The organism is Cognatundibacterium rugosum (assembly GCF_014284365.1).
Taxonomy (GTDB): Bacteria; Pseudomonadota; Gammaproteobacteria; order Burkholderiales; family Burkholderiaceae_D; genus Undibacterium; species Undibacterium rugosum.
In genome coordinates, this window is record NZ_JACOGG010000002.1 from 229934 (window position 1) to 345276 (window position 115343).

General features: G+C 53.2%; 104 protein-coding genes (1 of these 104 cut by a window edge). 28 read left to right on the forward strand and 76 right to left on the reverse strand.

Features of this window, described 5'->3' with window-relative positions; translation table 11 throughout:
- A protein-coding gene (locus tag H8K47_RS02695; RefSeq protein WP_186879884.1) for a TolC family protein crosses the window boundary here: on the forward strand, positions 1–207 show its 3' end. 1050 nt of this gene lie to the left of the window's left edge; only the last 207 of its 1257 coding nucleotides appear in the window; the start codon falls outside the window, past its left edge; its stop codon occupies positions 205–207.
- A gap of 97 nt (positions 208–304) precedes the next feature.
- Here H8K47_RS02695 and H8K47_RS02700 read toward each other — a convergent pair whose 3' ends face one another.
- The 15 genes from H8K47_RS02700 to H8K47_RS02770 all read right to left on the reverse strand — a co-directional run bounded on the left by H8K47_RS02700 (position 305) and on the right by H8K47_RS02770 (position 13628).
- The gene (locus tag H8K47_RS02700; protein ID WP_186879885.1) at positions 305–1402 is read right to left on the reverse strand and encodes a substrate-binding domain-containing protein; all 1098 of its coding nucleotides are present in this window, start codon (positions 1400–1402) and stop codon (positions 305–307) included.
- A 696-nt stretch (positions 1403–2098) separates the two neighbouring features.
- On the reverse strand, positions 2099–2899 hold the full coding sequence (locus H8K47_RS02705; protein ID WP_186879886.1) for a head GIN domain-containing protein: 801 nt from the start codon (positions 2897–2899) through the stop codon (positions 2099–2101).
- A gap of 23 nt (positions 2900–2922) precedes the next feature.
- Entirely contained in the window at positions 2923–3708 is a 786-nt protein-coding gene (locus H8K47_RS02710) for a DUF1700 domain-containing protein (protein WP_186879887.1), read from the reverse strand.
- Between the two features lie 117 nt (positions 3709–3825).
- On the reverse strand, positions 3826–4950 hold the full coding sequence (locus H8K47_RS02715) for an SMP-30/gluconolactonase/LRE family protein (RefSeq protein ID WP_186879888.1): 1125 nt from the start codon (positions 4948–4950) through the stop codon (positions 3826–3828).
- A gap of 42 nt (positions 4951–4992) precedes the next feature.
- On the reverse strand, positions 4993–5496 hold the full coding sequence (locus tag H8K47_RS02720; protein ID WP_186879889.1) for a hypothetical protein: 504 nt from the start codon (positions 5494–5496) through the stop codon (positions 4993–4995).
- Between the two features lie 93 nt (positions 5497–5589).
- Positions 5590–5997 (reverse strand): SMU1112c/YaeR family gloxylase I-like metalloprotein, encoded by a 408-nt coding sequence (gloA2, locus tag H8K47_RS02725; protein ID WP_186879890.1) that lies wholly within the window; start codon positions 5995–5997, stop codon positions 5590–5592.
- A 7-nt stretch (positions 5998–6004) separates the two neighbouring features.
- Positions 6005–6337 carry a nuclear transport factor 2 family protein gene (locus H8K47_RS02730; protein ID WP_186879891.1) on the reverse strand — a complete coding sequence of 111 codons (333 nt, stop codon included), beginning with the start codon at positions 6335–6337 and terminating at the stop codon, positions 6005–6007.
- A gap of 1 nt (position 6338) precedes the next feature.
- On the reverse strand, positions 6339–6761 hold the full coding sequence (locus H8K47_RS02735; RefSeq protein ID WP_186879892.1) for a GNAT family N-acetyltransferase: 423 nt from the start codon (positions 6759–6761) through the stop codon (positions 6339–6341).
- Between the two features lie 24 nt (positions 6762–6785).
- Positions 6786–7535 carry a hypothetical protein gene (locus H8K47_RS02740; protein ID WP_186879893.1) on the reverse strand — a complete coding sequence of 250 codons (750 nt, stop codon included), beginning with the start codon at positions 7533–7535 and terminating at the stop codon, positions 6786–6788.
- An 87-nt stretch (positions 7536–7622) separates the two neighbouring features.
- The gene (locus tag H8K47_RS02745; RefSeq protein WP_230410139.1) at positions 7623–8846 is read right to left on the reverse strand and encodes an ABC transporter permease; all 1224 of its coding nucleotides are present in this window, start codon (positions 8844–8846) and stop codon (positions 7623–7625) included.
- Positions 8843–9586 (reverse strand): ABC transporter ATP-binding protein, encoded by a 744-nt coding sequence (locus tag H8K47_RS02750; RefSeq protein ID WP_186879894.1) that lies wholly within the window; start codon positions 9584–9586, stop codon positions 8843–8845. Before H8K47_RS02750 ends, H8K47_RS02745 begins: the two co-directional genes overlap by 4 nt.
- Positions 9586–10812 carry an efflux RND transporter periplasmic adaptor subunit gene (locus tag H8K47_RS02755; protein ID WP_186879895.1) on the reverse strand — a complete coding sequence of 409 codons (1227 nt, stop codon included), beginning with the start codon at positions 10810–10812 and terminating at the stop codon, positions 9586–9588. The genes H8K47_RS02750 and H8K47_RS02755 overlap by 1 nt, the downstream gene beginning before the upstream one ends.
- Before the next feature lie 81 nt (positions 10813–10893).
- Positions 10894–12438, reverse strand: coding sequence for a hypothetical protein (locus H8K47_RS02760; RefSeq protein ID WP_186879896.1), 1545 nt, complete (start codon positions 12436–12438; stop codon positions 10894–10896).
- Complete coding sequence (locus tag H8K47_RS02765) at positions 12435–13187, reverse strand: ABC transporter ATP-binding protein (protein WP_186879897.1); 753 nt, start codon at positions 13185–13187, stop codon at positions 12435–12437. Before H8K47_RS02765 ends, H8K47_RS02760 begins: the two co-directional genes overlap by 4 nt.
- A 48-nt stretch (positions 13188–13235) precedes the next feature.
- Positions 13236–13628, reverse strand: a complete 393-nt coding sequence (locus H8K47_RS02770) for a VOC family protein (RefSeq protein WP_186879898.1) — start codon at positions 13626–13628, stop codon at positions 13236–13238.
- A 385-nt stretch (positions 13629–14013) separates the two neighbouring features.
- Here H8K47_RS02770 and gshA point away from each other — a divergent pair, with 385 nt between their 5' ends.
- Complete coding sequence (gshA, locus tag H8K47_RS02775; RefSeq protein ID WP_186879899.1) at positions 14014–15606, forward strand: glutamate--cysteine ligase; 1593 nt, start codon at positions 14014–14016, stop codon at positions 15604–15606.
- 82 nt (positions 15607–15688) lie between these two features.
- Here gshA and H8K47_RS02780 read toward each other — a convergent pair whose 3' ends face one another.
- The 8 genes from H8K47_RS02780 to H8K47_RS02815 form a co-directional block, all read right to left on the reverse strand.
- Positions 15689–16876 (reverse strand): serine hydrolase domain-containing protein, encoded by a 1188-nt coding sequence (locus H8K47_RS02780; protein ID WP_186879900.1) that lies wholly within the window; start codon positions 16874–16876, stop codon positions 15689–15691.
- A gap of 260 nt (positions 16877–17136) precedes the next feature.
- Positions 17137–17934, reverse strand: coding sequence for a TIGR00266 family protein (locus tag H8K47_RS02785; RefSeq protein ID WP_186879901.1), 798 nt, complete (start codon positions 17932–17934; stop codon positions 17137–17139).
- 204 nt (positions 17935–18138) lie between these two features.
- Entirely contained in the window at positions 18139–18693 is a 555-nt protein-coding gene (locus H8K47_RS02790; RefSeq protein WP_186879902.1) for a GNAT family N-acetyltransferase, read from the reverse strand.
- A gap of 60 nt (positions 18694–18753) precedes the next feature.
- On the reverse strand, positions 18754–19317 hold the full coding sequence (locus tag H8K47_RS02795; RefSeq protein WP_186879903.1) for a helix-turn-helix domain-containing protein: 564 nt from the start codon (positions 19315–19317) through the stop codon (positions 18754–18756).
- A 129-nt stretch (positions 19318–19446) separates the two neighbouring features.
- Complete coding sequence (locus tag H8K47_RS02800) at positions 19447–20808, reverse strand: hypothetical protein (RefSeq protein WP_186879904.1); 1362 nt, start codon at positions 20806–20808, stop codon at positions 19447–19449.
- A 1-nt stretch (position 20809) separates the two neighbouring features.
- Positions 20810–21571, reverse strand: a complete 762-nt coding sequence (locus tag H8K47_RS02805) for an outer membrane lipoprotein-sorting protein (RefSeq protein WP_186879996.1) — start codon at positions 21569–21571, stop codon at positions 20810–20812.
- A gap of 55 nt (positions 21572–21626) precedes the next feature.
- A complete protein-coding gene (locus H8K47_RS02810) occupies positions 21627–23069 on the reverse strand; it encodes an ABC transporter permease (RefSeq protein WP_186879905.1) in 1443 nt (480 codons plus the stop codon).
- A complete protein-coding gene (locus tag H8K47_RS02815) occupies positions 23066–23761 on the reverse strand; it encodes an ABC transporter ATP-binding protein (RefSeq protein WP_186879906.1) in 696 nt (231 codons plus the stop codon). Before H8K47_RS02815 ends, H8K47_RS02810 begins: the two co-directional genes overlap by 4 nt.
- 348 nt (positions 23762–24109) lie before the next feature.
- Here H8K47_RS02815 and H8K47_RS02820 point away from each other — a divergent pair, with 348 nt between their 5' ends.
- A complete protein-coding gene (locus H8K47_RS02820) occupies positions 24110–25120 on the forward strand; it encodes a M14 family zinc carboxypeptidase (protein WP_186879907.1) in 1011 nt (336 codons plus the stop codon).
- A 16-nt stretch (positions 25121–25136) separates the two neighbouring features.
- Positions 25137–25925, forward strand: a complete 789-nt coding sequence (locus H8K47_RS02825) for an alpha/beta fold hydrolase (protein WP_186879908.1) — start codon at positions 25137–25139, stop codon at positions 25923–25925.
- 9 nt (positions 25926–25934) lie between these two features.
- Here H8K47_RS02825 and H8K47_RS02830 read toward each other — a convergent pair whose 3' ends face one another.
- The 24 genes from H8K47_RS02830 to H8K47_RS02945 all read right to left on the reverse strand — a co-directional run bounded on the left by H8K47_RS02830 (position 25935) and on the right by H8K47_RS02945 (position 51096).
- Positions 25935–26846: a hydroxymethylglutaryl-CoA lyase gene (locus H8K47_RS02830; RefSeq protein ID WP_186879909.1), complete on the reverse strand. Its 912-nt coding sequence runs from the start codon at positions 26844–26846 to the stop codon at positions 25935–25937.
- A 34-nt stretch (positions 26847–26880) separates the two neighbouring features.
- Positions 26881–27627 (reverse strand): pyridoxine 5'-phosphate synthase, encoded by a 747-nt coding sequence (locus H8K47_RS02835; RefSeq protein WP_186879910.1) that lies wholly within the window; start codon positions 27625–27627, stop codon positions 26881–26883.
- Between the two features lie 328 nt (positions 27628–27955).
- The gene (locus H8K47_RS02840; protein WP_186879911.1) at positions 27956–29950 is read right to left on the reverse strand and encodes an acetyl-CoA carboxylase biotin carboxylase subunit; all 1995 of its coding nucleotides are present in this window, start codon (positions 29948–29950) and stop codon (positions 27956–27958) included.
- A gap of 127 nt (positions 29951–30077) precedes the next feature.
- Positions 30078–31106: a biotin synthase BioB gene (bioB, locus tag H8K47_RS02845; protein ID WP_162019208.1), complete on the reverse strand. Its 1029-nt coding sequence runs from the start codon at positions 31104–31106 to the stop codon at positions 30078–30080.
- Positions 31093–31821 carry a dethiobiotin synthase gene (gene bioD, locus H8K47_RS02850; RefSeq protein ID WP_186879912.1) on the reverse strand — a complete coding sequence of 243 codons (729 nt, stop codon included), beginning with the start codon at positions 31819–31821 and terminating at the stop codon, positions 31093–31095. The genes bioB and bioD overlap by 14 nt, the downstream gene beginning before the upstream one ends.
- A complete protein-coding gene (gene bioF, locus H8K47_RS02855) occupies positions 31821–33104 on the reverse strand; it encodes an 8-amino-7-oxononanoate synthase (protein WP_186879913.1) in 1284 nt (427 codons plus the stop codon). Before bioF ends, bioD begins: the two co-directional genes overlap by 1 nt.
- Positions 33097–34446 (reverse strand): adenosylmethionine--8-amino-7-oxononanoate transaminase, encoded by a 1350-nt coding sequence (gene bioA, locus H8K47_RS02860; protein ID WP_186879914.1) that lies wholly within the window; start codon positions 34444–34446, stop codon positions 33097–33099. The genes bioF and bioA overlap by 8 nt, the downstream gene beginning before the upstream one ends.
- A 178-nt stretch (positions 34447–34624) precedes the next feature.
- Positions 34625–35404 (reverse strand): enoyl-CoA hydratase/isomerase family protein, encoded by a 780-nt coding sequence (locus tag H8K47_RS02865; RefSeq protein ID WP_186879915.1) that lies wholly within the window; start codon positions 35402–35404, stop codon positions 34625–34627.
- Positions 35405–35514: 110 nt separating this feature from the next.
- On the reverse strand, positions 35515–36948 hold the full coding sequence (locus H8K47_RS02870; protein WP_186879916.1) for a S1C family serine protease: 1434 nt from the start codon (positions 36946–36948) through the stop codon (positions 35515–35517).
- A 15-nt stretch (positions 36949–36963) separates the two neighbouring features.
- The gene (locus tag H8K47_RS02875) at positions 36964–37518 is read right to left on the reverse strand and encodes a hypothetical protein (protein ID WP_186879917.1); all 555 of its coding nucleotides are present in this window, start codon (positions 37516–37518) and stop codon (positions 36964–36966) included.
- Between the two features lie 179 nt (positions 37519–37697).
- Positions 37698–38492 (reverse strand): hypothetical protein, encoded by a 795-nt coding sequence (locus H8K47_RS02880; protein WP_186879918.1) that lies wholly within the window; start codon positions 38490–38492, stop codon positions 37698–37700.
- A 53-nt stretch (positions 38493–38545) separates the two neighbouring features.
- On the reverse strand, positions 38546–39454 hold the full coding sequence (locus H8K47_RS02885; protein WP_186879919.1) for an alpha/beta hydrolase family protein: 909 nt from the start codon (positions 39452–39454) through the stop codon (positions 38546–38548).
- Between the two features lie 4 nt (positions 39455–39458).
- Positions 39459–41081 (reverse strand): carboxyl transferase domain-containing protein, encoded by a 1623-nt coding sequence (locus tag H8K47_RS02890; RefSeq protein WP_186879920.1) that lies wholly within the window; start codon positions 41079–41081, stop codon positions 39459–39461.
- A 79-nt stretch (positions 41082–41160) separates the two neighbouring features.
- Positions 41161–41553, reverse strand: a complete 393-nt coding sequence (locus H8K47_RS02895) for a YchJ family protein (protein WP_186879921.1) — start codon at positions 41551–41553, stop codon at positions 41161–41163.
- A complete protein-coding gene (locus H8K47_RS02900) occupies positions 41550–41954 on the reverse strand; it encodes a rhodanese-like domain-containing protein (protein WP_162019218.1) in 405 nt (134 codons plus the stop codon). Before H8K47_RS02900 ends, H8K47_RS02895 begins: the two co-directional genes overlap by 4 nt.
- A gap of 49 nt (positions 41955–42003) precedes the next feature.
- Positions 42004–42609 (reverse strand): 2-hydroxychromene-2-carboxylate isomerase, encoded by a 606-nt coding sequence (locus tag H8K47_RS02905; protein WP_186879922.1) that lies wholly within the window; start codon positions 42607–42609, stop codon positions 42004–42006.
- 85 nt (positions 42610–42694) lie between these two features.
- Positions 42695–43837 carry an acyl-CoA dehydrogenase family protein gene (locus H8K47_RS02910; RefSeq protein WP_186879923.1) on the reverse strand — a complete coding sequence of 381 codons (1143 nt, stop codon included), beginning with the start codon at positions 43835–43837 and terminating at the stop codon, positions 42695–42697.
- A gap of 46 nt (positions 43838–43883) precedes the next feature.
- A complete protein-coding gene (locus H8K47_RS02915) occupies positions 43884–44555 on the reverse strand; it encodes an SDR family oxidoreductase (protein ID WP_186879924.1) in 672 nt (223 codons plus the stop codon).
- 272 nt (positions 44556–44827) lie between these two features.
- Positions 44828–46009 carry an acetyl-CoA C-acetyltransferase gene (locus H8K47_RS02920; RefSeq protein ID WP_186879925.1) on the reverse strand — a complete coding sequence of 394 codons (1182 nt, stop codon included), beginning with the start codon at positions 46007–46009 and terminating at the stop codon, positions 44828–44830.
- 37 nt (positions 46010–46046) lie between these two features.
- Complete coding sequence (gene aceK, locus H8K47_RS02925) at positions 46047–47825, reverse strand: bifunctional isocitrate dehydrogenase kinase/phosphatase (protein ID WP_186879926.1); 1779 nt, start codon at positions 47823–47825, stop codon at positions 46047–46049.
- Between the two features lie 9 nt (positions 47826–47834).
- Entirely contained in the window at positions 47835–48764 is a 930-nt protein-coding gene (locus H8K47_RS02930) for a pyridoxal-phosphate dependent enzyme (RefSeq protein ID WP_212681758.1), read from the reverse strand.
- Positions 48765–48847: 83 nt separating this feature from the next.
- The gene (locus H8K47_RS02935) at positions 48848–50032 is read right to left on the reverse strand and encodes an isovaleryl-CoA dehydrogenase (RefSeq protein ID WP_186879927.1); all 1185 of its coding nucleotides are present in this window, start codon (positions 50030–50032) and stop codon (positions 48848–48850) included.
- Between the two features lie 103 nt (positions 50033–50135).
- The gene (locus H8K47_RS02940; protein ID WP_230405234.1) at positions 50136–50603 is read right to left on the reverse strand and encodes a PaaI family thioesterase; all 468 of its coding nucleotides are present in this window, start codon (positions 50601–50603) and stop codon (positions 50136–50138) included.
- 85 nt (positions 50604–50688) lie between these two features.
- A complete protein-coding gene (locus H8K47_RS02945) occupies positions 50689–51096 on the reverse strand; it encodes a MerR family transcriptional regulator (protein WP_186879928.1) in 408 nt (135 codons plus the stop codon).
- Positions 51097–51385: 289 nt separating this feature from the next.
- Here H8K47_RS02945 and H8K47_RS02950 point away from each other — a divergent pair, with 289 nt between their 5' ends.
- Positions 51386–52465 (forward strand): MBL fold metallo-hydrolase, encoded by a 1080-nt coding sequence (locus H8K47_RS02950; RefSeq protein WP_186879929.1) that lies wholly within the window; start codon positions 51386–51388, stop codon positions 52463–52465.
- Between the two features lie 9 nt (positions 52466–52474).
- On the opposite strand, the gene H8K47_RS02955 is transcribed toward H8K47_RS02950, so the two are convergent.
- Positions 52475–53317 carry an alpha/beta hydrolase family protein gene (locus tag H8K47_RS02955; RefSeq protein ID WP_186879930.1) on the reverse strand — a complete coding sequence of 281 codons (843 nt, stop codon included), beginning with the start codon at positions 53315–53317 and terminating at the stop codon, positions 52475–52477.
- A gap of 177 nt (positions 53318–53494) precedes the next feature.
- Here H8K47_RS02955 and H8K47_RS02960 point away from each other — a divergent pair, with 177 nt between their 5' ends.
- Complete coding sequence (locus H8K47_RS02960; RefSeq protein ID WP_186879931.1) at positions 53495–54127, forward strand: LysE family translocator; 633 nt, start codon at positions 53495–53497, stop codon at positions 54125–54127.
- A 397-nt stretch (positions 54128–54524) separates the two neighbouring features.
- Positions 54525–54821 carry an HNH endonuclease signature motif containing protein gene (locus H8K47_RS02965; RefSeq protein WP_186879932.1) on the forward strand — a complete coding sequence of 99 codons (297 nt, stop codon included), beginning with the start codon at positions 54525–54527 and terminating at the stop codon, positions 54819–54821.
- A 55-nt stretch (positions 54822–54876) separates the two neighbouring features.
- Here the strand turns inward: H8K47_RS02965 and H8K47_RS02970 are convergent, their stop codons facing one another.
- The 5 genes from H8K47_RS02970 to H8K47_RS02990 form a co-directional block, all read right to left on the reverse strand.
- Entirely contained in the window at positions 54877–55290 is a 414-nt protein-coding gene (locus H8K47_RS02970; protein WP_186879933.1) for an SRPBCC domain-containing protein, read from the reverse strand.
- Between the two features lie 34 nt (positions 55291–55324).
- On the reverse strand, positions 55325–55867 hold the full coding sequence (locus H8K47_RS02975) for a GNAT family N-acetyltransferase (RefSeq protein ID WP_186879934.1): 543 nt from the start codon (positions 55865–55867) through the stop codon (positions 55325–55327).
- Between the two features lie 129 nt (positions 55868–55996).
- The gene (locus H8K47_RS02980) at positions 55997–56362 is read right to left on the reverse strand and encodes a GFA family protein (RefSeq protein WP_222612711.1); all 366 of its coding nucleotides are present in this window, start codon (positions 56360–56362) and stop codon (positions 55997–55999) included.
- A 14-nt stretch (positions 56363–56376) separates the two neighbouring features.
- Positions 56377–56763, reverse strand: coding sequence for a VOC family protein (locus H8K47_RS02985; protein ID WP_186879936.1), 387 nt, complete (start codon positions 56761–56763; stop codon positions 56377–56379).
- Positions 56764–56962: 199 nt separating this feature from the next.
- Positions 56963–61720 carry an NAD-glutamate dehydrogenase gene (locus H8K47_RS02990; RefSeq protein WP_186879937.1) on the reverse strand — a complete coding sequence of 1586 codons (4758 nt, stop codon included), beginning with the start codon at positions 61718–61720 and terminating at the stop codon, positions 56963–56965.
- A gap of 570 nt (positions 61721–62290) precedes the next feature.
- Here H8K47_RS02990 and H8K47_RS02995 point away from each other — a divergent pair.
- Positions 62291–62767 carry a hypothetical protein gene (locus H8K47_RS02995; RefSeq protein WP_186879938.1) on the forward strand — a complete coding sequence of 159 codons (477 nt, stop codon included), beginning with the start codon at positions 62291–62293 and terminating at the stop codon, positions 62765–62767.
- A 42-nt stretch (positions 62768–62809) separates the two neighbouring features.
- Here H8K47_RS02995 and H8K47_RS03000 read toward each other — a convergent pair whose 3' ends face one another.
- The 4 genes from H8K47_RS03000 to H8K47_RS03015 form a co-directional block, all read right to left on the reverse strand.
- Positions 62810–63673: a hypothetical protein gene (locus tag H8K47_RS03000; RefSeq protein WP_186879939.1), complete on the reverse strand. Its 864-nt coding sequence runs from the start codon at positions 63671–63673 to the stop codon at positions 62810–62812.
- 37 nt (positions 63674–63710) lie between these two features.
- Entirely contained in the window at positions 63711–64517 is an 807-nt protein-coding gene (locus tag H8K47_RS03005) for a glycoside hydrolase family 16 protein (protein WP_186879940.1), read from the reverse strand.
- A 2-nt stretch (positions 64518–64519) separates the two neighbouring features.
- A complete protein-coding gene (locus H8K47_RS03010) occupies positions 64520–65041 on the reverse strand; it encodes a hypothetical protein (RefSeq protein ID WP_186879941.1) in 522 nt (173 codons plus the stop codon).
- Between the two features lie 67 nt (positions 65042–65108).
- Positions 65109–66782 carry a M20/M25/M40 family metallo-hydrolase gene (locus H8K47_RS03015; RefSeq protein ID WP_186879942.1) on the reverse strand — a complete coding sequence of 558 codons (1674 nt, stop codon included), beginning with the start codon at positions 66780–66782 and terminating at the stop codon, positions 65109–65111.
- 316 nt (positions 66783–67098) lie between these two features.
- Between H8K47_RS03015 and H8K47_RS03020 the strand changes: the two genes are divergently transcribed.
- Positions 67099–68028, forward strand: coding sequence for a peptidylprolyl isomerase (locus H8K47_RS03020; RefSeq protein ID WP_186879943.1), 930 nt, complete (start codon positions 67099–67101; stop codon positions 68026–68028).
- A gap of 89 nt (positions 68029–68117) precedes the next feature.
- Complete coding sequence (locus H8K47_RS03025; RefSeq protein ID WP_186879944.1) at positions 68118–70172, forward strand: C1 family peptidase; 2055 nt, start codon at positions 68118–68120, stop codon at positions 70170–70172.
- A 3-nt stretch (positions 70173–70175) separates the two neighbouring features.
- Here the strand turns inward: H8K47_RS03025 and H8K47_RS03030 are convergent, their stop codons facing one another.
- The 6 genes from H8K47_RS03030 to H8K47_RS03055 all read right to left on the reverse strand — a co-directional run bounded on the left by H8K47_RS03030 (position 70176) and on the right by H8K47_RS03055 (position 80531).
- Positions 70176–72053, reverse strand: coding sequence for a M66 family metalloprotease (locus H8K47_RS03030; protein WP_186879945.1), 1878 nt, complete (start codon positions 72051–72053; stop codon positions 70176–70178).
- Positions 72054–72228: 175 nt separating this feature from the next.
- Positions 72229–73254: a type II secretion system F family protein gene (locus H8K47_RS03035; protein ID WP_186879946.1), complete on the reverse strand. Its 1026-nt coding sequence runs from the start codon at positions 73252–73254 to the stop codon at positions 72229–72231.
- A 196-nt stretch (positions 73255–73450) separates the two neighbouring features.
- Positions 73451–75811, reverse strand: coding sequence for a DEAD/DEAH box helicase (locus tag H8K47_RS03040; RefSeq protein WP_186879947.1), 2361 nt, complete (start codon positions 75809–75811; stop codon positions 73451–73453).
- 313 nt (positions 75812–76124) lie between these two features.
- A complete protein-coding gene (locus H8K47_RS03045; protein WP_186879948.1) occupies positions 76125–78269 on the reverse strand; it encodes a hypothetical protein in 2145 nt (714 codons plus the stop codon).
- Positions 78270–78830: 561 nt separating this feature from the next.
- On the reverse strand, positions 78831–79583 hold the full coding sequence (locus H8K47_RS03050; RefSeq protein ID WP_186879949.1) for a substrate-binding periplasmic protein: 753 nt from the start codon (positions 79581–79583) through the stop codon (positions 78831–78833).
- A 27-nt stretch (positions 79584–79610) separates the two neighbouring features.
- Complete coding sequence (locus H8K47_RS03055; protein ID WP_186879950.1) at positions 79611–80531, reverse strand: 1-aminocyclopropane-1-carboxylate deaminase/D-cysteine desulfhydrase; 921 nt, start codon at positions 80529–80531, stop codon at positions 79611–79613.
- A 141-nt stretch (positions 80532–80672) separates the two neighbouring features.
- Between H8K47_RS03055 and H8K47_RS03060 the strand changes: the two genes are divergently transcribed.
- Positions 80673–81335 (forward strand): GGDEF domain-containing protein, encoded by a 663-nt coding sequence (locus H8K47_RS03060; protein ID WP_186879951.1) that lies wholly within the window; start codon positions 80673–80675, stop codon positions 81333–81335.
- 36 nt (positions 81336–81371) lie between these two features.
- Here H8K47_RS03060 and H8K47_RS03065 read toward each other — a convergent pair whose 3' ends face one another.
- Positions 81372–83504 (reverse strand): peptidase domain-containing ABC transporter, encoded by a 2133-nt coding sequence (locus H8K47_RS03065; protein WP_186879952.1) that lies wholly within the window; start codon positions 83502–83504, stop codon positions 81372–81374.
- Positions 83505–83545: 41 nt separating this feature from the next.
- A complete protein-coding gene (locus H8K47_RS03070; RefSeq protein ID WP_186879953.1) occupies positions 83546–84880 on the reverse strand; it encodes an HlyD family secretion protein in 1335 nt (444 codons plus the stop codon).
- Between the two features lie 191 nt (positions 84881–85071).
- On the opposite strand from H8K47_RS03070, the gene H8K47_RS03075 reads away from it, so the two are divergent.
- The 12 genes from H8K47_RS03075 to H8K47_RS03125 all read left to right on the forward strand — a co-directional run bounded on the left by H8K47_RS03075 (position 85072) and on the right by H8K47_RS03125 (position 93911).
- Positions 85072–85215 carry a hypothetical protein gene (locus tag H8K47_RS03075; RefSeq protein WP_186879954.1) on the forward strand — a complete coding sequence of 48 codons (144 nt, stop codon included), beginning with the start codon at positions 85072–85074 and terminating at the stop codon, positions 85213–85215.
- Positions 85216–85229: 14 nt separating this feature from the next.
- A complete protein-coding gene (locus H8K47_RS03080; protein WP_186879955.1) occupies positions 85230–85373 on the forward strand; it encodes a hypothetical protein in 144 nt (47 codons plus the stop codon).
- A gap of 105 nt (positions 85374–85478) precedes the next feature.
- On the forward strand, positions 85479–85982 hold the full coding sequence (locus tag H8K47_RS03085; RefSeq protein WP_186879956.1) for a CPBP family intramembrane glutamic endopeptidase: 504 nt from the start codon (positions 85479–85481) through the stop codon (positions 85980–85982).
- Between the two features lie 63 nt (positions 85983–86045).
- Positions 86046–86189, forward strand: a complete 144-nt coding sequence (locus tag H8K47_RS03090) for a hypothetical protein (protein WP_186879957.1) — start codon at positions 86046–86048, stop codon at positions 86187–86189.
- A 195-nt stretch (positions 86190–86384) separates the two neighbouring features.
- Positions 86385–86519 (forward strand): hypothetical protein, encoded by a 135-nt coding sequence (locus H8K47_RS18480; protein ID WP_268977667.1) that lies wholly within the window; start codon positions 86385–86387, stop codon positions 86517–86519.
- Between the two features lie 110 nt (positions 86520–86629).
- The gene (locus H8K47_RS03095) at positions 86630–86785 is read left to right on the forward strand and encodes a hypothetical protein (RefSeq protein WP_186879958.1); all 156 of its coding nucleotides are present in this window, start codon (positions 86630–86632) and stop codon (positions 86783–86785) included.
- Positions 86786–87242: 457 nt separating this feature from the next.
- Positions 87243–87389: a hypothetical protein gene (locus tag H8K47_RS03100; RefSeq protein ID WP_186879959.1), complete on the forward strand. Its 147-nt coding sequence runs from the start codon at positions 87243–87245 to the stop codon at positions 87387–87389.
- A 61-nt stretch (positions 87390–87450) separates the two neighbouring features.
- Entirely contained in the window at positions 87451–88020 is a 570-nt protein-coding gene (locus H8K47_RS03105) for a DUF3267 domain-containing protein (protein WP_186879960.1), read from the forward strand.
- 721 nt (positions 88021–88741) lie between these two features.
- Positions 88742–90685, forward strand: coding sequence for a CocE/NonD family hydrolase (locus tag H8K47_RS03110; protein ID WP_186879961.1), 1944 nt, complete (start codon positions 88742–88744; stop codon positions 90683–90685).
- A gap of 219 nt (positions 90686–90904) precedes the next feature.
- Complete coding sequence (locus H8K47_RS03115) at positions 90905–91573, forward strand: hypothetical protein (RefSeq protein WP_186879962.1); 669 nt, start codon at positions 90905–90907, stop codon at positions 91571–91573.
- Positions 91566–92267, forward strand: a complete 702-nt coding sequence (locus H8K47_RS03120) for a hypothetical protein (protein WP_186879963.1) — start codon at positions 91566–91568, stop codon at positions 92265–92267. The genes H8K47_RS03115 and H8K47_RS03120 overlap by 8 nt, the downstream gene beginning before the upstream one ends.
- Before the next feature lie 21 nt (positions 92268–92288).
- Positions 92289–93911: a Dyp-type peroxidase gene (locus tag H8K47_RS03125; RefSeq protein ID WP_186879964.1), complete on the forward strand. Its 1623-nt coding sequence runs from the start codon at positions 92289–92291 to the stop codon at positions 93909–93911.
- Here the strand turns inward: H8K47_RS03125 and H8K47_RS03130 are convergent.
- Positions 93895–94986, reverse strand: a complete 1092-nt coding sequence (locus tag H8K47_RS03130) for a catalase family protein (RefSeq protein WP_186879965.1) — start codon at positions 94984–94986, stop codon at positions 93895–93897. The genes H8K47_RS03125 and H8K47_RS03130 overlap by 17 nt on opposite strands.
- A 454-nt stretch (positions 94987–95440) precedes the next feature.
- On the opposite strand from H8K47_RS03130, the gene H8K47_RS03135 reads away from it, so the two are divergent.
- The gene (locus H8K47_RS03135) at positions 95441–97330 is read left to right on the forward strand and encodes a glycoside hydrolase family 13 protein (protein ID WP_186879966.1); all 1890 of its coding nucleotides are present in this window, start codon (positions 95441–95443) and stop codon (positions 97328–97330) included.
- Here the strand turns inward: H8K47_RS03135 and H8K47_RS03140 are convergent.
- Together H8K47_RS03140 and H8K47_RS03145 are read right to left on the reverse strand one after the other, a co-directional pair.
- A complete protein-coding gene (locus H8K47_RS03140) occupies positions 97327–97626 on the reverse strand; it encodes a helix-hairpin-helix domain-containing protein (RefSeq protein ID WP_186879967.1) in 300 nt (99 codons plus the stop codon). The genes H8K47_RS03135 and H8K47_RS03140 overlap by 4 nt on opposite strands.
- Entirely contained in the window at positions 97613–98212 is a 600-nt protein-coding gene (locus tag H8K47_RS03145; protein ID WP_329604130.1) for a GNAT family N-acetyltransferase, read from the reverse strand. Before H8K47_RS03145 ends, H8K47_RS03140 begins: the two co-directional genes overlap by 14 nt.
- Before the next feature lie 1028 nt (positions 98213–99240).
- Between H8K47_RS03145 and H8K47_RS18700 the strand changes: the two genes are divergently transcribed.
- The 3 genes from H8K47_RS18700 (at position 99241) to H8K47_RS03160 (ending at position 105272) form a co-directional block, all read left to right on the forward strand.
- On the forward strand, positions 99241–99903 hold the full coding sequence (locus H8K47_RS18700; RefSeq protein WP_230405270.1) for a methyl-accepting chemotaxis protein: 663 nt from the start codon (positions 99241–99243) through the stop codon (positions 99901–99903).
- Positions 99904–99976: 73 nt separating this feature from the next.
- The gene (locus H8K47_RS03155) at positions 99977–104788 is read left to right on the forward strand and encodes a response regulator (protein WP_186879969.1); all 4812 of its coding nucleotides are present in this window, start codon (positions 99977–99979) and stop codon (positions 104786–104788) included.
- A gap of 67 nt (positions 104789–104855) precedes the next feature.
- On the forward strand, positions 104856–105272 hold the full coding sequence (locus H8K47_RS03160; protein ID WP_186879970.1) for a response regulator: 417 nt from the start codon (positions 104856–104858) through the stop codon (positions 105270–105272).
- Between the two features lie 134 nt (positions 105273–105406).
- On the opposite strand, the gene H8K47_RS03165 is transcribed toward H8K47_RS03160, so the two are convergent.
- The 4 genes from H8K47_RS03165 to H8K47_RS03180 form a co-directional block, all read right to left on the reverse strand.
- Complete coding sequence (locus H8K47_RS03165) at positions 105407–107806, reverse strand: TonB-dependent receptor plug domain-containing protein (RefSeq protein WP_329604131.1); 2400 nt, start codon at positions 107804–107806, stop codon at positions 105407–105409.
- Between the two features lie 237 nt (positions 107807–108043).
- Positions 108044–108841, reverse strand: coding sequence for a helical backbone metal receptor (locus tag H8K47_RS03170; RefSeq protein WP_186879971.1), 798 nt, complete (start codon positions 108839–108841; stop codon positions 108044–108046).
- On the reverse strand, positions 108838–109632 hold the full coding sequence (locus tag H8K47_RS03175; RefSeq protein WP_186879972.1) for an SDR family oxidoreductase: 795 nt from the start codon (positions 109630–109632) through the stop codon (positions 108838–108840). Before H8K47_RS03175 ends, H8K47_RS03170 begins: the two co-directional genes overlap by 4 nt.
- Before the next feature lie 107 nt (positions 109633–109739).
- Positions 109740–110618 carry an AraC family transcriptional regulator gene (locus H8K47_RS03180; RefSeq protein WP_186879973.1) on the reverse strand — a complete coding sequence of 293 codons (879 nt, stop codon included), beginning with the start codon at positions 110616–110618 and terminating at the stop codon, positions 109740–109742.
- Between the two features lie 140 nt (positions 110619–110758).
- On the opposite strand from H8K47_RS03180, the gene H8K47_RS03185 reads away from it, so the two are divergent.
- Positions 110759–111301, forward strand: coding sequence for a carboxymuconolactone decarboxylase family protein (locus tag H8K47_RS03185; RefSeq protein ID WP_186879974.1), 543 nt, complete (start codon positions 110759–110761; stop codon positions 111299–111301).
- A gap of 134 nt (positions 111302–111435) precedes the next feature.
- On the opposite strand, the gene H8K47_RS03190 is transcribed toward H8K47_RS03185, so the two are convergent.
- The 4 genes from H8K47_RS03190 to H8K47_RS03205 all read right to left on the reverse strand — a co-directional run bounded on the left by H8K47_RS03190 (position 111436) and on the right by H8K47_RS03205 (position 115326).
- Positions 111436–112185, reverse strand: coding sequence for a thiol:disulfide interchange protein DsbA/DsbL (locus tag H8K47_RS03190; RefSeq protein WP_186879975.1), 750 nt, complete (start codon positions 112183–112185; stop codon positions 111436–111438).
- 80 nt (positions 112186–112265) lie between these two features.
- Positions 112266–112904, reverse strand: coding sequence for an SPOR domain-containing protein (locus H8K47_RS03195; protein ID WP_186879976.1), 639 nt, complete (start codon positions 112902–112904; stop codon positions 112266–112268).
- A gap of 96 nt (positions 112905–113000) precedes the next feature.
- Positions 113001–114713 carry an arginine--tRNA ligase gene (gene argS / locus H8K47_RS03200; protein WP_186879977.1) on the reverse strand — a complete coding sequence of 571 codons (1713 nt, stop codon included), beginning with the start codon at positions 114711–114713 and terminating at the stop codon, positions 113001–113003.
- 91 nt (positions 114714–114804) lie between these two features.
- Positions 114805–115326, reverse strand: coding sequence for a DUF6622 family protein (locus H8K47_RS03205; protein WP_186879978.1), 522 nt, complete (start codon positions 115324–115326; stop codon positions 114805–114807).
- Positions 115327–115343 lie beyond the last annotated feature (17 nt).

Sequence of the window (115343 nt, forward strand, 5' to 3'; positions counted from 1 at the left end):
CTGCAAAACGTGAGCCAGCAAAGTCAGGCACAGGCACAAACCATGCTGAAAGCCTATCAGCTCGGGGAAGTCTCGCTGACCGATAGCCTGCAGATACGGCGTTATGCCATGGAAGCCAGGCTCAATGCCGAAACCGCTCAGCTCGATGCCTTAATGGCTCAGGCGCGTTTTGAACTCGATGCGCATCATTTATGGTCGATAGACTGAATGCTGAGAAAGTGCTGGTACGCTTACGCAAAAAACATAAAAGGCAGCCTGGCTGCCTTTTATGTTTCATCCCTGAGTCTGAATGAAATCTCTGAAATCACTTATTCCAGATTTCCTGATAATGGTGGCGGAAATCATTGGCCGGTTCAAAGCTGTTTTTAGCGCCGCCGTCATACGCAATATTTTGTGCTGTGACCAGATGTGGCGGAATCGCGAAATTGCTGGCTGGCTGACCACCGAAGGCGCGGTTCAGTTCATCCACCAATTGCCATGCCTGCTGCGTCAACGGTTCCGGCACCGTACCGGTCTGTATACCATTGCTGCGTATGCGTTTATATGCGGTAGCTGAACCATCGCCGGCCGCCACACCCGTCAATTTATTATTGCTGAGCAAAGCCGCAATTGGTGCGGATTCCAGCATATCAAAATAATAGTCATTGACCGCAATCACATGGGTCCATTTGGCTCCATGGCGTTTAACGGCACTCTCAACGGCTGGCTTCATTTTCAGATGAGTTTCTGCCAGCGGCACGTCTTCCACACTGAGTAATTTGCAGCCTTCACATTGCTTGACGGTTTCTATGATCGCCGCAGATTTGGCTTGTAAAAACGGATTCGTGGAATCGGTGAATACCACGATACCCGCTTTGTTATTTGACTCAACCACAGTCAGCAAGGCGGCCAGCTGTGCGACCTCTTTGGGGTTGGTCGCGAGGTTGGTGAACAGACCATCAACCGGTCCCGGCTTCAGTGAGGCATGCCAGCCTACCACAGGAATTTTAGCGCTGGCAGCAGCGGCCATGCCTTTGGCCTGGGTACTCACATCAACGCCAGCCAGAATAATGCCATCGGCTTTCATATCAATGGCTTGCTTGATAATCGCGGCACCTTGATTACACCTGCCACGACAATCGATAGGCAGGGTTTCCCAACTGGCTGCCATGCCGGCTTCCCGCACTCCGTTAAACAAGCCTGAAGTACCGGCATCACTCATGTCGGCAGCAATAAAAATGATCTTCTTTTTTTTCTGTAACTTCGGACCTTCAACCGGACCATCCCATTTATTTTTTAAGGATGCTGCGCGCGCCACTTTGGCATTGGCACGACTTAAGAATTGCATAGGATTTTCTTGTGCAGTCGCGCTGGCGATGAAACTAAACGCAACAAACAACACGGTCAGGCACTTACTTTGCATAGCAGTCATGATTCTGGGTTGGTCAGGTTAAAAACATGCCTGCGCCGGTCTCACGCCGCAGGGTCTGCACTTCATCGATTGCACTAAACAAAACTACGGGACTGACGCAGGCTTCAAACTGCACAAGCATACGAAGGGGAACCATAACGCCGCCTGGGCGGTTTTACCTCAGTCCAGAACTACTGTGATTTGCTTACATCCTTTTACATCTGCTTACGTCCGTTCGGATTATTGCAGAAATCTTCTCGCTGTAAATAGAGTTTGCTTACCACTCGTCACGACACTGAATTTAATTCAGAAAGAATAAATATTTTCAATCTAAAAAACCAAATTGCAGCCATTTCTTACTTAATAATTTAGTTTTTTAGTAAAAAATTACCCTTAACTGCGGATAAATAACAACAATTTAGATTAATTCCCGCGAAGTGAAGAAACTGTGTTTATTGACTATTGGTTGGATATATCAATAAGCATAGCGCCATCCCATGTCGCTAATGCAAATATTGCGCCAGCTTGTTGCACCGATTTGTTGCATGTTCAGAGGAAGGGGATCTGGGACGCAGCATGTCGACAGCTGCGGAAGAAAGGAAAACAGAGAACACAGAAAAAACAACAGACAGAACAACCGGATGGCACTCAGGTGCACATCCGGCACGGCTTACAGCTTGCGATCATGGGTCTTCAGCAGATACGGCATTATTTCCAGATGATGTCACCGGAGCCGTGACGTTCAATACTGCGTTTTCCAGGATTGCCACTGATGACGGCGTCACCGCTACCCGACAATTTAATTTTGATGTCTTCGCTCACCCAGGCTTTCACATCGCCGGAACCCTGCTGTTGCAGTTGCGCCTGGGACGCCTTGAGTCCCGTCGCGTTCAAATCACCGGAACCCATGGATTTCAAAATCAGCAGACGGCTTTGTCCCTTCAAGATCGCATCACCTGAGCCCTGCATCGTGAGATCAATGGTGTCACCGTTGGGCAGACCCAGATTCAGATTACCGCTACCACCCAGTACAGCTTGTACCCGCTGAAAATCAGCATCCATATTCAGATCGCCGGAACCTTTCAGTATCAACTCTATCTGTTTCGCTTTGAAGCCACGGATACTGCCATTACCGCTACCGCTGAGCTGGACTTTTTCTATCGCAGGTAAAGCCAGTTCCACCCGGGTCTGGTCGGACTGACCAATTGCAATGAATAAACCACGGGTACTCACGTACAAGGTATTTCCTTCGACTTTAGTGGTCACACGCGGCACCAGTTTTGCGTCCCCGCGCACCAATAACTCAGCTTGAGTCGCTTGTCTTAAGACCAGATCGACCGGGCCATTCATGACGACATTCAAGACCTGTTGTTCCATAGGCCGGACTTCGCTGGCAACCGCGGCTGTCTGAGTACCCGCAGCATGCGCCTGCATCAACCAGGCGGTGGCTGAGGTCAACACCAGTGATACAGCCAGCATGCTGACACCGGTACGGATAAGTTTTTTCATGATATGTCCTTTCTCAAAAATCTTCAGGCGGTGTGCATAGGGGCATGACGCAATTGCTGTGCAGTCCAGCGCAGATAACGTACAGCACCATGCCAGCTAAAACGGGTCAGCCAAAAAGTCAGCATCATCAACAGGATAGCGCCGATTATCATGCCCAAGCCTTTGACTGCCTGCCACGTTCCCATAGGCTCGCTAAAGCTGAATTGAATATCGATCGGTTCAGCCTTGATGGTCTGTGCGGTGTGCTTTGCTTCCGGCAGACTGGCTGCAACGACGTCGGCGGTGGTCGCGGTCTGGGCATGTACACCGCTGCCATTGATCTCTATTTGCACCGGTTCATGAGCAATGCGCGCATCAAAACTCTGACGCACAGTCACAGTCTGGGTTTGTGGGATCTGTACATGGAATTGTGAAATACCAGCCACACCGGCTGCCGCGAACAGGATGCCGCCGAAATACAGACAGACCGAGGTCACAAATCCGGCGAACAGGACGCTGACAGCGGCCATGACAGGTGCAATCAGCAACAGGTTCAGGAAGGCCAGGCCAGTCAGCGCGACAAACAGGCGCGCCAGATTCACGAGACTGAAGCGTACTTGCAAAGCGTGGTAACGCACGCTGGTTTTCTTTTGTGCCGCTACCAGTTCCGGTTTAGGCAGACGCGCCGCGATGCTTTCTTCGCTCTCCCCGGCCAGCATCGCGTCAAGGAATTTTCGCTCATACGTCCACAGGCATTCTTCGATCACCGGGCCGGGCAGGCCAGTCAACGCCTGTTGCAGTGCATGCATATAGGTCGCTTTATTCATCATGACTCCGTGTGGTAAGTGGTATAGGAGTCATGATAAGGACAGGCTGACAGTACCGCCAGCAGCATGCGACAGTGCGTCAATTTGCAGTCATGAACTGCAAAAATGCAGGCATTGGAATCAGCGCAGGTTCGGCGGTTTACTCATCCAGCCTATCGAGGTCGCATGCAGGCTTTGCACATACAGGCGGTCGCGTGTTTCGAGTACGCCAGTGGTTTCGGGATAGGTGCCGCCCGGGTCTTGCAAATCCGCCACAATCTTGCCCTGCTCATCGAAGGCCAGCACATGTCCATAGGCGGGCGGTACTGGCCATAAAAAGCGTGGCAGACGCAGCGTCAGACTGCGCAACCAGGGTCTGTCCGCCATCTGGTCAATCGCTGCGCCACGCGGCTTGGCCAGACCCAGCCAGATACGGCCATGTTCACCGCGCATCAGGTTATCGGGATAGCCAGGTAAATCGCGCAGGATACGATGCGCCAGGCGCTGGTCTTTATTCGACTTCAGATGCAGCTGTTGTGCGCTCAGCGCGATTTGCCAGACGGCGTACTCACCGGTTTCAACCACAAACAAAGAGCGCTCATCCTGACTCAGCGCCACCCCATTGGCAAAACTCAGCTGATCCGCCACAACCCTTGCCTGGTTTAACTGCACATCGTATTCAATCACACGGCCGGTGGATGAATGCTCCAGGATATCGAGTACGCTGGCATGAAAAGTTCCACCCGACTGCCTGGCACCAAAACGCTGACTCGCATCAGAAAAATAGATCTTGCCGTTTTTTGCCACCACCACAGAATTCGCATACAAGACTGGCGTGCCATCCACCTGATCGCACAGCACAGTGATCTGCTTGTCCGGTGTAATCCTGAGCAAACCACGGTAGGCATCCGCCGCAATCATATTGCCCTGCGCATCAAAGGCAAAACCCAGTACACGTCCGCCGGTATTGATCCATACTTCACGCTGGGCCCCATCCTCCTGCATGCGCAGGATGGCACCGGAGGCGACTGCTGCATACAATCTGCCATCCGGACCCAACAACAAATGTTCAGGCCCCGTCTCACTGCCGATATTGAGCTGCTGTAAATGCGCGAGCTGTTCATTTCTGGCATGCGGTGGGGCATATCCGACGAAAGGAGTCGCTTGCCACGCAACCGGATTGACCGGCACCGGCGCCAGGGTCAGATAAGCAACGACCAATGCCAACAACAACAGTAAAGTCCAGACGATGCGGGATAGTTTCATTGAGTCTCCGGAAAGCGGCAGTTCAGGCTGCAGCGCTTAGTTTTAATGTAAAACCCGGCTCGCATCCAAGGTGCGCAGCCAGGTCAGTTGTAAGACGCGCGCATCATTACTGGCGCGGTGACGGGTGATCGCCAATTCATGCTCCACCTGCAGCCGGGTCGCATGCCAAAGTACGGCCTGTTGCGGCGAAATGATTTCGCGCAAATCAGCCAGCCGGAAATGCGGGGAACAGCCAGCCGCATCAAATAATCGGGCCAGCCACACATAGTCCTGCCCCCAGCCATCGCTGTACACGGTACAGCCTTCCAGTTGCTGGTTGAGCAGCGTCGCCACCAGTGCAGCGGTTTTGCCGCGCTCCAGCAGCAATTCTCTGGGTATATTGTGTATTTGTGCCGCCTGACTATCCCAATGTACCCAATCCTGCTCGGGCCGGATCAAGGTACACCAGCCTTCGCCGTGGCGCTGGGAATAGCCCAGTTCGATCGGGTAACTGCCTTTGCCAAAGCCAGATGCTTCAATATCCATCACGATAGGAACTGTCGACATGCTGACCTCCTGACATATTTGATGAAGTGAATCCCGGGTCGCTTTTCAGCCAGATCTGGCGGCATTTCTTAATTTCTTACTATGCAGGATAAATCACTTTGCTGACGCACCGCTGTCTTCATAGAGTTCCAGCGGTAAACCATCCGGGTCGGCAAAAAAACAAAAACGCCGCCCGGTATATTCGTCAACACGGATCTTCTGGCAAGCCACCTGATGCTGCTGCAAATGCGCCAGCACCCGCTCCAGATTCTGCACCCGGAATGCCAGATGGCGCAAGCCCTGCGCTTCCGGCCAGGACGGACGTGGCGGCGCATCCGGAAAAGAAAACAACTCTAACTGCGCACCATCCGGCAAAGCCAGATCCAGCTTGTAAGAATCGCGTTCTGCCCGGTAGTGCTCATCCAGTATAGGTAAACCCAGTATCTGATGGTAAAAATATCTGGAGCGCGCATAGTCGGAGCAGATCACAGCGACGTGGTGAATGCCGGATAACAAGTGCATGATCAGCCTAGTAAAACCAGACCCGGGTTATTTTTTGTCCGCTCACTTCATACACAGCCGCTGCTTCAACAATGTGTTCCGCCACACCATGTACACGCTCGTGATCGATCACCTTTTGTCCTATCACCATGCGATTGACCAGCTCAGCATGCAAATCCGGTAAGTTAAAGCGCTTATCGGCATAGTGTTGCGCCAGCGCGGCGATGCCTGTGATCACAGGCTCTGCAGCGGGTGGGCGGAATACCTCGATCTGTTCGTCATAACAGGCGACAAATGCCTGTAAGTCGCGTGCATTGTAGGCATCCAATTGCGCCTGTACGATGTGTTCTGCGGTGCTCATATTACCTCGTTATTTTTCTGGCCATGCCTATCGATGCGGGTGCGGTTGCTGCGAAGCCGAACTGTGCGTACAGCTGATGTGCCTTGCCATCGGCAATCAGACTCACGTAGCCACTGTCCGGTACGTGTTGCTCCAGCCAGGCTGTGATTTCCTGCATGATGCGTTTGCCTAAGCCCTGGCCCTGAAACGCGGGCAATACCGCAATATCCACTACCTGAAAAAAACAGCCGCCATCGCCGATCACGCGCCCCATCGCGATGGTTTGCTCAGCATCCTTGATCTGCACCGCAAACAAGCTGGCTGGCAAACCCAGGCTGGCGGCGACAGTGGATTTGGGGCTCAGCCCTGCGCTCTGACGCAAATGCTGATATACCACGATATCCGGTACATCATGGATTATTCGATAGGGAAAATCTTTAAGCATAAGGGCTCCGTCACACGCTACAAATCAGGATACAGCTTGCCTGACACGCTCAACACGGCTCAGCAAATCGCGGTTCATCTGGCGCGCATGCGCTGGCATATGACGTGCGCTCAGATCAATATCGGCGCAGAGTTGTCTGGCCTGATCAGTACGCGACTGACGCAATGCCCATTCAGCCAGTTCCACTTTCGCGTCCAGGCTACCGAATTGCTGTGCTGCGAGCTGGAATTCACGCTCTGCATCCGCCTGCCTGTCCAGCGCATCATAAATCTGTGCCAGCAATATCGCCTGACGCTCTGCGGCATAGGACGGACTGTCGGCGCGCACAGCACTGGCCAGCTCCAGTGCACGTTCCGCATGACGGCTCAATAAGTGGGCCTGGGCCGCCGCCAGCCGAATTTCAGGATCACGCGCAAACGGGCCTTGCAGACAAGCGTCAAACTGAATTGCGGCGTCCGCTACCGCACCACTGTCGAGCAAGGCATTGGCCAGCAGCATCTGATTTTGTGCGGTCGGTGTCAGCTCAAACGCACTGCGCGCCTCGCGCAATTCACGTTCAGGATCAAGGCTGCGTGCAACTGCTTTGACAGTTTTATGCACATGATGCTGAATACGGCTTTCCGGCAAATATACGGCAAAGAAATAGACCGCACTGCCAAGCAAGGGGAACATGAACATGATGACCAGCCAGTACAATTCACGCCCGGTACGTATCACATGCACAGCAAAAAAAATCACGATCAGCAAATGCAGACCAACACCAAAATAAGGCATAGACAAATTCCTGGATAGATAATGAATTCTTAGTTGTCAGCGATCCGCTCAACCTGCATAGGCGGCACATGCCGCAAGCCCGCCGCTTTATTCGTAACGCAGACAATCCACCGGCAATAAGCGGGAAGCGCGCCGGGCCGGATAAAAACCAAAGAAGATACCAACAAAGCTGGAAAAGGCACAGGCGATAATGATAGCCTGCATGCCGATTTCCACCTCTATTTTACCGGTAGAGGTGATCGCTGCCGCACCTGCACTGGCAAGTAAAACGCCGATCATTCCACCAACCAGACAAATCACCACCGCTTCCGTCAGAAACTGCAGCAAGACATCGCGCGGTTTGGCACCAATCGCCATGCGGATACCAATTTCCCGGGTACGCTCAGTCACCGACACCAGCATGATATTCATAATGCCTATGCCGCCCACCACCAGCGAAATCGCGCCGATAGCACCGAGCAAAGCCGCCAGCCCGGTTGAAATTTTTGCACCCGCCTCCGCAATCGAAGCCAGATTCTCTAAGCGGAAATCGTCTTCCTGTTCCGCCTTGATACGATGACGGTCACGCAGCATTTCCTTGATATCGGTTTCCGCATCTTTCATGGCTTTATCCGACTTACCCTGGGCAATCACATAATGCACATTGCGCGGGAAAGGGCTGCGTATCAGATTCGCCCGTGCCGCCGTGATAGGCACCAGCACTAAATCACCGATATCGCCTCCGTCAAAGGACCGGCCTTCACCCTGCAACACGCCGGTGACCTGGAAAGGAACATTGTCGATACGCAGAAACTGACCCAGCGGATCGGCTTTATAAAAAAACTGATCGGCGACTTTTTTACCGATGATCACCGTCTTGGCAGCGGCACGTATATCGGAATCGCTGAAATAACTACCGGTTTCTATCTTCCAGTTACGTACCTTGAACATTTCCGGCGTCACGCCCAGCACAGAATTGTTGGAGTTATCGCTGCCGGAAGTAATCTGGAAAAAGCCTTGCAGCGCCGCCGCTGCACCATTCAGGCTGGGCAGCTCATTGAGTGCTGCCGCGTCTTCAAAACTCAGCGAAGGTGCCGTTCCGGTACGGGCACGCACGCCCTGGGTACGGTTGGCGCCGGGCGAAATAATCAGCAAATTACTGCCCAGGATTTCCAGTTCCTTGGAAATGAATTTCTTCGCACTTTCACCGACCGCCAGCATCATCACCACCGAGGTAATACCGATGATAATCCCCAGCATGGTCAGCGCAGTGCGCAGACGGTTGGCATTCATGGAACGGAATGCCTCGATAAATACCTGTAGCACATTCATGGTTGCCCTACCGTTTCTGTATGCGACGCAGCCAGCTGGCGCAAGCCTTCAGCGGCCGGGCCATCGTACAACACACGACCATCTTTCAGCCGCACCAGACGTTTGGCATAGGCGGCGATGTCTGGCTCATGGGTTACCAGTAAGATCGTGATACCGCGTTCGCTGTTTAACTGCTGCAAAGAGCGCATGATGTCTATGCTGGTCTGGGTATCCAGATTGCCGGTCGGCTCATCAGCCAGTATCAGCGGCGGATCAGCCACCAGCGCACGCGCGATTGCCACCCTTTGCTGCTGGCCGCCCGATAACTGATTTGGCAAGCGCCGTGCAAAATCTTTCAGCCCGACGCGTTCAAGTTCACTGAGTGCTTTCTGATGCGCTTTGGCACGGCTGACCCCGGCATAAATCAAAGGCAGAGCCACGTTTTCAGCCACGCTCATGCGTTTGATCAGATTAAAACTCTGGAATACAAAGCCTATGGTACGGTTGCGTATCGTCGCCAGTTCAGCGCGCGACAGGCTCAGGGTATCGACCCCATTGAGCAAATAGGAACCGGCACTGGCCTGATCCAGACAACCGAGTATATTCATCAGCGTCGATTTGCCTGAGCCGGATTGTCCCATCACTGCCACAAAATCACCGCGTGGCACCTGCACATCAATACCGTGCAAAACCTGGGTTTCTACTCCGCCGGAAAAATAACTTTTGGTGACGCCCTGCAGCGCAATCAGAGCGGCGCTCATCAGTTAGCTCCGGCTTTATCCAGCGCGCGTGTAACTACCTGATCACCCGCTTTAAGCTCACCGGACAGTACTTCGGTGTAACGGAAATTCGACAAACCGATTTTGATGTCCACAGCCTGCGGCTGTTTTTTATCGTTGAGCTTATATACCTTAAAGCTGCGCGTCTGCTCTTTTTTGGAACGGAAAGCGATATCATCTTCCGGTTCCGGTGGCGGCAATGCCGCACCAGCACTGGCGCTAGCGCTGGCTGAAGCTTGCGCTGCCAGATTTTTTGCTTCGCGTGCCTGCTCTTCCTCACTTGGTTTATAGCGCAGGGCAGCCGTCGGTATGCGCAGCACATTTTGCCTGGCCCCCACCACCAGCCTGACCTGCGCAGTCATGCCGGGTTTGAGTAATTCATCCTTATTGTCCACATCCAGCACCACGTTATAGGTCACGACGTTTTGCTGTACATTGGCTGCCAGCCGAAACTGGCGCAGTTTGGCTTCGAATTCACGGTCTGGATAGGCGTCCACCACAAAGCGCGCTGGCAAGCCATCGCGCAGCGCGCCGACATCGGCTTCGGACACACTGGTATCGATTTGCATCTTAGTCAGATCACGCGCAATCTGGAACAGATTCGGGGTCTGAAAAGAAGCTGCCACCGTTTGTCCCATATCGATGGTACGTTTGATGATCACACCATCGATAGGTGAGCGGATCACGCTATTATTCAAATTCGCTTGCGCATTGTCGAGCTGGGCCCGTGCCACTTTGATGTTGGCTTCTGCCACTTCCAGCTCGCGGCGCGACTGATCCATCGCGATCCCTGAAATGTAATTTTGCGCCACCAGCTTTTGATTGCGTTCCAGTGTAGCCTGCGCCAGCCGCCGCGACGCCTCCGCCGAAGCTAGGCTGGCCTCGGCTTGTTTGATCTGTGCGTTGAAAATAGTCGGGTCCAGCTTCAGCAAAATCTGACCTTGCTTCACTCTGTCATTAAAATCAGCTTTGAGCTCAATCACGGTACCCGACACCTGAGAACCCACATTAATCAGGGCGACCGGATTGAGTGTGCCGCTGGCGGTCACCGTCTGGCTCAGATTACCTTTTTCGACGGCTGCAGTTTTAAATCTGGGCGCCTCTTCCTTGGGTTTGCTGTCTTGCTTATGCAATACAAACGCTGCAGTTCCGGCCACAACAGCCAGCACAGCCACGATCAACAACCGCTTTTTGGTAAACACTCGCATACTTTGACCTAATTTTCTGATTAAGAACTGCGCTACAGTGACCTGGCATGACACACCATGCCAGCCTGTGACAACATCAGCTCAGCTTCGTTCAATCTTTAACAACCAGGCGACACCCAGTGCCACTATTCCTGTCAGCACTCCGATCCAGCCCCAGCTGCCGGCGGCCAGAAATCCTAACACCATCCCGCCCCAGGAAAAACAACTGAGCGTTTCTATGATGCCGACACTTAACTGAGTCTGACCACGACGGTTCAACTGATTCCGGTTACCGGGTCGCGAAAGCCACAAATGGATGCAGGCTACTGACAACATACCGGCACCGCAGCCGAGTAAAGTGATCAAACCGGCCTGCCACTGACGCAGGCTGAGCCATACGATCAGCGGCAACACCAGCAAGGCGACCGGCAGGCAGGCTGCAAGCAACTTGGCAGTTTGCACATGACGCGCGGTGACTGGCGCTGAACGCAGCAAATCCGGTGCATCTTCGGCCGCGACAATGACCCAGATCAGTGAACCCGTCAGTGAACAGGTCAGAAAAGTCATGGTGGCCGCCATACCGGGTAACAGGATGCCATTTTTCAGGAGCAAAAACACCGCTGGCAACAGATACAATAATTGCAGCGCGATCTGGGACAGCAACTGCGGATCACGCAGTAACAAACGCCATTCTTTATGCATCACGTTGCGGTATAAGCCCTGACGGAAGTGCAGCCCGGCGCTGACCGCCGACATTGGCCGGACGCGGGCGGGTGCTGTCACCGATTGCTGTACACCGTGGATGAAAAAGCGGCAGGTGTAGCGACTGGTCAGCCAGAACAGCGCCAGCGCCACTGCACTGATGATCAACGCCGGCAGCCAAGCACCAAACAAGGCGCGTGCCGGTAACCAGACCAGGCTGTGCTGATCGAACAGACCACCCTCCTGTATCCAGGGTTTGCAATAGGCGATCACGCGCTGTTTGCTCTCATCCGGAAACTGATTAAATAGCTGAAAACCGAGAAAAACCACGGCACCTGACAAGGCACCCAGCAAATGGGCCACCGTCTTGGTACGGCGTGCACCCAGCCATTTCACCAGCGACAGCGTCAATACCATCGCCAGACAAGAGGCGAGTACTGCCAACGCCAGAATCGACGGGTAAATCCCTAGCCAGCGCCACTGGCCGATGAACAGACCGACATGCGCAAACGGCGATAAAAACAGCAGAAACAAAAAAGCCACGCCCAACACGATACCGGCCAGCCTGACGGTAAAGATGCTTTGTGCAGGCATCGGTGAACTCAGCAGCAAATCCAGGTCGCCGCGTTCAAACAGCGCTTTCACACTGCGGTTCAATGCCATAGACAACATCATGCTGAACAGCACCGCCAGCGCCACACCGGTCGCCATCACCAGCATGGGGTCAGGCTGATCATGCAGTGCAGGCAGACCACGCAAGACCACCCAGGCAAACGCATGCACCACCGCCAGTACCAACAGGCTCAGTAACTTGCCGCTCAGTGGCATGCCTCGCTTAGGCTTAGTCCCGGACTTATCGTCGCCCATATCGAAAAAGAACATGCGCCATTCATGCCGGAACAACCACAGGCTGCTGCCCGGCTGACTCTGCCAGCGCGCACTCATGCCTGTAGCTCCGGACTGACGGAGGCTGTCAATTGCAAGAACACATCCTCGAGCGTGCCACTGCCATTGTGGGTACGTGCACGCAGCTCATCCAGCGTGCCTTCAGCAATCAGTCTGCCATGTTGAATAATACCTATACGTTCCGCCAGCCTTTCCGCCACATCCAGAATATGGGTAGTCAGGATCACCGTGCCGCCCTGTGCCACATGGCGCAGTAACACATCCTTGACCTGACGTGCTGCTGCCGCATCGAGTCCGGTTAAAGGTTCATCCAGAATGATCAGTTCGGGTTCATGAATCAGCGCGCCTGCCAGTGCCAGCTTTTGTTTCATGCCTTTAGAAAAACCTTCGATCAGCTCATCGGCGTGCTGCGTCAGATCCAGCCAGCTCAGCAACTGCTGCGCGCGACTTTGCGCCTGCGCGGCCGACATACCCCACAAACCCGCTACAAACTCCAGGTATTCAAAGGGCTTGAGCTTGTTGTATAACATTGCCTCATCTGGCAGATAAGCCAGCTTTTGCTTGGCAGCGGCAGGATCGGCACTCAGTTCCTGGCCCAAAATATGAATGCTGCCGCTGTCGGGCGCCAGCAAGCCTGCGACCATGCGCAGCGTCGTGCTCTTACCTGCGCCATTCGGCCCCAGCAAAGCGTATAACTCACCGCGTCTGACTTGCAAATTGATATGATCGACCGCCGGGCGGCCAAAGTTTTTCACCAAATCTTTTAATTCCAGCGCGATGTCTGACATGCTTCATTCCTTTTTGTATTTTTCTTAGCAAACTGAGGCAAAACCTGCTCAGGCCTGAATGGCGGTGCAGAGTTCCACCATCACCCCGTCCGGGCAACGCAGATAAGACACGGTCTGGCCCCAGGGTTTCTCTTGCGGTGCTGCGAGTTCAATGGCACCTGCCTGTAAGGCATGGGTATGGGCCGCGGCCACATCCTGCGTGACTAAGGCGATTTCAAATCCCAGCGGTTGTGGCGAGCTGTGGGCTGCGACATGACCGCCTTTGATATTCATGTCCCCCATCGCGTGCGCCGCAAAAGCCAGCGCCGTCGCTCCCGTCTCCAGTTCACCGTACATGCCGGACTCATGCAAAAAGCGTGTCTGCAAGCCAAAGGCCTGTTCAAAGAAGCGCAGTGAAGCCGCTACATCCGGCACATAAATGATGGTGTAAGCAAATTGCATGGCATACCTTTATAACGTAACAAACGACAGCCGCACTACCAGGCAGCTTGCAGGATGGAGCATATTACCAAAAAAATAAGTTCAAACCCGTGCCGCAGCACTGGTTTGCTGCAAAAAAGCAGGCGCTGACAACAGGCTTTGCGCTGGCTGCCGATGCGAAATTCAAATTTCGGCTATGCTTGCTCAAAAATGGCAGATGGACAAGGGTAAGCCCTGGCGTCATCGTCCTGACATCGCCACATGAGATAAATGCCTGGCAGACACGATACCGCAGCATGATGGCCTGATGCCGTAGTCGCGGTCAGTCTGCTGAGGTGCAGAAATACAAGCTTGCATGCTGCCACCACTTGGGCAGCTCAGCAGCTAATCAAAAAAAGGGGAGCCTGTGAGCCAACTGTTACAACATCGCCTGGAATTACTTGGACAATCTGCCCATAGGCCCTTGCTGAGCCAGGGCCTGCGCGGTATAGAGCGTGAAACCCTGCGCGTGGGTCAGGACGGGCAATTATCACGCCGCGGGCATCCGCAGCAACTGGGCTCCACCCTGACTCATCCGCAAATCACTACCGATTATGCCGAAGCACTGATGGAATTCATCACTCCGGCTGAAACCGATATCGCGACCGCGCTGGAAAAACTGGATCAGATACATCGTTTTGTGCACGCAGAACTGGGTGATGAAATCTTGTGGAGCCAATCCATGCCTGGCGTACTGCCCGATGAAAAAGACATCGATATCGCCTGGTATGGTCAGTCTCACATAGGCATGATCAAACACGTGTACCGGCGCGGTCTGGCACTGCGTTATGGCAAATCCATGCAATGTATCGCCGGTATCCATTACAACTATTCTTTGTCGGAACAACTCTGGCAGCTACTGGCCCAGGCGGAGCACACCCGTGGCGACGCGATGCATATCCAGTCGGAACACTATGTCGCGCTGATACGTAACTTCCACCGCTACAGCTGGCTGCTGATGTATCTGTTCGGTGCCTCACCGGCACTGGCAACCGGCTTCCTGCGTGGCCGCGCCCATCAGCTGGAAAGCTTGTCGGAAGACACGCTGTATCTGCCGTATGCGACCAGCCTGCGCATGAGCGATCTGGGTTATCAGAATAATGCCCAGGATGGTCTGGTACCACCGTATAACAACCTGCTCGATTACATGCGCAGCCTGTCGATGGCAGTGCGCAAGCCCTATGCGCCGTATGCCGCGCTAGGCACCCGTCGAGATGGGGAATGGGTACAGATCAACACCAATGTACTGCAAATAGAAAACGAGTTTTATGCCACCATACGGCCTAAACGTGTGATCCGTACCGGTGAGCGTCCTATCGAAGCGCTGTGCGCGCGCGGTGTGCAGTATGTGGAAGTACGCTGCATGGACGTCAATCCCTTTGACCCCTTAGGCATCAATCTGGAAACAGCACACTTCCTGGATGCCTTCCTGCTGTTCTGCGCCCTGAATGACAGCCCGCTCACCAATGAAGCGGAAGGCGAAGAAAACACCGCTAATTTTGCCGCCACCGTGAAAGAAGGCCGTCGTCCGGGTCTGCAATTGCAGCGTCAGGGGCAGTCCATCCGCTTGCAAGACTGGGGCAAGGAATTGCTCGCTCAAATCGCGCCGGTTGCCACCCTGCTGGATCAGCAAAGCGGTGGTAAGGCCCATCAGGACAGCCTGCAGCAACAACTGGCACGCTTAGACAATCCGGATCTGACGCCATCGGCTCAGGTATTGCGCGCCATCGCAGCGGAAGGCAATTCTTTCCCACGCTTTGCATTGAAACAAAGCCAGCAACTCGCAGCGGATTTTCGCGCACGCCCACCGAGTGCAGCAGAACGTGCTTACTTCAGCAATCTGGCGCAGGCATCGATTGCTGAGCAGACGCAGATGGAACAACAGCAAACCGGCAGCTTTGATGAGTTCATCGAAGATTACCGTTCACGGACTTCGTCGCAGCTCTGCTGCGAGAATTGAGTGTAGTACCACAGCTCAGCCTAAGCCGCAGATAAACCCCAACAGTCAGACATCCCTTTTGGGGCGCAGACTGGCTGCTGATTTACTTGTCTGATGCCTGCAAAGGCTGCGCCTGACTGACGGCATTTGCCTGTGCTTTTGTCTGTGCTTTTGTCTGTACAATCAAGTCCTCAATGTCCTCAGCCAGCGGAAATTTCAGCTCATAATTCGATAGCAGAATCACGACATAACCTGCATCCTGATACATATCAAAATTCGCCCGTGCACCGGTAAAATGCCCGCTATGCCCGACTACCCGCCCCGCATCACCGCTATGCAATTGGAAACCATAACCATAGTCATACTTCGACATGGTCATATTCCCTGGTGTATGGTTGTGCCATAAGACTTGCAGACTCTCTGTTTTAATCAGGCTGCCGTTTTTCAGCGCTTCGGAAAAGCGCAGTAAATCATGCAGCGTAGAATAGCCACAACCGAATGCACTGCCTCTGAGCAGACCTTCAAAACTGCTTTCCTGTCTGCGTCCCGAGTTTTTTTGGATGTCCATATAACCCATTGCCAGATTGTCGACCGGGTCATCCAGCGCATAGCTGTCAGAATTTTGCATGCCTGCTGGCTGGTAAATGTGCTGACGCACATAGGAAAAATAATTATCGCCACTCAGTTTTTCTATGATGGCACCGAGCAGCAGATAACCGGTATTGCTATACGAATAGCGGGTTCCGGGCTGGAAGGACGGCGTCAACCCTTCCAGCAGCGGCTTCATGTCCACCAATTCTTTATACATGGCGCGTGAGCTGTGACGCGCTTTGGCCCGGCTCAGAAATTCAGGTAAGCCGCTGGTATGGTTGAGCAACTGACTAACCGTAATACGTTTGCTGACGGCCACAGGCAACCAGCTCGCATCGAGGAATTTATCCAGCGTATCATCGTAGGAAAGGCGTCCCGCTTGCACCAGCTGCGCGATCGCCACCGCTGTGAACATCTTACCGACTGAGGCGATATTGAATTTTGTATCCAGCTTATTCGGCACATGGTAGCGCTGGCTGGCTTCACCGCACACCGATTCAAATAAAACCTGGCCATGTTTTGCAATCAGCACTGCACCGGAAAATTCATCAGCCTTACATTTCTTTTGCAGTAAAGCGCCGACCTCTTGCCTCAATTGCTGATCGGCTGCGCTATATGTGACCGTGTCTGCCGCTTGTGCTATACCAACAGTTAAGCTGGCCAGTCCTGAAAAAACCAAACAAGAGATGTGTTTGAACATCGTTGCCCTGCTCCATAGGTGATTACCGTTTTTGAGTACCGTTTTTGAGAGAGAAATTCCGCGCCTAAGCTCGCACATCATAGGATACGGGGATGTTAAAAGAAACCATCATCTGGCAAGAGCCATTCAGCCTGACATGTCCATACACCAGTCTGCTACGCATCAGGCATCCTGTATGCAGCGTGCTTTGCCCCAAAAAAAATCCCGGCAGAGGGAGTGCCGGGACAGAAGGGAGAATTGCAGTATGCGTTACGCAAAAATCAGCGATCATTTTCAAACAGGTTACCGAATCCGCCTAATACCGAACCCTGTTCACCGCCTTTGCCACCACCCATCTGCGAGGCAGCGACGATACGGTTCGCAAGGCGTGATAAAGGCAGCGATTGCAGCCAGACTTTACCGGGGCCGCGCAACGTGGCAAAGAACAGACCCTCACCACCAAACAGCGCGGTTTTGACACCACCGACAAACTGAATATCAAAATCCACATCGGGCGTGAACGCTACCACACAGCCGGTATCGACACGCAAGGTCTGACCTGGCTGCAAAGTCTTTTCTATCATCGCACCACCGGCATGGATAAAAGCCAGGCCATCGCCTTCCAGTTTTTGCAGCACAAAACCTTCACCACCAAAAAAGCCTGCACCCAGACGCTTCTGAAAACCTATACCCAACGAGACACCCTTAGCCGCGCACAGGAAAGCATCTTTCTGACACAAGAGCGTGCCGCCTAACTGACCCAGATGCATAGGCAGGATCTTGCCCGGATACGCGGCACCAAAGGCAACGCGGCGCTTGGACATGCCGTCCTGATTAGTGAACACGGTGGTGAACATGGATTCACCCGTGACCAGACGCTTACCGGCGCCCATCAGTTTGCCGAATATGCCTCTTTGCGATGCCGAACCATCACCGAAGATGGTTTCCATCTGTATGCCATCTTCCATGTAAAACATGGCACCGGCTTCACCGACTGCAGCTTCCTGCGGATCGAGTTCGATTTCCACGAACTGCATATCGTCGCCATAAATCTGGTAGTCCACTACATCCATCGTCATGCTAATCGTCCTTTCTGAGCAGTTACGGTGCAGAGCAAGCCTATCTCCTCTGCCACCCGGCCACACCCTGTTATCTGCGCGGTATGTGCAAACCAGCAGGGCGGCTACATCGCTGCGCATTGTAGGCAAAAGCAACCGTATTCAGACACGGTAATCGACGCTGAAATTTACCGGAAGCAAACACGGTACGGTCACTGCATCGTTTCAGACCGCGAGCAATTTATAAAACAAAGTCGTGCTGCATAAGCGGCCATCCGGCTTCAGCGCAAAATCCGGAATCTGTCCGGCCTGCGTCCAGCCAGCGCGCGCATACAGGCGCTCTGCATCACCACCGGTTTCGGTATCGAGCACAATACACGTCTTGCCCAGTTCGCGTGCCCGTTGTTCCGCTGCGCTCAGCAAGGCTGCCGCGATGCCCTGACGACGCGCGCGGCGGTGTACCAGCATCTTGGCCAAATCGGCCCGATGCGGCTGATTGTCAGGCATCGCCGTGACCAGCTGCACCGTGCCCAACACACGCTCATGCGTGTGCACACCATCACGAGCTTCGGCCCCTTCCAACGCAACCAGCAAATGCCGCTCACCCGCCGCCAGCCCTTGCACCACAGCTTGCCAGAATGCCTGCGCACGCTGCAAACTCAGGCCCGCCATAAAGCTGACCGAAGCCCCGCCCGCTACGCAATCACATAAGATTTCACTCAATTCCGCGCTATACGCCTGCGCCTGCTGCGCGTCCCAACTGCAAATTCTGTAGTCCATCCTTTTTCTCCTTTGCTTTATTTGTTTTGAAACGCAATGCGAGGCAGCGCTGCGTATATCTCATGGCTTAATCAGTGCAACCAGATAATGCGCAACGCCCTGGCCCGGGTTGTGATAAGTGATGGCTTCCTTGAGTGACATCGCCAGACAGTCACCAGCATGCAGCAGATAACTGAGCGCACCCACCTGTATGCGCATCTGACCGGATATCAGCCAGACCTGCTGCGCGATATCGAGTTCCTGATGCAGATTTTCATAGTGAACCGTCTGCCCCGCAGGGAATTGAATTTCAACCAGATGCAAAGGCGACAGACCAGGCGGGGATAACTGACGACGGGTATAACCCGACTCGGGATCGGTCCATATAATTTGCTGAGCAGCTAACTGCATTGGAGATGGCGGTGAAGTCAGCGCAGGTTCTGCTTCAAACAAAGATCCCAGCGTCACACCTAATGCTAGGGACAGCTTATCCAGAACCACGGCAGTCGGGCTGGTCGCTGCGCGCTCAATCAGCGAAATCGTAGAACGGCTGACCCCGCTGCGTTGCGCAAGACCATCCAAAGACCAGCCATGCGCGTCACGCAACGCGCTGATTCGATGAGCAATGAGTTGATTAATATCCATGACTTCTAATATATAAGAATATTTATCTACTATATTAGATTTCACATCAGCGACACAATCAAATTGACGTGTATTTGCAATTCAGTATAAAAAAACCACGTGCTTAGTGCCTGAATCTGATACACAAGCTTAAAAATACTGCCTGAGCAGCACACGCCAGCCGGATTCGGTATTGATCGCGCCATATTGACTCAAGGCGCTGCCGCTGTTTTTTTGCCATTGCAGGGCGACGTCCAGTTTGCCCTGGTGATAGCGTGCTTCCAGCCACAGGCGTTTGCTGGCGTCTTGCTGGTCGCGGTTCAGCATGGCGCTGAGGTCGAGGTGTGAAATAAGTGCGTCCTGCCAGCTCGCATACAAAAACAATTGCTGCCGGGTCGGGCTTTGCTGTGCCAGTTGCGCGGCATTGCGATACGCGGCGTACAGCGGTAAAGGCCCGCGTTGCAGCCTGTCCCAGCCTTCCTGATCGACAGCACGTCCATTGATATGCAGCTCAGCAGTCAGAGTGAGTTTATTCTGCGTGGTATAGCTGACACCGGCGGCCCATTGATTATGCCAGGCAGTTTGCCCGCCTTGCTGTGCAGTGAACGGCCGCAAGGCCGTGTTTTGCACGACCTGATCCAGCAGTGCGCTGCTGTGACCGCCAGCCCATTCCAGATAGGTCACGGTCGCATCATTGACCAGACCGGAAATCGTGGCGCCAAACTGCGCAGGCTGATGACGCTGCTGCATGATCAGGAATTGCGGCGAGAAGTCGGCGACTTTCTGACTCAGCACCAGCAAATAGCGGTCACTGTGATTGGTCGCCCCCACATCCGGATTCCAGCCCGCCTGCACGCCGACATCGGCCAGGCGCGGTGCTGCAATCAGCGTGGCGGAGCCGCCATCCCATAATTGCTGGGCGCGTAGCATGATGCTGCCCTGGCGGTTTTCTTTCAGACTGGCCGGATCAATCGAAACCAGTGAGCGCACAGCACCATCCTTGAAAAAATCAACCGGGTTATAGCCATAGGCCACGCCATTGCGCACATTGATGCGTCCCACATCAAACAGCTGGCTGTCTTGCGGCTTCCAGCTCAGATAGGCTTCTTTGAGCGTATTGACCGCATGTTCGCCTTGGCTGTTAGCGGGCCAGCTCAGATCCAGCCGGTCAGCCAGCAACAAGCGCCATTGTTGATGCAGGCTCAGATCCCATTGCAGGTCAAACGAAAGCCGCTGCTCCTGCTGCTCACGGGTCTGGCCACTGCTCTGGCGCAGTCGCTGCGCGCCGGCTCCCGCCTCAGCATAGAAACGCCAGGCACGGTGTGCTTCCGGCGCCTTGACCATGGTATCAGCCAGCTTGAGCGCATCCAGATCAGGATCTTCCACTGGCGCAGTTTGTGCCAGCGTCAGACCTGAGCTACACAGCAAAGCAGCCAGCAGAGCCAGACGCAGCGCGCTGCTTGGATGTGTCAGCCTGGTGTGGCGGGCTGAACGCAACTGTAAGGCTGGCATCTTATTCCGGCTTAAAGCGTGGCAGATAATCGCGTTGCAGCCAGGTCTCAGGCACTTCGCGTTTTACCCAGTCGCTGTAACGCATGATGGTGACCCAGTCCGGTTCCAGACCATCGATGATCACCGTTTCAGTCGGCCGCTCGGCGCCGAACACCGCCTGATAACGGCGGTAATACGCGGTCTTCAGCAGCTTGCCGCTTTCGGAATAAAAGCGCGACTTAATCGGACGCATACTGGACTGGTCTACCCACATCACGATGCGGTGGTAGCTCGCACTGTCATTAGCTGCGTTCAGCTCCAGTTTGATACTGCGACGGTTCTGGCGTTCACCATCCTGGGTGTCTTCTTCACTGGCACTGACCGCCTGATAATCCTTGGCAAAGTTCACCGTCACCACATCCCCGTTCGATGCCTGTCCCAGCAAGCGCTGTTGCGGTGACAGCCGGATACTGGCTTTGCTGGACGGGTCAAAGAACCACATGTCCTTGCCATTAAACAGGATCAGCTTATTCGCATCGCGTGCCGGTGCCAGGTAGCGCACCAGGCTGCGGAACTGGCCACCTTTAGGATCGGCTTTAGAGTAAATCGCCAACGTGCTCGCATCGGTCTCTTTGCCTTTGCGGTATTCGACCAGGGTATTGGTCAGACCGAAAGGAAAATCAGGATTGCGTATCGCATCGCTGGCCGCCAGAATTTCCTGCGGCGTCGCCGCCATTGCCAGCTGACTGCAGACACTCAGACCAGCCAGCAAGGCCAACGCCATGAAACGGCGGGCTTGGGCCGCTGACAAAACAGAGAATATAGCCATCAGGTTTTCCTTACACATGACGTAAAGCGTCGACAATTTCAAATTTTGCTGCACGGTTCGCCGGCCACCAGGCAGACAGCGTGGTGACGATAATCATGCTCAGCATACTACCGGTCAGCAGTGGCAAATCCTGCCCCACCCGCACCAGGATCAGATAGGCATAGGAATAGCCGGGCGGCGTCCAGGTCCAGCCGCTGTGGTTGATCAGGTAAGCCACCGCCAGCGCGCACAATGCGCCCAAGATGGCACCGATCACACCGAGCACCAGTGCCTCGCATAAGAACAGGTGGCGAATACCGGAGCGGCGCAGGCCGATAGCGCGCAGAGTGCCGATTTCAGCCGTGCGTTCCACCACTGCCGTACTCATGGTATTCCCTATCGTGAATAGGACGATCACACCGATCAGCATCGCGATAAAACTGAACATGGAATCCATGAATTGATTGGTCTGTCCATAGGTAGGATTCAGAGCTTCAAAATCGAGTACATCCAGCGTCTGATCAGGAAATTTTTCTTTAAGCAGCGCGGCAATGCGCGCTCTGGCCTGCGGGATTTGCTGAGTCAGTTCCAGCTGCACCATCAGCGCAGTGACTTCGGGTTCACGCTTGCCATAGATCAGGCGCTGCGCCTGCTGCAAATGCATCGCCATATAAATATCATCGAGTGCCTTGATCCCCATATTATTAGCCTTGATCGCCTGCAGACTCGCGACATTCGGCGCACCGCCCGAAGTGGCGGCCAGCATTTCAATACGGTTTTCTGTGACGACTGGCTGACTGTCTTTCTCCAGCGCCGAGAGGGCTGAAATATCGTCCGGTAAGCTGCTACCTGCGCTCTCGTTAGTACTCTCATTTGCGTTCTCGTTCCCACCTTGTTTCGGGACGACTTTTGCTTCTTCCTTACGCTGGTCGCGGCAATGGCTGTCCTGCAGCAGACTGCAGAGCTTGAGCTTGCGCGCCACGCCCTGCCCGACCACCACCGCATCAATGCTCTGTCCTTCCAGCGGCATCGGCAAGGCGTAACTTTTCACACCGTACTGATTCCAGCGCAGCATGGCATTGCGCTCTTCCGGCACGATGCCGACTGCCATCACCGAGCGTGAAATACCGGCTGCGAAATTCCCGGCGATACCGCCCAGTTGCAGCGTCGGTGTGACCACCCTGAGCATAGGACGCAACTCAGGATCATCGCGTAAAGCCTGGATCATCTGTCGATAGTCGCGTATGCCATACGCGCTGGGATTATCACTGCCATCTAAAAAATAGCCGCTGCGCTGAATTTGCAAATGGCCGGTGTATTGCACAAAGCCGGTCAGCGAACCATACATGATATTCGAGCGATAACCGCCAAACAGCAGGATCGCGGTCAGGCCCACCACCATGGTCAGCACCGTGGTCAGCGAGCGGCGGCGATTACGCAATAAATTGCGGATAGCCAGCATCAGGGTATTCATGTCTGTACCTCCTTCTGTGCGCTACCAACGATTTTGCCATCGCGGATAAACACCACCTCATCGGCCTCAGCCTGAATCTGCGGATCATGGGATGAGAACACAAATGACACCTGACGTTCGCGCTGCATACGGCGCATCAGCGCAATCACTTCCGCACCGGTCTGGCTGTCGAGATTGGCGGTAGGCTCATCGGCCAGCACCAGCTCAGGCTGTATCGCCAGTGCGCGCGCGATCGCAACGCGCTGCCGCTGTCCACCCGATAACTGGCCCGGCAAATTATCGCGCCGGTTACTGAGGCCGACGTCGTCCAGCAAAGCCAGCACGCGCTTCTTACGCTCTGCCGCAGGCACATTCGCGAGTATCAATGGGTACTCGATATTTTCATAGGCGCTGAGCACAGGCAGCAAGTTGAAATTCTGAAAAATGAAGCCGATATGACGCGCACGAAAATCCGACAAATCATCGTCCTTCATTGTCTGCACTTCCAGACCCGCAACCAGGATCTGTCCGCTGTCCGGGCGATCCAGACAACCAATCAGATTCAGCAAGGTGGTTTTTCCGCTGCCCGAAGGACCGGACAACACGGTAAAGCGATCCGGTGCTATATCGAGCGTAATATCACTCAGCGCTGGCACATCCACCGCGTCCATGTGATAAATCTTAGCAACCTCTTTCAAACGTACAGGAACCATAGATTTTTCTCCAAAAAAGCAAACCTGTGCCAGCTGTCGAGCTATCCAGCTACCCAGTCGCCAGCGCATCGTATACGGTTTATGCAGATGAAACTTGTACATTTCCGACATCTTGCGCAATTCTGACTCAATCTGTCCACGTCTGCTCCGGTCTGCTCCGGTCAGCGCCGGTCTGCTCTGCCAGACCCAGCACGGATACTGACAACACACCGAATGTGAGACGACAGCAGCGACAAAAAACCACAAGCCTTACAGACGCTGAAAATACTTTTATCCAGCACTGCAACTTTCTTGCTTTATCAGGCCTCGTCCTCTAGGATGGCAAGGTCTTTTTTTCCAGCCACCGCCATGCCTGCATTGCCTGAGTTAAAAGAATTGGAACGTATTATCCAGCTGGGTCAGTCTCAGCTGGATGTGGCGGTGCTATGTGATGTGGACGTACAGCATAAACGCTTTCCAGTGTACCGGCTGGCCTTGGGCAATCCGGATCCGGTCAAGCCCGCGATCGGTTTTTTCGGCGGTATCCATGGGCTGGAACGCATAGGTACCCAGGTCTTGCTGTCTTTTCTGCGTGGCTTACTAACGCGTCTGCAATGGGATAAAAGTCTGCAGCACATGCTGGACGACGTGCGGCTGGTGTTTATGCCGCTCATGAATCCGGGTGGTATGTGGCTGGCTACCCGTGCCAATCCTAACGGCGTGGATCTGATGCGCAATGCACCGGTCGAGGCACTCGATAAAGTCCCGTTTCTGCTCGGTGGCCATCGTTACAGCCGCCACCTGCCCTGGTATCGCGGGCCAGTCGGTGCACCGATGGAAATCGAGAATCAGGCGCTGGTGCGCGCGGTCCGGGAAGAATTGCTAGGTCGCCCCTTCAGTGTCGCGATAGACTGCCATTCCGGTTTCGGTCTGCGCGACCGGGTCTGGTTCCCCCATGCGCACAGCGTGCATCCGATACCGCATCTGGCTGACATCCTGGCGCTGGAAGAATTATTCCAGCAAACCCATCCGAATCACCGCTATCTGTTTGAACCACAAAGCCTGCAATATCAGACCCATGGCGATGTCTGGGATTATCTGTATCTGGAGGCGCAACAACAGCCGGAACGCAGCTTTTTACCACTGACGCTGGAAATGGGTTCCTGGTTGTGGGTCAAAAAAAATCCGCGCCAGCTGTTCTCGCGTCATGGCATGTTTAATCCCGTGGCGGAACACCGGCTGCACCGGGTACTGCGGCGACATAACGCCTGGCTGGATTTTCTGATGCGCGCCACCTGCGGCTATCAGCAATGGCTGGCCAGCGGCCCTACCCGTCTGCGTCTGCAGGAACGGGCGGTACAACGCTGGTACCGGCCATGACAGGATGGCGGGCGGTATGAGCTGGGTTTTATTACGCGGTCTGATGCGCGAACAACGCCACTGGGGCAGCTTTGTCGCCGCCCTGCAGCAAGCCTATCCCGATCAGCGCATCCTGACGCTGGACTTTGCCGGCAACGGCGTCTTGTCAGCGCAAAGCAGCGCCACCAGTGTGACGCAGATGGTAGAGCAATTGCGTACGCAGTTAAGTACACAGTGTGGACAACAGCCGTCAGGCAAAATCCGGCTGATGGCGATTTCTTTGGGGGCGATGGTGGCGGTGGCCTGGGCTGAGCGCTATCCGCATGAAATTCAGGATCTGACGCTGATCAATACCAGCCTGGCGCCGCATAGCCCGTTTTATCAACGTCTGCGGCCACGCAATTATGCGGTGCTGGTGTACACCATGTTGTGTGGCAGCGTACAGCAACGCGAACAACTGATACTGCGTCTGACCAGCCAGCGCTTTAACGGCACTGCCGCAAAAGAGGAAGCAGCGGAAATCGTGGCGCACTGGGTCAGCCTGGCACAGGCCCATCCGGTACGCCGTCGCAATGTGCTGCGCCAGCTGTATGCGGCCATGCATTACCGCGCGCCGGATCAGGCGCCAGCTGTCGCTTTACGCATCCTGGCCGGTGCCCAAGATGCGCTGGTGAATCCACAATGCTCCATCACGCTGGCACAACGCTGGAATGCCGAATTACGGCTGCATCCCGAGGCCGGACATGATCTGCCGCTGGATGATGCTGACTGGGTGATACGGCAAACGCTGGACGTGATCGCTAAGCCGAGAAGTCCAAGCGCTTAGTCCAAGCACTTAGCCCAGACGCTTAGCCGCCAGCGCATTGCCTGCGCGGCTCACCGCTTTGCGGCCCAGGTGGGCAGAAATAAACTGACCGGCATCGACCACTGCATCCAGATCGATGCCGGTGTGTATGCCCAGGCCCTGCAGCATGAATAACACATCTTCGGTAGCGACATTACCGGTAGCACCTTTGGCATAAGGGCAGCCACCGAGGCCAGCGACGCTGGAATGGAAAATCGAAACGCCAACTTCCAGACTCGCATAAATATTGGCCAGTGCCTGACCATAAGTGTCGTGGAAGTGACCGGACAAGCCAGCCAGCGGGAATTCCTGTGCCACGCTTTGCATCACATGCTGTACCTGTCTGGCAGTACCCACGCCTATGGTGTCGGCGATATCGATTTCGTCGCAACCCAGATCGCGCAAGCCACGTACCACATCCGCCACGCTGCTGACCGGTACCTCACCCTGATACGGACAACCGAAAGAGCAACTGATACTGCCACGCAGACGGATCTGATGCTGTTTCGCGGCCGCTGCGACTTCACGGAAACGTTCTATTGATTCAGCGATGGAGCAGTTGATATTTTTTTGTGCGAATGCTTCCGAAGCCGAACTGAAAATCACCACTTCATCCGCGCCAGCCGCAAGTGCCGCTTCAAAGCCCTTCATATTCGGCGTCAGTACCGAATAAATCACACCCGGCTTGCGCGTGATTGCCGCCATCACTTCGGTCGAGGTCGCCATTTGTGGTACCCATTTTGGTGACACAAAAGACGCGGCTTCGATATTGGCAAAACCGGCAGTTGTCAGGCGATTCACCAGTTCGATTTTCACTTCAGCCGGGATGCTTTCTTTTTCGTTTTGCAAACCATCACGAGGTCCGACTTCAACGATTTTGACTTGTTGCGGTAACTGCGACATTGGTGTTCCCCCTGTGTTCATCTTATGATTCGCTTTAAGCAGCGGCCTGCGCTGTCTGCACGATAGCCAGATACTGACGTGTGACGCTGTCCATGCCCTGCTCAAGGCTTTCCACGATCACGGCATGACCAATAGAGACTTCGAGTATGCCGGGAATCTGTAAAAAACGGCCCAGATTCTGCAGGTTCAGATCGTGACCCGCATTCACCCCCAGACCCGCCTGCTGCGCGCGTTTCGCCGTGTCAGCGAACTGCGCCCAGATGGCATCGTTCTCAGCACTGCCATAGGTTTCTGCATAGGGCTCGGTATATAACTCTACGCGGTCCGCCCCCAGCTGACGCGCCAGTGCCAGATCAGCGTCAGAGATGCCCGCATCCACAAACAGGCTGCTGCGTATACCTGCCACCTTTAATTGCGCGAGTACCGGTGCCAGCAGCGCCGCATCGCGCTGCATATCCCAGCCGTGGTCAGACGTCAGCTGATCCGGCGCGTCCGGCACCAGCGTGCATTGCGCGGGACGATGGCGTAACACCACATCCATGAATTCCTGCGCAGGATAACCTTCCACATTCAGTTCCGCCCCACGTTGCTGACACAGGCGACCCAGGCTGTCCACATCCGAGTAACGCGCATGACGCTGATCCTGACGCGGATGCAGCGTAATCCCGGCTACACCGAGCTCAAGAAAACGCGCAGAAAACGCATCCACGTCAGGATAATTCCTGCCGCGCGAATTGCGCAGCAAAGCAATTTTATTGATATTGATAGAGAGTAGTGTCATTTCAATTCCTATTGGCCATGCATATGGCGAACGATGGCGGGCAATCAGCGCAGGGCGTCATTGTATGCCTTTGCGTTACAACGTGTCCCGGCAACGCGATTGGAGGATGTGGAGTCAGATCAGACATGTGAAGCTTATCCAGTATATCAATGCTGCCCGCTACTCCCCTCTCCCGCGAGCGGGAGAGGGGCCGGGGGTGAGGGCGGTGGCAAAGGCGGAACAAATAGTTAGCGCAACCTTTATACAAACAGATATTTTATTCATTGCCATTTATCAAGCACCCTCATCCCTGCCCTTCTCCCGCACGCGGGAGAAGGGATGTGACATGCTACTGCGCAAACGCCAGCAATTGCGCGCCTTCGCTGACCTGATCGCCAACTGCATACAAAACTTCATCGATCACGCCGTCATGCGGTGCTGAAATCGTGTGTTCCATTTTCATGGCTTCCATGATCAGCAAAGCATCGCCTTTTTTCACTTCCTGTTGCGACTTGACCAGTACTGCCACGATCTTGCCCGGCATCGGTGCGGTCAGGCGGCCGCCTTCGGCTTCTGTCTCACCCGCATGGGCCAGCGCATCCTGATACTGCAGTACGCTGTGCTGACCCTGGCTGAATACATGGAAGAATTCACCATCACGCACCACGGTGGCACGCACAGTTTGCTCGCCCAGCGCCAGCACGATGTCATTGCCACTGGCTTGCACCAGCCGCACTTCCACTTCCTGCTGCGCGCTGCGTATGCGCCAGCCCTGCGCCAGATAGGTGACGCTGACACTGTGCGCCTGCTGTTCTTCCGTCCATTCCAGATTGCGCCGTAACTGACTGTTCATACGCCAGCCATGGCTGCTCTGCCACGGATCGCTGCCACTGCTTTGTTCTGAACGCAGCAAGGCCACAGCGGCGCAGGCCAGCGTGCCCAGCGTAGCGGGCTGCAAAGCTGGGAATAAGCTGGCCTGATTGCGCTCGATCAGACCGGTATCCAGATCCGCACCCGAGAATGCCTGCCCCGTCACCAGGCGCGATAAAAAGCCAATATTCGAATGCAGGCCAACGATCTGATATTGCGCCAATGCCTGCGCCATCCGCGCCAGCGCTTCCTGACGGTCTTTACCCCATACGATCATTTTCGCGATCATAGGATCATAGAAAGGCGAGATGGTATCGCCTTCGCGCACACCGCTGTCGATACGGAAAGCCGCGGGTTCGGCAGCGCCGCCCAGCGTGAAACTGACCGCCTCCGGTGTGCGCAGATGACGCAAAGTACCGATGGAAGGCAGGAAGCCTTTTTCCGGATTTTCTGCATACACACGCGCCTCGATGGCATGGCCATGTATCTGTAATTCAGATTGCTGCAACGGCAGTTTTTCACCGGCTGCGACACGCAGCTGCCATTCCACCAGATCGGTACCGGTAATCATTTCTGTGACCGGATGTTCGACCTGCAGACGGGTATTCATTTCCATGAAGTAGAAAGAGCCATCCTGATTGGCGATAAACTCAACCGTACCCGCACCGACATAGCCGACCGCTTTGGCTGCGGCCACTGCGGCCTCGCCCATCGCCGCACGGCGTTCCGCAGTCATGCCCGGTGCCGGCGCTTCTTCCAATACTTTCTGATGGCGGCGCTGTACCGAGCAATCACGCTCAAACAGATACACGCAATTGCCATGGGTATCAGCGAACACCTGAATTTCGATATGACGCGGACGCTGCAAATATTTTTCTGCGAGTACCTTGTCGTCGCCAAAGGAATTGATCGCTTCGCGTTTGCAGGATGCCAGACCGTCTTTGAAATCCTTGCTGCTTTCAATCACGCGCATGCCCTTGCCACCACCACCGGCACTGGCTTTCAGCAAGACCGGATAACCGATGCGGTCCGCCTCAGCCTGCAAAAAATCAGGGTCCTGATTGTCGCCGTGATAGCCGGGTACCAGCGGTACATGGGCTTTTTCCATCAGCGATTTCGCTGCCGACTTACTGCCCATGGCTTCAATCGCAGAAGCTGGCGGGCCAATGAATGCAATGTCATGACGGGCACAGGCTTCGGCGAACTCACTGTTCTCAGATAGAAAACCATAACCAGGATGAATCGCCTGGGCACCGGTCGCCAACGCCACCTCTATAATTTTGTCAGCGCGCAGATAGCTTTCCTTGGCCGCTGCCGGACCGATCAGCACCGCTTCATCACAGACCGCCACGTGCCGGGCATTGGCGTCCGCTTCCGAATACACAGCAACGGTTTTGATACCCATACGGCGTGCAGTCGCAGCGACACGGCAGGCGATTTCGCCACGGTTGGCGATCAGGATTTTGGTGAACATGGTCTCTATCTTTCTTATTAAGTCATTTAAAATCGTTCAACTCAGATCTCAACAACAGGCTGCGCTATTCAATTTTTGCCAGGCTGCTGCAGTGTCTCCGGATCGCGTTGAACGATGCCAGGTTTGGTCAGCTGCAGCTACCTGCCTTCGCTTCCACTTTGCCACGGGTTTTCAGGCCCAGCTTAGCCAGCAATACGCGGTCGTCTTCGGCTTCCGGATTTTCGGTCGTGAGTAATTTATCACCATAGAAAATCGAGTTGGCGCCAGCCAGGAAGCACATCGCCTGTACCGCTTCACCCATTTGACGACGGCCGGCGGATAAGCGCACGCGGGCTTTCGGCATGGTGATGCGGGCGACAGCGATGGTACGTACAAATTCCAGCGGATCGAGCGGATCGAGGCCGTGTAAAGGCGTGCCTTCGACCTGGACCAGATGATTGACCGGCACCGATTCCGGATAAGGATTCAGATTCGCCAACTGGGCGATCAGACCGGCACGCTGACGGCGCGATTCACCCATGCCGACGATGCCGCCGCAGCAGACTTTGAGACCGGCATTGCGCACATGACCCAGTGTGTCCAGACGGTCCTGGTAGTCACGGGTGGAAATCACATTGTTGTAAAACTCAGGTGCGGTATCGAGATTATGGTTGTAGTAATCCAGGCCAGCGTCAGCCAGACGCTGCGCCTGCTCTTCTTTCAGCATACCGAGTGTGGCGCAGGTTTCCAAACCCATGGCTTTGACTTCACGCACCATGGTTTCGACTTTTTCCATATCGCGGTCTTTCGGTGAACGCCATGCGGCGCCCATGCAGAAGCGGGTTGCACCATTTTCACGTGCGGCTTTGGCAGCATCCAGCACTTCGCGCACATCCAGCATTTTCTTGGCTTCCACGCCGGTATCGTAACGTGCAGCCTGCGGGCAGTATCCGCAATCCTCTTCGCAACCGCCGGTCTTAATCGATAACAGCGTCGCGAGTTCCACATCACCATCCGGGAAATTGGCGCGATGGGCGGACTGTGCTTTGAACATCAGTTCATTGAAAGGCAGATCGAATAAGGCCAGCACATCGTCTACCGGCCAGGTTTCAGCTTCAATTTTTTTTACAGGTGGCTGAAAACTCAGCGGCTGTTGCAGGGGTTCATTCGCTTGCATAAGTCTTCCTTGACTGAAGTGTAAGTGTGTTAAGGTCGAGACAGGCAGCAGCAGCGCTGCGCTGTTCCGCGGCCGTTCCGCGCAGACGCGGGATGTGGCCAAGTAAGGGAGCGGCGATGCGCTGGGCAATCGCGGCGATATTGTCTTGCAGGTGGAGCATGTCGGGATCGACGGTATTGGCAATCCAGCCAGCCAGCGTCAGGCCTTGCGCACGGATAGCCTGCGCCGTCAGCAAAGCATGGTTGATACACCCCAGGCGCAGACCAACCACTAAGATCACCGGCAAATCCAGCACTTGCGCCAGTTGCGCAGTATCAGTGTGCTCGTTGAGCGGCACGCAAAAACCGCCCACGCCTTCCACGATCACCACGTCGGCCAGACTGCGCGCCTGTTCACAGGCGGCCTGTATGCGCGGCAGTTCTATCGACACTTGTTCCAGCCTGGCCACGATATGTGGCGCAGCGGGTGTCTGCATCAGGTAAGGACAAACCAGTGCTTGCGGCGCCTGCACACTGGATGCTGCCATCAGCGCGTCGACATCGTCGTTATGCCATTGTTCATCGCGCCATTCCGCACCCGATGCGATTGGCTTCAGGCCCAGCGTGCTGACACCCTGCTGGCTGAAGGCCTGCAATAAGGCACTGCTGCAAAAGGTCTTGCCGATTTCGGTATCGGTGCCGGTGATAAAAAAGTCGCGTTGACGCAGCGTCGTCATCAGGCTACCTCGGCAAAGCACTGTGCCACATAACTCATCTGATCCAGGCGATTAATGGCCTGGATCAATTGTTGTACCTGCACTTCGCTGTGCGCCGCAGACAGGGTGACACGCAAACGCGCACTGCCTTGCGGCACAGTCGGCGGACGTATCGCACCGACCCAGTAGCCCTGATCCAGCAAGTTACCGGCAATGCTGAGCATGGCTGCATTGGCGCCAATCACGACCGGCTGAATGGCGGTGATGGATGGCATCAATTGCCACATTTGCAGATTCAGGCCATCACTGAACTGATGGATCAGCTTATTCAGATGGGTGCGTCGTTGCTGGCCTTCTTCACCGCTGATGATATCTATGCTGGTCAGTAAAGCATGCGCCAGTGCCGGTGCAGCAGCGGTGGTGTAGATGTAGGCACGCGCTTTCTGGATCAGCCATTCGATCACGGTTTCATGGGCAGCCACGAATGCGCCGCCAACACCGGCCGCTTTACCCAGTGTGCCCATGTACACCAGATTCGGTGACTGCAGCGCAAAGTGTTCCAGCACACCGCGTCCGTGTTCGCCCAGCACGCCAAAACCATGCGCATCATCGACGATCAGCCAGGCATCGTATTGTTCGCATAAGGCCAGCAGACGCGGCAATTCAGCGATATTGCCATCCATGCTGAATACGCTATCCGTCACCACCACCCGTTTTTGATGGCGGCAGTTTTGCAGCATGCTTTCTAATGCGGCATAGTCTTTGTGCGGAAACACCTGAGTATGCGCGCGTGACAGACGCACACCATCTATCAGCGAGGCATGATTGAGTTCCTCTGAAAACACGGCCGCGTCCTTGCCCGACAAGGCAGTGACCACGGCCTGATTCGCCATATAGCCAGTGCAGAAATATAGTGCACGTGCCTGCGCTATGCAGGGCGACATGAATTCTGCCAGCCGCTCTTCCAGTGCCATATGGGCGCGGCTGTGGCCACTGATCAGATGCGAGGCACCACTGCCGGCGCCATACAGCGATGCACCTTTTTGCAAGGCTTGCACCACCAGCGGATGGGTCGCTAAACCCAGGTAATCATTGCTGCAAAATGCAATCAGGTCACGCTCTTCGGCGCGCAGGTTGGCACCGTGCACATGTTCGACAGTGCGACGGCGGCGTATCAAATGCTGCTTATCCAGTTCTGCCAGCTCTTGTTGCAAGCCTTGCAGTAAAGGATGGCCTGCCGCTGCCAGCTGTAAATGCAGGCCGGACGTGCTGCTGTCGGCAGGGTGTTGGGAACGACTACTCATGCATAACCTTTTCAAATACGTTCATGGTTTTCTGTGCCAGCAAGGCGATGTCTTCATCGCTCAGAATATACGGCGGCATCAGATACACACTGCGCCCTATAGGACGCATTAATAATTCTTCCTCCAGCGCGGCACTGAAAAAGCGGCGCGAGAAGCTCGCAGCACGCGCCGCATCAGGCTCTATCGCATCGAACGCGAAGATCATGCCTTGCTGCCTCACATGTGCGACCCGGCTGTCATTCTGCAGCGGCGCGAAGGCAGTCGCGATAGCCTGCGCACGCGCACGGTTAGCGCTCAATACCTGATCATCGGCAAAAATCTGCAAGGTCGCCAGCGCCGCACGGCAAGCCAGCGGATTGCCGGTATACGAATGCGAATGCAGGAAACCACGGCGCACATCGGTATCATAAAACGCCTGATACACCGCGTCGGTGCTCATCACCAGACTCAGTGGCAGATAACCACCGCTGATGCCCTTAGAGAGGCACAGCAGATCAGGCCAGATGCCAGCCGATTCACAGGCAAAGAAAGTACCGGTGCGGCCACAGCCAACTGCGATTTCATCCGCGATCAAATGCACCTGATACTGGTCGCATAAGGCACGCAGACGCTGCAGATATACAGGATCATGCATCGCCATGCCGGTCGCACATTGCACCAGCGGTTCGATGATGACGGCCGCCACTTTGCCGCTGCGCTGCTGTAACACCCGCTCCAGATCGGCGGCGGCACGCAAGGCCACATCGGCGGCGCTTTCACCGGCTTGCGCCTGACGCGCGTCGGGGGAGCTGACCACATGTGCTCTTTGCAGCATAGGTCCATAGGCGTCGCGGAACAAACTCACATCGGTGACGGCGAGCGCACCGACGGTTTCGCCGTGATAACTGCCCTGCACGCAAATGAATTCCTGCTTCTCCGTCTGGCCCTGATTGCGCCAGGCATGAAAACTCATTTTTAAGGCGATTTCCACTGCCGAAGCGCCATCCGAGGCATAGAAGCAATGTCCCAGCTGATGCGAAGTCAGTGCCGCCAGCTGTTCAGATAATTCGATCACTGGCGCATGGGTGAAGCCAGCCAGCATCGCATGTTCGAGCTGATCCAGCTGTTCTTTGAGGGCGGCATTGATACGTGGATTGGCATGGCCGAACAGATTGACCCACCAGGAGCTGATCGCATCCAGGTAGCGACGGCCTTCCATGTCATACAGCCAGATACCGCGTCCGTGACTGACAGGTATCAGCGGCACGGGATCAATCGCAGCATGATGTTGCATCTGAGTGCAGGGATGCCAGACGTGTTGCAGGCTTCTGCTGACCCAGTTCGTTTGTGTTTCCAAAATCACTCCAGACTACGGATCAGACTGAGCTAAGCCGCCATCGCTGCGGCGGCACCCGGCTTAGCTCAGTCTGGTTAACAAAGCGCGTATTTTATGCGACTTTTCACCAGCTTCCGGTGTTAGCCCCCGCAATCCTGACAGGATGGCGGGTTATTCTTAATTTTTTACTACTTAAAACCGAGTTTCAGTTCAGCCAGGACGGTTTGCGTTTTTCCAGGAAAGAACGCACGCCTTCACGTCCTTCCTCAGAAGCGCGGATCTGCGCGATGCCTTCCACTGTAGCGGCGATCAGCGTAGTCGTGATTTCGCGCCCGGCCACATCCTGCACCAGACGCTTGGCCTGACGCACCGCGTTCGGGCTGTTGGATACCAAGGCTTTCGTCAGTTCCGCGACCTTGCTGTCCAGCGCTTCCGCACTCACCAGCTCATGCACCAACCCGCAGCGCTGCGCCTCGGCGGCGCTGAAGCGTTCAGCGGTGATGAAATAGCGACGTGCCGCACTTTCTCCCATGGCCTTGATCACATACGGAGAAATCGTGGCCGGTATCAATCCCAGCCGGACTTCGCTCAGACAAAAATTCGCACTGTCCACGCAAACCACGATATCACAGGCCGCCACCAGCCCCATACCACCGGCATAGCAATCACCCTGCACTTTGGCCAACACCGGTTTGCTGCAACGGTAAATTGCAGCCAGCATGGCAGCCAGCTGGCCGGCATCGGCCAGGTTTTCAGCATGGGTATAGTCCGCCATTTTTTTCATCCAGTTCAGATCGGCACCCGCACAAAAGGCCGGGCCGTTGGCAGCCAACACCACCGCGCGTACCGTGTCGTCCTTATCCAGTTGCTGAAACACCTGAGTAAGTTCGGCGATCGTGTTTTCGTTAAATGCATTGCGCACATCGGGACGGTTCAGGGTCACGGTGGCGATCGCTTGTTCTATGCTGACGAGTAGTGTTTCCAACAAATTCTCCTGATAAGTTCTGTTCTGCTGCTTGAGCACCTGCTACATTCATACTGACTGCACACTGACACAATTAACATCGTGACATGCGGTGTACAGGCACCACACATTTAGTTCGCCGACTGTAATTCTTTGGGTGGACGGAACACCACGATACCGTTCACTGCATACAGATAACAGCTACGCTGGTAATAGCGTTCACATTCACCCAAGATACGCACATGCGGCTCGGGTGAGGATTCCGGGTTTTTGGGATTTGTCCCGTTTGACAAATACGATTTCCCATCTGCCGTGATTGCAAAGGCGCGTGGAAATGGCTTGTTCAGAAATACCTCGTAGCCCACCCTGACGCCGAATTTTTCGAGCTTACTGATATCGCTGATACTCGCAAAACCCGATGCAGGCGGTAAGGGTGTAGCGCCGGTGTAAGCTGCAATATCACGTGAGGGTTTGAACACTACCTGATCATCAATCGCGTATAAGTAACAAGGTTTTTGGTATCTCTCTTCGCAGTCCTTGACCACACGCTGCCGGGGATCGGGCGACGAAGCCGGATTTTTTGGCTTGCTGCCAAATGAAATCCACCAGCCCGTTCCACCTTCCACGATCGCAAAGGCACGTGGCATGTCCGCTTTGAGGAAATTCTCATACCCTTTTCTGACGCCGAATTGATCGAGCTTTGCAATATCATTGATGTCAGCAAAACCGGACTCAACAACCGGTGTCGGACGTTTGAGTATTTCATTCAATTCCGGTCCGGTAACAACAGGCCTGGGGCCGGGACTGGGGCTGGAACCGGAGCCCACGGGTGGACTGACCACCGCTATGGTGGCAGCAGGCTTAGGTACAGTATTTTGTGCAGTGCTTTGCGCATTGTTACCCGTACGGTAGCGTTCAAGCGCCGCCTGACTGCGTACCGGCAATTCTTTAACCCAGTTAATCGGTATCGCAAAATTCAAGTTCTGCGCCGCATCGATACCGGCAGAAGTGATACCGACCAGATTGCCCTTCTCATCGAACAATCCACCGCCACTGGACCCATGTGAAATCGGTGCCGATATCTGGATCAGACTCAGCTGGTTTTCTTTATCGCGGCGTAAGGCTGAGACCAGACCATCACTCAAGGTCTGTTCCATATTGACCGGATTGCCTATGGTATAAACTCTTTGTCCCACGACCAATTGACTCGCATCTCCCACCGGTACTGCCACAGCGGGCAGGTCTGCAGCGCGTAATTGGCACAAATCGCGCTCTATATCGATATGTTCTAACTGCGCCGGGAAATTCTGATTTTGCTGGTTCAACACAATCTTGGCAGCCTTGCTGATCACATGGCAATTCGTCAGCAGTACCCCCTTACCAGTCACGACGGCACTACCCTGGCTCATGGCTTTACCCGCTTTGTCAAAACTAAACACCCGCCACACGCTGGGTGCCAGCCTTGCATACAATTTGTCCGGACTCTCCGCACTGGCCTGATTGCCGAATACCGCATGTGTACATAGCAAACTCAGGCAAACAGCACGGTGTACAGTGAATCTCATCGTGTCATCCTTTGCTTATCTGGCCGGTAGCAAATCTTTAAAGTCGTCCAAACTACTTTTCGGGCTATTTGCTTTCGCGGGTGGTAGCCGCAAGGATTCGCTTAAAGGCACGCATTGCCGACCGTTGACATTACGACGTAACCAACTTTCTTCAAATCTGGGTTTACCCGCTTCGGTCACGTCATAAATGACCGCCATACAGCCACTCTCATCCAGACTGGCATCCAATAAATAATTACGTCCGGCTTTAGGCACAAAAGAAAAATTCACATTACATGTTGATCCGGATCGAAAACCTTCAAGACTCAAGGTATTGAGCACGTTAGCCTGTAAGCGGGTCGTATGTGTACTAGTCGGACCATCGCCATGCATCACTGTCATAGGACCAGCGCAGGACAGCGGACTCTGAAACAGACTCAGCCGGAAGCTACGTCCAGTCAACACAGTGGGCTGTACTGTAAGTTGCACCGTATTCCCCCCCACTGGTGGCACATACGTCGTGACGCAGGCGGCTAATGCAGATAACAATACCGCACCTGCCAATAACTGACTTAAATTTTTCTTTTTCATACTCAGTTTCCGTCAACAAAAATATAGCTGAACCGTATGGAAAAGCAGGCGCTACATTTCCAGATTTCAGTTATTCTGAACTACCCTTTACCACTTATCTTGTGACAAGCAAGCCGAAATTTTCTATATTGCGATGGCTCACTTTTTTTTACGTAACTGCTTCGCCATTCAATGACTGGTCATCTTTCGGTTTTTGCTAAGGGAAAGTCAGGCAAAGCGATCATAGGCTTCTTGTTCAGACTGGCGCGGTAAGAATCGGACATTAACTGCGACCATGCAACGAACTGCTGCATATACGCAGAACGGGCCGGATCGCTTTCCACCCTGTCTTTGTTCCAGTCATTTTTCGACCACTGTGTCACATTTTTTGACGGCGGCAAGCCAGCAAATTCAGGATTCCACCAAACCTTTACCAGCAAACAATCCCCAAACTGATATTTGTCATACATGGCTGCCAGCGTCGTTGTAGGCAATTTGATCCCCTGCTCAGCAAACCATAGCGAAGTCGGCTGCCACCAAGGCTGTGCACTGCGTTCAAACATTTTTATGCTATGCGTGATCAACAAACATTCGGGAAAATCGATGTGGCTATTGAAGCTGTCTTTAAAATATACATCGTCGCGCTTGCACGGCTCAGGCAACCAACGCCTGGTTGAGGTCGACGACACTGATGCGCCCAGCTCGATTGCAGCGCGAAACTGCTTGTCTTTCAGATTCACGAAATACCCAGTCCACACATCTGCACCTTCATCAATTGTGCTCCTGAAGGAGACTCTGCGCTTATGTTTGGCTGTCAATATCCAAACACCTGGCGGGAGTGCGAACTCACGTGCACCTATTTGCACAATACCATCTTCGACGCGATCACCTTGATTTGCGAGCGCCAGATCAAATGCATAGACGCGGGTAACGCTGAGCAGTGCAATCAGCAGCAGCAAGCTTTGACGGAGAATATAATTTCTAAAACTATGCATAAGGCACCTAGTAAGAGGTTTTCAATTTTTTCGTGAACATCACTTTTGTTACCTTACTTCTTCTGCGCAGGAAAACCATGCTCATCCAGGAAATGACTGACCAGCGGTTGCCAGATGTCTAAACCGGCGCTGAACAAACGATGTCCGTCGCGACCAAACGGGGGCAGCACTTTCAGCTCTGCCTGGCCACCCGCATTAATAAACGCGGCATGCCACGCTCTGCCGTGTTGCGCTGAGAAATGCTGATCATTTTCTGTGTACAGCCACAGCATAGGGACTTTACTGGTAAGACCGAAATTCGCAAACATCTGGTCCAGCTTATCGGCTTCACAAGGTTCACCCGGCCGTGTCTTGGGGTCACCTCCGGAGCCACCTGCAAAATTGATTGCAGCGATCAGTCCGGCAGGATTTCTGGCGACCGTTGCGACCGTGCTGTAGCCGCCTACCGATTGCCCGACCAGCAGCAAACGCTGCGCATCCACGTAGGGCAGACGCGCTGCATAGGCAATCACAGCCAAAATTTCATCGCTGGCAGCCTGTGCGATTGACGCATAATTTTTAGCTTTACAGGGCCCGGCGTTTTCCGGGTCTGGTTCTGTACCCAAGGCACCGTAACCGATGCGGGTAGGGACGAATACGGCAAAGCCTCGCTGCACAAAATATCTGGCTTGCTGCGTCAGTTGGAAACGCGGCGGCTGCGCGCGGTTGGGCGCACGCCCATGGTTCAGCAACACAAATGGAAACGGCCCGTCACCATCCGGCTTAAATTGCGTGATGACGACCTTGGCGGTGACTGCCCGGCCCGAACGTTCATTCACGCTCACGGCTATATCAGTCACCGATTCGTGGATGTCTGCGGCAAAGGACGAGGCTGCAGCGGACGATGGCCTGACTGCATACGAAGATGGAATCCATGCTGCTGTCATCAGCAACATGGCCAGCCTGAGCACAGAGCGCCGCATCGCCTTACATCCTGAACACACCAAACTTCACATCCGGTATCGGCGCATTCAGCGCGGCACTCAGGCCCAGACCCAGTACCATACGGGTATCGGCCGGATCGATCACGCCATCGTCCCACAAGCGGGCAGAGGCATAGTACGGATGGCCCTGATGCTCATATTGTTCTTTGATCGGTTGTTTGAACGCGGCTTCTTCTTCGGCGCTCCAGCTGCCGCCTTTGGCTTCTATGCCATCGCGTCTGACCGTTGCCAGCACACTGGCCGCCTGCTCACCACCCATCACCGAAATACGTGCATTCGGCCACATCCACATAAAGCGTGGCGAATAAGCACGACCACACATGCCATAGTTACCGGCACCAAAACTGCCACCGATAATCACGGTAAATTTAGGTACATTGGCAGTCGCCACAGCGGTCACCATCTTGGCGCCATTCCTGGCGATACCTTCGTTTTCATATTTACGACCCACCATGAAGCCGGTGATATTTTGCAGGAAGACCAGCGGAATCTTACGCTGGCAGCACAACTCGATAAAGTGGCTACCTTTGAGTGCAGATTCAGAAAATAAAATACCATTGTTGGCGATAATCCCGACAGGCATGCCATGAATATGCGCGAAGCCACACACCAGCGTGGTGCCGTAACGCGCTTTGAATTCATCAAATGTACTGCCATCGACGATACGCGCGATCACTTCCCGGACATCGAAAGGCTTGCGTGTATCGACCGGGATCACGCCATACAATTCGCTGGCCGGATACTTCGGTTCCTGCGGCGTTTTCAGCACGACTTCAGCAGGTTTCTGGCGATTCAGATGGGAGACGATCGTGCGTGCCATCGATAAGGCATGGGTGTCGTTCTGTGCCAGATGATCGACCACACCCGACAAGCGGGTATGCACATCGCCGCCGCCGAGGTCTTCAGCACTGACCACCTCACCGGTAGCTGCTTTGACCAGTGGCGGGCCGCCGAGGAAAATCGTGCCCTGATTTTTGACGATGATGGATTCATCGCTCATCGCCGGCACATAGGCACCACCTGCGGTACACGAACCCATGACCACTGCGATTTGCGGTATGCCTTTGGCCGACATATTGGCCTGGTTGTAGAAGATACGTCCGAAATGATCGCGGTCCGGGAATACATCGTCCTGATTCGGCAGATTAGCACCGCCGCTGTCGACCAGATAAATGCAGGGCAGGTTGTTTTGCTCGGCGATTTCCTGTGCGCGTAAATGCTTTTTGACCGTCATCGGATAATAAGTACCGCCCTTGACGGTCGCGTCATTACACACGATCACACATTCCTGACCCGCGACCCGGCCTATACCGGTGATCACACCCGCAGAAGGCGCCGCGTCATTGCCGTTTTTTTCCTTGTACATGTCATACGCAGCCAGCTGCGAAAACTCCATGAACGGGGTACCCGGATCAAGCAGCATCTGTACCCGGTCACGCGGCAATAATTTGCCACGGGCCAGATGTTTGGCACGCGCTTCGTCTCCGCCACCCAGCGCAATACGCGCTATCTTTTGTTTCAGGTCGTCCACCACCAGTTGCATCGCAGCGGCATTGGCTTTGAATTCTTCAGAACGTGGATTCAGTTTGGACTCTAATGTCGTCATAATTTCTTTCCGATTTTTATCATTTTTTTTGTAGAACGCAGCGCTGCCTGTCTCTTCCGGCAACCGTCACGCTGCCTGCTTAATCTACGATGCCATCCACATACAACCATTTGCCGTCATATTTCACAAAACGGCTGATTTCATGCAGGCGATGGGCTTTGCCGCCTATCTTATAGCGCGCTACAAATTCCACGGTCGCCTGATCACCATCGGTTTGATGGCGCTTCACTTCCAGTCCCAGCCATTGAGTAGGATCATCATGCGTGATGCGTTCCGCAGGACAGGTACGCTCATCCCAGGTAGCACGCAGATAAGCCTCATCATTGCGGGTGTAAGCACTGTAACGCGAACGCATCAGCGCTTCGGCAGTCGGCGCAGGCTGCCCCTGATGATACACAGCACAACATTGTTCATACGCTGCAGCCTGGCCGCAAGGACAGCCCGCCACGGTTTTCTTGCTATTACGACTCATACGATTTTTTTCACTTCCTTTTCCTGTACCGGTGCGCCTGCGGCTTTCCAGGCACCAAAACCACCTTCAATATGGGCCACGCGTTCCAAGCCCATATCCTGCAAGGTTTTGGTGGTCAGTGCGCTGCGCCAGCCGGCTGCACAGAACAGGATAAATTCTTTGTTATCTTCAAATACCGGACGAAAGTAAGGAGAGTCCGGATCCACCCAGAATTCAATCATGCCACGCGGTGCATGAAAGGCACCCGGTATCACACCTTCACGTTCCAGCTCGCGCACATCGCGCACATCGATGAATTGCACACCAGCCTGATCCAGCTTGGTCAGGGCCTCTGCCACGCTATAGGTTTTAATCTGCGCAAATGCCTCATCGACCAGTTGCTTATATCCTTTTTTTAACACGGCTATCTCCTTGATTCACAAGTCCACCACTATCTGCCTAAGGCCAAGCTTAAAAACCACCTTCGGCCAGCCATTTTTCCACTTGCGGCAAGCGGTCATTACCCCAGAAGGATTCGCCATCGACCCGGATCCAGGGTGCACCGAATATGCCCTGCGCCACCGCTTGCTCGCATTGCTGCTTGAGCGCGTCTTTCCATTCATCCGCTGCACATACAGCTGCTACCGCGCTGCCATCCAGCCCCAGCTGATCGACAAAGGCGCTGAGCCAGGCGATGTCATTGATGGCTGCCGGTCCGGTGAAGTAAGCGCGGCTGACACCACGCACAAAATCACCGCAACGCTGCGGCGCGGTTTGTCGTAACCACAGGCAAACGCGGGCCGTGTTCTGGGTATTGATCGGGAAAGGTTCAGGCAATACAAACGGTACTCCGGCAAAGCGTGCAGAGCGCACAAAATCATGCCGGAAATAATCCGACATCACCGGTGGGCGCATGGTCAGCGGACTGGAACCCGTGACCTTGAATACCGCGCCCAGCAAGACTGGCTGCCAGATTACCTCACGTTCATAGCGTGCTGCCAAAGCCTCTATAGACTGACTTGCGATATAGGCATAGGGAGATACAAAATCAAACCAGTATTCAACAGGTGCTTTCATGATGTTTCCTCATCCGTCAATTAGTGCGCTACAGTGACATTTCATGCTGCAATCAGGAGCCTGACCTGGCTCTTCAAAACTCCGCTCAGGCCAGCGCGCGGCTGATCAGAATTTTCTGGATTTCTGAGGTGCCTTCGTAAATCTGACATACGCGCACATCACGGTAAATCCGCTCTACCGGAAAGTCACTCACATAGCCGTAACCTCCATGTATCTGTATCGCATCCGAACAGACTTTTTCTGCCATTTCCGACGCAAATAACTTGGCCATGGCCGCTTCTTTCAGACAAGGCTTGCCTGCATCTTTCATGCTGGCGGCATGCCAGATCAGTTGTCGCGCCGCTTCGATCTGCGTCGCCATCTCAGCCAGTTTAAACTGGACGGCCTGATGTTCGTATATCGATTTACCAAAGCTGCTGCGGTCTTTGGCATAGGCCAGTGCAGCTTCAAATGCGGCACGCGCCATACCGACCGATTGCGAGGCGATACCGATACGTCCACCTTCCAGCCCGGACAAGGCGATCTTATAGCCCATGCCCTCTTCGCCGATCAGATTCGCAGCCGGAATGCGGCAATTGTCGAACATGATTTGTGCGGTATCGGAAGAGTGTTGTCCCATCTTGTGTTCCAGCCCTGCCACGATGTAACCAGGGGTAGCGGTCGGAACCCAGAATGCGCTGATGCCTTTTTTACCGGCAGCTTTATCCGTAACGGCCATCACGATGGCCACGTCCGCATGTTTGCCGCTGGTGATGAATTGTTTGACGCCATTGAGTACATACACATCGCCGTCAGCACTGCTTTCGCGTCTCGCGGTGGTACGCAAATCCGATGCATCGCTACCGGCATGCGGTTCGGTCAGACAAAATGCACCTAACATGTCGCCGCGTGCCAGCGGCACCAGCCATTGCTGCTTTTGCGCTTCATTCGCATACATCATGGCGATACTGCAGACCGGGCAGTTATTCACTGAAACCACGGTCGAGGTACCACCATCACCGGCAGCGATTTCTTCCAGCACCAGCGCCAGCGACAGGTAATCCATACCGGCACCGCCGAACTCTTCCGGTACTGCAACGCCATACGCACCCATTTGTGCCAGCTCCTTCAGTTCTTCTGCCGGAAAATGCTGCTCTTTATCCCAACGCGCTGCGTTTGGCACTAAACGTTCCTGGGCAAAGCTGCGAATCGCGTCGCGTATCATTTCGTGTTCTGGTGTCAGTAACATGTGAGTCTCTCTTCTATTTCTCGTTATTAGTTGGGCGCTGACCAGGTTACCAGGGCAGACTGGCACCATCTTCCGCATTAAAAAATCCGCCATGGTGTTCCGCTTGCAAACCTTCCAGCAGACTGCGTATGCGTTGTGCGCTGTCGCTGGTGTCCAGATCAGCGCCTGCACCACCCATATCGGTTTTCACCCAACCCGGATGCAATGCGACGCAAATTGCTTTGCCGGTATGGAGCGATACATCTTTCAATACTGAATTCAAAGCGGCTTTGCTGGCACGATATAACCAACCCTGTGAAGCTGAACGGCTCGCGATAGAACCCATGTGTGAGGAAATCACCGCCAGCTTGCCATGTGCATTTTCCACCAGTGGCAAAACCATAGGCAAAATGCGCATCGCAGCTAATACATTGGTGTGCATCACTTCATCAAACTGGTTCTGTAAAGGCGCATTCAAGGCACTGGTACGCGGGCCATAAACCCCGGCATTCAAAATCGCGACGTCGATTTTTTCGTCATCCAGCCGCCAGCCCAGACCGGCACAATCATTGAGCTTATTCACATCGAGCGGCAAGGCTTCGCAGCCAGCATCCTGCAGTTGCGCCAGTTGTTCAGGCTGACGTGCAGTCGCGATCACGCGCCATCCAGCCGCCTTGTATTGCAAGGCCAATTCGTGACCGATACCACGCGAAGCGCCAATGATTAATGCGACAGGCATATTGCTTCCTTTAGTTCAAACGATGCGCACCGCGCACCTTGGTTTTTACGCTTTTTATACTTCTTGCAGTGTCTTTCACGACATGATGGAATCAAGTTTCTTTAGTGCGCGACTTCATTCAATTTCCAAGGGATCAAATGAATTTTTACAACGCTTGTTAAGCTGGCATAAGCGTAGCGAGCGGCACAATATTGAGTTAAGAAGCGCAGTCGTACTGAAGTACGACGAGCATCGCAGGCTCAAGAGTGTGCCGCGCAGTAGCTTAGGGCAGCTTAAACCAGCTCGATGGCGATGGCAGTCCCCTCACCACCACCAATACACAGCGAAGCCACACCACGTGCTTTACCCTGCTTCTTCAATGCACCGATCAATGTGATGATGATACGGGCACCGGACGCGCCGATAGGATGACCCAGCGCACAGGCGCCGCCGTGTACATTCACTTTATCGTGAGGAATATTCAGCTCTTTCATCGCTGCCATAGGCACGGTGGCAAAGGCTTCATTAATTTCAAACAGATCGACCGTTTCTGTAGTCCAGCCGGTTTTTTTGTACAGCTTTTCTATTGCGCCTACCGGTGCTGTCGTGAACCAGCCTGGTTCCTGTGCATGGGAAGCATGGGCCAGAATTTTAGCGATCGGTGTCAGGCCCAGTTCTTTGGCTTTGGAAGCGCGCATCAGTACCAGCGCAGCAGCACCGTCATTGATGGAAGAAGAAGAGGCAGCCGTGATAGTGCCGTCTTTTTTGAATGCAGCTTTCAGAGTAGGAATTTTATCCAGTCGTGCTTTAAGCGGACCTTCGTCCTTATCAATCACCACATCACCGGCGCGGCTGGAAACGGTGACCGGTGCGATTTCCCAGGCAAAGGAGCCATCAGCAGTAGCAGCCTGCGCACGTTTCACGGAGGCGATGGCAAATGCATCCTGATCTTCGCGGCTGAACTGATATTTGGCAGAGCAGTCTTCGGCAAAGGTGCCCATGGAACGGCCTTTGTCGTAAGCATCTTCCAGACCGTCGAGCATCATGTGGTCATACATCATGCCGTGACCGATGCGATAGCCACCACGGGCTTTCGGGATCAGGTAAGGCGCGTTGGTCATGGATTCCATACCACCGGCGATCAGCACTTCATTGCTGCCTGCATTGATAGAATCGAAGGCGATCATGGTCGCTTTCATCGCGGAGCCGCACATCTTGGACAGCGTGACCGCACCTGTGGACATCGGCAAACCGGCTGCCAGCAAAGCCTGACGTGCAGGAGCCTGACCCTGACCGGCCATCAGGCAGTTACCGAACAAAACTTCTTCCACCAGTTCAGGTGCCACACCGGCACGTTCAACCGCTGCCTTGATCGCAACTGCGCCGAGCTGGCTGGCAGTCAGCGTCGCGAAATCACTCTGAAAAGCGCCCATAGGGGTACGCGCTGCGCCAACGATAACGATAGGGTCATTCATGATTATCTCCTGTTAAAAACTGAATTCAGATCACGGGCTAAAGTGCCGTGGTCTGGTGACAAAAACGTATTTCCTGCGGATACGGGAACACATCGTCAACCTTACCGGCCACGATGCGTGATTGACGACCTTGCCAGTATTCCGCTGTCAGCAAGTCCGCATGGTGTTTCATAAAAAATTCCCTGACTTTACGATTCCCCAGCAAGAAAGTACCAAACTGTTCAGGGAATACGTCATTTTTAGCGATCGGATACCAGGGCTCCGCCGCCATTTCATCTTCTTCATTGCGTGGTGCCGGGATCTGACGGAATTTGCAATCCGTGATGTATTCAATCTCGTCATAATCGTAAAACACCACACGTCCATGGCGCGTGACACCAAAGTTTTTGTACAGCATATCGCCCGGAAAAATATTGGCGGCGACCAGTTCTTTGATCGCATTGCCATATTCGCGCACGCCATGCTCCATGGCCGCCAGATCACCACGCTGTTCAGCTTCGGTCAGCCAGATATTCAGCGGTGTCATGCGCCTTTCTATGTACAGATGGCGTATCACCACTTCGTCGTCGCTGACCTCAAGTAAAGACGGCGCATACTGGGCGATCTCGGCCAGTAATTCCTCAGAAAAACGCGTGCGTGGAAAAGCCACATCGGAATATTCCAACGTGTCGGCCATGCGGCCTACGCGGTCATGGTTTTTCACCAACAGGTATTTTTCTTTGATCAGTTCCTTGCTGGTTTCCTTAGGCGGTGGAAAGCTGTCTTTGATCAGCTTGAACACATACGGGAAGGATGGCAGCGCAAACACCAGCATCACCAGTCCGCGGATACCGGGCGCCGCTGCGATCTGATCGGATGAGTATTTGAGGTGATGCAGGAAGTCGCGGTAGAACAGATTCTTGCCATGCTTTTGCAAACCCAGCATGGTGTAAATCTCACTGCGTGGTTTGCGCGGCAGGATGCTGCGTATGAATTGCACATAGGCCGACGGCACTTCCATATCGACCATGAAGTAAGCACGGGTGAATGAAAACAAGACCGTGATCTGCATATTGTCGAACAACACGGTATCGAGCACCAGTTGCCCCTTGGTTTTGTGCATGATGGGAATCACGAAAGGATATTCGCGGTTGCCGTTAATGCCTTTACCGATAATGTAGGCAGATTTATTGCGGTAGAACAGATTGGCGAGCACCTGAATCTGATGATTCGGCTCCAGCTTTTCCTGACCAAAATTTGCTTTGAGACGTGCCTCTACCAGCGCCACATCACGGTCCAGATCTTCAAAGCTGGCATTCAGCCGGAAGTTGGTCACGATACGTTTGATCGTGAAACGCAAGCCATCGGTCGCCGGATAATAGACCCGGTAAGTCGGCGGTGTGTCTTCGCGTTCTATGTATTCGGTCGACGTGGCGGGCCGCACGAAAATAAAATCGTTATGAAAATAAGTGCGATGTAAGAGCTTGGTACAGACGGTGTTAAAGAAGGTTTCCGCGAGTTCCGGACGCAAATGATCGATTAACAAACCCATGTAATGCAGTTTGACTTCGCGCCAGACTTCATCACTCAGATCATCCTGTGAATATTCGTCTTCCAGCACCTGTACACATTCACGCACCCGCTTGTCATAAAACTGTATCCGTTCTGTCGCTGCTGCCTGTGCGGTTTTCCAATCCCCTTTTTCAAAATGCGTTTTTGCTGCCTGACTGCTGGCGCGAAATAAACGGTAATGTTTGTCAAAACCGTCGAGTATGGTTCTGGCTATATCAAACGCAATTTGCGAGGACAGCAATTTGGGGAAATGGGTATGTGGCATGGCGTTCGCTCAGGTCAGGTTAAACTGGGTTTTCCAAGTACTGAGTTTAACCAGATCGGCTGCAATCCCGCCACAAACGACGAGCAAAGGACGCTGAAATTCACGGATTTGTGGGAGATTCTGATACGCCACCGCCAGCGTGGCACCACAGGCGGGCTCGACGATGCTACGCATATCGTTGGCGAATTGCAGACAGGCATCCACTGCCTGTGCATCGCTGACCACAACGCTACGGATGTCATGCTGTTGCGCCAGCGCCAGCGCATGTGCCGACACCTGACGCGCACCCAGTGTGGTCGCGATGGAAGTAATCGCTGGCAAAGTGACACACTCCCCCGCCGCCAGACCAGCGTGATAAGACGCGGCCCCCTCGGTCTCCACGGCAAGTACAGGGATGTGTGCCAGACCATTACGCTGTAAGCCCTGCACCACACCACTGAGTAAGCCACCGCCGCCGACTGAGCACAACACCACATCGAAATCCAGCTGACCCGCGACTTCATCCATCAACGTCGCATTGCCGTCCCAGATATCCGGGTGGTCAAACGGAGGTATGTACACATAACCAGGCTGTTCACACAGACGCAGCGCGGCCTGATTGGTTTCATCCCATACCTGCCCTTCCACCAGCAGTGTGGCGCCAATTGCCTGAATAGCCTGCCGCACACTGTCAGCTGTGGTATGCGGCACCAGTATCGTGGTTGGAATTCCGAGTGCCACACCAGCCACCGCCGCCGCAAATCCGGCATTGCCACCGGAAGGGCAAATCAAGTGGCGCGCACCACGAGCGGCGGCACGCTGGCACATCAGCCCTATGCCACGCAACTTGAATGAGCCTGAGGGCTGACAGTTTTCCATTTTCAGCCAGACTGACTGACCCAGCATGGCCGATAAACGACGATGCTGCAGTAAGGGAGTGGTGATATGCAGATAAGACATGGTCAGCAAATCCTGAGATGGAAATATTCTCCGCAGCAACGCTTGCCGCTGAATCACTGCGGCAAGCGTTGCTGACGGCACGATCAGCGGGTTTCTGCAAACAGTTCGCGGCCAATCAGCATACGGCGGATTTCGCTGGTACCGGCACCGATCTCGTACAACTTCGCATCACGCCACAAGCGGCCAACCGGGTATTCGTTGATATAACCGTTGCCACCCAGAATCTGGATCGCTTCACCTGCCATCCAGGTCGCTTTTTCAGCGCTGTACAAAATCGCACCCGCCGCATCTTTACGCAAAGCACGCACGGCTTCCGGTGTGGTGGCGCGGTCACACGCCTGACCAACGGCATAGACATAGGCCTTACATGCCATCATGGTGGAATACATATCAGCGATCTTGCCCTGCATCAATTGGAATTCACCGATGGCCTGACCAAACTGTTTGCGGTCGTGAATATAAGGTACGACCACATCCATACAGGCTTGCATAATGCCGAGCGGGCCGCCGGACAATACGGTACGTTCAAAATCCAGACCCGACATCAGCACATTGACGCCTTTGCCGACTCCGCCGAGTACATTTTCCAGCGGTACTTCGCAGTTATCGAATACCAGTTCGCCGGTATGCGAACCGCGCATACCCAGCTTGTCCAGTTTCTGCGCAATCGAGAAACCTTTATAGCCTTTTTCGATCAGGAAGGCAGTCATACCGCGTGGGCCAGCTTCCAGATCAGTTTTTGCGTAAACCACCAGCACGTCGGCATCCGGACCATTGGTAATCCACATCTTGGTGCCATTCAGCACATAATGATCACCCTTCAGATCAGCGCGCAGCTTCATGCTGACTACGTCGGAACCGGCGTTCGGTTCTGACATGGCGAGCGCGCCGATGTGTTCACCGGAAATCAGTTTTGGCAGGTATTTTTGCTTTTGCGCTTCATTGCCGTTGCGTTTGATCTGGTTCACGCACAGATTCGAATGCGCACCGTAAGACAAACCGACGGATGCGGAAGCACGGGAAATTTCTTCCATCGCGACGATATGCGCCAGATAGCCCATATTCGCACCGCCGTATTCTTCGCTGACGGTGACACCAAGGATGCCGAGTTCACCCATTTTTTGCCACAGATCCATAGGGAACTGATCGGAGCGGTCGATTTCCGCTGCACGCGGCGCAATTTCTGCAGCCGCAAACTGTTGTACGGCTTCACGCAGGGCGGCGATGTCTTCGCCGTGATCAAAAGTCAAACCAGGTAAATGGAGCATGTCATCCTCACTTTATTCATTCATTTTTAGAACTGACGAAACTGTCACGGCAACGCTGTTGCGACCGCTTAGCCGCGATCCTGCAAGCTATCTTGTGGACAGCTTATTTCCTGCTGATGACAAATAAGGTCTGCTGCATCACTGCGCATAACTTTTCTTTGCCATCCTGTACTGCAAACACGTCTGCACTGGCCACCACCAGGGATTTGCCGTTTTTGATTACCCTGCCACGCGCGATCAGTGTGTCACCGGTGCCGGGTGCCAGGATGTTGATCTTGTATTCGGCAGTCAGGCATTCACTGTGTGGCATCAGCAAGGTATTTGCAGCAAAACCGCCTGCCACATCCGCCAGCGTACCGATCACACCGCCATGAAAATAACCGTGCTGCTGGGTCACTCTGTCGCTGTAAGGCAGGCTGATTTCGCAACTGCCGGGTGCCATCGCTGTGACTTTCGCCTGCCAGGCCATCAGTGCGCCCTGACGATTAAAGGCTTCCAACAGCTGCAAGGCAAGCTGCGCTTCCAGTTCGCCAGCTGGCTGTTCTGCTGCCGGGATGCTGTCCATACTCATGCCAACTCCATATCAGACGCTGCAAAGTGAAAATCATACGACTAATTGACGTTTACGTAAACGTCAATTAGCAACAACGGGTGACTCAGGAGCCTTCGCTTTCTTCCTGCAACCGGGCCAGACCCAGTAAGCCACGGCTTTTTTCCTCGTGCGCACTGATCTCGGCCAGCATCACTTCGATGTCTTCACGCTGTTGTTCCAGCGCTGCACGGTGCCGTGCCAGCACTTCCAGGAAGCTGTGTAACTGGGCCTCGGTATCCTTGGGCGAGCGATACATATCAACCAGACTTTTGATGTCTGACAGGCTCAGTCCCAGGCGTTTACCGCGCAGGGTGAGCTTGAGATGGGTACGTTCTCTTGCCGTATAGACACGATTTCGACCACTAGGACCTTCGCGGGTCGGGCTTAACAAGCCCTGGTCTTCGTAAAAACGGATGGCGCGCGGCGTAATGTCGAATTCACGCGCCAGTTCGGTAATCGTATAAGTAGCCATAGTTTTCTAAAACAAGAAATCCGTTTTCGCAGAGAGGATGCCACGCAGGGCCGTAACAACTTTGCTTAAGTTGTGTACTCTGATTACAATCTGCAGTTAACGTAAACGTCAATTCAATAAAAAAGCATTGTAGGCTATTCTGAGCAACTTGTTGATCTGCACTGCAAGCACAACAACATGCCATTCTGACCTCAATACAAGGCAAGCAGCCAACTCCGGCGCGGATACGCCATCTGTTAGTCCGGCTGCCTGCCTGAAATCACCCTGAGCTTACCCTGAGACCGCCGCTATGAATCCATTGGAACAAGAACTGTCCTACCCTTACGCTGATACCTTGCCGGAACCCGGCAAAACCATGGAAATCGTTCCAGGCGTACTGTGGATCAGAATGGGGCTGCCGTTTGCCCTGAATCATATCAATCTGTGGCTGCTGGAAGATACCCTGATGACCGATCAGGGGCCGGTACATGGCTGGACCGTGGTCGATTGTGGCATCGCCAGCGATGTGACGCGCGATACCTGGGAAGTGTTGTTTGGCGATCTGCATAATCACTTACGCGGACTGCCGGTGATACGCGTGATCGTCACCCACTGCCACCCTGATCATGTCGGTCTGGCTGATTGGCTATGCAGCCGCTGGAAAGCGCCACTGTGGATGACGGCGGGTGAATATGCATTTGCGCGCATGATGTCGGCCGCGCTGCCAGGAGCGGATGGCACCGCCATGTTCCCGCATTTTCGCCGTCATGGCTTGCTCGACCCGGCCATGGAAGAACAGATACAGGAAAGAAAAGGCCATTACACGCGACTGGTGCCTACCGTTCCGGCCAGCTACCACCGCCTGCAGGAAGGCGTGCCGCTGATGATCCATGGCCGCGCCTGGCAAGTCATCGCTGGTTACGGCCACTCGCCGGAACATGCCTCGCTGTACAGCCCCGAACTGAACTTACTGATTTCGGGCGATATGCTGCTGCCGCGCATCTCCACCAATGTCTCGGTGTTTGCGATAGAACCGGAAGCCAATCCGGTACAGCAGTATCTGGATTCCCTGCAAAAATACCGCAGCCTGCCACAGGACGTGCTGATCCTGCCTTCCCATGGCAAGCCTTTCCGTGGTGCGCATACACGCATACAGCAATTGCAGGAACATCATGCAGCGCGGCTGGCTGAAGTGCTGGCCGCCTGCGCCACGCCGCAGTCGGCTTGCGATATCGTGCCGCTGATGTTCCGCCGCCCGCTCGACGCGCATCAGCTGACCTTTGCCATTGGCGAAGCACTCGCCCATCTGCACCAGCTGTGGTTCGCCGGGCAGTTACAACGCAGCCTGGGTGAAGATGGGGTCTATCGCTTTGTAGTTCAGTCAAACTGAACTGACCGTTCATTTGCTTTGCAAACGCAAACCCGGGCTGGCGGGTGGCAGGCTGCATGTGGCATCAGCTTGCAGGAAGGCGCGTACCGTCTGCATGATCAGTTTCTCCGATGAACGTGATGCACCGTGGCCGGCAAAATGCTGATGGGTGGCGCCATCGATCACCCCCAGCCATTTACAGCCAGGAGGCATCTGACTGAATGGTGTGGTGCGGCTTTCCCAGGACAAGCCACCGAGTTCCGTATCGCGGGTGCCCGTCAGCAGCAACACGGGTTGACGAATCGCCGACCAGGCCTGATCGGGAAAAATGATGCCCGGCCCTTGTGGTGACAACGCGATATAGCGGTCAAAGCTTTTCTGTGCGCGTATCTGCATCAGATTCTCAGCACCAGCTTCCATCATGGTGGTCGCTGCCCCCATGGAATGACCGATCAACACGCTGGCTTTCGCATTGCAGCGTGGCTGCGCCCACAGGCGCGCCGCATTGATGTCCAGTTGCCGTGCACGGTAAGCTGCGCTGTCGGTCACCATGCTGGTCAGTGCGGACTGCAGATTGCCGGCACGCAGATGCCTGCGCAAGACATCGGTGCCACTGTCATGATGATCGGGCACCACCGTCAGCCAACCCTGTTCAGCCAAGCCTTGCGCCAGATAGGCATAGCCTTGTTCTGAGCCACCGGCACCATGCGAAATCACCGCCACACCCTGACAAGCACCCGTGGCAGGATATACCAGCGCATTGCGCACTTCCCCATCAGCACGTTCCAGACGAATCAGCTTAGCCGTTCCTGCCTGACACGGCATCAGGATGAAGCCCAACATGGCCGCCAGTAAGATAGATCGCACACGCATTATTCGCTCCTGCAACAAAACACCATCATGCCACCAGGCTTCGTTCAATGGATTCGTCATATTGTGACAAGTTGTAGACTGCTACGGCCCAGACTGTTTTGCGCAAATTTGTGGATGACTGGTGTGCAGTTTGTCGCGTCAGAGTGGCATACTTCCTGTTTTGCCAGCGGAATTCAAATGTTATCGATCTTGCTCACCCTCGCAGCATTGCACTGGATCGTGCTAGTGACGCCCGGCGCTAACTTTTTACTGGTCGGTCAGTTAGCCGCCAGCGGTCAGCGTTCACAGGCACTGGCAGCCGCCGCCGGTATTACTTGCGTTACCCTGACCTGGGCCACACTCGCAGTGCTGGGCATCGGTATCGTGTTTCACGCCCATCCTGCTTTACGTCAGCTGGTGCAAGTAGCGGGGGGTCTGTATCTGCTGTATCTGGCCAGCAAACTGTGGCAGAGCAAGGGGCAGAGTCAAACCGTAACACCGCAGCAAATCCGCCTGAGAGCCGCATTCCGTATGGGCTTCCTGACCAATATCCTGAATCCGAAAACTGCACTGTTCTTTGGTAGCGTGTTTGCCACCGTGCTGCCAGCGCAACCAGACTGGCGTATGACGCTCAGTGCGGTGTTGCTGGTGTACGCCAATGCGATAATCTGGCATGTGTTTCTGGCGCTGGCGTTTTCGCATCCGGCGATACAAGGTCGCTACGACCGACAGCGCCAAAATCTGGGACGCTTTTCCAGCCTGATGGTCGGCCTGTTTGGCACCCGCCTTATCTGGACGACATTGCAGGAATTGCGGGGCAGATGGCTGTGATGCGCTGAGCTGTCATCTGAAACTTCCGCCAGCACCCGCCCCCTGTTGCAAAAACATCATATCGTTTTACAGTTAATCTGCCTGAGCCTCATTGTCGGGGAAAACGATTTCCAGCTTAGCACTGACAGTAAAGTCCGCGTAGATATTAGCGTGCAAGCCATTTTTGCTTCAAAACCTGCACTGGCATTGAGTCTTCATTTTTTATTCCTTCAAATTTCTTATACCTGAAGGATGAATCTGGTTGGCCAGCGTAACGTCGTTTCCAAAAAAAAATTGCATTCAGGCAAAATTAGAACTACATTTCTATACAACTTGTGGGCGACAGCAGCGCCACACAACAGCCTGAACTCATACCAACTGCTGACTCCATACCACCATGGATACAGGGAGACTGTCTATGCTGTTTGACGAAGCGATGAAGCTGCATATCTGGAATAAAGCCAGCACGGTTGATCATGTCGATGCCAGCACGTGGCGCCGCGATCAGTGTGGAGCCTGGATCAAATACACGGAATTTGGCAATCGCTTTTCAGACTATGGGTGGGAAATCGACTACATCCTGCCGCTGGCCGAAGGTGGCGTCCATGAAGAAAAAAATCTGCGCCCGTTACAATGGGAAAACCAGTTATCCAAACGCGAAGGCCGCCTGACCTGCGTATTACGAGCCATCGGTCCGGAAAATATGCGGATTTGAAATTTCTGAAGCAAGGGTAGCCTCCAAAGGGAAGCTGCCCGGTTCAGCGTACAACTCAGGCTGCCGCTTCCACATAACGCGCAAAATTGTCGAGTATCGCCTGCCAGCCTTGCTGTTGCTGTTCGCGCGGGTAGACGTTCTCCGGTTCAAACGTCACGGTAACCCTGACGCTGCTGTCTGCCTGCGTGACAAAATCGACTTGCGCCTGACGCTCACCAAAGCGGTAGGCGAGCCGCTGGCTAGGAACAACCTCTGTATAGACACCCGCGAAATCAAAACCATGGCTGCCATCTTTCGCTTCCATGCGTGAAGAAAATGCCCCGCCTACCCGCAAATCCACCTGCGCTGCAGTGGTATGCCAATCTGCGGATGCCGCATTCCATTGCTTGATGTCCTGCGGTGTGGTGTAAGCCTGCCAGACTTGTTCCGGTGTGGCCTTAATCGTCACGCTGACGCTGATATTGCTCATCAAATTAACTCCTTTAAAGAAAAATTAGCAGGCCCTAGTCTGCCAGCGATCGCTGCATAAAACACCAGTGCGCCTGCCATTCAACCGGCACTTCTGTGCCAGCATAGGGTGGACAAGGCTCAAAACCATAACGCCGGTAAAGCCGCTGAGCAGGCTGCATAAATACTGCACTATCCAGGCACAGACGAGTGTAGCCAAATGCGCGGGCATCAGCCAGTAAAGTCTGCATCAGGCTATCTGCCAGACCCAGACGCCGGTACGCGGGCCGCAGATAAACGCGTTTGAGTTCTGCCAGCTCTGTGCTCAGACCTCGCAAGCCACCCATCCCTATACTGTGTCCATCCACCTGCAGCAAATAAAATATGCCCTGCGGTGGCGACTGCGTACAGACCGCTGCCAGCGCAGTCGGCAGATAATCCTGCAGCGGTAACTGCGGCGATATGGGCGAGCTGGCAGGCAGATCCTCGACCAGCGCCAGCTGACTGAAGACCCAGCCCAGATATTCCTCATGCAAAGCCATCAGCTGCTGCTGATGGCGCTGTACGTCGGCAACCAGAATCTGTGGCGCTGTCATCATTCAAGAACCATTGATCAATAGCTTCGGGGGGTTTAAAAAGACACAGCCTGCTGTCTGATGAAGCTAGCGGCAACAGCTGTCTCCACACTACCTGCGCGGTTGCAATACCAACCCTGACCTGACACATCCTTAATCGACATACGTCCAGCTGTCTGCGCCATCAAAATGCCGGATACGTATACCTTCAAGCAGCTCAGGGTCGAACAGCCGGCTATTCACGCCCACACGATCTGCCGGCCCACCATTGATTGTTTCCCAATGGGTCGCACAGCCGCAGATTTTACAATGCATGGTACAGATAGAGCGGGCACCCCAGAGGTATTGCGTGCTGTGTTCAGGATGGCCTACCATCTGCACCATATCGGCGCGATAAAATGCCCAGCGCGCGCCATTCCGACGGCAAATCGAGCAATTACATTCAACGACAAATTCCGGCATCGCAGGCACACTAATCTGCACCGCTCCACAATGGCAAGTAGCGACCAGCTGAAGCATGCTGTTATCCGGCTTCATTGCCCTGCAGGTGGCTGCCAGAGTTCCACCTTATTGCCCTCCGGGTCGATCACCCAGCCAAATTCACCATACGCTGAGGACTCCGTTTTTTCCAGTACCTGACAGCCCTCTTCACGCAAGGCTGCCAGCAGCTCAGCCAAATCAGCGACACGGTAATTGATCATGAAGCTGGCGCGACCCGGCTCAAATTGGGCGTTTTGTTCAGCAGCAATCGACCACACCGTGCTGCCGCCCACAGGCTGACCAGCCTCATCCGCCCAGCTGAACGCCGCGCCGCCCCAGGGCTGCACATCGATACCCAGATGGCGCTGATACCAGGCCCGCAACGCGACTGCGTCTTTGGCCTGAAAAAAGATACCGCCTATTCCTGTTACACGTTGCATGATCGCTCCCCGGTCAAGTGTGAAGCCCATTATAAAGATGCAATTGCAGCATCTGTGCTGAGCTGCAATGCTCAGACACAAAAAACAACAGCCCGCCCAGTATTCGCTGAGCGGGCTGTCTGCCATCATATTGCGGCCGTGCTTGTTATCCCCGGCGTGCCTGCTTCAAAAAATCCGGGCACACCAGACACATGCCCCCTTAGGCCAGATGACGCAATTCACGCATCGCGACGGAGACCGGTGCCAGATCGGCGGCCTGGGCGCTGATGGTGGATAACAGCGTATTCAGGCGTTCGATGGCTGTCAGATGGCGCTGACGCCAGTCGGCCAGCGTTTCCTGACGTGACAGCAGGCCACGTGTGATCTGACTCGCAATCGAATACACATCATCACGCGCACTGCCACGCGCCTGCGTCTGCCACAGCGTATCCGTCGGCAGGCGGTTGATCTGATTGCGCCAGCCACTCAGTCCCAGCTCATCATCCACCCCGAAATACGCACGTGCGGTGGTTTCGATGTCATTACCAGTGCTGCCAGCCAGATCGACCAGATCCAGTGCCGGGAAGATGAATTCCAGCGCGGTCAGGTCTTGTGCCAGTTTCGCTTCCACACCTGCCTGCGTCAGTGCATCGGCCTCATGCTGCCAGGCCGCACGGGCATTAGCAGGCAGCCAGTTTTCCAGCTGGCCACGCAGTTCACGTGCGGCTGGCTGGAAGCGCTGAATCAGGGTAGGCATATCACTGCTCTGGGCACGGATACGCAACATCCAGCGCGAAGCACGCTGGGTGATGGCGATCAGTTTCGACAACAGATCCAGCTGCAACTTGCCATCGACTTTGTAATCGAGCGCATCGATCTGATCCCACAAGACTTCCAGATCGAAAATCTCACGCGCCAGCGTGAAGGCACGGATCACATCCGCAGCACTGGCACCGGCTTCAGAGGCGATGAAATTGACGAACGTCGCACCGGCGCGGTTGACCACGGTGTTGGTGATATAGGTCGCAATGATTTCACGCTTGAGCGGATGGGCTGCAATCGCGTCGGCGAAACGCTCAGACAAAACTTGCGGGAAGTAAGCCTTGAGCGCACGGCTGAAGAAAGGATCATCCGGCAAATTCGATGCCACCAGTTCATCGAACACCGACATCTTGGCATAGGCCAGCACCACAGCACCTTCCGGTGCAGTCAAGCCTTGCTTACGCGCTTTGCGATGGAAGATTTCTTCATCGCTAGGCAGGTATTCAATCGCGCGGTTCAGACGGCCTTGCTTCTCCAGGGTCTGCATCAGTCTTTGCTGACCATCGAGCACATATAGCGGCCGGTGCGCGGCAATATCCAGTGCCTGACTTTGATAGTAATTATCAGTCAGCACCAGATGGCCGACTTCATCCGTCATCGAGGCCAGCAAGTCATTGCGCTGTTTGAGCGTGAGATCACCGGCTTCAACAATCGCACCAACCAGAATTTTGATATTCACTTCATGGTCGGAGCAATCCACACCGGCCGAATTATCAATCGCATCGGTATAAATGCGGCCACCTTTTTGCGCGAATTCGATGCGGCCATTCTGAGTACAGCCGAGGTTGCCGCCTTCAGCCAGCACTTTGCAGCGCAGCTCATTGCCGTTGACGCGGAAGGCATCACCGGCCTTGTCACCGACCTGGGCATGGGTTTCAAACGTGGCTTTGACATAGGTGCCGATTCCGCCGTTATACAGCAGGTCGACTGGTGCCTGCAAAATCACACGCAACAATTCCACCGGCGTCAGTTCTTCCGTTTCCACACCCAGCACGGCGCGAGCCTGAGGGCTCAGACGTATCGATTTAGCGCTGCGCGGATACACGCCACCACCTTCGGAAATCAGCTTCTTATCGTAGTCATCCCAGCTAGAGCGCGGCAGATTGAACAGACGCTGACGCTCTTTAAATGAGGTGGCCACATCCGGTGCCGGATCGATGAAAATATGACGGTGATCGAAAGCAGCAACCAGCTTAATCTGTTCCGATAACAGCATGCCGTTACCAAACACGTCACCCGACATATCGCCGATACCCGCCACTGTGAACGGTGTCGTCTGGGTATTGATGCCCATGGAGCGGAAATGGCGCTTGACCGATTCCCAGGCACCGCGCGCGGTAATGCCCATCTTCTTGTGATCGTAACCCACCGAACCACCGGAAGCGAAAGCATCACCTAACCAGAAACCGTAATCCGCTGATACGCCGTTGGCGATATCAGAGAAAGTCGCCGTGCCTTTATCCGCCGCCACCACCAGATAAGGATCATCCGGATCATGGCGCACCACTTGCGCCGGTGCCACCACCGCGCCTTTGACGATATTGTCAGTAATGTCCAGCAGGCCGGACAGGAAGATCTTATAGCAAGCCACGCCTTCAGCCTGATAGGCTTCGCGTTCGGACGCCGGCGGTGCATTTTTCAGCACAAAGCCGCCTTTGGAACCAACCGGTACGATCACGGTATTCTTGACTTGCTGCGCTTTGACCAGACCCAGAATCTCAGTACGGAAATCCTCGCGCCGGTCAGACCACCTCAAGCCACCGCGCGCGACTTTGCCGCCGCGTAAATGCACACCTTCCACCCGTGGCGAATAGACCCAGATTTCAAACAAAGGCTTAGGCTCAGGCACGCCCGGCACTTCACGCGGGTTGAGTTTAAAACTCATGTAAGGCTTGAATTGCCCATCGGCCGTGGTTTGCCACAAATTGGTACGCAGGGTCGCCATGATGGTGGCGTAGAACTGGCGCAGGATGCGGTCTTCATCCAGGCTGGCGACATTGGCCAGCTCCGCTTCCAGCTTCTCTTTGATTTGCTGCTGCGCTGTTTCACGGTCACCCGCAAAATCAGGCTTAAAGCGGGCACCAAATAACTCAGCGATCAGCTGGGTGATCGCGGCATTCTTATTCAGTGCCGCTTCGATATACGTCTGGCTGTAAGCAAAGCCCAGTTGTTTGAAGTAGCGGGCACAGGCGCGTAACACAGCGATAGAGCGCGCATCAAGTGCGGTATTGAGTACCAGACGGTTCAGATCATCGCTCTCCACATCGCCTTTCCAGACTTGCGAGAACAGGGTTTCAAACCTGCCCTTGATCGCGGATAAATCCGTCGTCGCAGGCAGTTGCAGACCCAGATCATGTATCCACAGATTGTCATTGCCATTCAGGATCTGGTAAGGATGCTCGTCCAGCACGCGCGCACCCATGTGCTCCAGTACCGGCAAGGAATCAGACAAGGCGACTTTGCTGGTGTTATAGATCTTAAAGCGCAGTACGCCTGCCTCCGCATCGAGCGGGCGATACAGCTTGACCACCATCGGTGCAGCGGGCGTCAGGCTGGCCAGCATTTCTGCATCCTCGGCGCCAACCAGCGCCGAGAAATCTTCACGATAGGCAGTTGGGAAAGCGTCGGAAAAACGGTTGGCCAGCGCCAGCCCGCCACCTTCGCCATGGGTGCGCAGTAATTCTGCAGTACAGTCATCTTCCCAGCGCTGCGCCAGCTTGGCGATACGGGCTTCGAGTGCGCCCAGATTCACATTTTGTGGTGCGCGTTCCTTGGCTCTGACCTGGTAATGAATACGGGCCAGCGGACTATCGGTCAGCATAGGCGTGAATTCTATCGACTGACCATTGAGTGCATACATCAATTCGTTGCCGACTTTGACGCGTAATTCCGTGTTGTAGCGGTCACGCGGCACAAACACCTGCGCTGAAGTGAAGCGGCCAAACGGATCACGGCGCAGGAACAGACGGGTGCGCTGGCGCTCTTGCAGACGCAGGATGCCTATCGCGTGCTCCGTCAGGGTTGCAGTGTCGATCTGGAATAACTCATCGCGCGGATAATCATCCAAAATCGCTTGCAAGGCTTTGGCTGCATGGCTTTGCGGCACCACGCCGGAACTTTGCATGACGTCTGCCACGCGTTGACGTACGCGCGGGATTTCGCTGACCGGTGCAGAATACGCGGTGGACGTGTACAAACCCAGGAAGCGCGATTCACCGATCACTTTACCTTGTTCGTCATAGCGTTTAATCGCGACATAATCGAGCCAGGCCGGACGGTGTATGGTGGCGCGTGTCATCGCCTTGGTCACCAGCAGCGTCTCATCGGACTCCATGATGGCCTGCACTTCTGGCGGCAGATAAGCCAGGCTGGTCTGTACTTTGCCACGCAAAATACCCAGACCGGATTCAGGAATCGCCACCAGCGTGACTTTATCGCCATCCTTGCGCAACTCGTAATCGCGCGCACCGAGGAAAGTAAAGTGACGGTCTTCCAGCCAGCGCAGGAAGGCCACGCCTTCATTGGCGGTCTGCGCCGGTGCATGCTTCTCACAAGCGCTGCTGACTTGCTGCACACGTTCCAGCATGGCGGACCAGTCGGTCACAGCGGCACGTACATCGGCCAGCACCGCCAGTAATTCTTTCGCCAACACCTGCTGATCCGCTGCACTCACGATGCGGTCGCATTCGACCATGATCAGCGATTCAACCGGATCATCGCGGCCAGCAGCCTTGGCAGCCGCGACCGAACTGACGGCACTGATCTGTCCCTGCGCATTGCGTTGCACGCTCATCAGCGGATGCACGATCCAGTGCGCGGTACGGCCACTGCGGTTAATCGCCATCGTGACCGAATCCACCAGAAAAGGCATATTGTCATTGACGATCTGCACGACCGTGTGTTCGCTCACGAAGCCGTCTTCGGCCAGCGTAGGATTAAACACCCTGACGGCAGGCGTGGCGGCGGCACGTGGTGCATCCAGTAAACGCCAATGCGCATTTGCCTGTGCAAAGAGGGTGGCTGGCCCACGGGTCGTGATTTCGTCGGGATCGGTGTTCTCGAAATAAGCTGCCAAAAAAGGACCTTGTCGGTCAGCAGCAGGGCCAGGATGGGCTTGCGCATAAGCGATCAGCTCTACGAAGTGCGTGGTGGTCATACGTTCTCCTTCGGGTGGGAAGATACGGGAAAATCACTGCGAATTCATTGCCAGCCGCCAGTATCCTCTAAACTGCGAAAGGCGACAAATGCCTTTACCTGTTTCTGCAGATAAAAATTACTGGATGACTGAGGATTTTTGTGCTGACTCAATGCCGTGCTGCAGCAAAAACGCTGGATATGCGGGCTGTTGCTGCTTCAGGGGAGTATGTTGCGGCGCGTTGGGTTGTCTTCTCCGTGGGTTTGACGGTGCTGACAGTAACATGGGCGAGATGTTGGGTGTTTGCGTAGTTTGGGCGCTCAACAAATGTATTTCTGGCGGAAGCCAAGCATCTCCCATGTGACTACGCTGCCATGCGGTGCATTGTTAAGTGCCTGACTTAATATTGCCAACACTGACTAGGTTTTTGCTGCGCAAACTCCGCCACCGTTCCCTAAGTCGCTGAAATACGGCAGAATGCCTGTCCCACCTTGCAATCCCCTGGCCTGAATCAGGCGCGTGATGCAGCGGTGGCTACCTTGAGAACAGCAGCGCATCAGCACAGACTGATGCCGATACGGAGAAACACAGATGGCAAATCGTTGGGCGCACGAAGAATTTACTTTTATCTCTGACCGGCACTGGGAAAAAATCCCGAATCAAAGTGATGACGGCAGGCTGCAATTGTTTTGTCCGGAAACCGGTACCTCGCTGGCGCTCAGTATGGAAGCGATGGATATTCCTAAAAATAAAATTGAGAGTGTCGCCAAGTCTCTGATGGAAGCACGCAAATTTGCGCATGTACGCGGCATTCAGGACATGATGCAAAGTAATGAAGTACCGGATCTGCAGTTTGTCGAAGAACACATAGGTCCAAATGCGGGCGGCAATGGTTATGAAGTGGTGTATGAAGGCAGTCTGCCAGGCAAGAATTTCTTTGGCTTTCTGGGCTTTGTGAGTCAGCGCAAAATCGTCAATCTGATCGTGGTCACCCCCTTTTCTTATGCCAAAGGGCATGCTGGCATGTTCCGTGAAGTGGCTGGCGGTTTTTCGGTGGTTTTGCCCTGAGTCTGATGTAGCGCTGACCGCCTGAGCACGGCCAGCGCCAGCTTACTGCCCCGGTGTATTTGCAAAAGGCCGCGCCGCATTCACATGCAGAGTGTGCTGTCTGCCATCTGACCCGCGATAGGTATAGCGGAATGCGGCACCCGGAAACTGTATGCCCAGTACCTGCCCGGCTTCGTCCAATGCCACGTAAATATTGCCGCGTCCCAGACCCGAAGTCCCTGTCGTTTTGGAGCGGCTGCTGTCGGCATAATGGGGCAGCGTCGATGCATCGATCACAGGCATTTGCATGACCACTGCCGTGGATGGTGGCAAACTGGATTGCTTACGTTGCAGCAGCGTCTGTAACTGAACCAGCGCGTCGGCCTCCAGCGGTTGCAGCGGACCGGCTGCGATCATCACATGGCCGGTATCCGCTGCCTGCGCACTATCTGGCGGCGCATTCACGCAATGCTGATTCAGACACCAGCTGACCACATCACCGGCACGCAACTCACGCAAATCGCGCACACCTTGCCAGCCCTGTGCCGTACCGTTGCCCAGCGTAGCAAAAAACTGCTGATACACATAAGCCTGAGGCCATTTCTGCCTGTCCTTCAATTGTTGCGCGAACTCACGGATTGCGTTCATAGACTGCGGTGCCGTGCGGCTGAGTACATAGCTGACCCAGCCTGAACAATCGGTAACGACCCGGTAACTGCCATCCTGCTGCTGCACGATATCAGGCTGCGCGGCTGCGCCAGTCTGGCCGCGATGGGTGTAGCGGGTATCGCTGAGCTGCCCCAGGATACGCTCAGCCAGGGCATAGGTGTCCGCCGCCTGGTCGGCCTGTGCCTGGCCGGTACAGCAAAACAACATCACAAGCATTCCAGCCAGCGAAGCTGGCTTGCACATCGATGTATTTTGCATGACTGTTCTCCGGCTGATGTTTGCGGCAGCACCAGGTTTATGGCTGCTGCCAGACCTTGACCCACTCCACATCCATACGATATGGGCTTTGTTCGCGCGTGCCATAGCCTTGCGGCAGCAAGGGCCCGGCCCAGCCCCGGTCTTTCAGCTCACAGGTCAGGCGGATTTCCTGGGCCACCTGTGAAATCGCCTGTGTGGTACGCCAGCGTTCTGTGCCATCGACGTAAAACACGTATTCCTGCGGGGTCCACAATAAGCCATAGGTATGCCAGCTGCCATCGAGCGATACAGGCGACAGCCATTTTCCACCCAGATGCTGATGCTGTTCGCGGTAGCCATCCCAGTGCAGGTTAAACGAGGCCAGCTGGCTCACGTCCTTGCCCTTCATATCGGTCAGTCTGTGCTCGATGATATCGATCTCTACCCCGGAGCGTTGCGGGTCGCCTGTCCATTTTCCCAGCGTAGGCGACTGCAGCCAGAATGCACAATGTCCACCCGGCGCATCCTGAAAGCGGATGCGCGACTCGGTATAGCCATAGCGAAAACTATATTTGCCAGCGGTGCTCAAAAAACCGCTGTAATGCTGACCCTGCTCGCTGTAAGTACGGATATGCAAACCCTGTGCATCCACGCTGACCGCGTCTGCCGTCAGTTGCGCCGCGTCGCGCAGGTAGCTGGCTGGCGTCCAGCGCTTCAGATCGAGCTGCTCCCCCTGAAACAGATCTTGCCAGACCAGTTGATAGCCATCTGGCGGCGCAGCCTGCGCAGTGCTGCAATAGAACAGCCCATGTAGCAACGCAGTCAGCACAGGCGTGGCAATTCGCGCGGATAGGTGATGCTTCATTGTCACACCGGATGATGATCATGCAGGGAACAGGCCTGTACCCTGGCGCCGAAGAAGCTGGCTTGTAATTGAAATGCCTGCAGCAAGCGCTGGCGTCCGGCTTCATCTTCAGGCAGTGCAAACACGACCTTCAGAAACTTAGGCTGATGGCCTGCCGGTGCAGTCCGGCTGTGACCAATATCGGCTGCCAGCAAATCCTGCTCCAGCAAGCTCATTACATCGGGCTGTGCCGGATGCTGAGCTGCACGCAGCGCATTCAGGATCTCGGTTTCCGTGATCTGCACCGTGTCATGTTCACCCTGAAATTTTTTAACCCCGGCGATATTCACTGCGATGCCGCCGGTGATCTCATATTCCAGCGGTGCCACTCTTTCATAGTGGAATGCTTCCCAGCCCGGCAAGCCGCGCTTAGCCTGCGCCACACTGGCCATCGCGGCCGCCACGCTGCCACCGCTGCTGATCATACCGACCGGCAGCATGTCTTCCAGCGTATCCGGCACAGGGGTATTTGCTGTATCTGTCATGACCAAGTCCTATTCTGAAAAAGTTCTAAACAACGCCAGCCTGCATTGTATGCCAGCGCCAGCCGCTTTATTTCAGGCTTTCAGTTTTGTTTTCAATCGCGTCTTTGGCCGCATCCTTAGTTGCATCTTTAGTTGTATCTTTAGGCGGATCTTTCGGCATGGGTTTGCGCGGTAACAGTTCATTGCGATTGGCAGCGTGGGCCACAAAGCTGGCCACAATCAGCGCGGCCTGACTCAGGTCGGCTTTTTGCACTTTGTCGTACACGTCGATATTCGAATGATGGGTACGTGTCATGTAATCCATCTGATCCTGAATAAACTGAAAACCCGGTACGCCCACACTGTCGAAGCTCACATGGTCAGTGCTGCCCGTCTTGCGCAAGGTGGTGGTGGTCGCGCCCAGATCGGCAAACGGTGCCAGCCAGGCGTCAAATACCGGCTTGACCGCCACATTGTTTTCAGCATAGATGCCACGGATTTTGCCAGCGCCATTATCGAGATTGAAGTAAGCAGAAATCTTTGCATGCTGCGGCTTTACCTGCAGTGGTCCGGCCGGTTTGCGTAAAAACACAGGTAAGGTTTTTTCAGCCGGATCTGTGCTGTCCGGACGCGCCGCGACCCATTGCTGCACATAGGCACGGGAACCGAGCAAGCCCTGCTCTTCCCCACCCCAGAGCGCAAGGCGTATGGTGCGGCGCGGCTTGATGCCTGACTCTTTGAGCAAACGCACGGCTTCCATCATCACCGCGACACCAGCCGCATTGTCAGTCGCGCCGGTAGCACCATGCCAGGAATCCAGATGCGCCCCCAACATGACGATTTCATCCTTTTTATCGCTGCCCGGAATATCGGCGATCACATTCACTGCTGCCTGCGCATCTTCGTCTTCAAAGCGTGCGTCGACCTGCACTTCCAACTCGACCGGCTTCTTTTTTTCCAGCAAACGGTACAGCCGGTTATAGGCTTCACTCGCCAGCACCAGCGCCGGAATCTGTGCCGATTCGCCCATCTTATACGAGCCGCCGCCCTGTACGAATACCGTGCCATCCTCACCACGCGACACATGCAGGGTCGCGATCACTTTTTCTGCACTCAGAAAACTTTGTAGTTTCTTCTGGAATTGCTGCTGCTTCTGAAATGTCTGACCATCAGCGCGACGCGCAGCACCAGGCTCCAACTCCATTTTCTGCAGATCTTCCAGTTCCTGACCGGTATAGCGTTTCGCATCACCCGTCAGATGCGGCTTAAAGCTTAGCGGCTCATCCAGCAATACCAATGCATCGCTGAGCTTGCCCTTCCATTTTTGCAGTTCTTCTTCACTGCTAAGTCTGGCGATCACCGCACGGCCACGCTGCACACCACGGGTACCCGGCGTCCAGGCTTTAGGAATCGCCAGCAAATCGAGTGGCATCGGGCTTAGCATACGCAGACTCGCATGCTGATACGACCAGCCCAACCCGAACGGCGCAAAGCTCTCACTGTGCACATTTTGCAAACCCCAGTGACGTAATTGTGACTGGCTCCAGTCCACCGCTTTCTTTAACCCGGCAGAGCCGGTCAGACGTGCGCCTATCTCGTCGGTCAATACCCCCAGATGCTCATGCGCTTTAGGATGATTCAGCGCCTCATCGCGCAGGCGGTTAATCAGCTCCAGATCAGTCTTTTCTTCCGAAGCGAACACGTAGCCGTAGGGTAAAGTCAACAGCAGCAGACAGCACAGCAGTTGGGAAGGCAGGTGCATCGTGGTCTCCTCAGGTAAATTGTTGTGATCCTGACTATGAACCGCAAAGCTGCACTTGGTTCCATTACGTACGCTATGGACAGGTATTTTTTTAGCTCAGGCAAGGAATTATCTTGCTGAGTACGCATCTAAAGACGGTGAAAACCCTGATCTACGCAGATTTTGCTGATTTTTTCGCTACAAATAGTAAGGAAGCGTGAATACTTGGCAAATTCACAGGTAGAATTCAGCGTCAAATTAATTTGAATGCATGAGCCTGTTGCTCATGCAAAAATGCTTATCCGCTGCACAGCAGTTCAACTTTAAGGAAATATTCATGTCGATCAAATCCCGCGTCGTTCTGGGTAGTGCCATTGCGCTGTTCGCGCTGAGCGCTTGCAATGATAAAGATAAAGCTGCCTCTGCATCTGCAGAGAAGGATGCTGTGGCTGCGACCGTCAACGGCGCACCTATCGGCAAAAAACAACTGGATCAGATCATGTTGCAGCAAGCTGCACAAGGTCTGCCTGACAATGCGGAAACACGCAAAATGGTGATCGACAACCTCGCGATGCAAATCATCGTAGCGCAGGAAGCGGTCAACAAAGGTATCGATAAGACACCGGAAGTCAAAGAACAGCTGGAAATGACACGTATGTCTATCCTGGCTAATTCCTACGTCAAAGACTATATGAAAAATGCTGCAGTGACTGACGAAGCACTGAAAGCAGAATACGACAAATTCAAAACAGCAGCAGGCGGCAATGAATTCAAAGCACGCCACATTCTGGTTGAAAAAGAAGACCTGGCAAAAGAACTCATCGCGAAAATCAAGAAAGATCCTAAGTCTTTCGACGCGCTGGCAAAATCCAATTCCAAAGATCCTGGTTCTAAAGACAAAGGCGGCGATCTGGGCTGGTTCAATGCACGTAACATGGTGCCTGAATTCGGTGATGCAGTCGCTAAACTGGAAAAAGGTAAGTTCACTGAAGAGCCAGTCAAATCCCAGTTTGGCTATCACGTGATCATTCTGGACGATACCCGTCCGGTGACCGTTCCTGCCTTGGATGACATCAAAGCGGGTCTGACCCAACAGCTGCAACAGGAAAACCTGAAGAAGATGCTGGAAGACCTGAAAAAGAAAGCAAAGATTGAAATCATCGGCGCTTCTGCATCTGCATCCGCATCGGCTTCTGCCTCCGCTACAGCAGCACCTGCGGCATCGGTACCAGCTTCTGCATCTGCATCCGCTGAAGCGAAAAAATAAAATAAGCTGTTAGTACTTAACACATAGTACAGTCAGATTGCACAGCCCCGGCTTGGAAACAAGGCGGGGCTTTGTTTTGGAGCCTGCCCATGTCTTCTCGTTCAAACCAACTCAGCCAACTTCCTTACAGCGTCGCACTGCAAACCGGTGCGCATGCCGACCGGCTCGATCTGCGCGACCGCAGCTTTGTACCGGAGGTGCGTCATCTGCCGCAGCAATTTCCGGATGCAGCCTGCGTCAGTCAGCGCTGGCCGGACTATCTGGCAAACTATGTCATGAATCAGGGCAGTGATGGCGCCTGTACCGGCTTTGGGCTGGCTGCAGTCATCCATTATCTGAACTGGCTGCGTGGCCAGCCAGTCAGCCTGCGCAGTGCGCGCATGCTGTATCACCTGGCGCAGTTTTACGATGAGTGGCCAGGTGAGGATTACACCGGTTCCAGCTGTCGAGGTGCCCTAAAAGGCTGGCACAAGCATGGTGTATGTGCAGCCAGCCTGTGGCCATACACGGTCAAAGCGAACGGCAAGGTGCCAGCGTTTGAAGCCCCACAGCCGGGCTGGGCTGACGATGCACTGAGTTGTATGCTGGGCGTGTATTACCGTGTCGATCAAGACGATATCACGGCCATGCAGGCCGCCATCGCGCAAAGCGGTGCGCTATATGTGTCGTCAGCAGTGCACGCAGGCTGGGATCATCCGAAAAAGCCGGGCGCTGGACGCAGCCCTGCCGTTCTCAGCCTGCTGGATTTACCGGTGATACAGCCACATGCGCAGAATCAGGGCATGCATGCGTTTGCGCTGATTGGCTATACCACGCAGGGCTTTGTCGTGCAAAATTCCTGGGGGAGTGACTGGGGCAGACAGGGGCTGGCTATTCTGCCTTACGAAGACTGGCTGCAACATGGCAGCGATGCCTGGACCTTCGCGCTCGGGGTGCCTGTCAGCACGTCCAGCACACAACACGGCAAGCTGCCTGTGGCTTACCGGCACAACAGCAAGCATCACCAGCATCAGTTAAGCCAGACACAGCAAAACGCCAGGCTCAGTCTGGATCAGGCTTACAGCATGAGCCTGATCCTGGACAGCAGCGCGCGCGTGATACAAAGGTTGCTGCCATTTGCCGATGCGGCTGCCACGGTAGACTATATCGCGCATCAGGCGCCACTGACCTGGCATACCCACACCAAGCAGCGTGGCCCGCTCAGGCTGGCAGTGATCGCACAAAGCGGCCTTTGTGATGAAGCGCAGCAGATACAGGAAAATGCAGTCAGTGCGACAGCATGGCTGGCGCAAGGCATTTATCCGGTCTTCATGAGCTGGAATAATGGTTTCACTGGGCTGCAACAAGAACTGCATACGCAATACGCACAACAAAGCTCATCCGCAGCGCTAAACCGCAGCATCGAGGCGCAAGCCGATGCGCTGGGCTGGAAAGCGCGCTGGACGCAGATGAAACACCATGCCTGGCTGGCAGCGCAGGCTGATCAGCCGCCACGTGCACTGCATGTGCTGCTACGCGTACTGAGTCAATTGCAACGCGACTGTGACGAACAAGGTATCAGGCTGGATATACATCTGATCGGCGACCGCGCCGGAGCTTTACTGACGGGACAAATGATTGCGAGTGGCAATGATCTGCACTTCGCCAGTGTGCAATTGCTTGCCCCCGCCTGTAGCCTGGATTTTGCACTCAGCCACTTCGGGCCGGCCTTGCACAAACAGACGCTGCATCCGCAGCAGCTGAAAATTTACTGCATCGCCGAACAGGCGCTGCAGCAGACGCACTTTGCTGATGTGTACCAGGGTGGCTTACTGTATTTGATTGCGAATGCACTGGAAGACCGTTATCAGACGCCGCTGCTGGGCCTGGCCAGTGCCCTCGATGCCGGAGCTGCACAGCAAGCACACTGGCATCCGGCCTGCCGTAAAGATCTGCAATGGTGGCATCAGCTGTTTTGGCAAGGCACGCCGCCGCAGGATTTCGCGCGTCACGGCGACGGACTGACGGCCAGACAGCGCAAGCAACTACGCCTGATTGCGCCAGAAGCACTTAGCAACACTGCAGCTGGACAAGCACATCCGGCGCGCGACGCCTTGCTGCAAGAACTGATCAGTACCATCAAAGCGACAAAGCGCGAACGCTAAACCTTAATAAGAACTGCTCATCACTACCCGCGCACTGCTGATCTGCACCGGCGTCAGCCGCCACACCAGCGGTGTATCGAGCAATTCCAGCTTACGGATTTGAGCAGCGTTTTTGGCTGGAATATTGATGGCCCAGCTTCGCTGACTTTTGCCATTGAGCGGGTCGTCGACACCGGTATCGAAGGTTTCGGGATATGAATATTTTCTGAAACCTTCTTTCAACACACGATAAATCTGACTGCCATCGGAAAAGGTGACGCGCAGCGTGTAATCGCAACCGGAAGTGTGGCAGTACCACATATATTCAGGATTGCTGCCATTCTGGGTGTAGGGGAAAATTTTACTGAGCTGCGCCGTCACGGTCGGATCGATGGTCTCAATCAGATTGCCCTGATGCGTGACCGGTTCATAAAAACGTGAAGCCCCGGCGGTTGCCGCATTGCTATACGTCGCCACAATGGTATGCACAGGCACGTTCTGGCTCAGCGGCAAATTCTGCTTAATCCCATAGGCAGCGAAGTGACCGGTTTTTGGCGTGTAATCAGTCCAGGCCGCGCGACTGCTGTCCCAGCCCGACAAACCGGTGGCAGAAGCTGAATCCGCTTTAATTTGCCCCTGTATCCAGCGTTGTATGCGGGCGGTATTGAAATCGGAAAACAAGGAAAACCTGTACTTAGGATCGCTGCCGCTATCTGCATCATCCATAGGATCTTTGCGATAGCAACGTCCCTGCTCATCGAGCTGATACGCATTGTTCGTGCGGCACCAGGTAAAACGCGGTGCAGTCGGTGCCATCCGTGGATTGCGGAATTCACGGGTCGCCATATTGTAGCCCCAGGCTGAACCTTTGACTGAGCCTGCGATGTATGGAAATTTTCTGGTACTGGCATCGTTGTATTCGCTGTTTGAATGTCCAAGTCCCATCGCATGACCAGTTTCATGCAACAAAAAACCGTAGGTATTACCCCCGGCGCCGACGCCGGAACCAATCACGCTGACACCTCCCCCTATCCAGGCCAATTGGTTCAGGGACTGAACCGACTTATCAATTGCGATGATGGAGGCATAAGTCACACGATTCATCGCCATCTCCCCATTGGCGAGATGGATCTGATAGGCCAGATCATTCGCCGTGTCGATCAGGTGTGCGCCGTCGCGGAGTTCATGATGAGAACTGACCACATAAGCAGCAGCGCCAGCTTTGGGCGGAATCACCATCGCATCTGCCACAAACTGCCCCAGCGGATGATTGCTGACCTTGACCTGCGAAGCGGGCCAGGTCGCTGCGGCCTGCTGTTGAGCTGCCGCATCCATATGCATTACACGCTCGTTATCCAGATTCAGACCGGTATTGGCATTAGTAGCGCCAAACAGTACAAAAGGCAGTATCTGCATCTGCAATTCGGTATTGGCACCAACCGTGATCGCGACCGGCTTGCTGACATCGTAATTGCTGGCGGAAACGCGCAGGCTGATGCCGGGCTGTACCAGATTCGCTGGCAGAGTCAGGCTCCATAAGTCACTGCCGTAAGGGGTGTCGAGTCCCTCGGAAGGTGGCAATTGAGCGGGTGGCGTCAAAGCCAGCTTGCCTAATACTGCGCCATCCTTGAGCACTTCCACAACCGGATTTTGTACATCTGCACTGCCCAATCTCAACAAAACCAGCGCATCGCGCTGCGCTGCCAGCGTCAGCGGTGCGCTATTGGCGATGCTCCAGTTCAGTCCATCCGGCGGTATCAGATGGGTCTGGGCAACCTCTGCCTTGCTAATGAGCAAAGCAGTCCTGGCTGCGACCGGCGGTGTACCGCCAGCTGCACCGCCCTTTCCATCGCTGCCGGCATTACCCGTGCCACCGCCACCACAAGCTGACAAAATCAGCATGGCTGCTGCGCAGGCGCATGCCGAAAAAGGAAATGCAGAAAATCTGGCTGAGGAGTTTGGCTGTTTCACGATTTCACCTGTAGACGTATGCCTGTACGATAAGGCAAACATCACAGCAGGTGAATTGTACTTTGGTGCAAACCTGCTTGGCAGGTCACGTCGGTGAATCAGCGATTCAAACTGCAGGCAGCCCACCCTGATTGCCGAATCCGACATCGGCTGGCATGCGTGGCATGATGCCTGGGCCGGATAGTAATTGCATCGTCATCCAGACGGCGATCACAGCATAAAACAGGCGTGGTAACCAATCCGCCAGTTGACGCCAGCTATCCGCCAGCTGCGCATTTTCCTGTGCCGCATAACGCAATAAGGTCTCGCTCAGCGTGCCGCTTTGTTCCGCCACATTTAACAAAGGCATGATCGCACCGCTGCCAACATCCGGCACTTGCATCAGCGCCTGATACAGACTGCGACCCGCATGTAATTCCTTTACGGCAGCACGAAAGCGCAAGCGCAGAGCCGGGTTGCGCACAGTCTGGCTGGCCTTGGGCAGCGCATCAAATACCGGCACCCCGGCTTCCAGCAATAGTCCCAGACTTTCATAAAAATTTCTGGCATCGTGGCGCAACTGAAAACGTCCAAGCACAGGCACATGCTGCACGCCCTGCAGCAGGCTGTCAGCGATTGCAGAGTCGCCGCGTTCCAGGGTTTGCCACAAACGCGAAATCAGCCAGGCCAGCACACCCAACAGCAAAAACGGCAGCAACAATCCCCCCAGATAAGCCGTGCCGCTAATCTGGCCGCTGACCAGTTGCGGCAAGGGCCGTACACACAGTGCGATGAATAAAATTAGTAAGGGAAAGCGCAAACGGCTGCGGACTGCCGCGATCTGTGCACTGCGCTGGGTATAGTTATCAGCCAGGCGCTGATACAGCACAGCCGGACTGCCCGCCTGACAGGCCGCACGTAATAACTGACTTTCGAGGTCGCTCAACAAGCCAGCAATTTGACCTGCCGTCGCAATATCCTTACCGCGCTTTAATTCACGCAAGGCACGCTGCACCCTGGGTTGCAGCCGCGCCGGCAAACGCAACAGAGAAAATGCATGATGCGCAGACAGACCGGATTTTTCCATCATTGCCAGATGTGTGAACATTTGCGCACGCACAGAAAACGGCATTACAGGCACAGAGCTGGCCATGCTTAACGGTCCTTTCATATTCAGGTTACAGCGCGATGCAGAACAGCGCAGCGTCAGCTTCTATTCTAAGGCTTGAGTTAATGCACAAAAACAAAAACCCCATGCAGATTCTTTTGCATGGGGTTTTCTGAACCGGATCACAACAAGAAACTGCCTGATTCAGCTTGCCGATACAGCATATGCTTTATTTGGCAGCTTATTTGCCCGACTTGTGACGCGAGGTACCGCTGTTTTTGTCGAACTTGGACGGACGACGTTCGCTACTGCGCGGCGCACCGGCAAAAGATTTTGCACCCGGTTTGCCACCTGTTTTTTCTGCGACGCGACGGTCACCGCCGCTACGTTTGGCACCGGCAGGGAAATCCTGCGCAATACCGCCGCTGGATGGGCCAATTGAGCTGATCTTGATTTGCTTACCGGCGACCCAGACGCCCTTGAGCTGCTGCAGCAATTCCTTAGGCATGCCATCGGGTAAATCCAGTGTGCTGTAATCGTCAAAAATTTCGATACGGCCTATGTATTTAGCTTCCAGTCCGGCTTCATTCGCAATCGCACCCACGATATTCGATGGGGTGACGGCATCCTGTTTACCGACTTCGATACGGTAGCTTTGCATAGGAATCGCGACCTTGGTCTTATCCTTTTTCGGCTTGGCGGCACGCTCTTCCGGTTCTTCGCGCGTGCTGAAGGCACGGTCGACCACCTGATTCAGACGACTGCCCGGTGCGCTGTCCGCGATACGCGGTGCACGCTCTGCACGGTCTGTACGTTCAGGGCGTTCGGTACGCTCGGGACGGGCAGCACGTGGCGCCGGGAAGTCAGCTGCTGCGCCAGTCTCAGCACTGATGCGCAAAGACTGACCCGCCACGCGTACCGATTTCAGATGATCGAGCATCTCGCCCGGCAAATCATCCGGCAAATCGAGGATGGTGTAGTCATCATAAATATCGATACGGCCGATGAATTTGGATTCAATATTGGCTTCGTTCGCAATCGCACCGACGATATTGCCCGGCTTAACGCCATGCTCATGGCCGACGGCGATGCGATAAGTCTGCATCCCAGGTTCGGCAACGCGCGGGCTGTGTTCGCGACGCGGGCCACGTTCAGCACGGTCGTTACGCTCAAAACGATCGCCACGCTCACGCGGTGCACGGTCATTACGGTCACTGCGATCGTTACGTCCCGCACGCTCTTCGCGCCAGCTGTCATCGGCTTTCGGTTCACGCCGGTTTTTATCTAACAGCAGCGGCTCTTCGCCGCGTGCCATTTTCGCCAATGCAGCTGCGATTTCAATCGCAGGCACATTGTGTTCCTGCTCAAAGTCTTCGATCACGGCGGCAAATTCTTCCAGTCCGCCCTGCGCCAGCGTGGTGGCGATCTGATCTTTGAAGCGGGCGATACGCACATTGTTCACAGCCTGTATGGTCGGCAATTCCAACGGTGACACCGGCTGACGGGTCGCACGTTCTATCGCTTTGAGCAGATTTTTTTCGCGTGGAGTAATGAACAGGATTGCCTCACCACTACGACCGGCACGACCGGTACGGCCTATACGGTGGGTATAACTTTCCGGATCATAGGGCACGTCGTAGTTAATGACGTGGCTGATACGCTCTACGTCCAAACCACGCGCAGCCACATCGGTCGCCACCAGAATATCGATCTTGCCGTCTTTCAGTTGCTGGATAGTGCGCTCACGTTGCTGCTGATTGATGTCGCCATTAATCGCTGCTACAGAAAATCCGCGTGCATCAAGCTTGGCGGCCAGCTCTTCGGTACCCAGTTTGGTACGTGCGAAGATGATCATGCCGTCAAAGGTTTCGGCTTCCAGAATACGGGTCAGCGCATCCAGTTTATGCATGCCTGAGACCAGCCAGTAGCGCTGACGGATATTGTCGGCAGTCCCGGTTTTGGCAGCGATGGTGACTTCGGCCGGTTTGTTCAGATAAGTCTGGGCGATACGCTTAATCACCGAAGGCATGGTAGCGGAGAACAGCGCCGTCTGACGGCCCTCCGGCGTTTCTTGCAGGATGCGCTCGACATCGTCGATAAAGCCCATACGCAGCATTTCATCGGCTTCATCCAGCACCAGGGTTTTCAGTGCGGACAAATCCAGCGAACCTTTATCCAGATGGTCAATCACGCGACCTGGTGTACCGACGATCACATGCACGCCACGACGCAGTGCCGATAATTGCGGGCCATAGCTTTGGCCGCCATAAATAGGCAGCACATGAAAGCCGGGTATATGACGCGCATAGGTCTGAAACGCTTCAGCGACCTGAATCGCGAGTTCACGGGTCGGTGCCAGTACCAAGGCTTGCGGCGTGGTCTGACGGATGTCGATGCGCGACAAAATTGGCAAAGCAAATGAAGCGGTTTTACCGGTACCGGTCTGGGCCTGGCCCAGCACATCGCGGTTATCCAGCAAATAAGGAATTGTGGCCGCCTGAATCGGTGACGGGGTTTCATAACCGACATCTTGCAGTGCGCGCAGCAGTGGCGCACTCAGTTCAAGGTCGGCAAAAGATAAGGGGGTGGTGTTTTCTGACATGGCGATGCTCGCTCGTTCGCTCGTATCGCAGGATGCGACAAGATATTTGGGACGCTAGTTTACTCTGTTGTACCCAGTATAGGTGCAGGATAAGGAAAGTTCGCCTGTTTTTTCAGCAAATTAAAGGCAAAAAGCAGACCAGGCAGCGGATATTGCGCCACTTCCTTAACATACAGCCAAGCCTTACCGCTTTGCTGGCCTTGAGCAGCAGCAAAAAAAAAGCCCATCCGGTCAGGGATGGGCTCAATAGTTCGGAGAGTTATTATTATTTTTTCTTATTATTTATTTTTATTATGTGTCCTGCCCTGAACGCTTACCAGGTGAATACCGCGCTGTATTTACCACTGGTAGCACCAGTGCCACCGCTGTAGAACAACACTTTGGCGTACACCACTTTTGCCGCCGTGCCGGTGTTCGCATTGGTCACGGTATCAGCTGCACCCGTGCCGTTGGTGCTGGATGTCAGCTTAGTACCTGTGCTGCTATACAGCTCCAGATCGTAGTCAGAGGTGGAGTTTGGTGTCATCACCACTTTCAGGGTTTTACCGGCCGGTATCGTCACCTTGAAATAATCCACATCAGTACTGGCGCTCATCGTGCCATTCACCGTCGTGTTGGAGGTGCTGATCACGTTAGCTGTCGCGGTGGTGTTATTACTTTCTGTTTCGCTGATGACGGTGCCTGGAGGTACTGCGCCAGCCAGAATATTCTGTGCTTCAAACTTGGCACGGAACGTATTGGCGTACGTCGCGTCGTTCGGGAACAAGGCAGTTGCCGCATTCACGATCGCTGTCGCCATGGCGGGCATCTTCACGTTGGAACCCAGACCAAAATGCGCTTCCAAAATAATCTTATCGACGTTTTCACGTGGTTTGCCAGCCGCGATCAGCGCAACCAGTGACTGGAACAGCGGAGCAGACCACAATTCATCAGACTGGAAGGTCACGCCATTTTCTGTCACCGAGGTATGTGCCGGATAGGATTTCGATGCATTGTATTTGGCATCGGTGCGGTTCAGCATACGGCCACCCCAGCATGCATTATGACCATCCCAGTGGAAGGCCCATTCCGGATGGAAGGTTTTGCCATTGGCGGTGCTGTAAGAATAAGAAGCAGCCCAGTAATCGCCAAAGCCTTCACCCATACCGCCGGTATCACCACCGGTCCAGCTATTGTTGATGTTGTACTGGATGCCGTGACCATATTCATGCAGGATCACGCCCACGTCTTCGCTATCATTGACACAACCATGACCGAAGGCCAGGTAATCCTTGCCGGCTGCCGCAGGCTGGTAATGGGAATTGTCATCACCATTCACACCGTCGGTATCCACATTCAGCGGACGGTTGATGATGGATTTGGAACCGGTGAAACCCAGCGACTGGATATAGCGCTGATTCTGATCCAGGTGGAAGTAAACGTTGGTGTCGTCAAATGCATTATTGCCGCGTTTGGCTGTCCACACGCCATTGGTGGTGGTGCTAGGTGCGGTATTTGGCGCTTCGATATCGGTGATGTTCACGAAAGGACCGGACAGTGTGTAGACGCCATTGGTGACGGTCAGATCACGCAGGGTTTTGGTCGAATACGCAGCATCGAAAGCGCTGGCAGGCGAAGTGTCAGCCAGATTTTCTGTGTTGAGCACAGTACGTGGATCAGGATCAAATACCAGACCGCTACCGTTGACACCGGAAGCCACTGCTGCGACGGCCAGGCTGGTGGCAGTTGGTGCTGCTGCGACTTTGCCCAGTTTGGCAGAGAATGCGGCCGTTTCAGACTGACGGTCCAGCGTGGAGACGTTCAGCTTAGCGCGCTCTGCCAGACTGCGTTCACCGCCTTTGGACATACGTGGCAGCGTGGTCGAATAGGAATCCAGCAATTTTCCGTCAGCAGTGCTGATGTATTGCACAAAGCCGCCGGTTGGCATCTGCGCCGAGATGTTGACTTTATGCGCGAGCTGGAAACCGGCAGGACCCGCAACCCAGACCAGATCGGTCTTTGGTGCAGCCACCAGTTTGTGTTGCACTTTCATATTGGCCCAGGCTTTGTCCAATGCCTGCTCTGCACTGATTTGCTTTTGTACATACAGCTGATTGACAGCATTGGCGTCGGCCTGTGCCGAGACAGGCTTGGTCTCGTTGAAGACTTTCAGTAAGTCGCCTTTGTGACTGATCGAGATAACGATTTCAGCACGATCCACTGGGATGCCGCGCAACATTTGCTGATAGTAGTAATGCTTACCGAGCAGGGAATCCTGCACCTTGGTCAAGACCAAATTATCGAGGCTGGCGGGCAGGCCATATTTGGCTGCGTTTTTAGCCAGCACATCTTTCGCGGAAACGGCTTTTTCGCCGGCGAATATGGTCAGATTTTCTACCGTGTGACTGGCTGCAAATGCGCCGCTGGAAACAGCGGACAAAATGAGTGTTGCGAGGATGGATCGTGATTGAAACCGCATGTGTACTTCTCCCTGTTTATATACATTTCCAGTCAGTTCACTGCCGGAAATCTTTGATTATTTGCGCATCGCTGCGCCCATGTGGCAGCCCCGCCGGGCTAGTGACTTCAACAACGTCGACTCAGTGTAGGGGGAAATGTTGTCCGAGAATAGTAAGCAAAATGACGTCAAAAAACCGACATAAAATACATTTCGACGAACTTATAATTCATTTTGACGATCATTTTTGTTAAAAATACATGCTACGCACCAACATTTCCTAAAACGCACCAAATCTGAGCAATACGGAATCCTCGTTTCGTCAAAAAATGCACGTTTTTCGTGCGATTTCTACCCACTTTTGAGCGCAACCGAGCTTCGCCTCTAATTTCGAGTGGGCGATTTACAACAACAGAGACAAATGAAATAAATCAAATCGGCTGGAAAGCCAGATTTGTATTCAGTTTGAAACAGAAGACTCAGCAAGCATGCGGCATGCAAGACGAAATGCGGCCAGTTATGAGGAAATACGCGGGCTTTTGGAATGAAAAAATTTTTTGATCAGCCATGGGCGCTGCGAGTTTATTTTTCAGTCAACCCGTATTGGTGCATCAGCCGGCTTTGCTCACCGCTATCGAACAGGCGTTGAATCTGGCGATTGATCTGTTCCAGCTTCCAGCCCGATTTCGGCGACAGGGCACATTGGGTATAGACCCTGGAGAAATGCGTAGGCGCGATACTGAACTGTGACCTTTGCTCCGGATGCAGTTTGAAATACCCTTCTATCTCCGCGTCGGAGGTGATCAGCGCATCCGCTGCACCCATCGCGACCAGCCGGAACATACTTGCGACTTCGACCTGATCCAGACGCTGGATTTTACCGGCCGCCACTTCCTGCTGTATCTGTGGGTAATGGTAGGCCAGCTGGGTTGCGATTGTTTTCCCAATTAGCTGGGCCGGATAGCTGCTTGGTACAGCATTTCCTTTACGCACCAGCACGCGTTCAAATTGTGGCAGGTTCGGCAGAGTCCACTGTAAATCTGCAGGCTGGTCCACCCATTGCGGACTGAAATAACAGGCCAGATCGGCATCGCCACGCAGCAGTGCCGGTTCTAGCCGGCGTCGTGAGCAATTCTGATACACAGCTTGCGCCTGTAAGCCACGCGCAATCGCATCGGTATAGTCTTTCAGTAAGCCATCCGTCAACTGATGCTGCTTATCGAATACATTGAGTGGATAATCCAGGGTCTCAATGACGGCAATACGCAATTTTTCTTCAGCGCGTGCTCCAGCCTGACCACTGTAAACCAGGCCAGCGAGTAGCAACGACAACATGATTGCGCATTTGTTTGACACTAAAACTCACTTTGAATGATGTCCAGCCCAGCCTGGAAAGCCACGCACTCCCTGCATGCCACCAGTATGCAGCGCCAACACAGTCTGCCCTGATTCAACGATTCCACTCTGACATAGCAGATGCAATGCGTACAACATCTTGCCAGTGTAGACGGGTTCCGTCGGGATACCAGTGCTGGCATAAAAATTTTCGCAAAATTCGCTCAATTCGGGCGAAATACGCGCATAGCCACCATGATGGAAGTCTGTCAGCAAACGAAAATTTTGCCACTCCGGATAGCCGGCTTGAAACAACAAACGCGCCAGCTCATTGTGCAAATATGCGGCATTTGGAAAACTCGCCACTGCCGTTACCTGACCACGCCCACGCATACCTGCCAGCACACCTGCGGCTGTGGCGCCAGTTCCGGCTGCCAGCCAGACCTGATCAGGCACGAAGCGCAATTCCTGCTCCACTTCAGCGACCAGCTCAGCGACCCCATGCAAAGCGCTCGCAGCACTGCCGCCTTCCGGCAGCCAGACCGGCTCACTCGACTCGCCATCCAGCTGCGCGTACTGGCGCCAGAAATCCGGCTCGTCACGCAAGCGGCGGTAATCCTCGCGGCTCACATACACCAGCTGCATGCCCAAAGCACGGCAATCCGCCAGCATCGCACTGTCCATCCCCGCATGCGCGCGCACCAAAAAACGTCCAGACCAGCCACGCTGCTGCAAAGCATGTGCCAATGCATGCAAATGATTGGACCACAAGCCACCCATACTGAGTACCAATGGCTGACCCGACAAGGCCAGTAAAGGGTATTTGAGCTTGCGGAACTTGTTTCCGGATACCTGGGGATGCAGCAAATCATCACGCTTCACCCATAAGCGGATACCGGGAAACAGATCACTCTGCACAGGCTGACAAGGAGAAGCGGCTGGAATCACGATAGTGTTATGGCTGACAAAATGCTACAGTAAGGCCGCGCTATTGTAAGTGACATCCGCTAACTCTGCAGGCGCATTCAGGATACCGGGACCAGACCATACCCGGCCACACAGGCCAGCAGCAATTCCGTCGGAGAGGACATGCCAACCGATTCACAACATCCCTTGCAACATGCACGGTCACAGCTGACCAAGATGATCGAGGATATTAAAGCGCATGGTAACCAGGACAATCTGGTGCCGAATCTCGAGAAATTGCTAAGGCAGTTAGACAGCATGGCCGAACACGATCATCTGACGGGTGCCTACAACCGGCGTACCTTGTTGGCGAATCTGGAGTCCGAGCTGGCACGCTCTTACCGCACCGGCCACACGTTTACACTGGCCGTCATCAGCATCGATGGGCTGGAACTGATACTGGAACAGCATGGACAAGCCGCCGCCCGGCGAGTACTGCAAATCGTAGCCAAAGAAGCGCTGACCATGTTGCGCACGCTCGATTCTTTCGGTCGTGTCGCGGCCAATGAATTTGCCATCATCATGCCAACCACCTGGCTGGACCCAAGCCTGAAAGCCATCGCCCGCCTCAAACAACGTATTGATCAATGCGACTGGAATGCCGTCGCCCCCGGACTACGCATCAGCTTTAGTACCGGCCTTACCACCAATGCCATCAAAGATACGCCCGACATCATGCTGCAAAGAGCGACGCAAGCCCTGCAGCAAGCCAAGGCCAAAGGCGCAGACGGCATCGCTGACATCGAAGCCCCGCTACCGGAATACCGGCCGGAAGAGGATGCGTGAGCGCGGTCAGTCTGGTCTCTACCCTTTGAGTCAGGCTCAGGCCGCGCTGGCTGGTTTCAGTGCATCCTGCACCACAGCCCCACCATGCAAAACAATGACACGCTGAGCCATAGCGATCGTTTCTGGTCTGTGTGCGACGATAATACGTGTGAGATCTAACTGTGCAATGGCAGCGTTTACCGCCTGCTCATTCCAGATATCGAGGTGACTGGTTGCCTCGTCCAATACCAGCAATTTAGGAAACTTATACAAAGCACGTGCTAATAAAATTCTTTGCTTTTGCCCGCCAGACAAACCCGTACCAATGTCACCAACCAGGGTATGAAATCCCATCGGCATCATGGCAATTTCATTGAATATTGCGGCCTGTTGTGCACAATATTCAACATGCTTTTGATCAGGAACAGGATCAAAGAAACAAATATTATCGGCAATAGATCCGGCAAATAACTGATCATCCTGCATCACTGTGCCTAGTAACTGACGATAGTTATGCAAGCCGAGTTGTTTAAGTGGTACCCCACCAATCAGAATTTCACCTTCGGTTGGCTCTAATAAGCCCAGCAAGAGCTTTAATAGCGTAGTTTTACCACAGCCGGATGGGCCGGTAATCGCGATGCACTGCCCTGCAGGAATATGCAGGTTCAGTTCTTTCAAAATCAATGGCTCTGCATCAGCATAACGGAAACTCAGATTCTTGATTTCAATCTGCGGCGAGATACGTTCAGGATCAACTTCGCTGATCTGGTCATCGTGCTCCGCTTCTGTCATAACAATATCGGCAACGCGCTCACCATGCAGCCTCATCATACGTAACTCAAATAGCTTATCGATCAATGCAGCCAGCCGGTTACTGAATTGGTCTTTGTAACTGATAAATGCAAACAACATACCGATGGAAAAACGGGCATCAAGTACCGCTAACGCTGCCATCCAGATCACAATCACCCGTTCTGCATTAAACAATAAGGTATTTGCCGTTTGATAGGATACCGATAGCCGGGAAATCCGCAATTCAGCATTAAACTGGTCGGTCAGATTATTCATCCAACCAGCGCGGCGCTCTTCGATGCGATTGAATAATCGCACACTCTGTATACCACGCACCGATTCCATAAAATGTGTCTGCTGTTTAGCAGCATGAATGATTTGTTCAGCCTTTGCCTCCCGCAACTGACGGAAAATTGCCCAGCGCAGCAAAGCGTACAAAACAACAGCTACACAGGCGACAGCTGTCAATTGCGGGCTGTATAACAACATCACAATCAAAGTGCCAATCACCATCACACCATCAATAACGCCCTCAACAAACTGAGTGGTCAGACTGTTTTGTATGGTCTGAATAGAACCAAAACGCGACACAATATCGCCTGTATGGCGCTTTTCAAAATATGGCAGCGGCAAACTCATCAGGTGTGCAAAGGTATTGCCCAGCCACTGAAAATTCAAATTCGTGGCCAACACCGTCGTCACCCAGGATCGCACAGCTGTAATCGCTGTCTGCACAATAACCAGTAATAAAAATCCTATCCCCAAGACGGTGACTAAATCTTTATCTGCCGCGAGTAAGGCTTCATCCACTATCCATTGCATGTAAAACGGAGCGACCAGGACACAGACTTGCAGTGCCAGTCCTAAGAATAGCAATTGAAGCAAACCACCTTGCAGACCAACTACCTGTCCCATCAAAGAGAGCAAAGTAAACTTTTGTACTTCTTCCGCTTTTTTGAAGCTGCTACCAGGTATCAACTCCAATGCGACGCCAGTGAAATGCCGGGCGAATTCTTCCAGTGCCAAGCTACGCTCACCGACAGCCGGATCCAGAATCACAGCCTTTTTGGCAGACACACTTTTCAAAACAACGAAGTGATTTAAGTCCCAATGCAAGATGCAAGGCAGCTTTAATTCCGGCAGGTGCTGCATATCCAGTTTCAGTGGCCGGGTCTGCAAACCCAGCCCTTGTGCCATAGCCATCACCCCTTTGAGCGTGGCGCCTTTTAGCGAGACTGAAAAGCGTCTGCGCATACTGGCCAGATCAATTTTATGACCCCAGTAACTGGACACCATACACAGACAAGCCAAGCCGCATTCAGCAGCTTCTGTTTGCAGCAATACAGGCAGTTGGCGGCGACGCCAAAAGCGCAACTCAGGAAACGAAACGTGGGACATATAATTCCAGACAGCGAAAATCAGAAGAGAGCAAATGACGCTTAGAGACGGCCAGTGATGCTGTACAGAGGCTCCAGCACCCATTCATACAGTCGTCGTTGTTCCAGCAGGATGCTGGCGTCGACGGCCATACCCGACTTGAGTGGTAACTGACGTCCATACGCTGTGACGTTTTGCTGATCGAGCGTGACACGGATGCGGTATAAGGCCTCGTTACTATTGGCGGATTGTGCACCTAAAGGCAGCTCCTCAGGACGAAGTGCATTGCTCGCCACTTCACGCACGGTTGCCTTGTATTGACCGAATTTCTGATAGGGATAAGCCTGGTAACGTAACAATACCTGCATACCTGGCTGCACAAAACCAGCGGAGCGTGAAGGTGCATAAATCTCGGCTTCCAGTTGTGACCCGGCAGGAATTAATGACGCCAGTGCGATACTGGGCGTGACCGTCTGTCCAACTGCCGCCGTAATCGCAGTCACCGTTCCATCTTGTGGTGCCCTGACCACAAGTTCACGACGCGCTTCATTTTCAGTCAGATCCTGTTCGATTGAACTGACATTACGCTGTACCGCTGCTGCATCCCTTTGTGACTGTAGTTGCAGATCCGCGATATCTGCATGCGCAGAAGTCAGATCACGTCCATTGGCAGATTTAATCCGGTTTAACTCCGCCAAACGTTGCTGCTGGTCGATTAACTCAGCCTGTTTATCCTGTAACTGCGCAGCAGAGATATAGTTTGTCGCCTGTAAGTCGACATACCGTTTAAAAGACTGCTCCGCCAACTGCACGCGTTGTTTTTGAAGAAGAATTTGCGCATCAATTTTTGCAATTTCGTTCTCCAGATCACTCGCCCGCCGACGCAATGCCTCCAGCCGCGCACGGCTTTGTGCAAGCAACTGCGACTGGTCAGTATGAAAGCTGTCACGACGATTCATCAACAATGAAGAAATCGTCTTTTGCGCATCACCCACGGCAGCACTGCGTTCGCTCGACAGTACAAACAACACATCGCCGGCATGCACAGCCTGACCTTCCACTACCTGCCTGGACAACACAACGCCGGCCTGCGTTGGCAACACACGTATAACGCCGAGATTGGGTAACAACACCCCACTGCATTGGGCTTTACGGGTAGTGCTGAAGAACACAAAAAAGCCAATGATCAACGCTGCTATAGACACAAATAACAAGGTCAGAAAACGATGACTGAGCGGATGCGCCAGCAATACCGTGCCGTATTTGCGGTTGGAGATATGTTCGATAGCCTGACGGCGGAACAAAGGCGTGGCAGCTGGTGATGCTGTTGGGGCAGATCCCTTTGAGACCTTAGCATCATCGGCTTGTGGAGAAATATGCTGCTGATTCAAAACCATCTCGCTTGCTGAAAAAAACAACGGATGAGTGTAAATGAAAAATGGTTTTAGTTTTTAAAATAAAAAGAAAAAACAACATTTGATAGAAATACACCGGATATTGCTTTTTGCATGACGATTAAACATACAGATTGATAGTCTGGAAAAGCTGCAATTTGCGGCATATTTACTAACCAATAACGGAGATGATTATGCAAGAGTTAAATTTAGTAGAAGTCAATGAGGTTAGCGGTGCTGGTATTATGTATGATATTGGTAAATTTTGGGGAAGCGCATTCCGAAACGGCGATTGGGACTACCCAATGGCTGGCTCTGGCTATGCTCTTGGCGCTTAAATAATCGGAGAACTATGATGACCGAACTAAATACTTTTGAAGTTGAATATGTTTCCGGTGGTGTTGCTTGGGTTGGCGCAATACTGACAGCTATTGCTATTGTCGATGCAGTTCGCGACGCTTATAACGGATTTAGCGATGGTTTAAATGGTAAATAAATAGATACTCCCCTCCTTTGCGGGAGGGGCTCAAATTGGATAACGACGATTAGGTCGCGACTCAAGGATGTTATTCTCGATGTTGGATGTTTGGGATCCTAAATTATGAAGGCCATTCCGATAGAATCGAAAATTCTTCACGTCATCAAAGATATTGAAGCTCGTAGTCACTTGCTTTATTTGGGTTTGATGTGTTGCATATTACTATTGCAGAATGTCGTTATGTCCTCAGTATTGGCGCCAGCGTTGAACCAGAGGGATAATAGTCAAGTAGTTTTCGACGATTTTTCGACGCCGATTCTCATTCCACTCTTTATCTCTCCACTGTTTGAGACCTTGATTTTTCAAGCTGCTGCTATATGCGTATTACAGCTGTTTGAACTCAAGCAGAAAACTATCATCCTGTTGTCAGGCTTAATTTTTGGTTTAGCTCATTTCATGGGATTAAATTATTTGATCGTTGTTTTTTCTGCAATTTTAGCGGGATTTCTTTTTTCTGGCATGTATCTATTTCGATTAAAAAGAAGTGGTTTTTTCTGGGCTACAACCGATGTGGTTTTCGTTCATGCTATCAACAATACTGTTATTTTCATTGATACTTTTCAGTGAGACTTCAATTCCAATTAATTTGCTGTTATTTGCAGCTGTTTTTTATATTTTAGGAGAAGCAAAATGCAAGAACTGAACTTAGTAGAAACGGATTTGATTTCTGGTGGCAACTATCAAGATAATGTTGATTTTTTTAATCAACTTAAAAAAATAATAGATGCTATTAATGAGAGGAACCGTCCAGTTCCTCCAGCGATACCTTTCTAATTGGATGAACAAAGTTTTTTAATGCAGTGCATTTCCTAAATATGCATTTGGCATTCATATGAATTGACGAATCCAATGCATATTTTTGAAGCTTATTTTTAGAAATATAAATCATTTTCCACACTCAAAATTCACCATTTTGGGATGCTGAAAACTTCATATTACTGTAATCATTTAATGGAATAGGTGAAGAACATGCTTGAGCTCAACCAGAAAGAAGTTGAATGTGTTAGTGGTGGAATAGTTGTTGATCCTTGGAATTTGCCGCCAGGTATTTTCCTTGACGAGCGCGGCAATCCTGTTGATAAAAATGGAAACCCGCTGTTTTAATAATTTCACTGAATAATTGAACCATTAAACGAATATCTAAATAGGTAAATCATCATACTTATTGAGAGGATGGTGATCTGTGCCAAATTTATGTTCAACTGGATATATTATTGAATCGTGTTTTTTTAAAAAAAGGTAAAAAAATGCTGGAATTAGATATTGCTGAAATTATTGAGGTGAGTGGTGGAGTAACTGGCAATGATGGCGGATGCATTCCTATCAAAACTCCAAATCCTAAAAAAATCATTCCTGACGGAATAGAGTAATTGCGCATTAAATGTAATAAAGTCTGAGAAATTTTCGTTCGATTTCTCAGACTAGCTCGACATAAATATGAAAATGGCTTTTAATTCATCAGCTGGCAGAAAAAGACATGCTTATTAAAGCCGCATAACACTTCATTCAACTACACCGAAGAATTCTGGTTCAATCCAATCAAACTTGTCCCATAGATCATCATTCAATTTCGGCAACTCTCCACTGACCAGCACGCTTGTTAATATCCGAAATAGCGAGTTCAGATCATTTCACCTTTTTCAAATCAAGATTCTAATGCGAATGAAAATAATGATATTTTCACAGAAAAAAGACATTTACAAAATAAATAATTTATTACAATTTGGCAATTGACCTTCTGCAACTGTTATTGATACTGTAAAAAAACTGCTTCCACAGCAGTTATTAAGTAAAGCTAAACAGCAATCAATTTATAAGGAAATCAATATGCAAGCTAATGTATGTGAAATTCAGGAATTGAATACAGTTGAAATCGAAGAAGTAAGTGGTGGCTTTCTGCCAGTTGCGCTATTTCTGTTTGACGTTGCAATTTGGGCCTATGATGGCTACAAATTAGGCCAGATCACGAAATAAAATCAGAACAACGGAAGTCTGTTGCTGCATTTTCCTACAGACTTCTATTCATATTGTTTTTATGAAATTTCGCTTAGGCTTACCGCCACCAATTGATGAAGTAAAAGTCACGCCGCATCGGTTTGGCTTTGACTATGTGAATTTGCATGTGAAAGCCTCAGCCCTGGGTACGCTTTTATTCATGCCCTTAGCTTATGTGATCTGGACACAATTCTGGTCATTCAAACAGATTAACGCGATTTTCCGCTTGAATCCGCTCCAGGGATTTTTGATATTGTTATCGGTACTGGTCGTGCATGAAATATGTCATTTGCTGGCATTTCCGCGTATGGGCATCAGTCAGCACACATATATAGGATTTGATCCGAAATCTGTTTTCCCCTATGTTTCGTATCAGGGTTTACTCAGTCGCAACCGATATTTTTTTGCTTTAGTTTTCCCCATTTTTGTGTTGACGGTATTGCCGTTTATACTTGCGTTCTATATTCCATCTTACGTAGGTCTGCTTTCCTGGGTATCCATTTTTAATTTAATTGGTGCTGCCGGGGATATCCTTATTTTGTTCAGCCTGTATCGGAAAATTCCAGCCGACTGGTATGTTCAAGGTGAGTTTTACGGACCTCTGCAATGAAAGGCTGCACCGATGAGCATTGAAGTCAGTGAAGAAAAAAATAACGCAACCGGTATCAAAAAATCGAAGTTAGTACTCGTGCTGTATTTCGTACTTATTTTATGTGCGGCGTTAGGCGGCTTTATCGCAGCACGACTGGAATAAGACGTATTGGACAAAAGTCTGCATGAAAACTGTGAGTTTATTTCCACAATGTGCATGAAACGTTCCCAACGTTCTGACAAAATGGAAACTGTCAGCACCTGACTAATCTCCGTTTGCGCATCTGCTCAGATAAGCAAAGTAAAAATCTTCGAACGATATCTTTCAAAATAATGTTGAGAGCTTATGAAAATGGACGAATCAAAAAATGATCTTATCTATGTTGCTCTCATGTTTAGCGGATACGTGGTAGGTGTCGTGTTAGCGTCATTCTATTTATGGGCTTCTCTCCCTAATTAGTTCGGCATGCATTGCATGTGAAATCACAGAAATCTTTTGATTTTTTTCATACTATCTTTCTGCCATTGAACAGGCTTAGGACAGGCGCGTTATTTTGCAATGTGCCTGACTACTTTTGATCTGACAGGAATGACAGTGATTTTATATTAGTCGTATTTTTATATTTCCACACTGCGCATGGAACTTCCCGGCGCTCTGGCATACTAAGCCTGCAAGCCGCTGCCTGTCTGATGTGAGGGCAGTTCCCGGTTTCTCATGCCTCAGCTCTGACAGGAACTTCATGAAATCTACTCCCCTGCTGGCCAGTGTGCTGGCCGCTTTTGTTGTCGCCGGTGCTGCGCTGCCGGTATCTGCTGCGGCGCAAGCCGCTGCCAGTCAGGATGCACGTGTAGATCCGCTGAAACAGCGTGCCGATTACATCCGCGAGCATTACACCAAATTCGAATACCGTATCCCCATGCGCGATGGCAAACGCTTGTTTACTGCGGTGTATGTGCCGAATGATGCGGATCGCAAAAAGACTTATCCAGTGCTGATGGTGCGTACACCGTATTCGATCGCACCGTATGGCGCGGATCAGTATAAGGGCATGCTGGGACCGACCGCTGAGTATGAAAAAGAAGGCTATATCTTTGCATTCCAGGATGTGCGCGGTACCTATATGTCAGAAGGTGAGTTCCTCAATATGCGGCCACATATTGATGTCAAACGCAGCAGCAATGATGTCGATGAAAGCTCAGACACGTACGACACCATAGACTGGCTGATCAGGCACCTGCCTCAGCAAAATGGCAAGTTCGGGCAATGGGGTATTTCCTACCCTGGTTTTTATACTTCGGCCGGTGCCATCGACAGCCATCCGGCACTGAAGGCGATTTCACCGCAGGCACCGATCGCCGACTGGTACCGTGGCGATGATATGCATAGAAACGGTGCGCTGAATCTGTCTATGGCATTTACCTTCTTTCACAGCTTCGGGGTACCACGTCCAGAACCGACTGAAAAACGCGGCTGGCGCGAATTCAATTACGGCACCCCCGATGCCTATGAATTTTTCCTGAAACTGGGACCACTGGCGAATGTGAATACTAACCACTTCAAGGGTGGTATCCCATTCTGGAACGATATCATCGCGCATCCCGATTATGATCAGTTCTGGCAAAGCCGCAATCTGCTGCCGCATCTGAAAAATATTAAGGCAGCAGTACTGACCGTGGGCGGCTGGTATGACACCGAAGATTTATATGGCCCGTTGCAGACCTATAAAGCGATAGAAAAACTCAATCCCGGCATCCAGAACACGCTGGTAATCGGGCCCTGGATACATGGTGGCTGGACACGCAGCAATGGTGATCAGGTTGGCGATGCGCACTTTGGCTACAAAACCGTGAACAATTATCAGCCTGTGGAGCTGGCGTTTTTCCGCCATCATCTGAAAGGCGCTGAGCAGCCACGCTTGCCCGAAGCCTGGATGTTTGAAACCGGTGCCAATCGCTGGCGTGGTTTTGACAGCTGGCCGCCGCAACAAGTGCAAGACCAGGCCCTGTATTTTCATGCCGATGGCAAACTGCGTTTCAGCGCACCGGCCGAACAGCAGCCGGCCTTTGATGAATACCTGAGTGACCCTGCCAAACCGGTGCCCTACACCACCGAGATCATGAATGGCTGGAGTAAAAATTATGTCGCAGCTGACCAGCGCTTTGCCAGCAGCCGTCCCGACGTACTGAGCTGGGAAACTGAGGTACTGGAACAGGATGTGACGCTGGCTGGCCCGCTGGAAGCCGACTTGTTTGTGAGCGTGACTGGCAGCGACGCCGACTTCGTGGTCAAGCTGATTGACGTGGCGCCAGCCGATCTGAAAGAACAAGGCGTACAGCGCGGTCATCAGCAAACCCTGGTGCGTGGCGAGCCTTTCCGTGCGCGTTATCGCCAAAGCTTCAGTCAGCCTCTGGCCATGGTACCGGGACAGATCACGCCGGTGCGCTTCAGCATCAATGATGTGCTGCATACCTTTCAACGTGGTCACAAAATCATGGTGCAGGTGCAGTCATCCTGGTTCCCTTTCATCGACCGCAATCCGCAAACCTTTGTGCCGAATATCTACGAAGCCAAGGCCAGCGACTTTATCAAAGCGAATCATAGAGTCTACCGCTCTGCGGGTCAGGCCAGTGCCTTGCGCGTGAAAGTGTTACCGGCGATTGATGCCCGGCCTGAAGTCAAGTAACAGTCAGCGTTTTCAAACACACTCAACCCGCCAGCTGGCGGGTTTTTTATGCAGAAAGCCTGCGTGAAATTAGCAACATCATCGCAACATCAAGATAAAAATGGCAAGCTTCCATTTTAGCAATATGCTATTCTGTTCCGCGCCTTACTGCTGCACCGCTACATTCACAGTATCCCCACTCTACGAATTTCCAACGGACTCGCTATTTGGGAGACGAATATGTCGAACATTGCCGGTAAAGCCTATGCGATGAATGTCATCACACCAGTACGCTGGTACACGGCATGGGTGAATAAGTTGTTTTTCTGGGTTGCACTGAAACGCCCGAGCACTTTGCAGGGGCTGATCACGCTGTCTTTAATCCATTATGCGCGCTGGGTGATCATCGGACGCAAGCAATTTCCCCATGTGTCACCGGAGCAGCCCAAAGAAAAACTGAAGTACAGCTACATGCTGTTTTTCAGTAATTTCAATGGCAGCTGGGATCAGTATGTGGACTCATTCACCTTCGCGATACCGGGCGGGCTTGATCTGTTCTGGAAATGGAATGTGCGCTATTCCAAGTCGGTCGCATTGACACCTTTCCATCGCTATATTCAGTACAACCAGCTCGAGACTATCCACTATTACAGCGCCTACCCGCTGGCTGCCTCCAACGATATCAAGTCTGCTCAGACTGTCAGGGAAAGCCTGCTCGCGTTTAACCGCACAGTCGATCAGGGTAGTGACGAAGAGTTTGAAAGGCGTTACAAGGCCTTGCTGCGCGGGCTGCAGCATGATCTGGGTGAAATGCACCCGACCCCCATCATCAGTATGTCTGCCACGCAGGTAGAGAAGCGGGTGCGCTGGCATGCAGGTCAACTCGATCAGGAGCGTCCTCATGGCTAATGTATTTGGTAATGCTTACGGTCTGACCGTACTCTCCCCCATCCGCAATGGTCTGGTAGCGGGACGCGAAATCTCGCATGCGGATCTGGTCCGTGATCTGCTGCAAAGCTGGAATGAGGAATTCAACAGTCCGATGGCACGGGTGCCTGAGACTTATCTGTGTCGCTTTTTCGTGCTGGACGATGTGGTCACTGAATCCCTGCCTGGCGGCAGCGCGCCGGATACCTGGTCGGATTATCTGCCGGTGGTGCCAGACGGCCTGCGCCGCAGCGTAATGCCGGTCGAAGAGCATTTACAATCGGCTTATCTGGTGTTCACCACCAATTTTCATTGCGGCCCCTCGGGTGAGCCGGATGCCTATCTGCGCGGTATGTGGGAAGCTATCAACCAGCGCATACGCGAAGTCTGGCAACACTGCTATGGCTTTGAGCGGGTGCAGGATGCCCGTAGTTTCACGGACTATATACGGCAATGCCAGCTCAAGACTTCGCTGTTCTTCGTGGGTTCGAATGATTTACCGCTGGCAGAGCAGCTCAAAGCACTGTATCTGAAACAAGAGTTCGCCCGTTTTGCCACCGCCCATCAGGGCTTGCCTGCCGCCGAACTGCGTGCCCGCTACCGCGAGTTCATGCACAGGGTACAGGCGGAACATGTGCAAAGCCCGACCTGGGCACCGGGACAATATCGTCTGTAACGCCATACAGGGAAATAGACCATGACTCAAGAACTGGATTTATCCGATATCCAAGGCCATATCCTGCGCGCTTACGCACGCTTTGGTTATCCCAAAGGCCGCTACGTGTTCCTCAATATCCGCCATAGCGCACGCGCACGCCAATTCGTAGGACGCATCACGCAGCGCGTGACCACCGCCGTGAACTGGGGCAACGGGCCAGATGCGGTACAGCCACCGGATTGTGCGGTGAATATTGCGTTCACTTATCAGGGACTAAAAGAACTGGAATTGCCACGCGCTTCCCTGGTCGATTTTTCGCCGGAATTTATCGAGGGCATGAAGCACAGGCGCGATATTCTCGGTGATGATGGTCCAAGTTCACCTGAGTGCTGGGACCCGATCTGGCGTGACAACCGGGTCACGCGCGAGAAAGACGTACACATCACGGTCTTGCTGAATGCGCGCGCGCCAGCGCCAGCTACCGCCGATATGGCGGGTGTGGCACAAGCCATGCAAAGCTGTACGGAATTTCTGGAACAAGGCTACCAATGGCTGCTGGACGAAGTGCGACACAGTGAAGGTGGGGTGGTGATATTGGGTGGAAATCGCGGTGACAATGGTGAACTGCTCGATTATCAGGAAGTGAACGTGGTGATGGAAAACGGCATGCCGACTGCCAAAGAGCATTTCGGCTATACCGACGGCATCGGTGATCCGGTATTCGAAGGCGTGCCTTATGATGTGAACCGCGTACGTGGCCGTGGCAAACAAATGGAAGATGGTAGCTGGGCACCACTGGCAACCGGTGAATTCCTGCTCGGTCATGTGGATGAAGCACATGAGTATCCACCAGCACCGCTGCCTGTTCTGCTGGCGCGTAATGGCACTTATATGGTGTATCGCAAGCTGCATGAGAACGTGGCGAGCTTCGAACAATATCTGCAACAGGAAGGTAAAAAATATCCGGGCGGTCCGGAATTGCTGGCAGCGAAATTTGTCGGGCGCTGGCGTGATAACGGTGCACCGCTGGTATCTGCGCCGGATGCTGCGGCCAAACAGGCCTTTGATGCGCGCTTTGCTACCGCCACGCCGGAACAGCAGGACCGCATGCTGAGTGACTTTACCTATGATGCCGATATGAGTGGCGGCAAATGCCCGTTCAGCTCGCATCTGCGCCGTATCAATCCGCGTGCCTCACTGGAAATGGGACGTGATCCCGGCGATCCGCCCGGCTCACTGAAACGCATGACCGGTGCGTTTGATACACCTGGCGCGTTGGTCAACCGGCGCCGTATTCTGCGTCGTGGCCTGCCTTATGGTGCCGTGCGCGACCGCCAGCGTGATGACGGCAATCACGGCATCATCATCATGATGCTGAATGCCGACATTAACCGCCAGTTTGAATTCGTGCAGCAGCAATGGATTAATTACGGCAATGATTTTAAGGCGGCCAACGATAAGGAAATCATCCTCGGCAATCACAGCAGTGATCCGCGTTTCGCGAGTAAAGCGGTGCTGCAGGTTGATCCGGCCAGCGAGGATGCGCCTTACATCCTGGCACGTATTCCGCGCTTTGTAGAAACCCGCGGCGGCGAATATTTTTTCATCCCCAGCATGACCGCACTGAGGATGATTGCTCGCGGCGTTATTGATCCGACGTAAAGTTAGTGGTATTGCCCCATAAAAAACGACTGGCCTGGGTCTGCTGATCAAGCGGGTCCACGCCAGGAATATTCCAGCTGTCCGGCTCTTTGCGCGGGGTATGATTATGCTCGTGCCGGAAGGCAGAAATCGCGTCATACACGATTTTACGCGCACGGTTAATGCCACCCAGCGGACGATGTTCAGGCAAGGCATGCCAGGGCGTGAATGACAGCTCTTCACCAAAATCTCGCTGCGGTTCAGAATCAAAATTCTGACGCGGGATGCGGATGGTGGCGATCTTGATAAATGGCGACAGGGTCTCTGGCCATAATTTGCCCGGATCTTCGATCGGCATTTTTTCGGCATCCGTCTGTATCTGTATCATGAAGTCAAACACCGCATCTTCTTTCGACAATTGCTTGACCATGGCACGGCGCAGAAAATCATCTTTAGGATAATCCGGCAAATGGTCGATCGACTTGGTACTTGGGACCACGGCATACTTGACCGCTTTGTCACCATACAGATAAGGCGTGGTGCTGAAATAGGAGATATGCAGAGGATTGGCAAACTTCAGCATGGAATGCCACAGGTTATACGAAACCCGCCAATGGGTCAGGAAATACCAGATGGTGGATACAACACCCGTCGTCATCGCCTTAATCAGACCGGCAAATTCTTTGACATTGGCCGTCACAAACACATCGGTACTGATGAGGATGAAATCATGGGTTTCAGCATCCTGTTCCGCGTCCAGCAATTTCTTGCCCGGTACGCCCATCAGTTTGATGGCCATGCCGCGGATGTCGCTCTTGATGTCCGGCTGTATCGTGCCATTCTGATTAGAAAAACGTATCCAGGATTTATACCTGCGTGGCTCCTGAAAGACACCAACCCGCAAATCTGCCGGCAAATCCGGTTCAACGATGAAATAGGCTCTGACCAGTCCATGCATTTTTGGATGCGCATCCCTGCGCATCACGCCTTGCGGATATTCGCGCTGAATTTTCGCCTTCAGACGTTTGCGTAAATCATTAATGTAATGCGCTTCGTCCGGCGGAATTTGTTCAGTTGCAAGAGGTGGCGGCGCCATGGCTATCCTTTCTTGTTTCCGGGCATATCAACATGCGTACTGCATAGGATACGGTTTCTGCCAGCCTGAATTCAGGGAAAATACGCTAGGGATAAGACTGATGGCTGGACGGATCTCTGATCTGTGATCAGGACCTGGTAAATGTTTAGTGCGAAGTCGGCTGAGACAATTTCGCCCAGTCCTGCAGATACTACACAGTTTCAAATTCACTAGCAATTTTTGCACCATCATTTGATGCGTCGCAAACACAAATTCTGAAATTTCTGCCAATTCAAGGGGGAAAATCCGCTTCCCTATACGTAACTCTAAATAACTAGTTTTGTTACCTCAATCCACGCATTTGCTGATATTGGGGCAATAAATCGCAGATATCACCATGAATTTGATTGCAGTGCATAGAATTTTTCTTACAATACACGACAATTATGTAATAAAACTACAATCAGGAGACATCATGTTCACACTTAGCCGCCTGTACCGAAATGCACAAACGCTATTTTGTTGCACCGCGCTGTTCAGTACCCTGCCTGCACTGGCAGGCGAACTGACGGCACTGGACAGGATAGAACCACCGTTCTGGTGGACTGGCATGCAGGATCGTCAGTTACAGCTCATGGTGCATGGTGATCAGATCGGACGGACGCGACCACAAATCAGTGGCACAGGTCTGCGCGTGCTTAAAGTACAGGCTATGCCGAATCCAAATTACCTGATCATCGAGCTGGAAATCGGTGCCGCAATGCGGGCAGGCAAACGGCATATTCGCTTTGTTGATGCTAACGGGCAGATAAAGGCCGAGGCTGATTATGAATTCAAAACCCGGGAACCAGGCTCCGCCCGGCGCCGTGGTTTTGGCCCTCAGGATGCAATCCTGAATCTGATGCCGGACCGCTTTGCCAATGGCAATCCGGCCAATGATGTACAGCCCGGCCTGACTGACAAACTGGATCGCAGCGACGACAGCGCGGGTCGCCACGGCGGCGATCTGGCTGGCATACAGCAGCATCTGGCTTATATCGCCGACATGGGCTACACCATGATCTGGCCAACGCCGGTGGTGGAAAACAATCAGCCTCAGTATTCCTATCACGGCTATGCAGCGACCGATTTTTATCGCATCGATGCGCGGCTGGGCAGTAACGCAGAATATCGCGAACTGGTGCAACAGGCACGCCGTCACGGCATAGGCGTGATCCAGGATGTGGTGCTGAATCACATCGGTGATCAGCATTGGTGGATGCGCGATCTGCCGTCGCCGGACTGGATCACTTACCAGGGCAAGTTCGTGCCGACCGCGCATGCGCGTACCACGGTCAGCGACCCGTATGCCGCCAGTGTGGATAAACAAAATTTCACTCAGGGCTGGTTCAGCGAGCGTATGCCGGATCTGAACAATGCCCATCCTGTACTGGCGCAATATCAAATTCAGAACAGTATCTGGTGGATAGAATATGCCGGTCTGTCCGGCATACGCACTGACACATACAGCTATTCCGACCCAGGCTTTCTGGCACAATGGTCGCGCCGTATTCTGCGGGAGTATCCACAGTTCAGTATGGTCGGTGAAGAATGGAGTACCAATCCCAATGTCGTGGCGCGCTGGTTACGTGGCAAAGTGAATCCGGACGGCTACGTCTCATCTATGCCTGGTATGATGGATTTCCCTTTGCAAGATGCACTGATCAAGGCCTTGACCGCCAGCGAGTCCTGGAATACTGGCTTCAACAGCCTGTATGAAGCCCTGGTCAATGACCAGTTTTATCCTGACCCGGCCAGACTGGTCCTGTTTGAAGGCAATCACGACCTGAGCCGACTGTACACGGTGCTCAATGAAGACTGGGATCTGACACGTATGGCGCTGGTATATATCGCAACCATGCCGCGTACACCGCAACTGTATTACGGAACTGAGATATTGATGACCAGCGCCAAAGAAAGAAATGATGGCGCCGCGCGGCGTGATTTTCCCGGTGGCTGGAGCGGCGACGCCGTCAATGCCTTTACCGGTGCTGGTCTGACAGACGCGCAAAAAAATGCGCAAAGCTGGCTCAAGACCCTGCTTAACTGGCGCAAACATCAGCCCGTCATTCATCGTGGCAAACTGATGCATTTCGCCCCCGAAAACGGCGTCTACAGCTATGTACGTACGCTGGGGCAGCAACAGGTGATGGTATTCATGAATAAGAACAGCAGCGCCAGCCAGATTGCCCTCACCCGATATGCGGAAGTTCTGCCAGCCGGAGCGCAGGGCCGCGAGCTGTTCAGCGGCCAGCACGTCGATTTATCGCAGTCACTCAATATCCCGGCACGTGGCGTGCTGGTATTCGAGCTAAGCAAACCCTAAACGGATTTCAGCGCAGCCAGCATTTGCTTGCGCTGGCTGGTATAAGCCCACCAGGGTTGTGCTTCCGCTCCATTCATGAAATCAACGACCGACAACAGCACATCCAGCACACAGGGATCATGCTGTTGCCCGCTCAGCAGGCATAGCCGCTGATACAAGTCCAGCGCAGACGCGCCGATGAGCTGTTGAGGATGGTGAATGCCGAGCAGACGCAAATCGGCCGCCCCGGCGGCAGCGATATTGGGTAAATCGGTCAGCGCATGCAGCGCCTCGCGTCTGACCTTAGACGGATGCATGTCTGGCTGCTGAGGTTTGTAGCGCCAGCCAGTCCGCTTGCAACAAGCCAAAGAGCGCGGAATCAGACACCTGACCATCGACGATCCAGCGTTCGCGCAGCAAACCTTCCTGCACAAATCCGAGTCGCTTCAGAGACAGTTCAGACGCGTGGTTAGCCGGATCTATATCCGCTTCGACGCGATGTAACTGTAAATGCTCAAAGCCATAGGCCAGCAAAGCACGCAACGCCTCCTGCATATACCCCTGCCCCCAGTAAGGACGCGCCAGACCATAGCCGATCTCAGCGCGCCGGCATTGCCATAGGAAACTAAACAAACAACAGTTACCCAGCCAGACCCCATCCTGTTTGCGTACCAATGACAGATTCAGGTACTCACCGCGAGGCAGGGCATCCAGATCACGCAAGATGCGACGCTCCGCCTGCTCTGTGTGCTGCCAGGCCGGTTCGCTCCAGTAACGCACAAACTCGGCGTCAGCACACATCGCAAACAACGCGTCGGTATCCGCCATCTGCATAGGGCGTAATTCCAGCCGCGCTGTGCTCAAACGGACTTGTGAAAAATCATGAGAAGGCATGTCATGCATCGGCAGCTCCGGTGGGCATTCAATTTAAATGATCCATTTGGCCGGACGACCGGGCAAAAGAAGAACGTTCATACAGCATAAGCATGCTGAAAAAAGTAAGCAAGTGGCCTGCTAAGCACAAATTAGCATGCTGTTCCATATCAGGCGCCGGTTACACCACACAACTCGTTTCTTTCTGAACACGATCCTACGCTCAGCGCCAGGCAACAATATCCGCACTCTCCTGGTCACATTATTCGTAATATTCGAAGAATACTGATAGTATTTGATTGAAAAAAACAATGGCAATAAGTACAACCATCATCGCTTTTTCGCAACTTGTTGATTTAGTGCATCCCCTTTTATTGCTAATTTTGATAACAAAATGATTGCAATTCGTTGGAATATGTCCAAAATAGAACGATAGGAAAAAAATCCAGAAAGAAATTTATTTCTGTGATGCATAAAATTTTCCAGGGATTTTTTCCCGCAGAGAAATCACTCAGGCTCTCGCATCGCTCCGTTAAGTAAGTAGAAGTTCACGTCGTATTTCATTTAGGAAATGTAATATGTGGAATTTTTCGCTTCGCCAACATAGTCAGATCAGTTTCGCCTACGCACTGCTCCTATTGTCGAGTCTGCTTTTGCTCTGGCAATATTTTGCGCTGGTGAGCAGTCTCGCGATCGCCTGTATCGTCCTCAGCGCCGGCTATCTGTTTTTCCGTGCACTACAGAATCAAGCTCCTGAAGCCACACAGGAAGCGGCCATTCACCGCGTCACACCTGCCACAGAATCGGAAGAAGAGCTCGCCAATTTATTACACCACGTGCTGCCATTGTGGGAAAAACATGTGCAATCGGTACGTGAACAAACAGAATCGGCGATAGGCGACCTGATCAACAGCTTTATGCATATGGTCAGTGAACTTGATGCTGCAGGTTTTGGAGGTGTCAGCAATATTGCCCTAAATAAAAATAATGACGCAACCATTACTCTGTTGCAGCTTTGCCGTAAAGAATTAACACCGGTCATTGAATCTTTGGGAAAAATGATCGCCAGCAAAGACGAGCTGCTCAATTGCATCCGTGAGCTGGCGAAGTCCACCAAAGAACTCGATACCATGGCGCACGAAGTGGGCCAGATTGCTGCCCAAACCAATTTGCTGGCAATTAATGCCGCCATTGAAGCGGCTCGGGTAGGCGAACACGGACGAGGCTTTGCTGTGGTTGCGGGCGAAGTACGCAAGCTGTCGCATCTTTCCGCTGAAACCGGACGGCGTATGGGCGAACGGGTCAAAAATGTCTCCGCCGTCATGCAAACCGCCTTGAATACGGCCGACCGCACTGCCAGCCAGGACAGTCAGATACTGGAAATTTCCGGACACGTGGTCAAGGATGTGCTATCGCACGTTGAAAGTATGGGTGATACCGCCAAGCAGTTGTTGATACATGGCGGGGCAATACGCGGCAATATCGAAGAAACCTTGGTCAGCCTGCAATTCCAGGACAGGATAGGACAGATGTTGGATGTGGTACGTACTGACATACAAAAAATGCAGCAACAAGTCGCGCATGCAGGTCCCGGTGAGTTACCGACGACATCGGTGTGGCTGGAAGAATTGCAGACGACTTACACCATGCAGGATGAATACCGGAATCACGGCAAGGAACATGCAAAGGCAGAGAATGAGACCGAAATCACCTTCTTTTGACTTTGCAACAGCCTCTCGATTGAAGCCCAGGCCAGTCAGCAACGCCTGAAACGATTTTTGCAGTGGAGTATGTATGCTTGCACCCCAACAAAGATCAAAGGTCATGGTTGTCGAAGACGACGAACTGGTCTCATTGCAGATTCAACTCAAGCTGGAACTCTTGGGTTTTGACGCCGTAGGAGCTACCACCACGGGTGAAGAAGCAATCACGCTGGCCAAACTCTTACAGCCGGATATTGTACTGATGGATATCATGCTGGCGGGGCAGATGGATGGTATCGAAGCCGCACAGATTATTCACTCACAACAGCACATCCCGGTGGTGTTTTTATCCGGCGATACGGAAGATGAAACCCTGAGCAGGGTGAAACAATCCGAAGCGTTCGGCTATATCATCAAACCTTTCACCGATCGCGAATTGCGCACTTCGCTGGAACTGGCGGTCTATAAGCATCAGGCTGAAGCCAGATTAAAACGTAGCGAGCAAAGACTGCGTGCGATTTTTGACGCCGAACCGGAATGCGTGAAGGTCGTCAAGGCAAACGGAGATTTACTGGAAATGAATTCCGCCGGTCTGGCAATGCTGGAAGCGGACAGTCTGGAAAAAGTACGTCAACACACACTGATCAGTTTTATAGATCCCAAATACCGCGATGACTTCAATCAGTTAATGCGAACCGCGATTGCGGGCGGTAATGGTATTCTGCAATTTGAAATTACAGGCTTACGCGGAAGCCATCGCTGGCTGGAAACCCATGCCGTTCCTATCCGCGACAATGTGCATGAAGACACCATGGTGCTGGCCGTTACACGTGACATTTCAGCGCGCCGCCGCACAGAAGAAGCCTTGCGTCAAAGTGAACTGGATTTGCGCGAAGCCGAGCAAACCGCGCATGTCGGTCACTGGGTATGGGAACCAGACAACAATAAAGTCACCTGGTCAGATGAAATGATGCGTATCTGGAAGCGTGATCTGTCCAGCTATAAAGGGGACATCCAGCGCATGATCAGGGAAACCGTCCATCCTGATGATCAGGCTAAGATCTCTGCGCGACAGACAGATACCTTTAAACAGCACAGTCTGGCTCAACCATTTGAATACCGCATCATCTTACCGGATGGCGAAGTCCGCTATATCTGGGCGATGCCGGGTAACCGCTTAGTCAATGCCAGCGGACGCGTGGTACGCCTGACCGGCATCGTGCAAGACATCACAGAACGTAAGTTAGCAGAGGCCAGCCAGCATGAGAGTGATGCGCAACTGGAGCAAACCTTTGTCGCATCTCCGATAGGGATGGCCCTGATCGATCTTAATTTACGCTTTCTGAAGGTGAATCACGCATTCTGCGATATGTTGGGCTGGAGCGAGGCAGACTTCATGCGTGAAGGTTTTGATCTGGTCGCACCTATTTCCGATAACGTGAATGACCGCGCACTGTTACAGGAGGTGGTCAAGGGGGTACGTCCCACTTTACAGCTGGAGAAACGTTATCTGCATCGCCAGCAGCATGATATCTGGACTCAGTTAAATGTGAGCGTAGTACGGGATAAGGATGGTAAAGCTACCCATTTCGTTTTCCAGATTCAGGACATCACCGAGCGCAAACTGGCGGAAGCCCAGCTACATAAATTATCGCTGGCGGTAGAGCAAAGCCCAGAAACCATCATCATCACCAATGTGCAACATCAGATTGAATATGTGAATGAAGCCTTTGTCAAAACTTTCGGCTATAGCAGGGAAGAATTGATAGGAAAAACACCGGCGATGATCGGTACCCGTAACTTGCGACAGGAACAGCGTGAACATTTGTTTACAACGCTGCAGCAGGGACAAATCTGGAAGGGTGAATTTGTTAATCAGCGTAAAGACGGCAGCCTGATTATTCAATATGCGATCATCACCCCCCTGCGTCAGGAAGATGGCAGCATTACCCACTATGTCTCCGTACAGGAAGACATTACCGATAAAAAACGGCTGGGCGAAGAACTCGACAAACACAGGCATCATCTGGAAGAGCTGGTGGTCAGCCGTACCGCTGAGCTGGCACAGGCCCGACTACAAGCCGAAGCAGCCAATGAAGCCAAGAGCAATTTTATTGCGAATATGAGTCATGAAATCCGTACCCCGATGAATGGTGTATTGGGTATGACTTATCTTGCGATGGCAGCCACCTCCGATCCAAAGCAACGTGACTACCTGAAAAAAATCCAGCTGTCCGGCCAGCACTTGCTGCACATAGTCAATGACATCCTCGATTTTTCAAAAATTGAAGCAGGCAAACTGACCTTGGAATCGGTTGATTTCTGGCTGGATGAAATACTCAATAATCTGGCCAGCATGATGAGCAATAAACTCATTGGTCGCAACATTGTATTGAATTTCGATGTCGACCCCACGCTCGCTAATCACATGCATGGGGATCCATTACGTCTAAGCCAAATTCTCATTAATTACACCAACAATGCACTGAAGTTTACCGAGAGTGGTGAAATTGTGGTCAGAGCGCGCAAAGTGAACGATGCGGCGGATGGCTGGCTAGTGCGTTTCGAAGTGCAGGATTCTGGCATAGGTATGAGTGAGGAACAGCAAAGCAAATTGTTCCGTTCTTTTGAACAAGCCGACAGTTCCACTACGCGCAAATACGGTGGTACCGGACTGGGGCTGGCGATTAGCAAACAACTGGCACGTCTGATGGGTGGCGATGTGGGTGTCAGCAGCGAAGTCGGCAAGGGCAGTACCTTCTGGTGTACTGTGCATTTATCTGCAGCGAAACAGGAGGTCGCCCCGCCCGAACCGCTGGAAGAAAATATGAGCAACACCAAGCTGCGTTTGCTGGTCAATGAGCGCGAACGCATTACGGTGCTGGTGGTCGATGACAACCAGTTCAATCAGCAGATCGCCTCAGAATTACTGGAAAGTGCCGATCTGACGGTATTACTGGCAAGTGATGGCCAACAAGCGTTGGATATCCTGGTGGACAGCGCCGTAGACTGCATACTGATGGACATACAAATGCCGGTCATGGATGGTCTTGAAGCAACCCGCAAAATACGGGCGCAGGATAAATTTGCCAACCTGCCGGTTATCGCCATGACAGCCAATGCGATGAATGAAGATCGCTTGCAATGCCTGGGCGCCGGGATGAATGACTTCATTGCCAAGCCATTTATTCCGGAAGTCCTGTTCACCACTATCCTGCGCTGGCTCAGCCATTTGCCACAGGATCAGCCTTTACCACACTTGGAGGAACAGGCGGCCAGCTTCCAATCCAACCAAAACTCGCGTATCGATTTGAGTGTACTGGAAAAACAGCTAGGCAATCATCCTGAAAAAATCGGTAAGTTCGCGCGCAAATTTATTGAGTCAGCCGATCATGGCCTGCAAGACCTGGAGCAGGCTTTCCAAAACAAGGATATTCAACTGATTGCGGCGCTTGGACATAAACTCAAATCCAGTGCGCGTACAGTTGGCGCACATCAGTTTGCCGATGCCTGCCATAAGCTGGAAATGCTGCGCAGCCAACCTAATCTGGACGAGGCACAAAGCCTGATACAGTGGCTGCATCATGAATTCATCGACATCGAAAAGGCAGTACATCACTATCTGGAAGAAACGACCAGAGGTACAGCCACGCAAAGCATCAGTACTCAGCCCGGCCAGATTAATAACTTTTCCGATCTGCACGTGCTGGTCCTTGAGGACGACACCAGTCATCTCGATATCGCCTCTGCCTGCCTGCGGAAACTTGGCGTAACCCGCATCATGTCTTGCCTGGACGGACATCAGGCATTGACCATGATACGCACCTATCAACCGGAAATTATTTTATGCGACCTGCATCTGAACGGCATGGATGGCATCAGCTTCCTGCGCCTGGTTGCGGAACAATCCTATACCGGTTCCATCGTACTGATCAGCAGTGTCGATCATAACTTACTGAAAGCAGCGGAGAGCCTGGTACGTGCTTATGGCCTGCGCTTACTCGCTGCGTTGAAAAAACCCCTGCTACCGGATTTACTGGAACTGGCACTGGTACAACAAAAACAAAGCCTGCCACGGCAAGTAGCGCATAAAACTGAGGCTGTGTTATCACTGGCAGAACTGCAACAAGGCCTGGCTGAAGACTGTGTAGAAGTATTTTTTCAACCTAAGGTGTCCGTACACGACAAGCGTGTGGTGGGTGCGGAATGCCTGGCGCGCTGGCGCCACCAGGAACGTGGCATTATCGGCCCCGCCAGCTTTGTACCAGTGCTGGAAGCCCATGGCATGATTGATGTGCTCACGCATGAAGTCTTGAAAAAGGCAGCACAACAACTAGGACAGTGGCTGCAGCAGGGACATGATTTCAAGGTGTCGGTCAACGTCTCTATGGATGATCTGGATCAGCTGGATTTGCCGGAAGAATTTGAGCGCATCGTGCTGGCAGCCGGCGTCACGCCTGATCACATCACGCTGGAACTGACCGAGAGCCGGCTGATGGAAAATCTCACGCTCAGTCTGGAGATACTGACACGCCTGCGTTTAAAAGGTTTTGGTCTGTCAATTGATGATTTCGGTACCGGATTTTCTACCATGGAAAATCTCAAGCAGTTACCCGTGACTGAACTCAAGGTGGACCGCGCATTTGTGAATGGTGCAACCAAAGATGAGGGGGCACGCGCCATCCTGGGTTCAAGCATTCAGTTAGGAAAAATCTTCCGCCTGAATCTGGTGGCGGAAGGTGTGGAGAGACAGCAGGATTGGGATTTAATTGCCAACTCGGGCTGCGATGAAGTACAGGGTTATTTCATCGCCAAACCGATGGCGAGTCAAGATTTTATCGAGTGGAAAATCAATTGGGATGAAAAACTGCAGGCCAGTAAATCTCTGAATTCCACCTCATAAATGGGTCACGGCGGTAGCTGTTTGATCCTTCAGGTGATGCACTTAATTTGAAAGACAGGAGTTCACAATGACGCAACATGGGGAACAGAACTACACACAGATGAGTGTAATGGTGATTGATGACGATGATTTCCAGCTCGAATTTATTTCTGACCTGCTCAATGATTTAGGAATCAGCAAAATCCAGACTGCACTCGGTGGTGAAAATGCCATACTGAAGCTGGAACATGGTAAATTTTTACCGGATCTGATTTTATGTGATATCCAGATGCCAGACATCGATGGCTTTGAAATGATGAAATTATTGGGGGACCGCCACTTTAACGGTGGAGTCATCCTGATGTCGGGCCAGGGTGCCAAAGTACTGTACTCAGCGTCGCTGGTGGCGCAACTGGCGCGACTACGTTTTTTGGGCACCATAGAAAAACCGCTACAAAAAGACGCTTTGCTGGGTGCGATGGATAAGCTCAGTCCGGTCACCTGAGCGACGCTCACTTTGCGCATAGGCACGCACAAAATGCTGGGAACTACATAAGAAAAAGGGGCGATATGCCCCTTTTTCTTAGCCTTTTCCTCAACAACTTTGGCCCGGTTTACACCGGGCTGATTTTCCGTTGATCAGAATTTTTTCCAGAGCTTGACGAAGTAAGCTGCACCACCTAAACCAAACTGTACGCTGTCGTAGTAAAACCCGTTATCGGTTTCATTCGGATTCTGACGGGTCGGTTTGACATTGAAAATATTGGTGCCACCCACAGTCAGTTTAGTGGTGTCATTGAATGCATATGTGAGTGCCACATCCGCCGACGTCTTAGGTTCGTAATAGGCATTCGGCACACCATTTTCTGTCCCGGAGAACGTACCCAAAGTCTGCGAACCATAACGGATGATTTTAAATTCACTGGACCATGGACCCTGCTCATAATTGAAGCTGAGCGTCGCTTTCATACGTGGCCCACCTTGTTCGATAAACAGGCGTTCACGCTCAGACAACAGGACGTTTTCAAAGCCTTTGAGCGAAGGAGGTGCTGACACTTTTGTTACTTCAGTCTTACTGAAATTCGCACCGAAATATGTCGTCAGCTTGCCCGCACCCAGGTCAGTTTTATGAGATGCCGTCAAGTCCAGACCCTGAGTTCTGGTATTAATGGAATTCACAAAGAATTGTGCCTGTCCCACACCCAGTGCAGACAGGGTCGCACCCAGTGCAGGGTAATTATTGGCATCAAAACGTCCAGACAAAACGATGCGATCAGAGATATCGATACGATAGAAATCCGCCGTCATACTCAGTTGCTGACTGGGTTTAAATGTCATACCCAGCGTGTAATTCTTAGACTTTTCTTCCTTCAGCTTAGGAATACCTGCTGCATTGGCAACTGGACCGCCATTTGGTGCCAGCACCACGTCCATAGGCACACCACTGATGAAGTCAGTAAAGGTCGAAGAGAAAAAGACTTGCTGCAAAGACGGCGCACGAAAGCCTGTACTCAGCGAGCCACGCAGATACATCGCATCCATCGCCTTGTAGCTCAACGCCAGCTTACCGGTCAGAGTAGAACCAAAGTCGCTGTAGCGTTCGCCACGCAAAGCGGTCTGCACTTTGAAGCGGTTAGTCACATCCGTCTCGATATCGACATAAGCGGCCACGCTGTTACGGTTGCGGTCAGTACGGTCGCCAGGCTGGAATCCGGGGAAGCCCTGACTACCGCCATTGCCACCGATACCAACGCCATCCACGTCATTATACGAACCAGGTTCACCGGCAAAAATCTTGTAATTCTCACGACGGTATTCAGCACCGAAAGCGACGTTCACACCTTCCATAAAGCCGTCAAAGAAACGGCTGAAATCCAGATTGGTGGTCGCCTGGGAAAATGAAAAGCCACCGGCATCGAACTGGCTAGGGCTGATGCCCTTACCGCCATTGAGCAAATCCTTATTCGCGATCGAAGCATTGAGGGTATTGCTGATGTTGTAGCGCAGCTGGTTCTTGCCATAGGTTTGTGACAGATCGGCATTCCATTCACCGATGCGCCAGCGATAACCGGCGATACCATAGATATCATCGATATCGCCATTGATATAGGGTACAAAACCATTCGGGTACATGGCAGCAGAATTACGGGATGGAATATCATCACTGCCGATACCACCACGCGCCCAGGCGGCAGAGGACGCCTTGCGCTGCTGAGCCCCGAGGGTGAAATAGAATTTATCGGAGCCACCATTTGGCACTTCACCATTCAGATACACGGTAGGTCCTGTGACTTTCGTGTCGCCTATCGTGCGTGGATTCCCCGGATCAGCGCGATTGGAACGGCCGCGGTCGGTGTATTCGGCGGTGATGCCCAGCACACCTTTTTCACCGATACGCACGCCGCAATAAGCCGACGGCAAATAGTTTTTGCCATCACCGGCAGAATACTGGCTGTAACCGAAACTGGCTTCGCAACCCAGCGTTTTCTTCAAACTGATATCCAGCACACCGGCAATCGCGTCGGAACCGTACTGAGCTGCAGCACCATCACGCAAAACCTGAATATTACTGATCGCCATGACCGGAATTGCATTCAAATCGGTACCGGTGTTACCACGATTACGCGCACCAAACAGATTCACCAGCGATACGGTATGACGACGTTTGCCATTCACCAGCACCAGTGTCTGGTCGGAACCCAGTCCGCGCAAGGCAGCAGAATCGACCAGATCCGCGCCATCCGCACCGGTCTGACGGGTAGAGTTAAACGAGGGTGAAATATTGGCCAGCGTCTGAGCCAGATCGAACTGACCACCCTGCTCTGCCGATTTTGAGACGGAGATAAAATCAACCGGTACCGGTGTTTCAGTCGCAGAGGAATTGATTTTGCGCGATCCGACGATGGTTAAGGTCTGTATCGGCGCCTCTGCCGATTTGTCGGGTGTTGCAGTCTGCGCCAACGCCGCGAATGGGAGTACTGCAGCCATACCGCCAACACCGTACAGCGCCAGCAGGATTGCTTTACACATGGGTTTCATAACCGGAATTCCTTGAAAAAAAGCGTGAATCGGGACAGGAAACCACCAACTGCAGTCTGCTGTTCTTCACATTTTTTGCGCAGAATTCATTGTCACTGACCTCTATTTGCGGCAGTTTCCAGGATTTTTCAGTATCCGGTTGCAGCCAAAGCAGTGTCAATCAATGCGTTGTAAATTTACGTCTTTTATGCGGAAAACACGTATCTTTCCCACATTTTGACAGCATTTTTTTCATTTTTAGCGACAAAAAGACGTTATATATTTCAAGCCGGCAATACTTCGGCTACCGTACCAGGAAAACATTTCCCCATCCACCAACTCAACAGGAAGGCCAGTCTGGCGTTCCAGCATATCTGCATGCTGCTGCGTAAAACGATAAGGCTCACTCGACAACAGGATCAGATCCATTTCCGCACACAGTACTGACGACCACTCAAAGCGCGGATAACGCTGAGTATTGTCGGCTATCTGCACTTGCTGCCAACCGATCTGGCGACACATGTCGGCAATATAAGTTTGGGCCGACACCGTCATCCATGGATCTTGCCAGATGCAATACAACACACGCTGCGGTCTGCTGCGTGCGGCGCAGTCAGCCAGCACCTGCTGAGCTGACTCGAACTGTGTACACAAGGCTTCGGCTTGCGCGCTATGCCCAAACAAGCCACCAGCCAGCCGAAACAAAGCCGGATTATCATTCACCTTCAACGGATGCGTCACCACTACATGCGGCACAAAGGTCGCGAGTTCATCGACCACAGGTTTGGTGTTTTCGTCGATATTGACGAACAGATGGGTAGGTGCGAGCGCACGGATTTTAGCGATATTCACATCCTTGGTACCGCCAACTTTAGGAATCGCGGCGACCTGATCAGCGGGATGTATACAAAATCCGGTACGGCCTACCAGTGCATGTTGTAAGCCCAGATCGATCAGCAATTCCGTCAGTGAGGGAACCAGACTCACGATGCGTGCCTGCTCCGGATTCCATACAGGATGCTGTTGTTCGATGGCGTCGGTAAATAACTGACTCATGCGCTCGGCTCCTGCGGCGCCGGCTGTCTTGGCTTTTGCGGTGCACGTGAAAAAATAAAGTCATAGAGCGGATTCGGCAGCAGCCGCAACAGCTTCGCCACTATGCCCATCTGCCATGGAATCACGCGATAGGAAGTGCCAGCGGCGATCGTCTTGACGGCCTGCGCGGCAAAGCGTTCAGCGGGCATCAGGAAGGGCATGGGGAAAGTATTCACCTGCGTCATGGGCGTATCGATGTAACCCGGTGCTATCGTCACCACGCGTATACCATCGCGTGCCAGCTCCACCCGCAATGATTCGCAATAACTGATGACCGCAGCTTTCGACGCGCTGTAGGCTTCGGCGCCGGGCAAGCCACGGATACCCGCCACGCTGCCTATGCCAACCAGGCGGCAGGCCTCCTGTCCAGCGATATGCTGCATATGGGGGATAAAGGCACTGAAAGTCGCCACGGTCGCCATCAGGTTGGTCTGTACAATACGCTCAAACACCACATAGTCTTCCTGATGTGCGCTCAGTGTGCCCATCGAGACACCTGCATTCGCAATCACCACCTGCACCGCTCCGGCTTCCGCGATAAAGGCCTGTGCGGCCTGCCGTAAGGCGGCATGATCGGTCACATCCAGTGCATAAATACAATGACGCTCAGGATGCGGCAGCGATAGTCTTAACTGTTCCAGCTGAGGCTGGCGGCGCGCTACCAGCGCCACCCGCGCGCCTTGCTGTGCATAGCTACGCGCCAGGGCTGCACCCAGACCTGAAGAGGCACCGGTAATAAACACATTCATCATTTGAAATCCAATCTGCACACTAGGACGAGGCTGGAATATACGTCAGCTTTTAACTTGCTGACCAGTCCAGACTCAGAAAAATCAACCGCGAAGCAACGCGCCATACCTCATTCCTGCATAGGCGTATTTGCTGCCAGCCAGGCCCGTGGCGACAAGCCTGTCTGCTGTGTAAACACCCTGCTGAGTGCCGATGCATTGGTATAGCCCAATGCAGGCGCGATGACTTTCACCGCCTGTCCTTGTAATAACTGTTTTTTTGCGACCGCGATACGCCATTCAGTCAGATAGGCAGCCGGTGCCACCCCCATTACTTTTTTAAAGCGACTCGCAAACGCACTGCGTGACATGGCTGCTTTCCGGGCTAACTGCTCCAGCGTCCAGGCTAATTCCGGACTGTCATGCATCGCGGTGATTGCCTGTGACAGTTGCGGATCAGCCAGGCCAGAAATCAATCCGGCAGAAATGCCTTGTTCTGAAGCCTGATCCAGCAAGCTGCGCAATAGCTGCAGCAATACCACGACAAACAAACGATCAGCAATCAGACGCTGCCCACAGCGTACCTGATCGACTTCCTGAAATAACACATCGAGCACGCCCTTAAGACTGGGCACAGCTGCCAGCGGCAACACGATCAGCGGGGGCAATGCCCTGACCAGAGGATGGGAGGCACCACCGGCAAAATATACCGAGGCACAGGTGAAATCGGCTCCATCCACCGGTGCATTGTAAAACTGATGCGCCAGGGCCTGAGGATAGAAAATTAAGCTGGGCTCAGTGATGTCTATGCTGCGCGATACCCCGGCACCAGCATGATGCGTGAGCCGCATTTCTCCCTTGCGCAACACATGAAAAAATCCGCGTCCGGCCTGTGCATCAAACTGCGTCAGACCACACAGCGCACCTGAAAAATACAGGTTCGCCGTGACTGGAAAATGTTCCAGTAAGGACGACAGACGGTCTAGTGCCGGTAAAGTTTGTTTCGGCATATCTGGATGATTAGATACATATTTAAGACGTAAGGATACCAATCATACACTTCAAACGCGCACACTGCGCTCTGTGCACTCAGCACTGTCTCATTTGACCGACGATCAATTCATCTACTGATTTTGCAAAGGAAAATATCATGTCTCACGTCGCTTTAATTCAATCCGCCACCACCACTGCACAACGTCAGGCACTGCTGGCTCCGATACAACAAGCCTTTGGCAGCACACCCAATATGTTCAGCGCGGTGGCCAATTCACCAGCAGCGCTGAGCAGCATGTGGGCTGCGTTTGGTGCATTGGGTAAGGGAGTGCTCGGAGCTCAGCTGGGAGAGCAAATTGCGGTTGCTATTGCACAGAGCAATGCCTGCGAATACTGCCTGGCCGCGCATACTTTACTAGGTAAAAATGCGGGGCTCAGCGCAGACCAGATGGCTGCCGCACAGGCAGGGCAGTCAGCAGATCCAAAAACTGCGGCAGCTCTGACATTTGCCTTAAAAGTGGTGAAACAGCGCGCTCAGGTGAATGAACAGGATTTTGCGCAATTACGCAGTGCAGGATTTGAAGATGAACATATCGTCGAGATTCTGGCCCATGTCGCGCTGAATATTTTTACTAACTACATCAATATCGCACTCGATGTGCCTTTGGATTTCCCAGCGGTCGCATTGAATCCGGTCTGACAAACTGAGGTCAAACTGATCGCGGCTGACCCCGGAAGCCGCTCCGTTGACACAAGAAAAAGCCCGCATCAGCAAAGGCTGGTGCGGGCTTTTTCTTGCATGCGAAGACTGGCTAGCGTCTGAAAACCCTTAGCCTACTTTTTCTTGGCGGGTGTCTGTGCAGTGGCCGCCGGAGCTGCTGCAGGAGCACTGGTTGCAGCCGTACTGATGCCTTTTTCTTTCTGGACTTTGGCCAGCAAGAAATCCATCACTTGCAATGCAGCGCGGTTTTGTACGTCTTCAGTCACACGGCCTACACCGGACACTGCCTGTGCCGGGGAAGTCACATAACGTCCATCGATCGCAATCATCGGCACGCTGTCGACCTGATATGCTTCCTGAGTTTGATTCAGGCGTGCGACCTTGCTTTGCATACTGAAAGCAGAGTTATAAATTTCACTGAATTTTTGTTTATCGAGGCCGGATTTAGCCACGAAATTCATCACGTCCGCATCAGTCTGCAAACGGTTACGATCCACATGATAGGCATTGAAAGCCTTGATATGATGCGACTCCAGCTTGCCCATGGTATCCAGCGTCAGGAATAATTTTTGTTGCGTGACCAGGCCATGGAAATTCACATGCACACGTTTGAACACGATCTGATCACTATGCTTTTTAACCCATTCAGCGATCAGTGGTTCGAGTGCATTACAGTGCGGGCAAAAATAACCAAAGAATTCGGTGACTTCGATTTTTTTCCCTGCTTCGACGGGCTGAGCTTTGGTCAGTACCCGGTATTCCTTGCCCGCTTCGGGCGCTGCCGGTGTAGCCAGTGCCAGACCCGCTGCCATGCTCAGACTGGCAATCACGACACCACGAAACAGTTGTTGCAAAACTCGCATATGCTTCCTTTACTTAATCATTGAAATCCATCATCCGTTATGACAGCTAGCCGGATACAGACCCAGCCAGCAGGACGATCTTACTTAAGGGTTTTTACGATCGCGACATCGACGCCATTCTCTGACAACTTAGCGCGGTTACGGTTCATTGTTTCTGCATTCGGATATGGACCCACCCTGACCCGGTACATGGTGCCGGTATCAGAATTTTTCTCGCTGATTTTCGCTTCAAAACCGATCAGGGCCAGCTTGGCACGTGCGCTTTCTGCATCATTCACTTCGCGGAAGGCACCGGTTTGCAAGTAGTAGGTGTACTTATCTTCTACTGCCGGATCGATCTTGACTACTTCCGCTGGTTTCTCTGCGGGCTTTTCTGCAGTCACTGGTTTTTCTGAGGCCGGTTTGACTTCTATTTTGCTGTCGGCCGGTTTGACGGCCACGGTATTTTGCTCTGCCGCTTTTGGTGCGTCTTTCAGCACATCTTTATTGGCTTCTTTGACCGCGTCCTTGTTGCCATACAGCGGTTTATTCGGATCTTGTAGCTGGGTCAGCGGCTGATCCGGTTTGTCCTTACCGCCTTTATTGGTAAATGGCGTGGAAGACTTAGTAATCAGGAGCGCGACGGCCACGGCAATACCGAGACCAATCACCAGACCGATGATAATGCCTGTGAGCGTGTTGCCGCGCTGACGGGCCAAAGTTGTGAGATGTGCTTTCATGCGTCTCCGGAAATTGAGGTTGCCAGAAATAGGTATACGCTGTGACTGGCCGCTCGCCCTCGTTCTGCCTGGGCTGGCGGCCAGTTCTGCTGTTTTTTACATCTTGTTAGGTGCGGACACACCGATCAGGCTCAGGCCATTGCGGATCACCTGACGGGTGGCCAGCATCAGCGCCAGACGTGCCAGCTTAGTCGCTTCGTCGTCAACCAACACGCGCTCGGCGTTGTAGTAGCTGTGCAGCTCACCGGCCAGATCACGCAGGTAGAAGGCGACCTGATGGGGGCCAAGTTCGTCTAAGGCTTTTTCCAGCATTTCCGGATATTCTGCCAGCTTGGCCAGCAGGCTGGCTTCGCGTGGAGCGGTCAGTGGCGACAGATCAACTTGTGCCAGCGGTGCGAACGCTGCTTCATCAGTTGCATATTGTGCCAGTACCGAGCAAATACGGGCGTGGGCATACTGCACGTAGTAAACCGGATTTTCGTCAGACTGTGCCAGTGCCACATCGACGTCAAATACAAACTCAGTATCTGCCTTACGTGAGATCAGGAAGAAACGCACCGCATCACGGCCACGTACTTCATCACCATTGCCCGACCATTCGATCAGATCACGTACGGTCACGTAGGAACCGGCACGCTTGGAAATTTTTACTTCGGCGCCGTCCTTCATGACCGTCACCATTTTGTGCAGCACATAATCCGGGAAGCCCTGAGGAATACCGACGTTCAGTGCCTGCAAACCTGCGCGTACCCGTGCGATGGTGCCGTGGTGATCGCTACCCTGAATATTGATAGCCTGGCGATAACCGCGCTCCCACTTGGTGACGTGATAGGCAACGTCAGGCACAAAATAGGTATACGTGCCGTCTGATTTTTTCATCACACGGTCTTTGTCGTCGCCGTATTCCGTAGTTTTCAACCACAGTGCACCATCCTGCTCATAGGTTTTGCCAGCGGCGATCAAGGCCTGTACTGCGGATTCGACTTTGCCGTCGCTGTACAAAGAAGATTCGAGATAATAGTTATCGAACTTCACGCCAAAAGCCTGCAAATCCGTATCCTGCTCACGACGTAAGTATGCGACCGCAAACTTACGGATAGAATCGATGTCATCGGCATCGCCACTCGCAGTCGCAGGTACCCCATCGCTGGCCGCAACGGTTTTCTTGTCCAGGAAATCCCGTGCTATTTCGGCGATGTAATCACCGTTGTATGCAGACTCTGGCCAGTTGGCATCGCCTGGCGCAAAGCCTTTGGCACGCGCCTGTACCGACAGCGCCAGATTACCAATCTGTACGCCTGCATCGTTGTAATAGAACTCGCGCGTCACATCAAAACCCTGTACGTGCAGCAGTGCTGCCAGCGCATCACCCAGCGCACCCTGACGACCATGGCCGACATGCAGAGGGCCAGTCGGGTTGGCGGACACAAATTCCACCACCACTTTTTTACCGGCACCGCGTGCACTTTGACCAAATGCGGCCGATTGCTGCAACACGGTACGCACGACTGATTGCTTGGCTGCTGTCGCCAGACGGATATTGATGAAGCCAGGTCCTGCGATCTCAACTGCAGCGATCAAAGGATGTTGCTGTGCTTCGATGTTGGCAACGATCTGGGTCGCCAGCTCACGTGGATTTTTGCGCAAAGGCTTAGCGATCTGCATGGCGATATTGCAGGCAGCATCACCGTGTGAAGGATCGCGTGGGCGCTCCAGCAGGATGGCAGGTTGCAGATCACTGCCTTCCAGCACAGGAGCAACAGCGGTTTGCAAAAGATTCAGTAAGTCTTGTTTTTGTTGAGCTAACATGGCACAGGATATTCTTTGCTTATTGGCAATGAAATAGAATGAGAACAGCAAACATTATACTGTCTCCCCTGCGCCATGTCCGTTTGGAAATTCAGACCGATGCGGTTTGCAGCGCGGCGGCTGGTTGAGCATTCTTGAGTAATTGGCGTACCCGTAATAATTTGCTCAACAGAATGCCATTCACCAGTCCGAAAGCAATACTGCAAACCAGAATCGCGCCAGTGTCAGTACGTAATGCCGGCTGCATCGCAAAGACCATACCCTGCACGTATTTACCCACAAAAATCAACATCATCAGTGTCAGTGGCAGCCAGCTACCACGCACCCAGATATGGCTGGCAGATTCCACCCGCAGACCGTCTGCATCGGCCATACGCACTGCGAGCTGGGCACCCAGCCAGACTGCGCCGGCCCAACTCAGCAAAGCGAGTGCATTCCACCCGAATTGCTGCAGCTGCCCCTGAATCGACAAGCCGGCCATCAACACCGGCAATAGGGTCAGACGACGCAAGTTTTGCACACGGTCACGGCTTGCCAAAGTACCAAAAACCAATAAAGTTGCCAGAACGACCCAAACCCAGACTGGTGTATGACTCAGAATTTGCTGCAGCATGATGATCTCCTTGTTGG

What these genes read in the sequence shown, in the direction of transcription:
- H8K47_RS02950 (WP_186879929.1), top strand. Translation starts at nt 51,386, where the DNA reads ATGAATCCATTGGAACAAGAACTGTCCTACCCTTACGCTGATACCTTG.
- H8K47_RS02795 (WP_186879903.1), bottom strand. Translation starts at nt 19,317, where the DNA reads ATGGATATTAATCAACTCATTGCTCATCGAATCAGCGCGTTGCGTGAC.
- H8K47_RS02705 (WP_186879886.1), bottom strand. Translation starts at nt 2,899, where the DNA reads ATGAAAAAACTTATCCGTACCGGTGTCAGCATGCTGGCTGTATCACTG.
- H8K47_RS02730 (WP_186879891.1), bottom strand. Translation starts at nt 6,337, where the DNA reads ATGAGCACCGCAGAACACATCGTACAGGCGCAATTGGATGCCTACAAT.
- H8K47_RS03135 (WP_186879966.1), top strand. Translation starts at nt 95,441, where the DNA reads ATGTTCACACTTAGCCGCCTGTACCGAAATGCACAAACGCTATTTTGT.
- H8K47_RS02820 (WP_186879907.1), top strand. Translation starts at nt 24,110, where the DNA reads ATGCCTGCATTGCCTGAGTTAAAAGAATTGGAACGTATTATCCAGCTG.
- H8K47_RS02945 (WP_186879928.1), bottom strand. Translation starts at nt 51,096, where the DNA reads ATGGCTACTTATACGATTACCGAACTGGCGCGTGAATTCGACATTACG.
- H8K47_RS02830 (WP_186879909.1), bottom strand. Translation starts at nt 26,846, where the DNA reads ATGTCGCAGTTACCGCAACAAGTCAAAATCGTTGAAGTCGGACCTCGT.
- H8K47_RS02745 (WP_230410139.1), bottom strand. Translation starts at nt 8,846, where the DNA reads ATGAATGTGCTACAGGTATTTATCGAGGCATTCCGTTCCATGAATGCC.
- H8K47_RS03010 (WP_186879941.1), bottom strand. Translation starts at nt 65,041, where the DNA reads ATGACAGATACAGCAAATACCCCTGTGCCGGATACGCTGGAAGACATG.
- H8K47_RS03030 (WP_186879945.1), bottom strand. Translation starts at nt 72,053, where the DNA reads ATGCTGATTTTGTCAGCTTGTGGTGGCGGTGGCACGGGTAATGCCGGC.
- H8K47_RS03000 (WP_186879939.1), bottom strand. Translation starts at nt 63,673, where the DNA reads ATGCAAAATACATCGATGTGCAAGCCAGCTTCGCTGGCTGGAATGCTT.
- H8K47_RS02710 (WP_186879887.1), bottom strand. Translation starts at nt 3,708, where the DNA reads ATGATGAATAAAGCGACCTATATGCATGCACTGCAACAGGCGTTGACT.
- H8K47_RS18480 (WP_268977667.1), top strand. Translation starts at nt 86,385, where the DNA reads ATGCTTGAGCTCAACCAGAAAGAAGTTGAATGTGTTAGTGGTGGAATA.
- H8K47_RS03105 (WP_186879960.1), top strand. Translation starts at nt 87,451, where the DNA reads ATGAAATTTCGCTTAGGCTTACCGCCACCAATTGATGAAGTAAAAGTC.
- H8K47_RS03205 (WP_186879978.1), bottom strand. Translation starts at nt 115,326, where the DNA reads ATGCTGCAGCAAATTCTGAGTCATACACCAGTCTGGGTTTGGGTCGTT.
- H8K47_RS03110 (WP_186879961.1), top strand. Translation starts at nt 88,742, where the DNA reads ATGAAATCTACTCCCCTGCTGGCCAGTGTGCTGGCCGCTTTTGTTGTC.
- H8K47_RS02780 (WP_186879900.1), bottom strand. Translation starts at nt 16,876, where the DNA reads ATGTTCAAACACATCTCTTGTTTGGTTTTTTCAGGACTGGCCAGCTTA.
- bioB (WP_162019208.1), bottom strand. Translation starts at nt 31,106, where the DNA reads ATGCAAGCGAATGAACCCCTGCAACAGCCGCTGAGTTTTCAGCCACCT.
- H8K47_RS03075 (WP_186879954.1), top strand. Translation starts at nt 85,072, where the DNA reads ATGCAAGAGTTAAATTTAGTAGAAGTCAATGAGGTTAGCGGTGCTGGT.
- H8K47_RS03035 (WP_186879946.1), bottom strand. Translation starts at nt 73,254, where the DNA reads ATGGCCAGCTCTGTGCCTGTAATGCCGTTTTCTGTGCGTGCGCAAATG.
- H8K47_RS03120 (WP_186879963.1), top strand. Translation starts at nt 91,566, where the DNA reads ATGGCTAATGTATTTGGTAATGCTTACGGTCTGACCGTACTCTCCCCC.
- H8K47_RS18700 (WP_230405270.1), top strand. Translation starts at nt 99,241, where the DNA reads ATGATCGCCAGCAAAGACGAGCTGCTCAATTGCATCCGTGAGCTGGCG.
- H8K47_RS02930 (WP_212681758.1), bottom strand. Translation starts at nt 48,764, where the DNA reads ATGTCTTATCTGCATATCACCACTCCCTTACTGCAGCATCGTCGTTTA.
- H8K47_RS03185 (WP_186879974.1), top strand. Translation starts at nt 110,759, where the DNA reads ATGTCTCACGTCGCTTTAATTCAATCCGCCACCACCACTGCACAACGT.
- H8K47_RS02890 (WP_186879920.1), bottom strand. Translation starts at nt 41,081, where the DNA reads ATGACGACATTAGAGTCCAAACTGAATCCACGTTCTGAAGAATTCAAA.
- H8K47_RS03060 (WP_186879951.1), top strand. Translation starts at nt 80,673, where the DNA reads ATGCCAACCGATTCACAACATCCCTTGCAACATGCACGGTCACAGCTG.
- H8K47_RS02940 (WP_230405234.1), bottom strand. Translation starts at nt 50,603, where the DNA reads ATGAGTATGGACAGCATCCCGGCAGCAGAACAGCCAGCTGGCGAACTG.
- H8K47_RS02965 (WP_186879932.1), top strand. Translation starts at nt 54,525, where the DNA reads ATGCTGTTTGACGAAGCGATGAAGCTGCATATCTGGAATAAAGCCAGC.
- H8K47_RS02880 (WP_186879918.1), bottom strand. Translation starts at nt 38,492, where the DNA reads ATGCATAGTTTTAGAAATTATATTCTCCGTCAAAGCTTGCTGCTGCTG.
- H8K47_RS03090 (WP_186879957.1), top strand. Translation starts at nt 86,046, where the DNA reads ATGCAAGAACTGAACTTAGTAGAAACGGATTTGATTTCTGGTGGCAAC.
- H8K47_RS03040 (WP_186879947.1), bottom strand. Translation starts at nt 75,811, where the DNA reads ATGTCAGAAAACACCACCCCCTTATCTTTTGCCGACCTTGAACTGAGT.
- H8K47_RS02935 (WP_186879927.1), bottom strand. Translation starts at nt 50,032, where the DNA reads ATGCTCCATTTACCTGGTTTGACTTTTGATCACGGCGAAGACATCGCC.
- H8K47_RS02910 (WP_186879923.1), bottom strand. Translation starts at nt 43,837, where the DNA reads ATGTTACTGACACCAGAACACGAAATGATACGCGACGCGATTCGCAGC.
- argS (WP_186879977.1), bottom strand. Translation starts at nt 114,713, where the DNA reads ATGTTAGCTCAACAAAAACAAGACTTACTGAATCTTTTGCAAACCGCT.
- H8K47_RS02765 (WP_186879897.1), bottom strand. Translation starts at nt 13,187, where the DNA reads ATGTCAGACATCGCGCTGGAATTAAAAGATTTGGTGAAAAACTTTGGC.
- H8K47_RS02785 (WP_186879901.1), bottom strand. Translation starts at nt 17,934, where the DNA reads ATGACGATGGATGTAGTGGACTACCAGATTTATGGCGACGATATGCAG.
- H8K47_RS02915 (WP_186879924.1), bottom strand. Translation starts at nt 44,555, where the DNA reads ATGCCTGTCGCATTAATCATTGGCGCTTCGCGTGGTATCGGTCACGAA.
- aceK (WP_186879926.1), bottom strand. Translation starts at nt 47,825, where the DNA reads ATGCCACATACCCATTTCCCCAAATTGCTGTCCTCGCAAATTGCGTTT.
- H8K47_RS02800 (WP_186879904.1), bottom strand. Translation starts at nt 20,808, where the DNA reads ATGCCAGCCTTACAGTTGCGTTCAGCCCGCCACACCAGGCTGACACAT.
- H8K47_RS03100 (WP_186879959.1), top strand. Translation starts at nt 87,243, where the DNA reads ATGCAAGCTAATGTATGTGAAATTCAGGAATTGAATACAGTTGAAATC.
- H8K47_RS02805 (WP_186879996.1), bottom strand. Translation starts at nt 21,571, where the DNA reads ATGGCGTTGGCCTTGCTGGCTGGTCTGAGTGTCTGCAGTCAGCTGGCA.
- H8K47_RS03045 (WP_186879948.1), bottom strand. Translation starts at nt 78,269, where the DNA reads ATGCGGTTTCAATCACGATCCATCCTCGCAACACTCATTTTGTCCGCT.
- H8K47_RS03115 (WP_186879962.1), top strand. Translation starts at nt 90,905, where the DNA reads ATGTCGAACATTGCCGGTAAAGCCTATGCGATGAATGTCATCACACCA.
- H8K47_RS02835 (WP_186879910.1), bottom strand. Translation starts at nt 27,627, where the DNA reads ATGACACTACTCTCTATCAATATCAATAAAATTGCTTTGCTGCGCAAT.
- H8K47_RS02825 (WP_186879908.1), top strand. Translation starts at nt 25,137, where the DNA reads ATGAGCTGGGTTTTATTACGCGGTCTGATGCGCGAACAACGCCACTGG.
- H8K47_RS03070 (WP_186879953.1), bottom strand. Translation starts at nt 84,880, where the DNA reads ATGGTTTTGAATCAGCAGCATATTTCTCCACAAGCCGATGATGCTAAG.
- H8K47_RS02895 (WP_186879921.1), bottom strand. Translation starts at nt 41,553, where the DNA reads ATGAGTCGTAATAGCAAGAAAACCGTGGCGGGCTGTCCTTGCGGCCAG.
- H8K47_RS03025 (WP_186879944.1), top strand. Translation starts at nt 68,118, where the DNA reads ATGTCTTCTCGTTCAAACCAACTCAGCCAACTTCCTTACAGCGTCGCA.
- H8K47_RS02985 (WP_186879936.1), bottom strand. Translation starts at nt 56,763, where the DNA reads ATGCAACGTGTAACAGGAATAGGCGGTATCTTTTTTCAGGCCAAAGAC.
- bioF (WP_186879913.1), bottom strand. Translation starts at nt 33,104, where the DNA reads ATGAGTAGTCGTTCCCAACACCCTGCCGACAGCAGCACGTCCGGCCTG.
- H8K47_RS02920 (WP_186879925.1), bottom strand. Translation starts at nt 46,009, where the DNA reads ATGAATGACCCTATCGTTATCGTTGGCGCAGCGCGTACCCCTATGGGC.
- H8K47_RS02955 (WP_186879930.1), bottom strand. Translation starts at nt 53,317, where the DNA reads ATGCGTGTGCGATCTATCTTACTGGCGGCCATGTTGGGCTTCATCCTG.
- H8K47_RS02975 (WP_186879934.1), bottom strand. Translation starts at nt 55,867, where the DNA reads ATGATGACAGCGCCACAGATTCTGGTTGCCGACGTACAGCGCCATCAG.
- bioD (WP_186879912.1), bottom strand. Translation starts at nt 31,821, where the DNA reads ATGACGACGCTGCGTCAACGCGACTTTTTTATCACCGGCACCGATACC.
- H8K47_RS03175 (WP_186879972.1), bottom strand. Translation starts at nt 109,632, where the DNA reads ATGATGAATGTGTTTATTACCGGTGCCTCTTCAGGTCTGGGTGCAGCC.
- H8K47_RS02740 (WP_186879893.1), bottom strand. Translation starts at nt 7,535, where the DNA reads ATGCCTTATTTTGGTGTTGGTCTGCATTTGCTGATCGTGATTTTTTTT.
- H8K47_RS02980 (WP_222612711.1), bottom strand. Translation starts at nt 56,362, where the DNA reads ATGCTTCAGCTGGTCGCTACTTGCCATTGTGGAGCGGTGCAGATTAGT.
- H8K47_RS02815 (WP_186879906.1), bottom strand. Translation starts at nt 23,761, where the DNA reads ATGGTTCCTGTACGTTTGAAAGAGGTTGCTAAGATTTATCACATGGAC.
- H8K47_RS02810 (WP_186879905.1), bottom strand. Translation starts at nt 23,069, where the DNA reads ATGAATACCCTGATGCTGGCTATCCGCAATTTATTGCGTAATCGCCGC.
- H8K47_RS03130 (WP_186879965.1), bottom strand. Translation starts at nt 94,986, where the DNA reads ATGGCGCCGCCACCTCTTGCAACTGAACAAATTCCGCCGGACGAAGCG.
- H8K47_RS03140 (WP_186879967.1), bottom strand. Translation starts at nt 97,626, where the DNA reads ATGCATCCGTCTAAGGTCAGACGCGAGGCGCTGCATGCGCTGACCGAT.
- H8K47_RS03020 (WP_186879943.1), top strand. Translation starts at nt 67,099, where the DNA reads ATGTCGATCAAATCCCGCGTCGTTCTGGGTAGTGCCATTGCGCTGTTC.
- H8K47_RS03170 (WP_186879971.1), bottom strand. Translation starts at nt 108,841, where the DNA reads ATGAGTCAGTTATTTACCGACGCCATCGAACAACAGCATCCTGTATGG.
- H8K47_RS03080 (WP_186879955.1), top strand. Translation starts at nt 85,230, where the DNA reads ATGATGACCGAACTAAATACTTTTGAAGTTGAATATGTTTCCGGTGGT.
- H8K47_RS02870 (WP_186879916.1), bottom strand. Translation starts at nt 36,948, where the DNA reads ATGAGATTCACTGTACACCGTGCTGTTTGCCTGAGTTTGCTATGTACA.
- H8K47_RS02755 (WP_186879895.1), bottom strand. Translation starts at nt 10,812, where the DNA reads ATGCGAGTGTTTACCAAAAAGCGGTTGTTGATCGTGGCTGTGCTGGCT.
- H8K47_RS02905 (WP_186879922.1), bottom strand. Translation starts at nt 42,609, where the DNA reads ATGAAAGCACCTGTTGAATACTGGTTTGATTTTGTATCTCCCTATGCC.
- H8K47_RS03165 (WP_329604131.1), bottom strand. Translation starts at nt 107,806, where the DNA reads ATGAAACCCATGTGTAAAGCAATCCTGCTGGCGCTGTACGGTGTTGGC.
- H8K47_RS03195 (WP_186879976.1), bottom strand. Translation starts at nt 112,904, where the DNA reads ATGAAAGCACATCTCACAACTTTGGCCCGTCAGCGCGGCAACACGCTC.
- H8K47_RS02840 (WP_186879911.1), bottom strand. Translation starts at nt 29,950, where the DNA reads ATGTTCACCAAAATCCTGATCGCCAACCGTGGCGAAATCGCCTGCCGT.
- H8K47_RS02700 (WP_186879885.1), bottom strand. Translation starts at nt 1,402, where the DNA reads ATGCAAAGTAAGTGCCTGACCGTGTTGTTTGTTGCGTTTAGTTTCATC.
- H8K47_RS02790 (WP_186879902.1), bottom strand. Translation starts at nt 18,693, where the DNA reads ATGGACTACAGAATTTGCAGTTGGGACGCGCAGCAGGCGCAGGCGTAT.
- H8K47_RS03160 (WP_186879970.1), top strand. Translation starts at nt 104,856, where the DNA reads ATGACGCAACATGGGGAACAGAACTACACACAGATGAGTGTAATGGTG.
- H8K47_RS02995 (WP_186879938.1), top strand. Translation starts at nt 62,291, where the DNA reads ATGGCAAATCGTTGGGCGCACGAAGAATTTACTTTTATCTCTGACCGG.
- H8K47_RS02720 (WP_186879889.1), bottom strand. Translation starts at nt 5,496, where the DNA reads ATGTCGACAGTTCCTATCGTGATGGATATTGAAGCATCTGGCTTTGGC.
- H8K47_RS03155 (WP_186879969.1), top strand. Translation starts at nt 99,977, where the DNA reads ATGCTTGCACCCCAACAAAGATCAAAGGTCATGGTTGTCGAAGACGAC.
- H8K47_RS02750 (WP_186879894.1), bottom strand. Translation starts at nt 9,586, where the DNA reads ATGAGCGCCGCTCTGATTGCGCTGCAGGGCGTCACCAAAAGTTATTTT.
- H8K47_RS03180 (WP_186879973.1), bottom strand. Translation starts at nt 110,618, where the DNA reads ATGCCGAAACAAACTTTACCGGCACTAGACCGTCTGTCGTCCTTACTG.
- H8K47_RS02760 (WP_186879896.1), bottom strand. Translation starts at nt 12,438, where the DNA reads ATGAGTGCGCGCTGGCAGAGTCAGCCGGGCAGCAGCCTGTGGTTGTTC.
- H8K47_RS03015 (WP_186879942.1), bottom strand. Translation starts at nt 66,782, where the DNA reads ATGCACCTGCCTTCCCAACTGCTGTGCTGTCTGCTGCTGTTGACTTTA.
- H8K47_RS02960 (WP_186879931.1), top strand. Translation starts at nt 53,495, where the DNA reads ATGTTATCGATCTTGCTCACCCTCGCAGCATTGCACTGGATCGTGCTA.
- H8K47_RS02715 (WP_186879888.1), bottom strand. Translation starts at nt 4,950, where the DNA reads ATGAAACTATCCCGCATCGTCTGGACTTTACTGTTGTTGTTGGCATTG.
- H8K47_RS02875 (WP_186879917.1), bottom strand. Translation starts at nt 37,518, where the DNA reads ATGAAAAAGAAAAATTTAAGTCAGTTATTGGCAGGTGCGGTATTGTTA.
- H8K47_RS03005 (WP_186879940.1), bottom strand. Translation starts at nt 64,517, where the DNA reads ATGAAGCATCACCTATCCGCGCGAATTGCCACGCCTGTGCTGACTGCG.
- gloA2 (WP_186879890.1), bottom strand. Translation starts at nt 5,997, where the DNA reads ATGCACTTGTTATCCGGCATTCACCACGTCGCTGTGATCTGCTCCGAC.
- H8K47_RS03125 (WP_186879964.1), top strand. Translation starts at nt 92,289, where the DNA reads ATGACTCAAGAACTGGATTTATCCGATATCCAAGGCCATATCCTGCGC.
- H8K47_RS02770 (WP_186879898.1), bottom strand. Translation starts at nt 13,628, where the DNA reads ATGCAATTTGCTTACACCATCATTTATGTGCCGGATGTAGCGGCTTCA.
- H8K47_RS02885 (WP_186879919.1), bottom strand. Translation starts at nt 39,454, where the DNA reads ATGCGGCGCTCTGTGCTCAGGCTGGCCATGTTGCTGATGACAGCAGCA.
- H8K47_RS02970 (WP_186879933.1), bottom strand. Translation starts at nt 55,290, where the DNA reads ATGAGCAATATCAGCGTCAGCGTGACGATTAAGGCCACACCGGAACAA.
- H8K47_RS03085 (WP_186879956.1), top strand. Translation starts at nt 85,479, where the DNA reads ATGAAGGCCATTCCGATAGAATCGAAAATTCTTCACGTCATCAAAGAT.
- H8K47_RS03145 (WP_329604130.1), bottom strand. Translation starts at nt 98,212, where the DNA reads ATGCATGACATGCCTTCTCATGATTTTTCACAAGTCCGTTTGAGCACA.
- H8K47_RS03065 (WP_186879952.1), bottom strand. Translation starts at nt 83,504, where the DNA reads ATGTCCCACGTTTCGTTTCCTGAGTTGCGCTTTTGGCGTCGCCGCCAA.
- H8K47_RS02990 (WP_186879937.1), bottom strand. Translation starts at nt 61,720, where the DNA reads ATGACCACCACGCACTTCGTAGAGCTGATCGCTTATGCGCAAGCCCAT.
- H8K47_RS02735 (WP_186879892.1), bottom strand. Translation starts at nt 6,761, where the DNA reads ATGCTTAAAGATTTTCCCTATCGAATAATCCATGATGTACCGGATATC.
- H8K47_RS03190 (WP_186879975.1), bottom strand. Translation starts at nt 112,185, where the DNA reads ATGCGAGTTTTGCAACAACTGTTTCGTGGTGTCGTGATTGCCAGTCTG.
- H8K47_RS03050 (WP_186879949.1), bottom strand. Translation starts at nt 79,583, where the DNA reads ATGTTGTCGTTGCTACTCGCTGGCCTGGTTTACAGTGGTCAGGCTGGA.